The sequence below is a fragment of the Cupriavidus sp. 21MJTG02-4 genome, from assembly GCF_057798975.1.
In genome coordinates this window covers 1-86512 of sequence record NZ_JBYOJP010000023.1, presented here as the reverse complement: position 1 = coordinate 86512, position 86512 = coordinate 1, and the positions used below count along the sequence as shown (strand labels likewise).

General features: G+C 63.6%; 69 protein-coding genes, 1 rRNA gene and 1 pseudogene. 39 read left to right on the top strand and 32 right to left on the bottom strand.

Features of this window, described 5'->3' with window-relative positions; all coding sequences use genetic code 11:
• Window positions 1-100: ribosomal RNA gene (gene rrf / locus AC3FKH_RS31100) — 5S ribosomal RNA — on the top strand; the annotation flags it as partial.
• A gap of 106 nt (window positions 101-206) precedes the next feature.
• On the opposite strand, the gene AC3FKH_RS31095 is transcribed toward rrf, so the two are convergent.
• Window positions 207-1133, bottom strand: a complete 927-nt coding sequence (locus AC3FKH_RS31095; protein ID WP_488679527.1) for a LysR substrate-binding domain-containing protein — start codon at window positions 1131-1133, stop codon at window positions 207-209.
• A gap of 114 nt (window positions 1134-1247) precedes the next feature.
• On the opposite strand from AC3FKH_RS31095, the gene AC3FKH_RS31090 reads away from it, so the two are divergent.
• From AC3FKH_RS31090 to AC3FKH_RS31070, 5 genes are all read left to right on the top strand, one after another.
• A complete protein-coding gene (locus tag AC3FKH_RS31090) occupies window positions 1248-2267 on the top strand; it encodes an aldo/keto reductase (protein WP_488679526.1) in 1020 nt (339 codons plus the stop codon).
• Window positions 2268-2299: 32 nt separating this feature from the next.
• On the top strand, window positions 2300-2725 hold the full coding sequence (locus tag AC3FKH_RS31085; RefSeq protein ID WP_488679525.1) for an SRPBCC family protein: 426 nt from the start codon (window positions 2300-2302) through the stop codon (window positions 2723-2725).
• A gap of 364 nt (window positions 2726-3089) precedes the next feature.
• Window positions 3090-4811 carry a ribonucleoside triphosphate reductase gene (locus AC3FKH_RS31080; RefSeq protein WP_488679524.1) on the top strand — a complete coding sequence of 574 codons (1722 nt, stop codon included), beginning with the start codon at window positions 3090-3092 and terminating at the stop codon, window positions 4809-4811.
• Between the two features lie 29 nt (window positions 4812-4840).
• Entirely contained in the window at window positions 4841-5020 is a 180-nt protein-coding gene (gene nrdD / locus AC3FKH_RS31075) for an anaerobic ribonucleoside-triphosphate reductase (protein ID WP_488679523.1), read from the top strand.
• A 4-nt stretch (window positions 5021-5024) separates the two neighbouring features.
• Window positions 5025-5699, top strand: coding sequence for an anaerobic ribonucleoside-triphosphate reductase activating protein (locus tag AC3FKH_RS31070; RefSeq protein ID WP_488679522.1), 675 nt, complete (start codon window positions 5025-5027; stop codon window positions 5697-5699).
• A gap of 64 nt (window positions 5700-5763) precedes the next feature.
• Here AC3FKH_RS31070 and AC3FKH_RS31065 read toward each other — a convergent pair whose 3' ends face one another.
• The 3 genes from AC3FKH_RS31065 to AC3FKH_RS31055 form a co-directional block, all read right to left on the bottom strand.
• On the bottom strand, window positions 5764-6714 hold the full coding sequence (locus AC3FKH_RS31065; protein WP_488679530.1) for a Bug family tripartite tricarboxylate transporter substrate binding protein: 951 nt from the start codon (window positions 6712-6714) through the stop codon (window positions 5764-5766).
• Window positions 6715-6844: 130 nt separating this feature from the next.
• A complete protein-coding gene (locus AC3FKH_RS31060) occupies window positions 6845-7603 on the bottom strand; it encodes an SDR family oxidoreductase (protein WP_488679521.1) in 759 nt (252 codons plus the stop codon).
• A gap of 249 nt (window positions 7604-7852) precedes the next feature.
• Window positions 7853-8806: a 2-hydroxyacid dehydrogenase gene (locus tag AC3FKH_RS31055; protein ID WP_488679520.1), complete on the bottom strand. Its 954-nt coding sequence runs from the start codon at window positions 8804-8806 to the stop codon at window positions 7853-7855.
• A gap of 109 nt (window positions 8807-8915) precedes the next feature.
• On the opposite strand from AC3FKH_RS31055, the gene AC3FKH_RS31050 reads away from it, so the two are divergent.
• Together AC3FKH_RS31050 and AC3FKH_RS31045 are read left to right on the top strand one after the other, a co-directional pair.
• Window positions 8916-10058 (top strand): citrate synthase, encoded by a 1143-nt coding sequence (locus AC3FKH_RS31050; RefSeq protein ID WP_488679519.1) that lies wholly within the window; start codon window positions 8916-8918, stop codon window positions 10056-10058.
• 110 nt (window positions 10059-10168) lie between these two features.
• The gene (locus AC3FKH_RS31045; RefSeq protein WP_488679518.1) at window positions 10169-10600 is read left to right on the top strand and encodes a hypothetical protein; all 432 of its coding nucleotides are present in this window, start codon (window positions 10169-10171) and stop codon (window positions 10598-10600) included.
• Here AC3FKH_RS31045 and metC read toward each other — a convergent pair whose 3' ends face one another.
• The 6 genes from metC to AC3FKH_RS31015 all read right to left on the bottom strand — a co-directional run bounded on the left by metC (window position 10601) and on the right by AC3FKH_RS31015 (window position 15922).
• Window positions 10601-11827: a cystathionine beta-lyase gene (gene metC, locus AC3FKH_RS31040; protein ID WP_488679517.1), complete on the bottom strand. Its 1227-nt coding sequence runs from the start codon at window positions 11825-11827 to the stop codon at window positions 10601-10603. It abuts the gene before it with no gap.
• Window positions 11828-11887: 60 nt separating this feature from the next.
• A complete protein-coding gene (locus AC3FKH_RS31035; RefSeq protein WP_488679516.1) occupies window positions 11888-12916 on the bottom strand; it encodes a D-cysteine desulfhydrase in 1029 nt (342 codons plus the stop codon).
• A 36-nt stretch (window positions 12917-12952) separates the two neighbouring features.
• Entirely contained in the window at window positions 12953-13678 is a 726-nt protein-coding gene (locus AC3FKH_RS31030) for an amino acid ABC transporter ATP-binding protein (protein ID WP_488679515.1), read from the bottom strand.
• Between the two features lie 44 nt (window positions 13679-13722).
• The gene (locus tag AC3FKH_RS31025; RefSeq protein WP_483712487.1) at window positions 13723-14382 is read right to left on the bottom strand and encodes an amino acid ABC transporter permease; all 660 of its coding nucleotides are present in this window, start codon (window positions 14380-14382) and stop codon (window positions 13723-13725) included.
• A 73-nt stretch (window positions 14383-14455) separates the two neighbouring features.
• Window positions 14456-15256, bottom strand: coding sequence for a transporter substrate-binding domain-containing protein (locus AC3FKH_RS31020; RefSeq protein ID WP_488679514.1), 801 nt, complete (start codon window positions 15254-15256; stop codon window positions 14456-14458).
• 318 nt (window positions 15257-15574) lie between these two features.
• The gene (locus AC3FKH_RS31015; protein ID WP_483712483.1) at window positions 15575-15922 is read right to left on the bottom strand and encodes a DUF3088 domain-containing protein; all 348 of its coding nucleotides are present in this window, start codon (window positions 15920-15922) and stop codon (window positions 15575-15577) included.
• Window positions 15923-16145: 223 nt separating this feature from the next.
• Between AC3FKH_RS31015 and ftrA the strand changes: the two genes are divergently transcribed.
• From ftrA to AC3FKH_RS31000, 3 genes are all read left to right on the top strand, one after another.
• On the top strand, window positions 16146-17144 hold the full coding sequence (gene ftrA, locus AC3FKH_RS31010; RefSeq protein ID WP_483712481.1) for a transcriptional regulator FtrA: 999 nt from the start codon (window positions 16146-16148) through the stop codon (window positions 17142-17144).
• 253 nt (window positions 17145-17397) lie between these two features.
• Window positions 17398-18636 carry a polyhydroxyalkanoate depolymerase gene (gene phaZ / locus AC3FKH_RS31005; RefSeq protein ID WP_488679513.1) on the top strand — a complete coding sequence of 413 codons (1239 nt, stop codon included), beginning with the start codon at window positions 17398-17400 and terminating at the stop codon, window positions 18634-18636.
• 223 nt (window positions 18637-18859) lie between these two features.
• Window positions 18860-19060, top strand: coding sequence for a hypothetical protein (locus tag AC3FKH_RS31000; RefSeq protein WP_488679512.1), 201 nt, complete (start codon window positions 18860-18862; stop codon window positions 19058-19060).
• Between the two features lie 26 nt (window positions 19061-19086).
• Here AC3FKH_RS31000 and AC3FKH_RS30995 read toward each other — a convergent pair whose 3' ends face one another.
• From AC3FKH_RS30995 to AC3FKH_RS30985, 3 genes are all read right to left on the bottom strand, one after another.
• Window positions 19087-19857, bottom strand: coding sequence for an IclR family transcriptional regulator (locus tag AC3FKH_RS30995; RefSeq protein WP_488679511.1), 771 nt, complete (start codon window positions 19855-19857; stop codon window positions 19087-19089).
• 87 nt (window positions 19858-19944) lie between these two features.
• On the bottom strand, window positions 19945-20967 hold the full coding sequence (gene dmpG / locus AC3FKH_RS30990; protein WP_488679510.1) for a 4-hydroxy-2-oxovalerate aldolase: 1023 nt from the start codon (window positions 20965-20967) through the stop codon (window positions 19945-19947).
• Window positions 20968-20978: 11 nt separating this feature from the next.
• The gene (locus tag AC3FKH_RS30985) at window positions 20979-21947 is read right to left on the bottom strand and encodes an acetaldehyde dehydrogenase (acetylating) (RefSeq protein WP_488679509.1); all 969 of its coding nucleotides are present in this window, start codon (window positions 21945-21947) and stop codon (window positions 20979-20981) included.
• Between the two features lie 528 nt (window positions 21948-22475).
• Here AC3FKH_RS30985 and AC3FKH_RS30980 point away from each other — a divergent pair.
• The 3 genes from AC3FKH_RS30980 (at window position 22476) to AC3FKH_RS30970 (ending at window position 24327) form a co-directional block, all read left to right on the top strand.
• Window positions 22476-23297 carry a DUF2092 domain-containing protein gene (locus AC3FKH_RS30980; protein ID WP_488679508.1) on the top strand — a complete coding sequence of 274 codons (822 nt, stop codon included), beginning with the start codon at window positions 22476-22478 and terminating at the stop codon, window positions 23295-23297.
• Window positions 23298-23309: 12 nt separating this feature from the next.
• The gene (locus AC3FKH_RS30975) at window positions 23310-23843 is read left to right on the top strand and encodes a hypothetical protein (RefSeq protein WP_488679507.1); all 534 of its coding nucleotides are present in this window, start codon (window positions 23310-23312) and stop codon (window positions 23841-23843) included.
• Between the two features lie 157 nt (window positions 23844-24000).
• Window positions 24001-24327 carry a hypothetical protein gene (locus AC3FKH_RS30970; RefSeq protein ID WP_488679506.1) on the top strand — a complete coding sequence of 109 codons (327 nt, stop codon included), beginning with the start codon at window positions 24001-24003 and terminating at the stop codon, window positions 24325-24327.
• Window positions 24328-24480: 153 nt separating this feature from the next.
• On the opposite strand, the gene AC3FKH_RS30965 is transcribed toward AC3FKH_RS30970, so the two are convergent.
• From AC3FKH_RS30965 to AC3FKH_RS30940, 6 genes are all read right to left on the bottom strand, one after another.
• Window positions 24481-25899: a TolC family protein gene (locus AC3FKH_RS30965; protein WP_488679505.1), complete on the bottom strand. Its 1419-nt coding sequence runs from the start codon at window positions 25897-25899 to the stop codon at window positions 24481-24483.
• 21 nt (window positions 25900-25920) lie between these two features.
• Complete coding sequence (locus tag AC3FKH_RS30960; RefSeq protein WP_488679504.1) at window positions 25921-28083, bottom strand: peptidase domain-containing ABC transporter; 2163 nt, start codon at window positions 28081-28083, stop codon at window positions 25921-25923.
• Window positions 28080-29381 carry an HlyD family secretion protein gene (locus tag AC3FKH_RS30955; RefSeq protein WP_488679503.1) on the bottom strand — a complete coding sequence of 434 codons (1302 nt, stop codon included), beginning with the start codon at window positions 29379-29381 and terminating at the stop codon, window positions 28080-28082. Before AC3FKH_RS30955 ends, AC3FKH_RS30960 begins: the two co-directional genes overlap by 4 nt.
• Before the next feature lie 62 nt (window positions 29382-29443).
• Window positions 29444-29809 (bottom strand): hypothetical protein, encoded by a 366-nt coding sequence (locus AC3FKH_RS30950; RefSeq protein WP_488679502.1) that lies wholly within the window; start codon window positions 29807-29809, stop codon window positions 29444-29446.
• A gap of 403 nt (window positions 29810-30212) precedes the next feature.
• The gene (locus AC3FKH_RS30945) at window positions 30213-31142 is read right to left on the bottom strand and encodes a cupin domain-containing protein (RefSeq protein ID WP_488679501.1); all 930 of its coding nucleotides are present in this window, start codon (window positions 31140-31142) and stop codon (window positions 30213-30215) included.
• A 599-nt stretch (window positions 31143-31741) separates the two neighbouring features.
• On the bottom strand, window positions 31742-34090 hold the full coding sequence (locus tag AC3FKH_RS30940) for an ATP-dependent DNA helicase (protein ID WP_488679500.1): 2349 nt from the start codon (window positions 34088-34090) through the stop codon (window positions 31742-31744).
• Between the two features lie 277 nt (window positions 34091-34367).
• Between AC3FKH_RS30940 and AC3FKH_RS30935 the strand changes: the two genes are divergently transcribed.
• From AC3FKH_RS30935 to AC3FKH_RS30925, 3 genes are all read left to right on the top strand, one after another.
• Window positions 34368-35666: an MFS transporter gene (locus AC3FKH_RS30935; RefSeq protein WP_488679499.1), complete on the top strand. Its 1299-nt coding sequence runs from the start codon at window positions 34368-34370 to the stop codon at window positions 35664-35666.
• A 122-nt stretch (window positions 35667-35788) separates the two neighbouring features.
• On the top strand, window positions 35789-36895 hold the full coding sequence (locus AC3FKH_RS30930) for a porin (protein WP_488679498.1): 1107 nt from the start codon (window positions 35789-35791) through the stop codon (window positions 36893-36895).
• 92 nt (window positions 36896-36987) lie between these two features.
• On the top strand, window positions 36988-38790 hold the full coding sequence (locus AC3FKH_RS30925; protein ID WP_488679529.1) for a methyl-accepting chemotaxis protein: 1803 nt from the start codon (window positions 36988-36990) through the stop codon (window positions 38788-38790).
• Window positions 38791-39464: 674 nt separating this feature from the next.
• Here AC3FKH_RS30925 and AC3FKH_RS30920 read toward each other — a convergent pair.
• On the bottom strand, window positions 39465-40979 hold the full coding sequence (locus AC3FKH_RS30920; protein WP_488679497.1) for a CoA-acylating methylmalonate-semialdehyde dehydrogenase: 1515 nt from the start codon (window positions 40977-40979) through the stop codon (window positions 39465-39467).
• A 185-nt stretch (window positions 40980-41164) separates the two neighbouring features.
• Here AC3FKH_RS30920 and AC3FKH_RS30915 point away from each other — a divergent pair, with 185 nt between their 5' ends.
• From AC3FKH_RS30915 to AC3FKH_RS30850, 14 genes are all read left to right on the top strand, one after another.
• On the top strand, window positions 41165-42130 hold the full coding sequence (locus AC3FKH_RS30915) for a LysR family transcriptional regulator (protein ID WP_488679496.1): 966 nt from the start codon (window positions 41165-41167) through the stop codon (window positions 42128-42130).
• Between the two features lie 159 nt (window positions 42131-42289).
• The gene (locus AC3FKH_RS30910; RefSeq protein WP_488679495.1) at window positions 42290-43921 is read left to right on the top strand and encodes a thiamine pyrophosphate-binding protein; all 1632 of its coding nucleotides are present in this window, start codon (window positions 42290-42292) and stop codon (window positions 43919-43921) included.
• 23 nt (window positions 43922-43944) lie between these two features.
• Entirely contained in the window at window positions 43945-44676 is a 732-nt protein-coding gene (locus AC3FKH_RS30905; protein ID WP_483712463.1) for a succinate dehydrogenase/fumarate reductase iron-sulfur subunit, read from the top strand.
• Between the two features lie 2 nt (window positions 44677-44678).
• Window positions 44679-45014 (top strand): succinate dehydrogenase, encoded by a 336-nt coding sequence (locus AC3FKH_RS30900; protein ID WP_488679494.1) that lies wholly within the window; start codon window positions 44679-44681, stop codon window positions 45012-45014.
• On the top strand, window positions 45011-45358 hold the full coding sequence (locus AC3FKH_RS30895; RefSeq protein WP_211957183.1) for a succinate dehydrogenase/fumarate reductase transmembrane subunit: 348 nt from the start codon (window positions 45011-45013) through the stop codon (window positions 45356-45358). Before AC3FKH_RS30900 ends, AC3FKH_RS30895 begins: the two co-directional genes overlap by 4 nt.
• Window positions 45359-47107, top strand: a complete 1749-nt coding sequence (locus AC3FKH_RS30890) for an L-aspartate oxidase (RefSeq protein ID WP_483712460.1) — start codon at window positions 45359-45361, stop codon at window positions 47105-47107.
• A 12-nt stretch (window positions 47108-47119) separates the two neighbouring features.
• Complete coding sequence (locus AC3FKH_RS30885) at window positions 47120-48055, top strand: fumarate hydratase (RefSeq protein ID WP_488679493.1); 936 nt, start codon at window positions 47120-47122, stop codon at window positions 48053-48055.
• Window positions 48049-48732 (top strand): fumarate hydratase C-terminal domain-containing protein, encoded by a 684-nt coding sequence (locus AC3FKH_RS30880; protein ID WP_488679492.1) that lies wholly within the window; start codon window positions 48049-48051, stop codon window positions 48730-48732. The genes AC3FKH_RS30885 and AC3FKH_RS30880 overlap by 7 nt, the downstream gene beginning before the upstream one ends.
• 40 nt (window positions 48733-48772) lie before the next feature.
• Window positions 48773-49606 (top strand): amidohydrolase family protein, encoded by an 834-nt coding sequence (locus AC3FKH_RS30875; protein WP_488679491.1) that lies wholly within the window; start codon window positions 48773-48775, stop codon window positions 49604-49606.
• A 65-nt stretch (window positions 49607-49671) separates the two neighbouring features.
• The gene (locus tag AC3FKH_RS30870) at window positions 49672-50586 is read left to right on the top strand and encodes a LysR family transcriptional regulator (protein ID WP_483712456.1); all 915 of its coding nucleotides are present in this window, start codon (window positions 49672-49674) and stop codon (window positions 50584-50586) included.
• A 283-nt stretch (window positions 50587-50869) separates the two neighbouring features.
• Window positions 50870-51964, top strand: a complete 1095-nt coding sequence (locus tag AC3FKH_RS30865) for a Bug family tripartite tricarboxylate transporter substrate binding protein (protein ID WP_488679490.1) — start codon at window positions 50870-50872, stop codon at window positions 51962-51964.
• An 86-nt stretch (window positions 51965-52050) separates the two neighbouring features.
• Entirely contained in the window at window positions 52051-53061 is a 1011-nt protein-coding gene (locus AC3FKH_RS30860) for a Bug family tripartite tricarboxylate transporter substrate binding protein (protein WP_488679489.1), read from the top strand.
• 32 nt (window positions 53062-53093) lie between these two features.
• A complete protein-coding gene (locus tag AC3FKH_RS30855) occupies window positions 53094-53837 on the top strand; it encodes a sulfite exporter TauE/SafE family protein (protein WP_488679488.1) in 744 nt (247 codons plus the stop codon).
• Window positions 53838-54035: 198 nt separating this feature from the next.
• Window positions 54036-54473 (top strand): GNAT family N-acetyltransferase, encoded by a 438-nt coding sequence (locus tag AC3FKH_RS30850; RefSeq protein WP_488679487.1) that lies wholly within the window; start codon window positions 54036-54038, stop codon window positions 54471-54473.
• 116 nt (window positions 54474-54589) lie between these two features.
• Here AC3FKH_RS30850 and AC3FKH_RS30845 read toward each other — a convergent pair whose 3' ends face one another.
• A complete protein-coding gene (locus AC3FKH_RS30845; protein WP_488679486.1) occupies window positions 54590-55390 on the bottom strand; it encodes a YecA/YgfB family protein in 801 nt (266 codons plus the stop codon).
• Window positions 55391-55750: 360 nt separating this feature from the next.
• Window positions 55751-57427, bottom strand: coding sequence for a putative bifunctional diguanylate cyclase/phosphodiesterase (locus AC3FKH_RS30840; protein WP_488679485.1), 1677 nt, complete (start codon window positions 57425-57427; stop codon window positions 55751-55753).
• 589 nt (window positions 57428-58016) lie between these two features.
• Here AC3FKH_RS30840 and AC3FKH_RS30835 point away from each other — a divergent pair.
• Entirely contained in the window at window positions 58017-59162 is a 1146-nt protein-coding gene (locus tag AC3FKH_RS30835) for a glutathione-independent formaldehyde dehydrogenase (RefSeq protein ID WP_488679484.1), read from the top strand.
• Between the two features lie 328 nt (window positions 59163-59490).
• Here AC3FKH_RS30835 and AC3FKH_RS30830 read toward each other — a convergent pair whose 3' ends face one another.
• The 8 genes from AC3FKH_RS30830 to AC3FKH_RS30795 all read right to left on the bottom strand — a co-directional run bounded on the left by AC3FKH_RS30830 (window position 59491) and on the right by AC3FKH_RS30795 (window position 68422).
• The gene (locus AC3FKH_RS30830; RefSeq protein ID WP_488679483.1) at window positions 59491-60411 is read right to left on the bottom strand and encodes a LysR family transcriptional regulator; all 921 of its coding nucleotides are present in this window, start codon (window positions 60409-60411) and stop codon (window positions 59491-59493) included.
• Window positions 60412-60426: 15 nt separating this feature from the next.
• On the bottom strand, window positions 60427-60867 hold the full coding sequence (locus AC3FKH_RS30825; protein WP_488679482.1) for a Zn-ribbon domain-containing OB-fold protein: 441 nt from the start codon (window positions 60865-60867) through the stop codon (window positions 60427-60429).
• A 19-nt stretch (window positions 60868-60886) separates the two neighbouring features.
• The gene (locus AC3FKH_RS30820) at window positions 60887-62008 is read right to left on the bottom strand and encodes a thiolase family protein (RefSeq protein ID WP_488679481.1); all 1122 of its coding nucleotides are present in this window, start codon (window positions 62006-62008) and stop codon (window positions 60887-60889) included.
• Window positions 62009-62055: 47 nt separating this feature from the next.
• The gene (locus tag AC3FKH_RS30815; protein WP_488679480.1) at window positions 62056-62847 is read right to left on the bottom strand and encodes a crotonase/enoyl-CoA hydratase family protein; all 792 of its coding nucleotides are present in this window, start codon (window positions 62845-62847) and stop codon (window positions 62056-62058) included.
• A 48-nt stretch (window positions 62848-62895) separates the two neighbouring features.
• Window positions 62896-64407 (bottom strand): class I adenylate-forming enzyme family protein, encoded by a 1512-nt coding sequence (locus tag AC3FKH_RS30810; RefSeq protein WP_488679479.1) that lies wholly within the window; start codon window positions 64405-64407, stop codon window positions 62896-62898.
• A gap of 76 nt (window positions 64408-64483) precedes the next feature.
• Entirely contained in the window at window positions 64484-65656 is a 1173-nt protein-coding gene (locus tag AC3FKH_RS30805; RefSeq protein ID WP_488679478.1) for an acyl-CoA dehydrogenase family protein, read from the bottom strand.
• A gap of 51 nt (window positions 65657-65707) precedes the next feature.
• Window positions 65708-66661 (bottom strand): type 2 periplasmic-binding domain-containing protein, encoded by a 954-nt coding sequence (locus AC3FKH_RS30800; protein ID WP_488679477.1) that lies wholly within the window; start codon window positions 66659-66661, stop codon window positions 65708-65710.
• 249 nt (window positions 66662-66910) lie between these two features.
• Window positions 66911-68422 (bottom strand): aldehyde dehydrogenase family protein, encoded by a 1512-nt coding sequence (locus tag AC3FKH_RS30795; protein ID WP_488679528.1) that lies wholly within the window; start codon window positions 68420-68422, stop codon window positions 66911-66913.
• Window positions 68423-68831: 409 nt separating this feature from the next.
• Here AC3FKH_RS30795 and AC3FKH_RS30790 point away from each other — a divergent pair, with 409 nt between their 5' ends.
• The 3 genes from AC3FKH_RS30790 (at window position 68832) to AC3FKH_RS30780 (ending at window position 73154) form a co-directional block, all read left to right on the top strand.
• Window positions 68832-69968 carry a zinc-binding dehydrogenase gene (locus AC3FKH_RS30790; RefSeq protein ID WP_488679476.1) on the top strand — a complete coding sequence of 379 codons (1137 nt, stop codon included), beginning with the start codon at window positions 68832-68834 and terminating at the stop codon, window positions 69966-69968.
• A gap of 554 nt (window positions 69969-70522) precedes the next feature.
• Complete coding sequence (bcaP, locus tag AC3FKH_RS30785; protein WP_488679475.1) at window positions 70523-71920, top strand: branched-chain amino acid transporter BcaP; 1398 nt, start codon at window positions 70523-70525, stop codon at window positions 71918-71920.
• A 136-nt stretch (window positions 71921-72056) separates the two neighbouring features.
• Complete coding sequence (locus AC3FKH_RS30780) at window positions 72057-73154, top strand: Leu/Phe/Val dehydrogenase (protein ID WP_488679474.1); 1098 nt, start codon at window positions 72057-72059, stop codon at window positions 73152-73154.
• Between the two features lie 89 nt (window positions 73155-73243).
• Here the strand turns inward: AC3FKH_RS30780 and AC3FKH_RS30775 are convergent, their stop codons facing one another.
• Together AC3FKH_RS30775 and AC3FKH_RS30770 are read right to left on the bottom strand one after the other, a co-directional pair.
• Window positions 73244-73972: a Crp/Fnr family transcriptional regulator gene (locus tag AC3FKH_RS30775; protein ID WP_488679473.1), complete on the bottom strand. Its 729-nt coding sequence runs from the start codon at window positions 73970-73972 to the stop codon at window positions 73244-73246.
• Window positions 73973-74216: 244 nt separating this feature from the next.
• The gene (locus tag AC3FKH_RS30770; protein WP_488679472.1) at window positions 74217-75152 is read right to left on the bottom strand and encodes a LysR family transcriptional regulator; all 936 of its coding nucleotides are present in this window, start codon (window positions 75150-75152) and stop codon (window positions 74217-74219) included.
• Between the two features lie 119 nt (window positions 75153-75271).
• Here AC3FKH_RS30770 and AC3FKH_RS30765 point away from each other — a divergent pair, with 119 nt between their 5' ends.
• The 4 genes and pseudogenes from AC3FKH_RS30765 (at window position 75272) to AC3FKH_RS30750 (ending at window position 85739) form a co-directional block, all read left to right on the top strand.
• Window positions 75272-78829, top strand: coding sequence for an indolepyruvate ferredoxin oxidoreductase family protein (locus AC3FKH_RS30765; RefSeq protein WP_488679471.1), 3558 nt, complete (start codon window positions 75272-75274; stop codon window positions 78827-78829).
• A gap of 433 nt (window positions 78830-79262) precedes the next feature.
• Window positions 79263-81389: pseudogene (gene ppk1 / locus AC3FKH_RS30760) on the top strand (polyphosphate kinase 1).
• 649 nt (window positions 81390-82038) lie between these two features.
• On the top strand, window positions 82039-85092 hold the full coding sequence (locus tag AC3FKH_RS30755) for an ATP-binding protein (protein WP_488679470.1): 3054 nt from the start codon (window positions 82039-82041) through the stop codon (window positions 85090-85092).
• Window positions 85093-85094: 2 nt separating this feature from the next.
• Window positions 85095-85739: a response regulator gene (locus AC3FKH_RS30750; protein ID WP_488679469.1), complete on the top strand. Its 645-nt coding sequence runs from the start codon at window positions 85095-85097 to the stop codon at window positions 85737-85739.
• The last annotated feature ends 773 nt before the right edge of the window (window positions 85740-86512 follow it).

Genomic DNA, 86512 nt, shown 5'->3' with positions numbered 1-86512 from the left:
CGAGTTGGAACCACCCCTTCCCATCCCGAACAGGTCCGTGAAACGACTCCGCGCCGATGATAGTGCGGATTACCCGTGTGAAAGTAGGTCATCGCCAGGCTCTTACAATGCAAAACCCCTCGACAGCATGTGCTGCGAGGGGTTTTTGCTTTGGCGAGCGGAAAATCATTTGAAAACTCAGATGCGTTGAATGGCGACTTAGCCACTTAGCCGGCCGCGGCCATTCCCGGCTCGGCCGCCGCGCCGCTGGCCTGCAACAAGGTCTTGCGGAAGATCTCCACCAGCGGCCGAAGGTTCACCTTGTGCCAGGCAGCCCACAAGGGGATCCGATAGGTGAACCACGACAGCTCGCGCAGCACGACGCCCGCCGGGGCCTGGTGGCGCAGGCTGCTCTGGATCATGGTCACGCCAAGTCCGGCAGCCACGAGCCCGAGCGCTGCCAGCGGCTCGGTTGCCTCCATCGTGATCGTCGGCGTGAAGCCGGCCTTGGCGCAGGCCGCGATGAAGGCGTCGTGCCGCAGGGCCGTTTCTTGGTGCATCACCGCGATCCACTTCTGCGCGGCAAGGTCTTCCGGGCTGAATTGCCCCGCTTTGGCCAGCGGGTGGTCCTCGGGCAGTGCCAGCAGCATCGGGTCGTTGAGCACCTGCGCGGCCTCCAGGTCCGGATCGTCGGAGGACGGCGGCTCGCACACCAGCGCGATATCGAGGCTGCGCTGGCGCAGCCCTTCCAGTTGCGCCGCCGACAGCTGGTTGTACAGCGCAATATGCACCGCGGGCCGCCCCGCGCGCAGTTCACGCAAGGCGTTGGGCAGCACGCCCGAATGCATGGCGTACTCCAGGTAGCCGATGCACAGGCCGCCTTCATCGCCGCGGCCCAGTCGCCGCGCCAGCGATTCGAGCCGGTTGGCATGCGTCAGCAAGGCGCGGGTCTCGGCCAGGAACGTGCGGCCGTCGCGCGTGAGCCGGATACGTTGCTGGGAGCGTTCGAACAGCACCAGCCCGAGCTTTTCCTCGAGCTGGGCAATCTGCCGGCTAAGTGGCGATTGAGAGATATGGAGCCGTTCGGCGGCGCGTCCGACGTGCTCGTCTTCGGCCACGGCCACGAAATAGTGAAGTTGGCGGATATCCAGCATGTCCAGTCCTGAATTTCAGACCTCTAGGGAATCAAGTCTTTCAAATTCTGTCTTGGACAGACTTAACTTGCAACCCTAGACTGCCTTCACCCCAACTTAATTTGTGGAGCAGTCATGAGCATCAAGGACAAACTGGCCGGTAACGTACTCGGCTTTGGTACCGCCCCGCTGGGCAATATGTTCCGCGACATACCGGAATCGGAGGCGCAGGCCACCGTGGACGCGGCGTGGGCGCAAGGCGTGCGCTACTACGACACCGCGCCGTTCTACGGCGCGGGCCTGGCCGAAATCCGGCTGGGCGAGGCGCTGTCCCGGCAACCGCGGGATGAATACGTGCTCAGCACCAAAGTCGGCCGCCTGATCCTGGACGAAGTCGAAGACGCCAGCGCGCGGGCGCTGGGCGAGAAAAGCGGCCTGTTTGCCGCCGGCCGCCCGAACAAGCTGGTCAACGACTACTCGGCGGACGCCACGCTGCGCTCGATCGAGGACAGCCTGAAGCGGATGAAGGCCGACCGCCTGGACATCGTGTGGGTCCACGACATCGCCCAGGACTTCTACGGCGACGAGTGGCTGGGCTATTTCGAGACCGCCCGCAAAGGCGCTTTCAAGGTGCTGACCCGGCTGCGCGAAGAGGGCGTGATCAAGGCCTGGGGCCTGGGCGTGAACCGCGTGGAGCCGATCGAACTGACGCTGGACCTGACCGAAGCGCAGCCGGACGGCTTCCTGCTGGCGGGCCGCTATTCGCTGCTCGACCACGAGCGCGCGCTGCAGCGCCTGATGCCGAAGGCCGCGGAGCGCAAGACCGAGATTGTGGTTGGCGGCCCGTACAGCTCGGGCATCCTGGCCGGCGGCTCGCACTTCGAGTACCAGAAGGCGCCGCCCGAGATCATCAGCAAGGTCGAGCGCATCAAGGCGATCGCGCAACGCCATGGCGTCAGCATCAAGGCCGCCGCGCTGCAGTTCGTGCTGGCCAACCCGGCGGTCGCCGCCGTGGTCCCCGGTGCAAGCCGGCCCGAGCGCATCGCCGAGGACACCGCCGCGCTGAAGGCGGTCATTCCCGCCGATTTCTGGCGCGAGTTGCGCGAGCAGCACCTGGTCGCGGCAAATGCGCCGCTGCCTGGCGACAGCAACTGATCCGGGACCACATTCGATTCAAGGAGTCCATCATGGCACAAGCGTCTGCAATGATCACGCTGCCGGTAGCACCGGACCGCGTCTGGCAACTGATTGGCGGCTTCGATTCGCTGCCCGACTGGCTGCCGTATATCCCCAAGAGCGAACTGAGCGAGGGCGGCCGTGTGCGCAGCCTCGTCAATCCGGACGGCGATGCCATCGTCGAACGTCTGGAGGCCTTTGACCAGGGCGCGCGCAGCTACACCTACTCGATCCTGAAGGCGCCGTTCCCCGTCACCGGCTACCGCTCCACGCTGCGCGTGGTCGGCATCGACGGGGACCAGGCCTCGCGCGTCGAATGGTCTGGCCAGTTCACGCCGGCCGGCGTGAGCGATGACGACGCATCGCGCCTGTTCGAGGGCATCTACCGCGATGGCCTGGCGGCGCTGCAGGCAACGCTGAGCCAGGGCGCCTCATGAGGCCGCTGATGGCCTTGTCAATGGCTCTAGCCGCCATGCTCGGCATGCTGCCGCCGTCGCCGGCGCAGGCGTCTGCCGGCATGCCTGGCGAGGCACGCGCGCTGTTCCCATACGCAGAGTAGAACCGGTCCGGCGCCTGCCGGATCGCCTCGGGTGCAGAGGAAACTCCTTCCGGGGCGGTGGCGATGGCGCCGGACCATCGCACGCCCGCGCCGAGGCCGCCTTGCACCTTGCCGGCGCCACCAATGCCCCGTCAGCTGTCCTCTTCCGTATCGCGTGAAACTCACCCGTTTGATCTTGCGCAACGCTATATATAGTGGATGGTAAATAATGCATCCCCATATCTAGTGTTTTTAGGGGCGCAATGGGATCTCATCCACACCGTACCCTCGTCGACGTGGAATCGTCCGTCAACGAGTACCTGAACCGCGAGGACTGGCGCGTCAACGCCAATGCAAACCAGGGCTACTCGCTCGGCGGGCTGATCCTCAACGTGGCGGGCAAGGTCACCGCCAACTACTGGCTGTCCCATGTCTACGCGCCGCAAGCCGGGGCGGCCCATCGCGAGGGCGACCTTCACATCCACGATCTCGACATGCTGTCCGGCTACTGCGCCGGCTGGTCGCTGCGCACGCTACTGCATGAAGGGTTGAATGGCGTGCCCGGCAAAGTGGAAGCAGCACCGCCGCGGCACATGTCGAGCGCGGTCGGGCAGATCGTGAACTTCCTTGGCACCATGCAGAACGAGTGGGCCGGGGCGCAGGCGTTCTCGTCGTTCGATACCTATATGGCCCCCTTCGTGCGCAAGGACAGCATGTCCTACGCCGAGGTCCGGCAACACATGCAGGAACTGATCTACAACCTCAACGTGCCGTCGCGCTGGGGCACGCAGACTCCGTTCACCAACCTCACGTTCGACTGGACCTGCCCCGAAGACCTTCGGGAACAGGTGCCGGTGATCGGCGGCGAGGAGATGCCATTCCGCTATGGCGACCTGCAGGCCGAGATGGACGTGATCAATCGCGCCTATATCGAAGTCATGACCGAAGGCGATGCCCTTGGCCGCGTCTTCACCTTCCCGATTCCCACCTACAACATCACGCCGGACTTCCCCTGGGAAAGCGAGAATGCCGCGCGGCTGTTCGACATGACGGCCAAGTACGGATTGCCTTATTTCCAGAACTTCCTGAACTCCGAGCTCAAGCCGAACATGGTGCGGTCCATGTGCTGCCGGCTCCAGCTCGATCTGCGCGAACTGCTCAAGCGCGGCAACGGCCTGTTCGGCAGCGCGGAGCAGACTGGCTCGCTGGGCGTGGTCACCATCAACTGCGCCCGGCTGGGCTATCTGAATGCAGGCGACGAAGCCGGCCTGTTGCAGCGGCTCGATAACCTGCTCGATATCGGCCGCGATTCGCTCGAAGCCAAGCGCGAGCTGATCCAGAAGCTGATGGACCAGGGCCTGTTCCCGTACACCCGGCGCTATCTCGGCACGCTGCGCAATCACTTCTCGACGCTCGGGGTGAACGGCCTCAACGAGATGATCCGCAACTTCACCGACGATACCCACGACGTCACCACGGACTGGGGTCGCGGCTTCGCCCTGCGCGTGCTCGACCATGTGCGCGCGCGCATTGTCGAATACCAGGAAGCGACCGGCCATATGTATAACCTGGAGGCCACGCCGGCCGAGGGCACCACCTATCGCTTCGCGCGGGAGGACCGCAAACGCTGGCCCGGCATTCTGCAGGCCGGTACGGCGGAGCAGCCTTACTACACCAATTCGTCGCAGCTGCCGGCCGGCTTCACCGATGATCCTTTCGAAGCCCTGGCGCAGCAGGAAGCGCTGCAAGCCAAATACACCGGCGGGACCGTGCTGCATCTCTACATGGGCGAGCGCCTGTCCAGCGGCGAGGCGTGCAAGCGCCTGGTACGCCGGGCGCTGGAAAATTTCCGCCTTCCATATATCACGGTCACGCCCACGTTTTCGATCTGCCCGACGCATGGCTACCTGGCCGGCGAGCACGTCTATTGCCCGAAGTGCGACGAGGATGTTCTCGCCCGCAAACGCCTGCAGCAAGCCGCATGAATTTCCCAACCCCAGCAAGGAGAACCGCCATGATCAGCCAACCGCAACGCCTGAAAGCCACCGTCGAACTCGAGGAACATGAACGCCAGCGCTGCGAAGTCTGGACGCGCGTGATGGGGTATCACCGTCCCGTCGCCAGCTTCAACACCGGCAAGAAGGGCGAGCACGCCGAGCGCCGCTTCTTTGCCGAGCAGCGCTGCGCGGCCTGATGCCATGGGTAGCCTGCGCATCGGCGGCCTGACGCCACTGACCAGCATCGACTTTCCCGGCCGGCTTGCCGCGGTGGTGTTCTGTCAGGGTTGCCCGTGGCGCTGCGGCTACTGTCATAACGCCCACCTGATTTCTCCGCGCGGGCGCGACCTGCTGCCATGGAATCAGGTGAGGGATTTCCTGGCGAACCGGCGTGGCCTGCTGGACGGCGTGGTGTTCTCCGGCGGCGAGCCCACGCTGCAGGCATCGCTGCCCGATGCCGTGCGCGAAGTCCGCGCCATGGGGTTGCAGGCGGCCCTGCACACCGCAGGCATGTACCCGGAGCGGCTCGCGTCAGTGCTGCCGCTGATGGACTGGATCGGCATCGATATCAAGGGGCCGGCACATCGCTACGACGCGATCACCGGCACGCCCGGCAGCGGCTCACGCGTGATGGCATCGCTGGATCTTGTCGTCGCTAGCGGCGTGGACTACGAATGCCGCACCACGTGGGATCCGGCGCTGTTCAGCGAAGACGAACTTGACGGTCTCGTCGGTACACTGGCGGCGCGTGGCGTCCGTCATTGGGCTTTGCAGCCGCGTGGCACGGCGGGCATACCCTGCGTCGCCACGGCCGATATCGCCCGCCGATTGAAAGCCGCGTATCCGCAAATCTCCATGCGGCTGCCTGCTGCGTGAGCGACACGACGGCCGTCCTTGCGTTGAACGGCCAAGCGTGTCGCCACGCCGGAATCAAACGCCATTACTCCGGCTGAATTCCCGCTTCCTTCACTACCTTGCCCCACTTCGCGAGGTCCGATTTGATCAACGCCGCATACTCCTGCGGCGTGCCGCCTTGCACGTCGATGCCCGCCGTTTCCAGCTTGGCCCGCACCTCCGGAAGCTTCAGCGCCGCGTTGATCTCTGTGTTCAGCCTGGCCACGATCTCCCTGGGCGTGCCCGCCGGCGCGAGGAAACCACCGTTGGTGTTGGCGTCATAGCCCTTGAGCCCTTGTTCCTCGGCGGTGGGGACATTGGGCAACGCCTTGGACCGCTTGCGCGTGGAGACGGCCAGTGCGCGCACATTGCCCGATTTCACCTGCTCCTGAATCGCGCTGATGGTGTCGATGTAAAGCACCGTGCGGCCGGCGATCAGGTCGGGATGTGCCGCGGACGAGCCCTTGTAAGGCACCAGCAGCACCGGCGCACCACTGACCATGCGGAACATCTCGGCGGCCATTTCCTGCGCGCTGCCGCGACCCGACGTGGCCACCTTCGCTTCGGCCGGATTGGCCTTCATCCAGCTCACCAGCTCGGGCACCGTCTTCGCCGGCAGCTTGGGGTAGGCCGCGAACACCAGCGGGATCTCGTGCGTGTAGACGATCGGCTCGAAGCTCTTCTCAGGATCCCAGCCGAGATTCTTGAACAGGAACTTGTTGATGTTGTGGCTGCCGCCGACGATGCCGATCGTGTAGCCATCGGGCTTGGCATTGGCCAGGACCGCGGTGCCCAGGTTGTTGGAGGCGCCGGGGCGGTTCTCGACGATGAACGGTTGGCCGAGCTTTACCGACAGCTTCTCGCCGACGACGCGGGCGATCAGGTCAATGCCGCCGCCGGCCGGCGCCGGGACGATGATGGTGACTGGTCGCGTCGGATAGTTGCCTTGGGCACCGGCCCCGCCGGGCGCCATCATGATGGCGGCACAACCGGCCATCGTGCCGATCAGGGTGCTGAATCTGCTTGGGGTGAATCGCATGGGGTGTCTCCGTCTGGATGCTGGTCAACTTCAGTCGACTCTGGTGGCTCCCACGGATGCGAGGCCCGTGGGAATGTGGGCGGGGATGTCAGCCGCGGCCGACGAACGGCATGGCGCTGGCCATGACGGTCATGTTCAGGACATTGGTGTCCAGCGGCAGCGAAGCCATGTGGCGCACGGCATTGGCCACGTGGCTCGCGTCCATCATCGGTTCGGGCGCGACCGTGCCATTGGCCTGGAGCACGCCGCGGGTCATGCGCTCGGACAACTCGGTCAGCGCATTGCCGATATCGATCTGGCCAGCGGCGATGTTGAAGGCGCGGCCATCGAGCGCCAGCGCCTTGGTCAGACCCGTGACAGCGTGCTTGCTGGCCGTATAGGGCGCGGTGAACGGCCGCGGCGTATGCGCGGAAATCGAGCCATTGTTGATGATGCGGCCGCCCTGCGGCGACTGGCGCCGCATCAGCGCGAACGCCGCGCGGGCGCACAGGAACACACCGGTGACGTTGGTGTTGATGACGGCGAACCATTTCTCCAAAGGCAGCTCGTCCATCGGCACAGCGGGTGCGTTGACGCCGGCATTGTTGAACAGCAGGTCCAGCCGGCCAAACTCGCGCTCGGTCGTGTCGAACAGCGCTTGCACGCTGGCAGGGTCGGTCACGTCCGCGGGGACGGCCATCGCGGCCTGGCCGCGTGCGGCGGCTTCGGCCGCCAGCGCCTGCAGCGGCTCGGCACGCCGGCCGGCCAGCACGACGGTCCAGCCGTCTTCCAGCAGTGCGAGCGCGGTGCGGCGGCCTACGCCGCTGCCGGCACCGGTGACCAGGGCGATCTTTCGGGATGCGGTCAAGATGATCTCCAATGAACTATGAATACTGCGATGTCGGAAGGCAGTGCAGAGTTTGTGCTGTGGTTATCCGCTGATGGTCAGCCTGATATCGCCGATGCCGTCCACGGCGGCATCGATCACATCGCCGGGCTGCAATGCAGAAGACCCGTGCGATCGGGAAATGCGCGGTGCTGTCCGCCACGGGCAGCGTGCGCCGCGGCAGCGACGGCACGACGAAATCCATGGCGTTCCGGTTCCGCAGACGTTGACTCAGGTGGTCAGGCTCATGGCCGGACGCTCGCCAGCCAGCGCTTGCGCCACGCTGTCCAGCACCATCTGCGCCATGGCGCCGCGCGTCTCCCACGTGGCACTCGCGCGGTGGGCTTGCAGCGTGGTGCGGTCCGACTGGCGCAGCGTCAATGGCACGCGCGGTTCATCGACGAAGACGTCGAGCCCGGCGCCCGCGATGCGCCCCGCTTCGATGGCCTGCGCGAGATCGGTCTCGTTGACGAGCCGGCCGCGTGCCACGTTGACCAGGTAGCCCTGCGGGCCAAGTGCATCCAGCACTGCTGCATCGATGAGCCCCTCCGCCTTGTCGGCGGCCGCGCACAGCACGAGCGCATCGCTTTCGCGCGCAAGTTCAAGCAGGTCGGCGACGTATGCGTGGGACACGTCGTCCATGGCGCGCAGGTCCGTATAGCGGATCGGACAACCGAACGCAGCGGCTCGCGTGGCGACGGCACGGCCCACGCGACCCATGCCGACGATGCCGACGCGCATGCCGCTGAAGCGGCGCGCCAGCGGAATCGCGGATGGTGACGGATGCAGTTCCCAGTGGCCGTCGCGGACAAAGCGGTCCCCCGCGCAGAGGTTGCGGCAGGCCGCGATCAGCAGGCCGATGGCCAGGTCGGCGACATCCTCGGTCAGCGCGCCGAGCGTGGCGGTGACGGGCAGGCCACGCTCGCGGCAATAGGCCAGGTCCACCGCATCGGTGCCCACGCCGTTGACGGCCACTACCCTCAGCGCCGGCAACTGCTCCAGCATCGCGCGGGAGATTCCGGTGTGGCCTCCCGTGATCACTGCCTCGATGGAGCAGCCATGCTCTCGCAGCCACGTGGCCTGATCCGGGATTTCGAAGTACTTGTGGACTTCGTAGCGCGCGGCAAGCGCCTCATTGGCGGCGGGAATCAGGATCGGGTTCAGTTGCAGGATCTGCGGCTTCATGGTTGGTATCGCGAGGCTTGGAGGAAGTAGGAATATCGTAGGCAATAGTTGATTGATCACGCAATATTGATATATAAAATCAACATAAATCCGTTTCAGCGAGTGATTGATGAGTTCGTGGATATCGATGGACGAGGCCTGCACACGCCTCGGGGTTCGGCCGCAGACCGTGTATGCCTATGTCAGCCGCGGCAAGATCGAGGTCATGTCCGATCCGGCCGATACGCGCCGCAGCCTGTACCGCGCCGAAGACGTGGCAACGCTCGCCAAACGCAAGCAGGCCGGCCGCAAGCACGAGACATTGGCCACCAACACGCTGTTCGGATCGGAGCCCAGCATCCCGACGGCCATTTCCACGTTCGTGCGCGAAAGGCTGTATTACCGCGGTGAGGATGCGGTGGCGCTCGCCGCATCGGCCACGGTGGAGGAGGCCGCGCATCTGCTGTGGGATGCGGACCGGATTGCGGATTTCTCATCGTCGGCACGCGTCGCCCGGCCCGGACGTGTGGCTGCGTTCAAGACCCTCGCGGAACTGGCTGCCACGGGCCATTCCACGCACGGCCGCATGACACGCGTGCTGCATGGCGAATGCCAGAGCCTGGTCGGGCAAATCGCCAACGCATTTGGTGCGCATCCGGGGCAGCAGCCATTGCACCAGCGCTTCGCGCAGGGTTGGGGACAGCCGGCGCCCGTGGCCGAATTGCTGCGGACCGCGATGGTCCTGCTGGCCGACCATGAACTGACAAGTTCCGCGTTTGCCGCGCGCATCGCGGCATCCACCGGTGCCTCGCTGCCGGCTTGCTTGCTATCCGGCCTGACGACGCTGTCCGGCCCGTTGCACGGCGACGCATCGGGACGGGTGAAGGCGCTGTTCAGCGAACTGGAACGGCAAGGCGAGGACGAGGTCATTGCCCATCACCTGTCGACCGGCCTGCCGCTTGCCGGCTTTGGCCATCACCTTTATCCGGAGGGCGATCCGCGCGCGAAGGCGCTTCTGAACTTGTTCGAGCCTCCGCGTGTGATCGCGCGCTTCATCGAGAAAGCAACGCGCCTGACCGGTCTTCAGCCGAACATCGACGTGGCCCTGGCGGCTTTGGTGACACACTACGGACTGCCGGAGGATGCGGCATTCGGCATGTTCGCGACGGCACGCAGCGTGGGACTGCTTGCGCACAGCCTGGAGCAGTTGACTGTCGGGCAGGTGATCCGTCCACGTGGGCGCTACGTCGGGGTAGCGCCCGGGCGGGACTGAGGTTTGCTCGGGCGCGGGACAGGGCCCTATGGTAAGGTTCGCGAGACCAGCCCCTGCCATCGTGGTGATGCATGGGCGGCACTTATTTGCTGTTTGGAGAACGACGCAGCGTGAGTGATGCAAAGCAGGACCTGCGGCGCAAGCTGCGGGCCGAGAAAGTGGAAAACAGCAGGGCATTGCGCCTGAGCGTGCCGCCGGAGGCCAGGCCCGCGCCGGTCAGCCGGCAAGAGTGGCTGCGCCAGCGCAAGGCGCAATTGCAGGCTGCCCGTGCCGCTGCCAGGCAAAGGCGCGACCTGCTCAAAGCCGAGATCCTGTCGGCGGCGCGCGACATCGCGCGCGAGGAACGCGTTGCCGCGCGGCTGGAAACGGAACGCCTGAAGGCGGAAGCCAAAACCGAGCGGACCCACGCGCGCGAGGACGAGCGGGCCGCGGCCAAGTTCGAGCGCGGCAAGCCCGCGCGCCCGGCGTCAAAACGAAAGACGCTCTCGCAGGAGAAGCGCAAGCTGGTCTCCTACACCGACCTGCTGCGCATGCGCAAGTGATCAGGTCGCGCAGGCCTGCTCGGCGCCAGCTTCCGCGTTTTCCGTTTGGGACTCATGCGCGGACAGCGCCAGCAGGCCCCGCTGCAGATCGTCGATCAGGTCCTGCGGATCTTCCAGTCCCACATGCACGCGCACGGCCTGTCCCTGGTAGGGCCAGCGCGAGCCCGTGCATCCCTTGCCGGGCGTGAACGGGATCGCAAGGCTTTCATAGCCTCCCCAGGAAACACCCAGTCCGAAATGCTCGAGTGCGTCGATGAAGGCCGCGAGCGATGCCTGCGAATTCGTGCGCAGCACCATCGAGAAGAGGCCACACGCGCCGGTAAAGTCGCGCTTCCAGAGCGCGTGTCCGGGGTGGGACGGCAAGGCCGGATGCAGCACCGCCTCGACCTGCGGTTGCCGCTCCAGCCATTGCGCGACCTGCATGCCGGATTGCCAGTGGCGCTGCAACCTGACGGCCATGGTGCGCAGGCCGCGCAGGGCCAGATAGATATCATCGGGGCCCGCCGTCTGCCCCAGGTCGTACGTCGTCTGCTTGACCAGCGGCCAGGTGTCCCGATTGCAGGTCACCACGCCGAGCATGGCGTCGGAATGGCCCACGATGTATTTCGTGGCGGCCTGGATCGACACGTCGACGCCGTGCGCGAACGGCTTGAAGAATAGCGGCGTCCCCCAGGTGTTATCCATGACGACATAGGCGCCGTGCCGGTGCGCCGCGGCGGAGATGGCGGGAATGTCCTGGATGTCGAGCGTCTCGGAGCCCGGCGATTCCACGTAGACGACGCGCGTATTGGGCCGGAACAGCGACTCGATCGGCTTGCCGTCGACCGGGTCATAAGTTTCGACTTCGACGCCGAAGCGCGCCATGACGCGCTCCAGGAACGCGCGTGTCGGCGAATAGGCGCTGTCGCTCACCAGGACGTGGTCGCCCGATGACAGCAGCGCGGTCAGCGCGGTCGTGACCGCGGCAAGGCCGGAAGGAAAGACCAGCGATCGATAGCCGCCTTCGAGTTCGGCAATGGCTTCTTCGAACGCATGCGTCGTGGGCGTGCCATAGCGGCCATAGGTCGTGGCGCCAGGCTCTTCCGCGGCGCGCGCGCGCTTCATCTCTTCCCATTCGGCCATCGACCCCGCGAGGATGGTCGAGGCCCGGAAGATCGGGGTGTTGACGACGCCGCCGAAGCGCTCCGGATGGCGGCCGGCACAAACGAGTTGGGTGCTTTCCTTCATAAGATCTCCATGGATGGTCGATGCGGCAGCCGCGCCCGCGGATGCCGCCGGGATGTCTGGTCAGCCGGCAGAGGGCTGGAGGGCAGCGGCCTGGAGCACGTCGCGATAGGCGAACAGCGCCGGTGCGCCGCCGGTATGCAGGAACAGCAGCGGGCCGCCGCCGTCGAAGCGCTTGCGCACCACGCCGTCGAGCAACCCGGCCATCGCTTTGCCGGTGTAGACCGGGTCGAGCAGCACGCCCTCCATGCGCGCCAGCAGCCTGATCGCGTCGAGCGTGCCGGTGTTGGGCTCGCCATAGCGCGGCAGGAAGTACTCGTCCCACAGTTGGAGCCGCATTTCGGTCGGCACTTCGATGTCGAGCAAATCCGCGGTTCCGTCGATCAGCCCCGCGACCTTGGGCGCCTGGGCTTCGACAGTCCGCGAGACGGTGACACCGACAACCTGCGTATGCGGCATGGCATGGGCCAGTGCCAATGCGAGCCCGCCGTGCGTGCCGGCACTGCCGGAGGCCAGTACGACGGCCGAGAATGAAACGTCCATTGCCTTCGCTTGCTGTGCCAGTTCCAGGCCGGCCTGCACATAACCCAATGCGCCAAGCGGATTGGAGCCGCCGATCGGCACGACGTAGGGCTTGCACCCATCGCCACGCAGCCGTTCGGCCAGCGCCTGCAGTTGCGCATCGGCGTTGTCGAGCGAGGCCACCGGCTCGCCGTGCGCGTCGAACAGGTCGAGCAGCAGGCGGTTGCCGCTGTGCAGGTAATCGACGTCGGTGGTGCCGGTGGGGTTCTCCAGCAACGCGCGGCAGCGCAGTCCGAGACGGGCCGCGACGGCGGCTGTCTGCCGGACATGGTTCGACTGGATCGCGCCGGCCGTCACCAGCGTATCGGCACCCTGGCGCAACGCGTCGGCGGCCAGGAACTCCAGCTTGCGCAGCTTGTTGCCGCCAAAGGCAAGCGGCGTGGTGTCATCGCGCTTGATATAGACATCGCGGCCGAGCATGGCGGACAAGCGATCGAGCTTCTGCAGGGGCGTCACCGCGCCAACCAGGTCGAGGCGGGAGAATGACGCAAGACGATCCGAGATTTTCATGGGTTTGGTCTTGGGGGAGATAAACGCGCGCCCGCATCAATGCAGGATCTTCGCCAGGAATTCCTTTGCACGGGCCGACTTCGGATCGCCGAAGAAGGCATCCTTGCCGGTGTCTTCAACGATGGTGCCGCTATCCATGAAGATCACGCGGTTGGCCACCTTCTTCGCGAACCCCATCTCGTGGGTGACGCAGATCATCGTCATGCCTTCGCGCGCCAGTCCGGTCATGACGTCGAGCACCTCGTTGATCATTTCCGGATCGAGCGCGGAAGTCGGTTCATCGAACAGCATGGCGACCGGGTCCATCGACAAGGCACGCGCAATGGCAACGCGCTGCTGCTGTCCACCGGAAAGCTGCGCGGGAAATTTGGCGGCATGCGTTTTCAGGCCGACGCGGTCAAGCAGCCGCAAGCCCTTTTCACGGGCCTCGTCCTTGCCGCGCTTCAGCACCTTGACCTGAGCCAGCGACAGGTTGTCGAGGATGCTCAGGTGCGGGAACAGCTCGAAATGCTGGAACACCATGCCGACCCGCGAACACAGCTGAGCCAGGTTTATCTTCGGATCGCCGACGCTGACGCCGTCCACGCTGATGCGGCCCTGCTGGAACGCTTCGAGCCCGTTGACCGTCTTGATCAGCGTGGATTTGCCCGAACCCGACGGGCCGCAGATCACCACGACCTCGCCTTTCTCGACGCGCGTGCTGCATCCATCCAGCACCTTGAATTGTCCGTACCATTTCGATACGCCTTCGAGGGCAATCATGTCTTGTCTCCTGCTTGCAGATAGTTGTTGTCGGATAGCGCTGATCAGCGCGTCACGCGCAGGGTCAGCCGTGCCTCGATGCGCCTTTGCACCCATGACAAGCCGGTGCTGAGCAGCCAGTAGATGGCGGCCACCGACAGGTACAAAGGCAGCGGCTGGAACGTGGAGGCAATGATTTCCTGCGACGATCTCAGCAGCTCGGTGACGGTGATGACCGACACCAGCGAGGTGTCCTTGATCAGGCTGATGAGCGTGTTGCCCAGGCTCGGCACGGCCAGGCGCAAGGCCTGCGGGCAGACGATGTAGCGCAGCGTCTGCAGGTGGCTCAGCCCGAGGCTGTGCGCCGCGCTCCATTGCCCGCGGCTGATCCCGAGGATCGCGCCGCGCATGCTCTCCGACAGGTAAGCGCCGGCATTGGCTGTGAGGGTCAGGATGCCCGCGCTGGTCGGGTCCAGGGAGATGCCGAGGTCCGGCAGGCCGTAGTAGACGACGAACATCTGCACCAGCAACGGCGTGCCGCGCATGACGCTGACATAGGCGCGGGCGATGCCGCTGAGGACGGGGTTGGCACTGATGCCCATGATGGCGACGACGATCCCGACCAGCAGGCCGAAGATCATCGAGGCCAGGGCAAACTTCACGGTGATCGCGGCGCCTTGCAGGAGCACCGGGGAGGCATGAATAATCAGATCAATAGGGTTCATGATGCGATCCATTGCGGTGGCCAGGCACGCCCGTGCCGGACTTGGACGGGCGTGTCGTCAGGCGTGGCCGTGATTACTGTGCGAGGGGTTGGCTGGCGTCGGTGCCAAGCCACTGGACGGACAGCTTGCGCAAGGTGCCGTCCTGCTGCAGCGCGTTCAGCGCGTCGTCGATCGCCTTGGCGAACTTCGGGTTGCCCTTGCGGAACGGAATCCCCATTTCGAGCTTCGTACCGGCCAGCAGCGCGCCGGTGCGCAGCGGCAGGTTGGCGTTCTTGATCAGGTACGGCAGCATCAGGCGGTCATTGAGCGCGGCATCGATACGGCCAGCCGCGAGATCCCGCAGGTTTTCCGAGGTGCCCGGATAGGTCTGCACCTGGATGCCAGGCACTGTCTTTGCCAGGTCGGCATAGTTGCTGCCCAGCGTGACGCCGACGGATTTGCCCTTCAATGTTTCCAGCGACGGGAACTCGCGTTTGTCGTTGCTGCGCTGAAGCACCTGGACTGCGGAATAGACGTAGGGCTGCGTGAAATCGAGCGCCTGCTTGCGCGCCGGCGTCATGCTGACCTGGTTGACGATCACGTCGAACTTGCCGGCCTGCAGGCCCGCGATGATGCCGCTCCATTCGGTGGTGATGAACTGGGCCTTGACGCCCATCTTGTCCGCCACCGCGCGAGCCACCGCGACGTCGAAGCCATCGAGCTCGCCCTGGGTGTTGCGATAGCCGAACGGCGGGTACGTGCCCTCCATGCCGACCTTCAGGACGCCGCTGGCCTTGACGGTGTCGAGCAGGTCTTCAGCCTGTACGGCGGGTGCGGTGAAACCGAGGACGGTCGCGATCAGCGCCCCCTGCAACAGCGATTGCAGCAGCTTCATGCCTTGTCTCCAATGTGGTTTTAGGTCTTGTCGATGGGCAGCATCAGTGCCCGACAGGTCTGTGAAACGACGTTCCTGACCGCTGACGGAGCCCTCGCCGGCCTTGGCGACGTCGCCCTGTCGGGTCGCCATGTCGTCCAGGCCGTGAGGGAAATCGTAGTGATCCGTCAGGGGAAAAAACTTTCAAAAGACTGGGAGGCGAAGCGCGTTCGTGGAATATTTTTCTCCGTGCATCAGGTTAATGACAACGGAGTTCCTGATATCCGGAATGAAGCGCAAAATGCCTCTACCTTTGGCAACGGCTTCGCGGATCCGCGCTCAGCCCGCCGGGCGCGCTACGCCATATTGCGACGACAGGTAGCGGCGGATGTGGTCAGGAGAGTCGATGAACTGGGTCTGGCCGGCCACGCGGACCTCCACGCCGTTGTCGACCGGCGCGCGCCCGGCGCCGAGCACCAGCACCGGGGCGGACTGGTTGGCTTCGCCGATCAGCTCGACGATCGCCTGCCGGGGGCGCGGCGCATCGATGTACTCGACATCGATCTCGTTGCGCAGTTGCGGGAAGAAGCTGAGCAGGCCTTCGACCGCAATGGCATCGCCGCAGTAGAAGGGGCCTTCCGTGCCTTGATAGAAGCCAGGGCGGAGCATCAGTAGCTTGTCTTTCATGTCTCTCTCTATGGGTTGAAATGAGTGGTGGTCGCGGTTCCCTTTGCTTGCCGGGCCGTGAACCACCGGACAAAGGATAGGGTCGGGTGGGTAAACCCACTAGTGGCACGAACGACAATTAACGTCCGGATCATGCCAAAATCAGCCGAGGGGAAAATCGCGTGACACACGGCGCGGCAATCCTCCGCCAGGTGGCCTCAACCGCTCATTCATTCGACCTCTCGTGCCAAAGAAAGAATCGCAATCCGGTGCCCACGGTGGGCTGGTAGCCGTGGTGGTTTACGACGGCCTGAGCCTTTTCGAATACGGCTGCGCCGTGGAAGTCTTCGGTCTGCCCAGGCCGGAAATGGGCGACGCGTGGTATCGCTTCGCGACCTGCTCGGCCGATGCGGGGACGTTGCGCGGTGCGGGTGGCATCCAGGTGCAGGCCGACAGCGGCCTGGAACTGCTGTCGAAGGCGAAGACCATCATCATCCCCGGGTGGCGGGGCATCGAAGCCGAAGTGCCGGAGGCGCTTTGCCACGCCTTGCGCAAGGCGAACGGGCGCGGGGCGCGCGTCATGTCGATCTGCACCGGCGCGTTTGTGCTCGCCGCAGCGGGGTTGCTTGACGGCAAGCGCGCGACGACGCACTGGCGTCATGCGGCGGCCCTCGCGCAGCGGTATCCGGAAGTACGGGTGGAGGCGGACGTGCTCTACGTCGATGCCGGCGATGTCCTGACTTCGGCAGGCAGTGCCGCGGGCATCGACCTGTGCCTGCACCTGATTCGCCGGGATTTTGGCCCGCGCGTGGCCAATCAGGTCGCACGCCGGCTGGTCATGCCCCCGCACCGTGAAGGCGGGCAAGCCCAGTACATTGCGGAGCCGGTGTCGAAGCGCAGCAGCGCGTCGCTGGCGCCGCTGCTGGACGGGGTTCGCGCCACCCTGGGAGAGGACTGGCCGATTGTCAGGATGGCGGAGCAGGCGGCAATGAGCGCCCGCACCTTCCAGCGCCACTTCGTCAACATGATGGCCATGCCGCCGGGAGAGTGGCTGCTGATCGAGCGGATCAGCCGGGCCAGGGTATTGCTGGAAGAGACGGCCTTATCGCTGGACGATATTGCCGTGCAGGTGGGGTTTGGCGCCGCGGCTACCTTGCGTAATCACTTCCGCGCGCGGCTTGGAACGAGTCCTGGTGACTATCGGCGGCGTTTCAGTGCATCGGACCAGCATGGATCCCGGTGAACGGCGGAGCAGGCTTTCGAAGTCGCGGTGGGGTGTTTGGTTTCAAAGACGAAATGCATCTTCGGCGCCGCAGCGGTAGTGGGCCGCCCTATAGTGGAACTCAGGTACCGCGCTCACACCCGCACAGGTTGCGAGGGTCTCGGACAGACTCCGCGTACGTCCGCCTCGACATCGCTTCGGCGAAGCCATCCGGGCCGACGAAGCCTGCAGCCTGGATCGTGGCCGCCGGCCCGCCACTTTCTTGGAGGCCTCCATGCTCTACCGGTACATGGAGTATCAGCGCGCAATATTCGCGCCATTTGCTGCGTGGGCAGCGAACGCGGCAAGCGCGCTTTCCGATCACGGTAACGTCCTGTCGCGGATACCGGGCGCTCCCGCCTTTGCCGCTGGTTATGAGATGCTGTACCGGCTCGGACAAGGCAACGACAATCCCGGGTTCAGCATTGCCGCCGTTGAGCACAACGGATGCGTCCTCCCGGTCGTCGAGCAAGTCGTCCTGGAGCGGGCGTTTTGCCGCCTCTTGCGCTTCGCCACCGATACGGCCGCACTTGGCGCCGCGGCGCCTCCAAGACCGGCCGTGCTGGTCTGTGCGCCGCTTGCCGGTCACCACGCTGTCATGCTGCGCGAGGTCGTCGAAAGTTTATTGCGCGAGCATATCGTCTATGTGACGGACTGGATCGATGCGCGCTGCGTTCCACTGACGGAGGGGCCGTTTCACCTGGATGACTACGTCACTGAACTGCAGGCCTTCATCCGCCGGATCGGCGCGGCGCAAGCGCTGCACGTGATTGCCATCTGCCAGGCCACCGTGCCGGCACTGGCGGCGGTTTCGCTGTTGGCCAGCGCGGACGAGCCCACGCCCAGGAGCCTGATCCTGATCGGCGGGCCGATCGATGCGCGTCACAGCCCGACTGCGGTCGGGAGACTGGCCGCGGACCACCCGCTGGTGTGGTTCCAACGGAATCTGATCTATACCGTGCCCGACCGCTACGCCGGTGCCGGCCGCAAGGTGTACCCGAATTTCCTTCAGCTTGCCGGCTTGATGGCGGCACAGCCGGGTCTCTTGCTGGCATCGCACTGGGACTATTATTCGGAACTTATGCTGGGTGATTACAAGCGTGCCGAAGCGCTGCGGCGCGTTTGCGATGCCTACCTCGCGGTGCTCGACATGGCCGCCGAGTTCTATCTGGATACGATCGAGATCGTGTTCCAGCAATTTCGCCTGGCACGCGGCAATTGGTTCGTGCGGGGCCAGCTTGTGCGTCCGCAAGACATCCGCGCGACTACGCTGCTCACCATAGAAGGCGACCACGACGCCATTTCCGGCTGCGGGCAGACACGGGCCGCGCACGAATTGTGCCGGGGCATTGCGACACGCGACAAGCGGCACGTCACGGCGCCGCGGTGCGGTCACTACGATCTCTTCGGTGGCCCGCGATGGCACCTCGAGATCTACCCCGGTATCCGGGCCCTGATGCGGCAGGGTAGCTAGCGCCACATGCCGGCGCCGGACTCGGCTCCGCTCCGCTGCATCGCAGCACATCCATCCCTTGAATCCGCCGACAAGACGGTTTAGGGTACATGCTCGGTGTGCGCAGAGTTCAGCGCGTTCTTGCACCGGGTTCACTCAGTACCTTTCAACCGTCCTCCGTGGAACTACCTCCACGGGGCAGCAGTCGTAGTTCCTTTTTTCGCCCCCGACAAAGGAGCCTGACATGCTCAGTCCGCATGAAATCGCCGCGCTGCTGCTGCTAGGCGATGCACAAGACATCGACGATCTCGAACCGGAACAACTGGATGGACTGCTGCACCACAAACTGGTGACGCTGGAGCAGGGCCACGGCAGCGGCAATGTCCTCCCTCGCTTGACGTGTCAGGGGTATTCCATGCTCGATGCGATGCGCCGCATTCCATAACCCGGCACGGTGGCGGCGCGCGGACTTCACCCGAGCGTGCCGCCGAGCTTCGCGCTGATTGCCTGGGCCGCGCCGCGCACCGTGGGAATCAGCGCGCGCAGGCGTGCCTCGTCGGTGGAGTCGGTCGTGCCCGTAACGCTGACGGCCGCCACGGTCTTGCCGCTGGCATCGCGGATCGGTACCGCGACGCAGCGGATGCCGGGCGCGTTTTCTTCCAGGTCGAATGCGTAGCCGCCTTGCGCATAGGTGTGCATGCCGGCTATCCAGGTCTCAAGCGGCAAGTGGATGTTGCCGCGCTCGGCATCGTACTGGTAGCGGGTGCGCCACGACGCCTCGCCCTCGTCCAGGATCAGCGCCTTGCCCACGCCCGTGCAGCAGACCGGCTTGCGTCCGCCGATGCGCGAATTGACGCCGATCGGACGCTGGGCGTCGATCTTGTCGAGATAGATGATTTCGTCGCCATCGAGCATGGCCAGGTGGACGGTATCGCGCGTCTCGTCCGCGAGTTGCTCGATGTTCTGCCGCGCACTGCGGGCAATATCGGAATCACGGTAGGCGGCGAAGCCCAGCTCCAGCAGCCGTGCGCCCAGGCGGTAGCCGCGGCGCGGTTCGAATTGCAGGTAGCGGGCTTGTACCAGTGCCGAGGCCAGCCGGTGGGTGGTGCTGAACGCCACACCGGTACGGTCGGCGATTTCCTGCACGGACTGGCAGCCGTCGGCAACGGCATCGACCACATCCAGTCCGCGAAACAGCGTCTGGCTGGCCAGGGTTCGAGTGGGGTTTGGCGTTCTTGACATGGCGTGAAGTGTAACGCCGCCGGCGGTTGGCCCACCAGCGGCGCCTCGCTGCAGCCTGGTCGTCAACGATACCCAGGTGGCACCGCCTTACGCCTTCTTGAGCAGATCCAGCGCGACGTCGACGATCATGTCTTCCTGGCCGCCCACCATGCGGCGCTTGCCCAGTTCGACCAGGATGTCCACGGCCTTCAGGCCGTACTTGTTCGCGGCGATTTCGGAGTGGCGCAGGAAGCTGGAATAGACCCCGGCATAGCCGAGCGCCAGCGTTTCGCGATCGACGCGGACCGGGCGGTCCTGCAGCGGGCGAACGATGTCATCGGCGGCGTCCATCAGCTTGTACAGGTCGGTGCCGTGCTCCCAGCCCAGGCGTTCGATGGCGGCGATAAACACTTCCAGCGGCGCGTTGCCGGCGCCGGCGCCCATGCCGGCCAGCGATGCGTCGATGCGGTCGCAGCCTTCTTCCACGGCGACGATCGAGTTGGCCACGCCCAGCGACAGGTTGTGGTGGGCGTGGATGCCGGTATGCGTGTTCGGGTCGAGCACCGCCTTCAGCGCACGGAAGCGGTCGCGCACATCCTGCATGCCCAGCGCGCCGCCCGAGTCCACCACGTAGATGGTGGTGGCGCCATACGATTCCATCTTCTTCGCCTCGACCGCGAGGTTTTCCGGCGTGGTCATGTGGCTCATCATCAGGAAGCCCACGGTGTCCATGCCGAGTTCGCGTGCGCGTTCGATGTGCTGGCGCGACACATCGGCTTCCGTGCAATGCGTGGCCACGCGCACGATGCGCGCGCCGGCCTTGTAGGCATTGTCGAGATCGTGGATCGTGCCGATGCCGGGCAGCAGCAGCGTGGCGATCTTCGCGTGTTCGATCTCGCCCGCGACCGCTTCAATCCATTCGAGATCGGTGTGGGCGCCGAAGCCGTAGTTGAAGCTGGAGCCCTGCAGGCCGTCGCCGTGTGCCACTTCGATCGAATCGACGCGGGCCTGGTCCAGCGCGCGGGCGATGTCCTTGACGTTCTGGATCGAGTACTGGTGGCGGATGGCGTGGCTGCCGTCGCGCAGCGTCACGTCGGAGATATAGAGTTTCTTGCCGGGATTGAAGGTCATGGCGCGTTTCCTCAGGCGTTCAGTGCGCATTGCGCCATGCGTTCGGCGGTGGCGAGCGCGGCGGAGGTCATGATGTCGAGATTGCCGGCGTAGGCGGGCAGGTAGTGCGCCGCGCCTTCCACCTCCAGGAACACCGAGGTCTTGAGGCCGCTGAAGCGGCCCAGGCCCGGGATGTTCAGCGGGGCATCGGTGGGGATTGCGTCGAACTGCACGCGCTGCTTGAGCCGATAACCAGGCACATATGCCTGCACGGCGGCGGCCATGTCGTTGATCGATGCTTCGACTTCGGTCTGGTTCGCGGCATCGCTGAGCACGTACACGGTGTCGCGCATGATCAGCGGCGGCTCCGCCGGGTTCAGCACGATGATGGCCTTGCCCTTGGTCGCGCCGCCGATGACCTCGATCGCCTTCGACGTGGTCTCGGTGAACTCGTCGATGTTGGCGCGCGTGCCGGGGCCGGCCGATTTGCTGCTGATCGACGCAACGATCTCCGCGTAGTGGACCTTCGCCACGCGCGACACCGCGGCGACCATCGGAATGGTGGCCTGGCCGCCGCAGGTGACCATGTTCACGTTGCGCGCGTCGAGGCGCGATTCAAGGTTGACCACGGGCACGCAGTACGGGCCGATGGCCGCCGGCGTCAGGTCGATCATGCGGATGTCCGGCTTCACCTCGCGCAGCCGCGCGTCGTTCCTGACATGGGCGCCGGCGCTGGTGGCGTCGAACACCACGTCGATGTCCCGGAACTCGGGAAGGTTCAGCAGGCCTTCGACGCCTTCATGCGTGGTGGCCACGCCCATGCGGGCGGCGCGCGCCAGGCCGTCCGACGCCGGGTCGATGCCGACCATGGCGCCCATTTCCAGGTGTTTGCCGTGGCGCAGGATCTTGATCATCAAGTCCGTGCCAATATTGCCCGATCCGATGATCGCGGCCTTCAGTTTCCGATTTGCCAATGGAGCCTCCGTCCTCGGGGCCGCCATGGCGGCGAACCCCATTTCTTTGAAGTGCTGTAAGTCGCAGGCCAAGACATCGCCGATCCGGGCCGGGAATGCTCCTGCGCTGCGGGGCAAGATTACTCCTCGGTTACTGAAATATCAACATGTAAGATACGTTCTCATATATTGAGATAAAAAGTGAAAAGAGCGCCGCGCTAAAAGGCTGTCCGAGTATCGGTCGGGTCACATAGGCGGTGCGGTGAGAGGTATTCGCTACTTCGCGTCATCGAGGCACGCGTGTCGCAGCGGCGCCTTGTGTCGCCTATCGCATCGGTGACATCGAATCGAATAAATGCCTGTGCGCAAAAGTTTCACTTCGCCTGGCGTTGGCGTCGTGGAGAATGGCATCCACTGTGGCTGCGGCTGTGCCACAAGACGGGCATTCGGGCGGGGGCTCTCAAGCCTCGCAAGCTGGCCTTTCATGCAGCGCTTGATCGCGCGCATCCCCCAGACCGAGGCGGGTATCGCGCATTGGTGTCCGGTGAAATCAAGGGCCGTTCAACGGAGAACTTCATGGCACGCATCAAAGCTCTGAGCTTGCTTGTTGTCACGCTGGCGGCGTGCAGCAGCACGCCGCCGCAGTCTTCCAATCCACCGGCGAGTCCGCCGGCACAGGCCACCCCCGCCCCGGCGCAGACGCCGGCAAGCGCCGCGCCGGCCGATGCCAAGGCCGTCGACCCCGCGGCCATCCAGGCCCTGAAAAACATGGGCGCGTACCTGCAAACGCTGAAGCAGTTCGAAGTGATGATCGAACTGTCGGGCGAGCGCGTGCTGGCGGATGGCCAGAAGCTTCAGCACACCGCCACGGCGGATCTCGACGTGCAGCGGCCGAACAAGCTCCGTGCCGACATGCGCACCGTCAACGGGCGTCGCGAGCTGGTCTATGACGGGAAGACCGTGACGCTTTACACGCCTGCGCAGAAGTCCTACTCGCAGGTCAAGTTCGATGACAACCTGGGCGTTCTTGCCCAGCGCCTGCGCGAGCGCTTCGCCCTCGAAATCCCCTCGACCGACCTGTTCCTGTGGGGCACCGACGCCGCGCCGATGGACAACATGCAATCGGCGATGAACGCCGGGCAGGACATTGTCGGCGGCGAGGTCTGCGACCACTACGTGTTCCGGCAGGGAGAGATCGACTGGCAGATCTGGATCGCCACCGGCGCTCGCCCGCTGCCGCGCAAGCTGGTCATCACCAATCGCGCCGACGAGGCCCGGCCCCAGTCGGTCACGCTCTACAAGTGGAAGCCGAGTCCGAAGTTCGGCAACGATGTCTTCGCGTTCAAGCCGCCGAAGGATGCCAAGGTGGCCGAATTCGTTCCGGTCAAGGCCAGGTAAAGGAGCGATGCCATGACATACCTATCCTGCAAGCGATTCGTGGTGGGCCTGGCGGTCCTGGGGCTGGCGACGGCTGGCTGGACACTTCCGGCGCAGGCGCGGCCGGGCGGCGGCGGCCACGGAGGTGGTGGCATGGGCGGCGGCGCTCATGCCGGCGGGGGTCGCGGTGGTGGCGAGGCGCAGGCGCGCCAGGTCAACAACCAGCGCGCCGACGCGCGCACCAACAATGTTCGCAACAGCAGCGTGAACAACGTCAATAACGTCAATGCCAACCGCAACGTCAACGTCAACTCCAACCGCAACGTCAACGTGAACGTCGACAACAACAACGGATGCTGCGGCGGCGGTTGGGACCATCCGGTGGCAGCGGCGGCGGCCGTGACGGCTACCGTGGCGGTCACGGCCGCGGCGATTGGCTCGATGGTCCGGACCGTGCCACCGGGCTGTGTGCCGGTGAACTATGGCGGCATGGTGTACCAGCAATGCGGTGCCACGTGGTACGCACCGCAGGGGTCGCAGTACATGGTGGTCAACCCGCCGTACTGACGGACCGGAGCAGGGCGGCGCCGCCAGTCTGTGTGCGCTGGCGCCCGCCTTTCACGGCGGCCTATACTGCCGAGGCGAAATGCGTTTGCGAAAACGCGCGCCCCGAGACCCTTGGCTCCGGTGGCCGCCAGCTTCGATTCGATCAACAGGAGCCTCCATGCATTCACCCATGATCCGCGCGCTGGGCGCCGCAGCGACCGCGATGCTGCTGGCCGCGGCTTCATCGGCAGCGTTTGCCGCCCCGCCTGCGGATAGCCGGCCTCTGGTGCTGGATACCCACAGCGGCATCAACGACGGCAAGCGCGGCGGCACCGAGCTTCAGACCGCACCGCTTTCGCAACGCGGCGCAGCGGGATCGCAGCAGAACATCGCACCGGAGGCGCAGTATCCGCTTGTCGTCGCACCGTACATCGAGGTGCCCGGTGGCGGGCAGAGGCCTCCTTATCCTTCGCCGCGTCCGCGGCCTGCGCCACATATGCCGTAGAGCGGCGCGTTGAATGACCGCCCCTGTCATTCGATCACAGGAGCATTGCGGCAGTCGTTGCGGCTTCCGATTTTCGGTGGCAGCCATAGATCGTATGCCCGCTTTCGACTGATGGAACGCACGCTCGTAGCTGGGGACGACGCCCTTGCACTTCTAGGAATCGGAGCCGAAGTTCACGACAAATTTGACTCGCTCAACCTGCCAGCGTCTGAACGACTCAATAGTTTGACGTCTCGCATCGGCCTCATCTGACTGCGCTTTAAGAAGCTCCAGCAATGGCCCAACGCCGGCCTTGTAGCGAACTCTCGCCGCATTGTAGGCTTCAGCTGATGTACGCAGAATCGTCTGGGCCAAGGAGAACTTGTCTGTCTCGCGCCTTAGCCCTTCCAGGTTCGTCCAAAGCGAACTTTGGACATCGCGAGTCGCCTCAGCTAACTCCATGCGTTTGGCTTCCACCTCTGCCCGGATCGAACCAATATTGCTCCGCTGCAGGAACCCATCGAAAATTGGTATCCTGGCTTGGAGTCCAATCGACCATCCCCCAACCGATTGCGTCATTGCTGATTCCGCCTGGGGCGTCAAGTTCTTGTAAGCGGAACCCAACATCGAAATGGATGGCAAAAGTTCCGCTTTGGCGGCATCCAGACGGGCTTCGACGATATTCACTTGTCTTGCGAGGGATGCGAGGCGCGGACTTCTAAGAACGGCGCTATCCATCAGAGCTGAAAGATTTTCACCCGTACTCATGGTCGAAAAAGCTGACTCCATTGGAGGTGACGCGATCGCAATTACATCTGAGCTCGGACGCCCCAGAATCCTTGCGAGGTCCCCTCGCGCGAGCTCGCGTTCACTTGTGGCATCGATTCTGCGCAGCGTTGCTTGGTAGCGCGAATTTTCAGCAAGCAGCCTGTCACTGATGCCTCCGGCGCCATACTTACGCAATGCCTCGGAGTAGTCCAAGCTCTCCTGAGCGTTGCGTTCTGCGTCACGAGCGGCGGACAGCCCCAGTTCCGCAGCCTGCAGACGGTAAAACGCGTCAGACGCAAGAAGGATAGTGTCGCGGGCGCTCTTCTGCCGCTCTGCCAAGGCGGAGAGAACTAAATTTTCCGCCGCCGCCAGGTTTGCTGAGCGCTTCCCAAAATCAAAAAGCAGCCAATTTACCGATACTTCAGCGAGCCCACTGCGGCCGGAAAGCGAGTAATTTCCTGCGGAGAAATTGGGATATGTGACAGCTTTCTCGAAAAAGCTGCCCGAGGCGGCGCCGGAGACGGTTGGGTAATACGGCGCTCTGGCCTTTGCTCGCTCAGCTGTGGCGCCCACAGCCGCAGCATCACTACGCTTTACCAAAGGGCTTTCGCATACGGCCCTGAAGAGGACTTCGGTCAACTCCATTGCACCGTCAACCATCCCTCCCTCACAAGAGATCTGCTCTTCCGCAAGCGCCACAATCATTCGGTTAAGTGGCGGCTCAATATCCGTCTTCCCTATACCAGGACTGCAATATAACGCCGTAATGACAACGGAGAACGCCCGATATAATCTCGGCTTCATTTCTGAGAAAGCTACGTTCACAACCGTGTCACCTTCGCCCATCTACGCAGCGTTCAAAATGGAAAACTCTGCCGGTGTTCCGACCCATCCGACACGCCCATTAGAAAGTACAATGATGCGGTCTGCAGACAGAATCGTTTCAGCGCGATGCGCCACTGTGATGCGGGTAATTTTCAACGCGCGAATGGCAGAGAGAACTTCCTGCTCCTTCTCTGCATTGAGATGGCAAGTCGCCTCATCCAGAATGAGAACGGTCGGCTCCTTATGGAGAGCGCGGGCTAGCAAAACACGTTGCTTCTGTCCCCCAGACAATACACTTCCCATGTCACCGACCAATGTGTTATATCCCATCGGCATCGCAACGATTTCATCGTGAATGCCCGCTGCAGTTGCGCATCGGACGATTTTTTCATGATTCGTTTCGTTCTCGAAGAAGCAAATGTTATCTGCGATCGAGCCGGCAAATAGCGTATCATCCTGCATGACGGTTGCGACAGAGCGCCTGAAGGCAGACGCGCCAACCTCAGACATCTCAATTCCGTCAAGCAATACTTCGCCGCGCGTTGGCTTTAGCGTGCCGAGCAGAATATTGAGAAGCGTGGTTTTCCCACAGCCGGTCGGTCCCACTATGGACAAAGCCTCGCCGGCATGTACATGGAAATCTACGCCTGTAAGAACAGTGGGCTCGCCGTGAGCATACCGGTATTGAATATTTCGAAGCGCAATTTCCCCAGAAAAGCGGCGCTCGTCGTTCTCGGCTCGCTGCGAGGGCAATTCAGCGGGCTGTAATACGATATCCGCCAGACGCTCACCCTGAAGTTGTAACAGCTTCATTGAAAAGTAGTTATCGATAAGACTACTTACGCGAGAATTGAATTGACCTTTATAGGAATTGAATGCGATAAGCATACCAATCGAGAAATCTCCGTCCATAACAAGTATCGCACCAAGATAAATGACCAGAAGGCCTTCAAATCCGAACAGGGCTCCATTTGCCTGTTGGTAGAGTATCTGCATTCGCTGCGACTTCAGACTTGCATTAACTTGGGTCACTAGTAGTGTCAACCAAGAAGAGCGCCTCTCGTCCTGCTTCTGGAATATCTGAATTGCCCTGATTCCCCGAATCGTCTCGAGAAAGTGAGATTGCGTTTTCGCAGCCTTGACTATGTACTCTTGGGATGCCAGTCGAAATGCTTTATATGTCAGCGCACGACCCGTGCAGTAGACGACCATCGCGCAGGCGGGTACTAGGGCAAGTTTTGCGCTGTAGAAAAGCATCAGCCCCAACGTGAGCAACGAGACAAGCCCATCCAACGCTGCGGCAAGGATCGAATTTGTGAGCGTTTGGTGAATCGCATCGACGCTTCCGAAGCGGGATACGATGTCTCCGATATGGCGCCTTTCAAAATATTGGGTTGGAAGCCTTACCAAATGGGAGAAAACATTTGCCTTCCATTGTATACCCAAGGTCGCAGCGAGGTGCATCATGCACCATGCACGCGTTGCAGAGATGCCTTGCTGAATAACAAAGGCAATTGAAAATCCCAATACAAGTGTGGATAAGAGCTTCCGGTCTGAGCTGACCAAAACATGATCTGTGATCCATTGCAGGGACAGCGGTGTAATCAGACCGAATATCTCCAGTGCGAGGGCAAGAAGCAAGAGTTGCAATAGCGCACGATGAAGCCCGGTGACACGCCCAAGAAGCGTCCCGAGTTGAAGCTTGGGTAAAGGATCATTGGGTTGGAAATCGAGCGACGGCCAGACCTCCATGGCGACCCCGGTGAACCCCTGTGACACATCTTTCAGACTTAGCACCCGAGGGCCCTGAGCTGGATCATGAATAACGGCCTTGCTAGCACTCAGCTCCTTCAGAACCACGAAATGGTTGAAGTTCCAATGGAGGACGCAAGGTAGTCTCAACTGGTCTAGCTCCTCCAACTCAACCCGCACGGCTCGACTCGTCATGGCCAGTCGATCCGCCACCTTCATCAGCTGGGACAGATTGGCGCCCTTTAACGACATTGGGAACTGTTGACGCAACGTCCTCAGGTCCTGGTGCAAGCCATGAAACGAAGCGACCATTGCCAGGCACGCGAGACCACATTCGGTTGCCTCGGTTTGCAGAACGATCGGCAACCATCTCCCGAAGCCGGTACGAACAGAGTCAGTTGAAGACATTGATGGTTGGCTTTGGATGGTCATTTATTAGCGAGCATGCCCTTGGCGCTATAAACGGGCTCGAGCACCCACTCATAGAGGCGTCGGTTCTCCTGCATGATGTCCGCTTCGAGGGTCATCCCACTCTTAAGCGGAATGGACCGACCGTAGGCGCCCACGACTTGGGTCTCTAGGCTAACGGTCAGCCTGTAGTAGAGTTCGCTTGGCTTTGTGGCATCCATGATCGGGATACCACCAGCGATTCCCGAGAGCTCGATGGCCGTCATTGGAGTCGCGGCAATCGAAAGGACGCGTCCTCGGTAATGGCCGAATTTTTGATAGGGGTAGGCGTTGAACCGCAGCAGAACCGCATCGTTCGCCTTTACGAAGCCGATGGCACGGCTTGGCGCGTATAGGTCTGCTTGCAATAGCGATTTCTCAGGAAGAATGCCGACAAGCGGTCTACTGGAGTCAACAAACTGACCATTCGCTACAACGACCGAGGTCGCAGTACCGGACACCGGCGCTGTAATGGCCAACTCAGTGCGAGCTTCATTCTCGATCAGTTGCTGGTCGGCCTCGCTGATCGCTCGCTCTATTTGACCCAACGCTGCCTGTTGCTTTGCCGGAAGGTTGTCCAAATCCGCCGTCGCGACCTTCAGCTCGTGTTGGATCGCCGACAATTCGCGACGCAGTGTTTCAATTCGGGACCTCTGGTCAAGGTAATCCGACTCCTTCTGCTGCATCTGATCAGTCGAGACGAACTCGCCGCGACGAAGCTCAGCATATCTACTCATTGCGTCGCGGGAGATGTCAACGCGGTGTTGCTGCCCTTCGATCTGGCTCCGTATGGCCGACGCTTGTATCTGAAGACTTCTGACTTTGGCACGCGCTGATTCAAGCTCGGTCTGTTGAGTGCGCGTTGTCTTGCTGTATTGATCCGCCAAAGACGTCCGTCTGCTCGATATATGCTTACTGACTTCAGCCTGAACGCCAGAAGAATCGCGGCTCTTTCTGTCGCTCGATAATATAAAGAGCTTGTCTCCTTTCTGTACATATTGCCCTTCCGCGACGGCTCTTTCCAGGACTACTGCTGGCTGAGGAGAATACACCCGCAGAATTCCGGATATCGGAATAAGCTGACCCTGCACCGTGACGCGCGTCGTATATTCTCCAATGAAGGCAAAAACAACGACAGATATCAGGCACAGCACGGCAAAGCCACTAATTACCCATACCGATACGGGGTAGCTCAAGATAACGCTGCCAGAAAAATCCGATCGGTTGGCGTTGACGGCTTCGAGCCTGAATAAATCTCCTTTTTTTGGGTCGAAATGGCTCATATAATAAGCGTAGATTCAGGCCGTGAACGGTGATTTCATCACTTTGAAATGGGCCCACTTCGTTAAAGCTTTCGCCCTTTGCATTCACGTGCCCATGCAACACCGTCCATGCCCGCCATTGTGAACATCGTCCCGACAACGGTTATTTGAACTTGGTTAGTGTAAAATCCGACAGCGCAGATAGCCAAGCCAAGGGGCACCAAGGTTTTGCCGAATAGCTCAGTTTCTATGCCAAAAGTTTTCGGAGGATAGCCTTGAGTGCTCACCAAGACGCGGCCCAGAAATAGCCACAATAGTGACATTGGCAAGTAGTACCCGAGAGCCGAAAAAAATGGCCCCGTGATTTTGGGATCCCCAAGATAAAACATGCCTATAGAAATCAAAATCAATGAAAAATACCAAGATAGCCGTGTTGAGTATCTGCGCATGTATTCTCCTTGGTTCTGCATTAATCGCCATCTTCCCCTGGCGGTGGAGGAAGGGTGCTGTTCATATATGATGTGCAGCCGTACGACGCTAACTTGCCTGTGAGAAGACCAATAGCCGGGTTACCCGTCAAGGTGCCGGCTGTGATCGCAAAGCCCGTTCCGATAAGAGTACAAGCCATGTAGGTGCCACTATTCCAGGTGTAAGTTGGCACACCCGGGATGGATACGAAGATCGACGTGGACTGGTTTCCCTCCAAGCGTGTAGTCACTGTCGACCCCGCGGGCAGATTATACGTAATGGTTTCCGCTCCAGATACCAGCTCGATTTCATGCATCGTTAAAGGACGCATCTAGTATTTCTCCATAATGAAGTTAGATTTTAGAGGCCACATCCACGGGAAATTTATGGATTAGCGATGCCTCTTAGTTCGGATTTTGATAAATCAATTGGGTCAAGCCTGTTCGCAAGTGCTCCCATTTCGTTGTTGAATTCCTGAAAAGCTTCTGGCTTCACAATAGCTTCTTGTACGGCGTTAGAAAATTGCTGCAATTCTTCGAGGCGAATATAATCTTTAATGGCTGAACGCCGTGCCAGAGGATTGTCAACCAAGTATTTGTTTGCGATCCAAGTCAAATAGTCGAATAACGTGCCCGTGTAAGCCCCTGCTGCAATATGAAAGGTCTCGCACCCGGGTATCGGAAGCGCTTCGTGCCACCAGCCACGCGGAATGTAGAGAATGTCGCCTGGCTCAAGCACCTGATCAAACACCGGCGTTGCCGGGCAGTCAGCCTTGAACGCTCGACTTTTTTGGTGTTCCAGCGGAAGCTCAAAAGTTGGCTCATAAACCAACCATCGTTTCTTTCCGAGTAGTTGCATTGCAAAGACGTCGTGCGTGTCCCAGTGTTTTCCGAACGTGCCGTTGCCACCAAAGGCTACGTATCCATTCGCGGCAACTTTTAGGCCCAACTGGGTCGCGAGAACCTGGCACAGTGTCGCAATCGCCATATCTTTATGGTCGAGCCGATTGACGACTAAGGTCGCGCCTGCGGCGAGGTAATCCTCCACTTTTCCGCGCGAAAGCTGAGTGCGGACTTCCCGTATGTCTTGGTACTTCGACGTGTATAGGTGGTCCGGAAGCAATCCATCCTTAAATAGCCGGATAGCAGTGAGATCGCTTTCACGAAAAACCACTTCACTTATTGCTGGCCACGTGACCGCGTGCTTCTGAATCGCACCTTTCACGAACAAGAATTTTCTTTCGAAATAGTCTTGATAGAACTCTTTCCGTGAGACGCCAAGGTCAATCAGTGGATAATGTGATACTTGTGACATTCGGATGCACGCCATTTACATTGAGTGTTGGGCGAGTGTCCTTTAGGTTCTTCCTGCTGTCAATGCAAACAAGAAGCAATCGCATTTACAAATTTCAATCGCCGATTAAGACGAATTCAATATGTGAAAACGCGATTACTTTTTTCATTTAATGAATCGACGTTTCCCGAATTCGGTCAGGGAAATGACCTTTTGTTTTGATTGATATCAATGTCGTCGCGGAATATCTGGCTGGACCACTGTTCGCTGTTGTGCGTGGAGAGACCTTCGGCACGACGTTTGATCCCGAGTAGTGACGTGACATATAGCAAGAGACCCTTGTAGGGAGGGGCATTCTTTCGACTGCCAAATGTGCGCTTTATCAACGGCGCTGGGCCGAGCCAGACAGGCAACTTGCTTGCGCCTGGCCGTGGGCGCGCACCGGCCTGTGCCGACTAACATATGAACGGCACTGCCGCCGCGCGTCAGCAGTCTATCGGTGTAGGTCCAAGGAGGTATGCGGTCATTGGATATCAGCCCAGAACTCCTAGACGCATCCGATCATTTCCCCTCTCAGGTTGTTTTTTGCTCTCGGCATCAGGCTGATGTGGCCTTGGCGTTCAGTGTCCGGGCGCCACCACATGCAATGTTCCGTTGGCGTTGACATCCCGTGCCGTAATCTCCCACCACGACGGCAACATGTCCTGCACCTCCGCGCGCGCGTACCGGTCATCGATCAGCCACACCACGCCGCGGTCCTGACGGGTGCGGATCACGCGGCCGGCTGCCTGGATGACTTTGCGCAGGCCCGGATACAGGTACGCGTAGTCATAGCCATAGCCCTGGCCGAAGGCCGCTTCCATCCGCTCGCGCAGTTGTTCGTTGACCGGGTTCACCTGCGGCAGGCCCAGCGTGGCCACGAATGCGCCAATCAGCCGGTCGCCGGGAAGATCGACGCCTTCCGAGAACACGCCGCCCAGCACCGCGAAGCCAATGCCCTGACCGCCGGGCGCAAACGCCTCCAGGAATGCCGCCTGCCCGGCCTCGGTCATGCCGCGAGCCTGCGACCAGCTCGGGATATCGGGATGATGCTCGGCCAGCATGGCGGCGGCCTGCCGGAGGTAGTCATGGCTGCTGAAGAACGCCAGGTAGTTGCCGGGGCGTTTAGCGAACTGGTCGGCCATCAGCGCGACGATGGCCGGGAGCGAACGCTGCCGGTGGCTATAGCGCGTAGAGATATGGCGCGCGACATGCACGTCGAGCTGCTCCGCCTGGAATGGCGATGGCACTTCGACCCACACCGCACTGCCCGGCACGCCGAGCAGGTTGCGATAGTAATCGGCCGGCTGCAGCGTGGCCGAGAACAGCGTGGTCGAATGCGCGCCCGCGAATCGCGGGGCGAGGTACGGCGCGGGCAGCAGGTTGCGCACGCACAGCGCGGCATCCATGCCGCCACGCTGGCGCGGCGTGCGCGTGATATCGAACAGCGAATGCTTGCCGCCGTACTCGGTCATCTGTTCGGACAGCCGCAGGAAATGCATTGCATCGAAATAGAAGCGCTCCAGTGCGGCATCGTACCGCTGCGGCTGCGCGCTCATGTCGTCGATGATGGCAGTGCATAGCTGAGCCAGTGCCTCGATGAACGCGGCGGGCTCTTCATCGCGCGTTTCGTAGGCGGCCTCGCTGGATTTGGCGAGTGCGCTCCATTGCCGGTGGACCCGGTTCATCTCGCGCTTCAGCGTGCCCGGCGCCGACAACCGCACGCCGCGGAAGACGGCATGGTCGAGCGTGACCGTGTACATGGCGCGGCCGCGTTCGACCAGGTTGTGCGCCTCGTCCACCAGCACGCTGACGCGCCATTCGTTCATCGCGGCCAGCGCATACAGCATCGCGCTGCGATCGAAGTAGTAGTTGTAGTCGGCCACCACCAGGTCGCTCCAGCGGATCATCTCCTGCGCGAGGTAATACGGGCAGACCTCGTGCGCGCGGGCGATCTCCCGCACGCTTTGGCCGTCGAGCAGCACCGCATGGCTGGCAGCGTCGCGCGCGGCGGGCAGGCGATCGTAGAAGCCCTTCGCCAGCGGGCAAGAATCTCCATGGCACGCCAGGTCGGGATGCTCGCACGCCTTGTCGCGCGCCATCAGTTCCAGCACACGCAGCGGCGCATCGCCAGGCTGGCGCCGCAATTGCGCGGTGGCTTGCAGCGCCACGGCGCGGCCCGTCGAGCGCGCGGACAGGAAGAAGATCTTGTCGAGGCGCTGCGTGGGCATGGCCTTCAGCGCCGGAAACACGGTGCCAATCGATTTGCCGATGCCGGTCGGTGCCTGTGCCAGCAGCGTGCGCGCGCTGGCGTTGGCCTTGTACACCGATTCGGCCAGCAGCCGCTGCCCGTCGCGGAACGTGCCATGAGGAAAGGCCAGTGCCTGCAGCCCGGCATCGCGATCGCTGCGATGGGCGATTTCCCGTTCGGCCCATTGCATGAAGCGGCGGCAGCTGTCCTCGAAAAACGCGCGCAGCGTCGCGGCGTCGCAGCGCTCTTTCAGCACGCGCTCGCGCTGGCTCAGGATGTCGAAATACACCAGTGCCACGTCGATCTGCGCAAGGTTGCGCGACTCGCACAGCAGCCAGCCGTAGACCTTCGCCTGCGCCCAGTGCAAGGCCTGGTGGTTCTGCGGAATCTCGATCTTGTCACCGCGCACGGTCTTGATTTCCTCGACGCGGTTGGCCACGGGGTCGTAGCCATCGGCGCGCCCGCGCACGCGCAGGCCTTCGAACTGGCCCGACAGCGTGACTTCGGACTCATAGCCGGACCCGCGACGGCTGGTAACGACGCCATGACCCGCCACGCCTTCCTGCCCGGTAGGCGAAGGCGTAAAGCGCAGGTCGAGGTCCCCCGCCTTGGCCGTGAATTCGCACAGCGTGCGGACAGCGACGGTATAGCGGGGCGGATCGGTTGGTGTGGCGGGCAAGGCGCGGGACGGCGAGGATTGCGGGGCTGTATGAATATACAGTGATCCAGCGCCTTCGGAAATATGCAATCCGCGTGTTCCCGACTAGCGACGCGGAATCCTCCATCGGCCGCTGCGAAACCACCAATTTAGTGATTTACCCTATGAACACTACATACAAATCATGTACTTACGTAGATTGTAATTAAAGATTACGTATCTTATACTCCGCCCGGTTGCGCGACACCTTAATCAAAACGCCTCAATCGAAGGACACAAGGACAAGGAGACAACCGTCATGCAATCCACGAGCCCCGCCACGACGATGGCGATTCCGCGCAGCAGCGTGCGCTGGAAAATCTTCCTGATGATGCTGCTGCTGGTGGCCATCAACTACATCGACCGTGCCTCGCTGTCGGTGGCCATGCCGCTGATCGCGAAGGAGTTCGACCTGAGCCCCGCCATGCAGGGGCTGATCCTCAGTTCCTTCTTCTGGACCTACGCCTTCATGCAGGTGCCGGGGGGCATGCTGGCGGACAAGTACAAGCCGCGCATCGTGATTGCCTGCGCCACCGTGTTCTGGGGCTTCTTCCAGGCCATCGCGGCGGCCTGCACCAACGCCACCTCGCTGATGCTGACCCGGCTCGGGCTGGGCGCCGCCGAAGCGCCGATCTACCCGGCCGGCGGCAAGCTCAATGCCATCTGGATGACGAAGAACGAACGGGGCCGCGGCGCCACGCTGCTGGACGGCGGCGCCCCGCTGGGCGCGGCACTCGGCTCGCTCATCATCGCCGGGCTGATCAGCGAACTGGGATCGTGGCGCCTGTCGTTCGTCGTAGCGGGCGTGGGCACGGTACTCGCCGGCTTCGTGGCGTGGTGGTACATCCGCAATTCGCCGCGCGAACACAGCGGCGTCAATGAACAGGAAGCCCGTCATATCGAGGACGCGCTTGCACTGGAGCACAGCGAGGAGCCGGCCAACCTGAGCGGCCGTTCGCTGGACTTCTTCAAGTACCGCTCGGTCTGGTGCATGGCGATCAGCTGGATGTGCTTCAACGCCGTGTTTTATGGCCTGCTGACCTGGATGCCGACCTACCTGAGCAAGGCCCGCGGCTTCGACCTGAAGACCATGGGCGGCGCGAGCTTCATCATCTTCTTCGCGGGCTTTATCGGCGAACTGATCGGCGGCTGGATCGCGGACAAGTGGAAGGAAGCCGGCGGACGTCCCAACGTCGTCATGCGCACGCTGTTCGGCATTGCCGCCGTGGTCGCCACGGTGTCGATCTTCTCGGTGGCCTATGTCACCGACCCGGTGCTCGTGGTCGTGCTGCTGTCCTCGACTCTGTTCTTCCTGCGCTGGTGCGGCCTGTTCTGGTCGGTGCCGTCGATGCTGGGCACGCGCAACAAGGTGGGCTTCCTCGGCGGCGTGATGAACCTGGGCGGCAATATCGCCGGCATCAGCGTGCCGATCATCGTCGGCCTGATCGTGCAGGCCACGGGCTCGTACTTCCTGGCGCTGATGTTCTTTGCCGCCTGCGGTGTCGGCCTGCTGTTCGCATCCACCAGCATCGACTACGAGAAAAAGATTCCGGTCTGACGGCAACACGGCAGGACAGCAGGAACCGGAACACAGTAATTCCCGCATGAACAACAAGGAGGCGCCGCCCGTCGCGGACGGCGCTTGTCAGCGCATTGGCAAAACCCCCAAACAAGGAAGACATGAAGCTCAAACTAATCGCCATTTCGGCTGGTCTGCTCGCATCGGCTGGCGCTTATGCCCAATCCAGCGTGACGCTTTACGGCGTGGTTGACGTCGGTATCGAATACCTGAACAGCGTCCCGAATGCGGCCAAGAACAGTTCCAGCCTGGTGGCCATGCAATCGGGCAACCAGTCGGGTTCGCGCTGGGGCCTTCGCGGCGTAGAGGATCTGGGCGGCGGGCTGAAGGGCATCTATACGCTGGAGAGCGGTTTCAATATGGATGACGGCAAGATGGCCCAGGGCGGCCGGCTGTTTGGCCGCGCCGCATATGTCGGCTTGCAAAGCCGCTGGGGCCAACTGACCCTGGGACGCCACACGTCGCCGTTCTGGGATTTCTCTGGAGCATTCGATCCGATGGGCAACGCAGGGCGCTTCGCCATCGGCGCACAAGACCCGTTCATGCTTGGCCAGCGCGCGGACAACTCGGCCAAGTATGTCGGCAACTTCGGTGGCCTGACGGTGACCGGCCTGTACAGCTTCAACTACAACAACGCGGAGGTTCCGGGCAACTTCACCAACGGCCGGGAGTATTCGGTGTTGGCAACTTACACCACTGGCCCGTTGTCGGTCGGTGTCGTGTACGACCAGACCAACCAGTCGTCCGCCGCCGCGCTGTCCAGCAACCAGCTGATCCGTCGCGCGGCGATTGCCGGCAACTATGCATTTGGCCCGGCCAAGCTCTATGCCGGCTACCGTTATGCGCGCTCGTTCAACGGCGCTTCGCTGCCGGGGACTGCCGGTGCGGCGAATACCTATGCAAACCTTGCGTGGGCTGGCCTGGGGTATCAGCTGACGCCGACCTTCTCGCTGACCGGCGCGGCGTATTACCAGAACCTCGCCAACGCGCACGTCGGCAACCCGTGGCAATTCGTTGCGACGGCCGACTATCTCCTGTCGAAGCGCACCGACGTGTACGCGACCATGGCTTACGCGGTGAACAGCAATCCGCGTTCGGGGCTGGGCGTGAACGGGTTCAACGATGTGCTGGGCGCATCGTCAAGCGAACAGGTGGTGCCTGGCAAGAACCAGTTCGGCGCCGTAGTTGGCGTTCGCCACAAGTTCTGAGCGATCGGCAGATTGCGCAATGAGCCCGGTTCTTCCCGGCTTTTTTTGCGCCAACGCCGATCCGCATGATCCTTAGCGCTCCTTATCTTCGTATGCTCTCATCCATTCGCTCAAAGATTCAGGCCATCTCCACTGGCATCGTCGTGACGGCCCTGGCACTGACGGCTGGCGTGACGTATGTCATCGTCCGCAACAGCAATCTCGAAACGATTCAGCAGAATCTCGACGCCATCGCGACCGGCCATGGCCTGGCGCTCGATGAGTGGGTGGCGGCCAAGGCCACGATGGTGAGCGCCGCGGCCGAACAGATTGCCCCGGGCGATCCGCAAGGCATCGTCCGCCAGTTGCAGAAGGCCGGCGCATTCCCGATTACCACGGCGGGCTGGAAGGACAAGTCCTTCGTAGCCAGCAAGGATCGCATGCCGGAAGGCTTCGATCCGACCGCGCGTCCCTGGTACAAGGAAACCGTGGCGGCGGCGAAGCAGATTGTCTCCGCGCCCTACGCCGATGCCGCGAGCGGCAAGCCCTTTGTCTCGTTTGCAGCGCCGATCGTGCGTAGCGGTGCATTGGACGGCGTGGTGTCGGCGGTCGTGTCGCTGGATGGCGTTCGCGCCGTCGTTGCCGCGGTGCATCCGACTCCGGAGAGCCTGGGCTTTGTGGTGGACAAGGACGGCACTATCCTGGCGCACCCGCAGGACAAGTACATCCGCAAGCCGGCGCTTGAGTTGTCGCCGGCGCTGACGCCGCAGACGCTGGCGTCGCTGGCGACGGAGACCACGCCGCTAGAGGTCGAACTGGATGGCACGGCCAAGCTGCTGCGCGCCAAGCCGATTCATGGCACCAGCTGGCAACTGGTGGTGGCGCTGGACAAGGCCGAGGCCACGGCAGCCCTGGACAGCGTGGTCAAGGCCTCGGCCATCGCCATCGTGCTGTTGGCGGCCGTCGCAGCGGTGCTGAGCGGCGTGCTCACCGCGCGGGCATTCAGCCGGCTATCGGGCGTTCGGGATGCGATGAACGAGATCGGATCGGGTGATGGCGATTTGACGCAACGGCTCCCTGCTGCGGGCCGTGACGAGGTGACGCAGATTGCGGTCTCTTTCAATACCTTTGTCGAGAAGCTCGGAGGCGTGTTGTTGCGGATTCGCCATGGCAGCGAGTCCGTGAAGATTGCGACCCGGGAGATCGAAGCCGGCAATCAGGACCTGTCGCGCCGGACCGAAATGGCAGCCAGCAATCTGGAGGAGACGGTCGCTTCGCTGTCCGAGCTGACGGGTTCCGTGAGGCGATCCGCTGAGGCGACGGTGCAGGCCACGCGTCTTGCCTCATCCGCGAGCGAGGCCGCTGCGCGGGGCGGTACGGTGGTGTCCGATGTGGTGGCGACCATGGCGGACATCGCGCAGTCTTCCGCGAAGATCGTAGAGATTATTGGGGTTATCGATGGCATCGCGTTCCAGACCAATATCCTGGCGCTGAATGCGTCGGTGGAAGCGGCGCGCGCCGGTGAGCATGGGAAGGGCTTTGCGGTGGTGGCGAATGAAGTGCGTGGGCTTTCTCATCGCTGCGCGACGGCTGCGAAAGAGATCAAGGCGTTGATCGAGGCTTCCGATCTCAGCGTTCAGTCGGGCGCGCAACGCGTGCAGGCGGCGGGGGAGGCGATGAAGGAAATCGACGATGGCATTCGTCGCGTTACTTCGCTGATCGGGGAGATCAGCGCGTCAATGGGGGAACAGGCCACGGGGATCAGCCAGATCAACCAGGCTGTGGAGGAGATGGAGCAGGCGACGCAGCAGAACGCGGCGTTGGTGGAGCAGGCTACAGCGGCGTCATCGCTGTTGAATGAGCAGGCTCATACGTTGGCGGAGGCGGTGGGTGAGTTTAGGCTTGGGCCGGCGTAGCCGGCACTGGCTCTTACTAACCGCACATCGGTCGGACGCCACGGCTGCGCTGCGCGCACGGTGAAGACCAAAGGGGAATGACAGAGGGGGAAGGGAAGCACGAGCATTTGCGCCGTTGATGTCGTCCCGCCAACCGACTACTGAGCCGCGCAGCAGCCGAAGGCGATGATGCGACAACGCGGACATTGTCGGGCCACGGACAGTTTCGGGGCTCGTTCAATCATTGTGTGAGAGCCTGCATTCGCACGCGCTCCACGCGGCAGGCAGCCGGGCAGACTATGAAGTTCATACCCGTACGAAATTCTTCGCACACTATGATCAATATTCGCCCGTTAGGGTAAGCGACGCGTTTCTTTGCCTACTTTCTTGTCGCTCGGACAAGAAAGTAGGTCGCCGGCTACGCCGGCGAAACAGCAGCGCCTGCCAAGAACGAGAACACGGTCGATGCCAGAGAGTCCCCGCCGGCTACGCCGGCGAAACAGCAGCGCCTGCCAAGAACGAGAACACGGTCGATGCCAGAGAGTCCCCGCCGGCTACGCCGGCGAAACAGCAGCGCCTGCCAAGAACGAGAACACGGTCGATGCCAGAGAGCCGCCGCCGGCTACGCCGGCGAAACAGCGGCGCCAGCCAAGAGCGACACCCCAGTCATTGCCAGCGAGGCCCGCAAAGGTTTCTTACTTCGCCGTAGGCATCGCAAACTCCGCCCCCCGCGTCGTATCATCCGGCCACCGCTGCATGACACTCTTCTGCCGCGTATAAAACCGCACGCCTTCCTCCCCATACGCGTGCATGTCGCCGAACAGCGAGCGCTTCCAGCCGCCAAAGCCGTGCCAGGCCATCGGCACCGGGATCGGCACGTTGATGCCGACCATTCCGACCTCGATCCGGCGCGCGAATTCGCGCGCGACCTGGCCATCACGCGTATAGCAAGCCACGCCGTTGCCAAACTCATGGTCATTAACCAGCTTCACCGCCTGCGCAAAATCGTCCACGCGCACGCATGACAGCACCGGGCCGAAGATCTCCTCCTTGTAGATGCGCATGTCAGGCGTGACGTTGTCGAACAGCGTGCCACCGGTAAAGAAGCCTTGCTCGTGCCCCGGCACCTTGTAGTTGCGGCCATCGACCACCAGCTTCGCGCCTTCTTCCACACCCAGCGCAATGTAGTTCTCGATGCGTTCGAGCGCCTGCCCAGTGACGACCGGTCCCATCTCGGCCGCCGCATCCATGCCGTTGCGGATCACCAGCTCCCGCGCACGGGCTTCCAGCTTCGGCAGGATCTTGTCGGCCACGTCGCCAACCAGCACCGCGACCGAGATCGCCATGCAACGCTCGCCGGCAGAGCCGTAGGCCGCACCGATAAGCCCATCCACGGCCTGATCGATATCGGCGTCTGGCATCACCACCATGTGGTTCTTGGCGCCGCCCAGCGCCTGCACGCGCTTGCCCAGCCGCGCGCCGGTCTCGTAGATGTAGTTGGCGATCGGCGTGGAGCCGACGAAGCTCACTGCCTTGACATCGGCGTGGTGGAGCAACGCGTCAACCACCGTCTTGTCGCCCTGCACGACGTTGAACACGCCATCGGGCAGGCCCGCCTGCTTGAGCAGCGCGGCCATGAACAGCGATGCCGAAGGATCGCGCTCGCTCGGCTTCAGGATGAAGCAGTTGCCGGCCGCGATCGCCACCGGGAACATCCAGCACGGCACCATGCAAGGGAAGTTGAACGGCGTGATGCCGGCCACCACGCCCAACGGCTGGCGCAGCGTCCAGTTGTCCATGCCGGTCGAGACCTGGTCGGTGAAATCGCCCTTGAGCAGCTGCGGAATGCCGCAGGCGAACTCGATGATGTCGATGCCGCGGCTGACTTCGCCGGCGGCGTCGCTCAATACCTTGCCGTGCTCGGCCGTGATGATGGCGGCCAGCTCGTCCTTGTGCTGGTTCATCAGTTCCAGGAACTTCAGCATGACGCGGGCGCGGCGGATCGGCAGCGTGTCGGCCCACTTGGGGAATGCCGCCAGCGAGCTGGCGACCGCGGCGTCGACGTCCTCGACCGTGCCGAGCCGGACTTGCCGCGCCACCGCACCAGTAGCCGGATTGAACACGGCCTGCGAGCGCGTGCCCGAACCCGCGAAGCGTTCGCCGGAAACAAAGTGGATCACGTCTGCGGAGTCGTTGTAAGGCGCGGTCATGGAATCTCCTGTGCGGTCTGGCGAGCCGGCAAGGCCGCCGTGTCTGGGAACGAGGCGAGTGTAGGAAAGCACGCGAGTCGCGGCTAGCCACCCGCGGGCGAATTCACTGTTCAGGATTTTTAGATACTGGCATGCTATAGGCACGAACTATAGGCACTTATAAGTGATGTGAAAGGAGTCTCCATATGACAAAAGCCAACGTAGAGGAACTCTGGGAGCACCTGCACTGGCTGGTCGTACTCCAGCAGCAGGGTAGCTTCAGCAAGGCCGCCGCGCGGCTCGGCGTCAGCAAGGCGTCGATGAGCCAGCACATCGCCGACCTCGAAAAGGCAGCCGGCATCATGCTCGTGCAGCGCACCACGCGCAGCGCCACGCTGACGGATGCCGGCCGGCAACTGGTCGATTCGATGCGCGGCGCCTTCGAGCAGATCGCCACGGGCTACGCCAATGTCCGTGACCTGGCCGGCGCCCCGCGCGGCTTCTTGCGCGTCACCGCGCCGGTAGCGTTTTCCAGGCAGCAACTGGTGCCGCTGCTGCCCGAATTTCTGCGCCGCTATCCGCAGATCCAGGTCGAGCTGGACATGTCCGACCGCCTGCGCCCGCTCGCGCAGGAAGGCTTCGACATTGCTGTACGGCACACCTCCACGCCCCCCGAAACCCATGTCGCCTGGACGCTGGCCGCCACGCGCACGGTGCTGGTGGCCAGCCGTTCGTATCTCAGGGCCCGAAGCGCGCCCGAATCGCCGCAGGCACTGGCCGATCACGCCTGCCTGCACTACCCCCGCCGGCAAGGCACCGCCACATGGACCTTCGTGCCGGAATCGCCGGACGCGGGCGCGGGGCATGCCGATCCGGTCACGGTCCCCGTCGCCGGTCCGCTCGCCGTCAACAACAGCGAGGCGTTGCGGGATGCCGCCATTGAAGGCCTCGGCATCGCGCTGCTGCCGGACTTCAGCGCGCAGTCAGCGCTGGAAAGTGGAAGGCTGGTCGAACTGCTGCCGCAGTGGCGCGCGACCGGTGCATTCGGCGACTGGCTCTATGCCATCCGGCCGTACTCAGCACACGCGTCGCGGGTTTCACAGGTGCTGGTCGAGTACCTGAGGGAGTCGTTCTCGCAGGGGTTTGCGTTCCGCCCACCCGCACAGGTCTGAGGTCGATCGCAATGAGATGTTCAAAGATCACATTGCGGTCTTAACTTCAAAAAATATCAACTTATATCCAATTGATTCAGGAATTTCGATTACTTAAACTTTATTCAACCCAACCACGGAAGACCACGGCCGGAACAGAACGGTCGGGTACGGAGACAAATGCTCGGTTCGGAACTCGTCATTCGGGCGCTCGCACGCCGCGGTGTCAGCACGCTCTTCAGCCTGTCCGGCAACCAGATCATGCCGCTCTACGACGCGTGCATCGATGCCGGCATCCGCATCGTCCACGTCCGCCATGAAGCCGCAGCGGTATTCATGGCCGATGCGTGGTCGCAGGTCACGGGCGAACTCGGCGTGGCGCTGCTGACGGCCGCGCCGGGTATCGCCAACGGTATTGCGCCACTGTTCTCCGCGTCGCAGGCCGAAAGCGCCGTGCTGGTGCTGTCGGGCGACTCGTCCGTGGCCGAAGACGGCATGGGTGCGTTCCAGGAACTGGACCAGGCGGCCATGACCGCGCCACTGACCAAATGGTCCAAGCGCGTGACCGATGCCCGCTCGCTCGTCTCCACGCTGGACACCGCCGCGTCGACGGCAATGGCTGATCGTCGCGGCCCGGTTCACCTGGCACTCCCGTTTGACCTGATGACGCGCGAATCCGGCCTCGATGCGCTGCCACCGCAGATGCCCGATGCAAAACCGGTGGAGCCGGCCGCGAGCACCATCGAGACCATCGCGCAGTTGCTGGGCCAGGCACGCCGGCCGCTGATTCTTGCGGGACCCACGCTGTGCCGGGACCGCAATCGCCGGGCGCTGCCGGCACATAGCCAGGCCTTGAACGCGCCGATCGTGCCGATGGAAAGCCCGCGCGGATTGCGTGATCCGTCACTGGGCGCGATTGCCGAGGTCGTCGCGGAATCCGACCTGATCGTCCTGCTCGGCAAGCGCCTCGACTTCACGGTCGGATTTGGCCGCGAGAACGTCTTTGGCAAGACGGCGCGGGTCGTGGCGATCGATCCCGACGTGGACATGCTGCGCCGCGCGGAAAGGCTGCTCGGCGACCGCCTTGCCGCGCGCTGCGTGGCGGATGTGTCCGTCGCACTTGAGCGGCTGGAGCAAGCATCGCGAGCGCCCGGGCAGGATCGCCTTGCGTGGATGGAGCGTGTTGACGCCGCGCGGCGGGAACGCGGGCAGGCGCCGGCCGGATCGAAACCGGATATCCATCCACGCGCCTTGTGCGAAACCGTCAATCAATTCCTCAACGGTGTACCCGAACCCATCCTCGTCTGCGATGGCGGCGAGTTCGGCCAGTGGGCGCAGGCGTTCTGCACCGCGCCGACGCGGATCATCAACGGCGTGTCGGGCGCGATCGGCGGCGGCATCTGCTACGCCATTGCCGCGAAGATCGCCCGGCCCGAGGCCACGGTCGTCCTGCTGATGGGCGATGGCACCGCCGGCTTCCATCTTTCCGAATTCGACACCGCGGTACGCGAACAGGCCGGCGTCATTGCCGTGATCGGCAACGACCTGCGCTGGAACGCGGAACACGTGATCCAGCAACGCACCTACGGCGAAGACCGGCTGATCGGCTGCGGGCTGAGCGCCGCGGCACGCTACGACGCGGCAGTAGCCGGACTGGGCGGATTTGGTGCCTTCGTAGAACGCATCGATGCGCTGGCGCCTGCGCTGCAGGCAGCGCTCGGCAGCGGCAAGCCCGCCTGCATCAACGTCCGCATGGAAGGCGAGCCGGCGCCGGTATTCGCGCGCAACCAGGCCGGCGCATCGGCGCATTGAACGACACGAAGGGGGAGACAGTGATGGAGGCGACCAAGGCCGCGCAGCGCATGCTCACGGTACGCATTGCACGCGGCACCGAAGCGGGCAGTTTCACCACCTACGAGGTGCCATGGCGTGAAAACCAGACCGTGCTGGATGTGGTCACCGAGGTGCAGCGCCGCCTCGATCCGACGCTGTCCTACCGCTTCGCGTGCCGCGTGGGCGTGTGCGGCTCCTGCGCGATGACCGTCAACGGCCGTCCGCGCTGGACCTGCCGCACGCACGTGAGCCGCGTGGAAGAGGACGGCGTGATCGTGATCGAGCCGCTGCGCAATATGCCGCGCATCAAGGATCTCGTGGTCGATATGTCGGAGTTCTTCGACAAGTGGAAGAAGGCCGGCAATACCTTCGTCGGCACGGCCACGCGCGACGATCCGCCGGCCGCCGTCTCGCCGGCCAGCCGCAAGCGCAAGATGGCCGACGCCGCGATCGAATGCATCAACTGCGGGGTCTGCTATGCGGCCTGCGACGTGGTGTCGTGGGACAAGGAATACCTCGGCCCGGCCGCGCTGAATCGCGCCTGGACGCTGTTCAACGACGAACGGCACGCCGACCCCAAGGACGTGCTGCGCAAGGCCACCTCCGGCAGCGGCTGCAATGCCTGTCATACGCAGGGCAACTGCATGACGCACTGCCCGGTCAGCCTGAGCCCGACGGGCAGCATCGCGGGCCTGAAGAAGAACGCGCTGCTGCAGTTCCTGAAGGGAGGCTGATCATGGAGCAGCGTCTCTTTGCCCTGCAGCGTCTCACGGCCATGATCATGGCGCCGTTCGTGCTGGTGCACCTGGGCGTCATCCTCTATGCGGTGCGCGGCGGCCTGACGGCGGCAGAGATCCTCTCGCGCACGCAGGGCAGCTGGATCTGGATTCCGTTCTATTCGCTGTTCGTGCTCAGCGTCGCGGTCCATGTGCCGATCGGCCTGCGCAACATCCTGATCGAATGGGCGCGGCTGAGCCGCAGCGGCGCATCGGTGGCGTGCCTGCTGTTCGGCCTGCTGCTGCTTGCCATGGGACTGCGCGCGGTGGCGGCAGTAGGAGGGTTCTGGTCATGAAGTCGCCACGCAATCATCGCGCGTACTGGGCGTTCCTGGGCCATCGGCTTTCGGGGCTCGCGCTCGGCCTCTTTCTTCCCGCGCATTTCTATGTGCTCGGCCTTGCGCTGGACCAGCGTGCCCGTATGGACGCCTTCCTGAAGTTCGCCGACATGGGCGCGGTGAAGTTCGGGGAGTGGGGGCTGGTGCTGCTGCTGTCCATTCATATGTGCTTCGGCCTGCGGCTGCTGGCGCTGGAACTGTTGCCGTGGAGTTCCACGCGCGACGCACGGCTGTCGTGGATCGGCTGGGGCGGCGCGCTGTCGCTGCTGGTCGGCGTGGTCTTTGCCCTGGGGGTAATCTGAATGCAAATCGAGAACCACAAGACGGACATTTTGATCCTCGGCACCGGCGGCGCCGGCCTGTTCGCAGCGCTGCACGCCAAGAAAGCCAACCCTGCGCTGAAGGTCTCGGTGGCGGTCAAGGGCCTGCTCGGCAAATGCGGCTGTACGCGCATGGTGCAGGGCGGCTACAACGTGGCACTGTCCTCCGGCGATTCGGTCGAACGCCATTTCATGGACACGATCGAGGGCGGCAAGTGGCTGCCGCGGCAGGACCTGGCCTGGCGTCTCGTCGAAGGCGCGGTCGAGCGCGTGCGCGAACTTGAAAACGAAATCGGCTGCTTCTTCGACCGCAACCCCGACGGCACGCTGCACCAGAAAGCATTCGCGGGCCAGAGCTTTGACCGCACCGTGCACAAGGCCGACCTTACCGGCATCGAGATCATCAACCGGCTGATGGAGCAGGTGCGCGCGCTCGATGTGGAAGAGCTGGAGGAGCACCGCGCGATCGAGCTGATTCCTGCCGCGGACGGTTCCGGCATCGCGGGCGTGCTGTTCATCGACATGCGTCGCGGCACCTATCGCTTCGTGCAGGCCAAGGCTGTTCTGCTGGCCACCGGTGCCGGTCCGACGATGTATCGCTATCACACGCCGTCGGGCGACAAGACCTGCGATGGCCTGGCCATGGCGATGCGCTATGGCCTGAGCCTGCGCGACATGGAGATGGTGCAGTTCCATCCGACCGGCCTGCTCGGCGGCCCCGATACGCGCATGACGGGCACGGTGCTGGAAGAAGGCCTGCGCGGCGCGGGCGGCTGGCTGCTCAACGGCGACGGCGACCGCTTCATGACCAACTACGACGCACGCGGCGAACGCGCCACGCGCGACGTGGTCAGCCGCGGCATCTACGCCGAGATGCGCGCCGGCCGGACCGGACCGATGGGCGGCGTCTACATACAGATGAGCCATCTCGGGCCGGAGAAGGTGGCAAAGACCTTCCCGGGCATGGTCAACCGCTGCAGCGACTGCGGCTTCGATCTTGCGGGCGGCAGGGTTGAGGTGGTGCCTACCGCTCACTACCTGATGGGCGGTGTCGAATTCAATGTGGATTGCAGCACCGCGTCGCCGGGACTGTTCGCCGCTGGCGAGGACTGCGGCGGCGTCCACGGCGCGAACCGTCTCGGCGGCAACGGCGTGGCGAACTCGACGGTCTTCGGCGGCATCGCGGGCGACGCCATGGCGGCTTATGTCCCGGGCGTGAAGCAATGGAAGGAGCCGGACCGCCGCGTGATCGCCGATGGCATCGCGCGCGCCGAGTATCCGTTCTCGAAGCCGGCGGGCGCAATCCACGAACTGCGCGACGCGCTCGCGCAGACGATGTGGGACGACGTTGGCGTGCTGCGCCATGAGGCGGCGATGCAGCGTGGGCTCGAATCGGTCGCGTCGCACCAGCGTGCGTTGATGGCCATTGGCGTGCCCGACGGCGACCGGCGCTACAACGTGACCTGGCACGACTGGCTGAACCTGCAAAGCCTGGTGGACATGTCGCGCGTGATCACGGTCTCCGCGCTGGCACGCGAGAACAGCCGCGGCGCGCATTTCCGCGAAGACTTCCCCGAGGCGGGCGACCTGCACGGCAGCCGCTACACCCGCGTGAGCGCCGATGGTGACGATCTCCGCCTGGAGATGGTCCCCGTCAAGTTCGATATTGTCCGGCCCGGCACGTCGCTGATCACTGGCGAGGCAGGCCAACCCCCGAAAGTTGCCGCATAAAGGACCGCTACGATGACCATTTCCATCGATCGGATCGAGGAAGCCGCGTTCGAGATCATGAAACGCGCCGCGATCGAGATCCCCAAGGACTACAAGCAAGGCATCCAGGCCCTGCAGAAGACCGAGACCGGCAAGCTGCCGCGCTTCGTCATCCACGCGATGCAGGACAACTGGGAAGCCGCCGACGAGGACCGCCGCCCGATGTGCGCGGACACCGGGCTGCCGCGCTACTACGTGAAGGTCGGCAACGAAGCAGCGGTCCAGCGCGGCTTTGTCGCGGTCGAGCGGGCGCTGCGCAAGGCGACCGCCGACGCGACGCTGGCCGTGCCGCTGCGCCCGAACCGCGTGCATCCGCTCTGGCGCACCGACAACAACAACAACGTCGGCATCAACGCGCCGGAGATCGAATGGTCGTTCGAGCCGGATGCCGACTGGGTCGAGATCACCACCGTGCACAAGGGCGGCCTGTTCGGCACCGACTACCGCATGCTGTTCCCCGGTGACGGCATCGACGGCATCAAGCGCTTCGTGCTCGATACGCTGATCGCGTTCGGCAAGCGCGGCCTGGCGTGTCAGCCGGCCATCGTGGGCATCGGGCTGGGCGGCTCCAAGGACACCTGCATGCAGCTCGGCAAGCAGGCGGCCTGCCTGCGCGTGGTCGGTGACCGCAACCCCGACCCGAAGATCGCCGAGCTGGAGTTGGAACTGATGAAGCTCGGCAACTCGATTGGCATGGGAGCCATGGGGTTTGTCGGCTCGTCGATGGTGGTCGATTGCCACATCGAGGTCGGCCATACCCACACGGGCGGCATGCCCATCAGCCTGCATACGTTCTGCCTGTCGTCGCGGCGCGCCACGGCACGCATCCACGCGGGCGGCGAGATCGAATACCGCACCGACCCGCAGTGGTTCACCCCTTACCTGCGCAGGGAGACAGTCGAATGGTAAGCCCGCAAGACGATGACCTGAAGGTCTTCCATATCAACCTGCCTGCCACCACGGAAGACATTGCCCGCCTGGAACTGGGCGCCGCGGTCTACCTGAACGGCGTGATCTACACCGCGCGAGAGGGTGTCTACAAGAAGGTGCTCGACGAGGGACTTGAGCCACCGGTCGAGCTGCGTGGCCTCAGCAACGTCAACTTCCACTGCTCGCCGGCTGCCGCGCCCGATGGCCATGGCGGCTACAACGTGGGCGCGGTGACCGCCACCGCCAGCTTCCGCTTCTCGAAGTGGATTCCGAAATGGATGGAACAGACTGGCTGCCGCATCTTCATCGGCAAGGGCGGGATGCCCGCCGACGACTACAAGCGCGTGCTCGCGCCCGGCGGCGCGGTCTACCTGACGACGGTCGGATACGGCACGGGCGCGCTGCTGGGCCGCGGCATCAAGCGCGTGCGCGATGTGTTCTGGCTGGACGAGCTTGGCATCGCGCAGGCGATGTGGATGTTCGAGGTCGAGAACTTCGGCCCGTTCATCGTCGAGAGCGACCTGGACGGCAACTCGCTCTTTGCGCAGCACGCCGAGATCATCAACGCCGGCATCGAGAAGCTCTACGCCGGGCTCAAGCCGCCCGCGCTGCATCGCTACGGCGAGACCGACGACCGCAAGAATGAAGTGATGTAGCTCCAGCACTCCCACATACAGGCACTGGCAAGGAACGGACATGATCATCGATTTCCGACTGCGGCCGCCACTAGGCGGCTTCCTGAACACCCTGATGTACTCGGCCGGCGAACGCCGCGACGGCTTCACGCGCACGGTCGGCTTCGAGCCGTCACCGGCCGCGCAGCAGCAGTCGATGGGCCTGCTGATGCAGGAGATGGATGCGGCCGGCGTCGACCAGGGCGTTGTCGTCGGGCGCCTTGCCGGCACGCTGGGCAGCGTATCGAACGACGACGTGGCGCGCATCGTGCGCGACTACCCCGGGCGGTTCATCGGCGCGGCGTCCATCGATCCGACCGATCGCGTGTTGGCATGCAAAACCATTTCGAATGCCGTCGCGGGCGGCTTCAAGGCCATCAACATCGAGCCGGGCTCGTACCCGATACCAATGTACGCAGACGATCGCCGCCTGTACCCGATCTACGGGCACTGCGAAGACTTCGACGTGCCGGTGATCCTGATGGTGGGCGGCACTGCGGGCCCGGACCTGAGCTACTCGGACCCGATACGCACGGACCGCGTGCTTACCGATTTCCCGAGGCTCAAGGTCGTGGTGGTGCATGGCGGCTGGCCGTGGGTCACGGAGATTCTCCACATCGCGTTTCGCCGGCCGAACCTGTACCTGTCGCCGGATATGTATTTCTCCAGGATGCCGGGCTGGGAAGAGTATGTGAAGGCGGCCGATACCTTCCTGGCCGACCGGATGCTGTACGCCAGCTCGTTCCCGTTCTGCCCGGTGCGCGACTACAAGCAGTGGTTCGAAACACTGCCGATCCGTGCGGAGAACATGGAGAAGGTCATGGGCGGCAACGCGCGCCGCCTGCTTGGGATTTAGGGCACGTGGCGTGCGTCCGTGCGGCACAATGACGGCGCACCGAACCCCCTGATATCGAGTCGAATATGGACGTCAAGACGCTCTACACCCTGGTCGCCATCGCGGATCGCGGCAGCTTCGCCGAAGCGGGCAATGCGATCGGCCTGTCGCTGTCCGCCGTGAGCATGCAGATGCGCGCGCTGGAGGAAGAACTGGGCATGACCATCTTCGACCGCAGCCGCAGGCCGCCGATCCTCACGGATGCCGGGCTCGCCTTCACCAACCGTGCGCGCGACCTGCTGACCCACTGGGAAAGCATGAGCGCGGCGCTCAAGCGCGAAGCGGCGGGCGGCGTGCTCAAGCTCGGCTCGGTGCACACCTGCGTGTCCGGCCTGCTGCCGCTCGCGCTGAAACGGCTGCAGCAGCAGGGGCATCGCCTTGACATCCACCTGACCACGGGGCTGACGCACGACCTGGAGCGCGCCGTGCAACGGCGCCAGCTCGATGTCGCGGTAGTGACCGAGCCCGAAGTGCCGCGCCTGGACCTGGAGTTCACGCCGTTCTTCAATGAGGAGTTTGTCGTCATCACGCATGTCACCACGCGTGGCGACTCGGACAAGGGCGTGCTCGAAACGACGCCGTATGTGCGCTTCAATCGCACGGCGCGCGTGGGATTCCTGGTCCAGGAAGAAATGGTGCGCCGGCAGATTGCGGTGCGGTCGACCATGGAGATCGACACGCTGGAAGGTGTCATCTGCATGGTTGCGAACGGTCTTGGCTCCTCGGTGGTGCCCGCGCGCGGCGTGGAGAATGAATTCCCGGCGTCGATCCGTACCATCCCGTTCGGATCGCCGCCGCTGATGCGCCGCCTCGGCATCCTGGTGCCGCGCGACAACCCGCGCGCGCACCTGTCGCGGCTGCTGCTCGATGCGCTGACGGCCGTCACCGAGCCGGCCAGCGCGCCCGATGACACCCGGCCCCGCCTGGTGCGCAAGCGTTAGCGATGGCGACGGTGCGCTTTTCCGCTGGGACAGCGATGACGGCTGTGCTGCATCGAAGCGGATAGTCGAAGAGGAACGTCAGGTCAGATCGATAGCCTGCATTTGATTTAAATGCAGGATGGATTTTTGTTTTTGAAAATTAAATTTAATCAACCAGTTTAACTGGTGATACTCACAAAAAGATTCGGTTTTTGTTTAAGGAAACTATTTATTAGCCTCGATTGAACACAATGCGTTGCACACGATAGCCGCGACGGACAGCGGCACCACAAAGGAGACAGCGATGACACGACTTGGCATTGGAAGCGCACTCAGGCATTGGCAGGGACACGCACGGCAATGGCTGCATCGCTTGCGCGCGAATCCCATTTTCGAGGAACTGCGTGGCGGCGCGGACGCCAGGCGTCACGCGGGTTCAACGGCGGTAGCCATGTTCGCCTTTGCCATCGCACCGCTGTACATGACGCCGGCACATGCGGAGGAATGGCCGAACAAGCCGGTCCGCCTGGTCGTGCCGTTTGCATCGGGCGGCGCCACCGACCTGCTTGCACGTGCGCTGGCGCTGGAGTTGGGCAAGCAATGGAAGCAGCCCGTGGTGGTGGACAACCGTCCCGGCGCCGGCGGTGCCGTCGGCGCGGAAGTCGTCGCCAAGTCGGCAGCCGACGGCTACACGCTGCTGCTGGCTTCGGGCAGCATGTTCACGGTGAATCCGTACATCTACCACAAGCTGCCGTATTCCACGCAGAGCTTCGAGATGATCAGCAAGGTGGCCAGCGGCCCGATGGTCGTTACCGTCAACACCAAGGTCCCGGCCAAGACCGTGGCGGAACTCATCAGCTATGCGAAGGCCAATCCCGGCAAGCTTACCTTTGGCTCGGCGGGCAACGGCAGCCAGGTCCATATCGCGAGCGAGGCATTTGCCGAGGCCGCCGGCATGGAGGTCGTGCACGTGCCGTACAAGGGGGATGGCCCGGCCTATGCGGACCTGATGGCCGGCGTGATCGACATGACCGTGGGCAATATCAATGGCATCTCGCCGCTGCTCAAGGGGAACCGCCTGCGCGCGCTGGCCGTGACGGGCAGGGAGCGCTCGCCGCTGCTGCCCGACGTGCCGACGGTGGCCGAAGCCGGACTGCCGGGCTTCAGCTTCTATGGCTGGTTCGCGCTGATGGCGCCCGCGGGCACCTCGAAAGACCTGACCGCAAAGATGTATGCCGATCTCGAACGTGCGGTGTCGGAGCCCAGCATGCAGCGCTACCTTGCCGCACAAGGCATGACCAAGACACTGTCGCCGAATGGCCGCCTGGTCGAGGAGATCGCGCAGGAATCGGGCCGCTGGAAGGTGCTGGTGGCAAGGCGGAAGATCTCGGCCAACTGAGCGTGGCGGTCCGATTCAGAGCGTAACCACAGTTGGCTGGCTGGTGGCGCCTGAGCCGCCGCCGTCCGGAAACGGAGACAAGCGTCATGGATCCAATGTTTCGCAGGCTCATGCGGTTTGCCATGCCTGGCATGGCAATGGCCAGTGTTGTCACGGCGCTGCCTGCCTCTGCGCAGACCACGCAACAGTACCCCAGCCGGCCGGTCACGATCGTCGTGCCGTTCAGCGCAGGCGGTGATGCGGACCAGTCCGCGCGCAACCTGTCGGTCACGGCCTCCACCATGCTCGGGCAACCGGTCGTGGTGATGAACCGGCCCGGCGCCAACGGCGCCATCGGCTCGCAGGTGGCGAAGGACGCGGCGCCGGATGGCTATACGCTGCTGCTGGCCAGGGTTGGCTCGCAGGTGCTGCTTCCCGCGATCCAGGATTCGGGGCTTCAGTACAAGTGGAACGACTTCACGTTTATCGGCCTGCTTGAACTGAACCCGGTGGTCTGCGTCGTACATCCGGAATCGAAGTACAAGACCATCGCGGATCTTGCAGCCGAACTGCAGGCGCATCCCGGCAAGCTGAACTACAGCGCATCGGGCCCGGCCACCGTGCTGAACCTTGCGCCGCAGTTGCTGCTGCAAAGCCTGAATCTCAAGCCGGCAGATGCGGTCAGCGTGAACTACAAGGGCGGCAGCGAGGCGGCGCTCGCCGTGATCTCGAAGGAGGTCGATTTCAGCTGCCCCAACCTCAGCTCCGTGTCGGGCCAGCTGTCGGGCGGCAAGCTGCGCGCGCTGGTGACCACCACGCCGGAGCGGCTCAAGCAGCTTCCGGATGTGCCGACCGTGCGCGAGGCTGGCTTCCCGAAGCTGGAAGCGGTGATTGGCTGGAGCGCGCTGTACGGCCCGCCGAAGCTGTCGCCGGACATCGTCAGGAAGTGGGCCGGCGTACTGAAGGCGGCGGCGGGCGATGCTCGCTGGATCTCCGCCAACGCGACATATGGCGGCATACCGCGCGTCCTGACGCCCGAAGAGACCACCAGGTATGTTTCGGAGAGCTTTGCGACGTACCAGTCGCTGGCCCGCAGCGTAGGTATCAAGGTGCAATAGCGTGACGACGACAACAAGAGCGGGCTGACAGCATGGGTAGCGAGCATTACGCGGTCCTGGGGGCGACCATTGCCGCCGCCTACACGGTATTCGGGCTGACCGGTTTTGGCGCGGCGATGGTGGCGGTGCCCGTGCTGGTCCAGTTCATTCCGCTGCAGTTCGTGGTGCCCATGCTGTTGCTGCTGGACCTTGTCACGACCGCCATGGTCGGCTTGCGCAATCGCAAGTCCATTGCGCGCTCCGAGCTGCTGCGGCTGGTGCCGTCCATGGTCGCCGGGGTGGCGCTTGGCACCACGGTGCTGGCCAGGGTCGAGTCGCGCTGGCTGCTGGTCGGCCTTGGCGTGTTCGTGCTGGGCATGACGGGCCGCGCGTTGCTTCGTCCTGCTGCGGCCAGCGCGCCGGCCGCAGGCACGGCATGGTCGGCGCCGGCGGGTATCGTTGGCGGTGTGTTCAGCGCGTTGTTCGGGACGGGCGGGCCGATCTACACCATGTACCTGTCCAGGCGCCTGCCGCACCTCGATGAATTCCGCGCCACGATCGCGGCGGTGATCCTGGTCAGTGCGGGCATGCGCCTGGTTGCGTTTGCCAGCAGCGGACTGCTGCAGCAGGCGGACCTGCTGCGCAGCGCGGCGTTCGCGGTGCCGTTCAGCCTGGCCGGGTTAGCGGTGGGATCCCGGCTGCGCAAGCGTTTCCCTGCCGACGTGGTGCGGCGCGTGCTGATGCTGTTCCTGGCGGCCAGCGGTGTGTCGGTGCTTTGTCAGGGGTTGATGATGTAGGGATATGAGAGGGAATTCGTTTGCTCACACCCCTCTCATCTAAAAATTATCGATTGTCAGCTTTACGGCCGACTGGCGCCTTACGACCCCGAAACCGCCAGCTCGGAAGCGGACCTTCGAATGCCCAACCTTCGAGAAACCTCGCTGCTCGGCTCCGTGCAACAATCTGGATTTTTCGAGTGACGATCGACTTGAGCCATGACTGAATATCGCTGCAGCAGGTTGGAAATCAGAAGGCTGTCGCCGCCCGAATGGATGCAGGCATACCCTGTCATCGCCCAGCTTCGGTCCCTTGAAGAACCCGAATTCCTGGAGCGGACCCGCCTGCAATCGTATTCGGGCTACGAGCTTGTGGCAGCATTCCATGGTGGGAAGATTATCGGAGTGATAGGTATGAGACCCGTCCACACCTTGGCGCGGGGGGCACACCTTCATATCGATGACCTCGTGGTCGATGCGACGGGCCGAGGGAGTGGTGTTGGCCGATCCTTGATGGAATATGCCGAAGCCGACGCCCGTGCTCGTGGTATGACCGCGATATTTCTTGACGCGCGGCCGGAAGCCGTTCCGTTCTATGAGCGAGAGAACTATGTGCTACACCCCGCGCCATCAATGAAGAAGGTTCTGTTGCCTTAAGGCAAGCCGGCCACGGTCAACGCGATTCGTCCGACTTTGGGCAGCGGCGACCAGCCACCTTATGCGACTCGCCTGAGCAATTCGGGCAGGCAATCGGCCAATTCTGTCTGAATCCCTTATCTCCCGTGGCACTTCTTGAACTTCTTGCCGCTGCCGCAAGGACACGGGTCGTTGCGGCCGGGCTGGTCGCCCCTCACCACGGCCTCCACGCGCGGGCCCAGGCTCTTCCAGATCTGGCGCAGGTCGTAGACAGCCCAGATCGCCTCGCCGAAGGTTTCAACGCGCGCCTGGCTGGTGCTGGGCGGGCCATCCTCGCTGTACATGCAGACCTCGGGCCGGCCGGTGTCGTCCTCGGTCAGGGCGACAATGGCGTCGAGCGCGTCGTCCAGCCACTGGGCGGCTTCCTTGTCGCGTGGGGCGGCCCATTCCTCGGGCCAGTTCTCCACCGCGAACATGAAGCCCAGCGCCCACACCTGGCCAAACGACGGGATTTTCCGCCCGTCCATCTCCGCGCGCTCTTCCTGGGGCAGGCTCAAGATGGCGCCGCGCATGTCCATGGCCTCGGGATAGAAGGTGTGTTCGTCCTCCAGCGTCTCCACGGGCTGGTCGAGCTGATGCTCAACCTCGTTCCATCGACGCTGCCACAGCTCCATGAAGCGGGTCTGCTGAGCCGCTTCATGGAACGCGGGCAGCAACGGCAGCGGGCTGCCCTCGGCCACGTCGAGCGCCGCGCCGTCGCCCAGCAGCATGGGCAGGTAGTCGGCAGCCGGGATGCGGCGGCGCGTGCAGACCAGGGCCGTGAGAAAGCCGTCGCAGAACTCCCATTGCGGGATTTCCTCAGCGCGCTGGCGCAGGTCGTCCAGCAGATCATCAAGCTCCTGGAGTTCGTCGGGCGTCAGGGCGGTGGCTTCGGTCATGAGGCGGGTTCTCGCGGTGCAGGGTGGGGATGCGCTGGACGCATCGCCGCGAAGTATAGCGCGGCCCTTTGCAGAAGTGCGTCGTACGACTTGCGAGACCGTGACGTTTCGGTACCGCGCGCGAAGCCGGGTGCATCCCCGCGGCCGTTCGCCGGAGCGACGGCCGCTCCCGAGTGGCTCCTGTTGGCCGGTCTCGGCCCTCCGCCGATTCAGGTGCGGGCTTCTTAGCGCCAAGGGCAACTACCGACCCTCAACGGCCGACCGTCCTATGTTGCTCGGAAAGTCGCTTCCAAATTCACAAACGGTCATTCACGCACAGATGACATCGCTAACGGTGCCGCCGAGGGCTGCGTTTGACTGCTAGCGCGATCCGCTTCCTGCGTCGTGCCACGAAGCTCCAACCGCCCCGAAACGTATCTCGGCGTAAGGTTTGATGCGCGCTGCCGATACCGGCTTGCCAATTAAATATCCTTGCACGGCATCGCAGCCGAGTTCTTTGACGAGGGCGAATTGCGCTTCGGTCTCGATGCCTTCCGCGACTGTTCTGATGCCCAGCGCACGCGCGAGCGCGACCATCGCTTCGACCATTGCGCGTGCCTGGTGACAGGTCTCCTTAGCCGTGAGGTCCTGCACGAACGACTTGTCGATCTTGATGCGATCGACAGGCAGCCGTGTAAGGTATGCGAGGCTGGAGTAGCCGGTGCCGAAATCGTCGAGCGAGACGGTCACGCCAAGCCTTCGTACAGCGGAAAGCGCGCGCGACGCGGCGGCGAAATCGCTCATGACGACAGTCTCGGTGACCTCGATGTCAAGTGTGGAAGCGCATACGCGGGCTGCTTCGGCTGCCTCCGAAACCAGTGCGGCGAGATCGCAGTTCTGAATCGTCGTGGCCGAGAGATTGACGGCGACTTTGAACGGCATGCGGCTCGCCGCCTGCCATTTCGCCGCCTGGCGGAACGCAAGGCGAATTAGCCAGTCGCCCGTCGCCTCGTAGGCCGTGGATGCAAGCAGCACGTCGAGGAAATCGGCCGGCGTGAGCAGCCCCAGTTGCGGATGGTTCCATCGCAGAAGCGCCTCAACTCCGTAGACGCGGCCTGTATGCAGATCCAGTTGTGGCTGGTAATGCAGTTCGAACTGGTGCGCAGCGCTCGCACTCTCCAGATCCGCGCGTAGCCGCCGGCGATGCGAGAGGCGCAGCGCATCCTCCTTGCCAAACGACCACACCTGCGAACCGCCCGCGCGCTTCGCGTGATACATCGCGATGTCCGCGTTCCGCAACAGCTCGCCCGCATTGGATGCCGAGACGGGGTAGCGCGCCACGCCGATGCTCGCGCCCACCGAGACCCGCACGCTCGACGTCTCAATAGGCTCGCTCATGCGTATTGTGACGTCGCGGGCGACCCGTTCGGCCTCGCCCACAGGGGCGTTGACGAGAAAAATGACAAACTCGTCACCTCCGATGCGGGAAACATTCGAGCCTTCAGCGCACATGCCGAAAAGACGCTCACCGATGGCATGTAGCACTTCATCGCCCGCGGCGTGGCCGTACGAGTCGTTGATATCTTTGAAGCGGTCAAGATCGATGAAGAGTAGATCGACGGAAGCGGCCGTGCCTTCGTCGACAAGACGGTTTAGGCGCAGTAGCAGTTCCCGCCGGTTGATGAGGCCGGTCAATTCGTCATGCGTTGCCTGGCGCGACAAGCGTTCGGAGATCGCGCGCGCTTCGGTGACATCGCGGACAAGCACGACGAGACCGTCGTCGGAGGGGAACGCCCGCACTTCAAACCAGGTACCGAGCGGCGCGTAGAAGTCGGTCGCGGTGCTGGGAACACCTGACTCGACCGCCTGCCGATAGGCTGTTTCGTAGCTCGACCCGATGAGGTCAGGGTACTCGGCCCAGATCTCGCGACCCAGCAGGTCCGCAGGCCGACGCTTGAGCAGCCTCGCAGCGGTTTGGTTGATGTTCCGAAACTTCCACTCCCGGTCGAGCGCCATGACGCCGTCCGTGATGTGATCGAGGATTTGAAAACTTTCCACGTTCTAGCCCTACCTTGATCGACCTTTACAACGGCCCCGATATGTCTGCAAGCACTAACAGGCCGTATCGTAAGAGGAAATTCGCACGTTGGCGAGCCGAAAGCCCTTCTGCGCTGGCGCCCCTGCGGTAGATGCTCGGCGCGGTGAGGTCACATGTGCCGTTACGGGTATGACCCGCAGGGACCGGACGCGCTCCACGCAAGAAGTCAACGAACGCCTGGTCACGGTTGCTGGCAATAGGTGCGGGTTCTTTCGTTGTCAGTTGCGCAAATGCGCAGAAGCGAATGGCAGATGTTTCGTCGAAATTGAAAAATTGACGCACGGAAGTTACTGCGGAGTTGCCGGGCGGCATCCACGACATACCGTCGGGGCGACGAAAGCGCCAAAGCAGGCGCCGACAGGCGGGCTGGGGATGAACCGTGGCACGACCGATGCGGTCGCCTTCTGGACTCACGACTGGTTTGGTAACAGCCATGGGCGATACGCGAGGAAGTATGTTGCGCCGGCCCGTACGCAAAGGCAGTCTGGGCGGCCGCAACGCATGCCACTGACCGGCACATGCTCTGAAGTGCCAAACATGGGAGCTTGTATGAGAGCCGTTGTTTATAAAGGTCCGAAGGACGTAAGGGTCGTAGACGTGCCCGATCCGAAAATCGAACGATCTACCGACGTCATCGTCAAGATCACGAGCACGAATATCTGTGGGTCCGATCTTCATATGTACGAGGGGCGGACGGATTTTGAAACGGGCCGAATTTTTGGCCACGAGAACCTGGGGCGCGTCGTCGACGCAGGAAGCGCAGTGGAGCGGCTCAAGGTTGGCGACTGGGTGTGCATGCCATTCAATATTGGTTGCGGACACTGCCGCAACTGCGAAACGGGCCTGACGGGATTTTGCCTGACGGCCAATCCGAAGGAGGGCATGGCCGGTGCAGCCTATGGATTTGCCGACATGGGCCCTTACGAGGGCGGCCAGGCCGAGTACCTTCGCGTGCCATGGGCAGATTTCAATTGCCTGAAACTGCCGCCTGATGCCGAACAGAAGCAGAACGACTACGTGATGGTGGCTGACATCTTTCCCACTGGCTGGCATGCCACAGAATTGGCTGGCATGTGCCCAGGAGACAGTGTCGTCATCTACGGATGCGGGCCTGTTGGCCTGATGGCCGCTCATTCAGCAATGATTAAGGGCGCTTGCAACGTCATGGTGGTCGACCGCCATCCAGACCGATTGCGCCTTGCCCAAAGCATCGGTGCTGTTGCAGTGGACGATTCAAAGGACGATCCCGTCGAGCAAATCCTGTCTCTCACGCATGGGAAGGGCGCCGACGTCGGTTGCGAGTGTGTGGGTTATCAATGCCATGAGCACAATGGTCATGAAGTACCTAACGCAACGATGAACAACCTGGTCAAGTCGGTCAAGAGTACGGGCGGAATTGGCGTTGTCGGCGTCTTCGTGCCCGAGGATCCCGGTGCCCAGGACGAGCTGGCAAAGAAGGGGCAGCTCGCTTTCGATTGGGGGACAGCATGGTTCAAGGGGCAGCGCTTTGCTACTGGGCAGTGCAACGTCAAGGCCTACAATCGGCAACTGCGCGATCTAATTCACGTGGGGCGAGCCAAGCCGTCTTTCATTGTTTCACACGAATTGCGTCTGGATGACGCCGCCGACGCTTATAAGCACTTCGACAACCGTGACAAAGGCTGGACGAAAGTCATCCTGAAGACTGGAGCGTGACCCAAACAACGGGAAAACGGGTCGGTAGGGAGCATGCCCGACTGGCCCGGTTTTCACATTGCATCTCCGCGCTTCGAGGTCATGCTGGGGTCAATGCGTAGGCGTACCAGAGGTGGCTCTTCTCGCTAAGGAAGCGGCCATTCGGTGGCGTCAACCCAAGAGGCTGCTGATGGCCGAACCCGGCCATCGTCTCATGTTCACAGCGCCGCGCTGGCCCAAGTGGCAACAGAAGGCCCTGAGCGGCCTCGCAAGCTTAGCGGCGGTTACGGCTGTCATTAAGGAGCAACACCCGCAGGCCCGTATGCGTGCCCAAAGATGTGGGCGTAGGTCATAGCGCCGCGTCGTACTGATGGATCTGCGCCGCTAGTCGTTGCAGCAACCGGTTCGCGGCAGGCGAAAGCTGTCGGCCCACGCGCGTGATCAGTTGAGCCTCCGGACTTTGCAGTAACCGGTTCTCGACCGGGATTGCCATCAGTTGGCCGGCTTCCAGTTCAGGGGCAACCGCGATCCGCGCCAGAAACGTGAAGCCGAGATTATTGGTGATGAACAGCTTGAGCAAGGTGACCGAATTCGTTGTCAACGCTGGCGTCAGCCTGACGCGGTCGAGCAGCATCGCCGCCTCCACCAGCCGCCGCGTGCCGTGCTCCGGATGCGTCAATGCCAGCGGATAAGGAAGCAAGTCCTGCAGCGTGACCGATCCGGACTTGCCGGCGAGCGGGAAATCCGGCGCAACGATCGCGTGCATCGGTTGACGCGATTCAGAGCGGCTGACGACCTTGGGGTCGGGCGACGGGTTGAACGCTAGCCCGATGTCGGCCTCGTCCTCGGCCACGCGACGCACCACTTCGTTGGTGCTGCACAGGTCCACTGTGAGCGAGATTTCCGGGTGGCTTTCGCGGAACTGCCGTATCGGGCCGCCGACCATCGTCGACGCGAAGCCTTCACCCATGACGACGGTGACCTTGCCGCGGCGCAGTCCGCGCAATTCCTGGATCTTGGAAACGAGGTCGGCCTGGTGGGCACGCTGTTGCGAGAAGTACTCGAGCAACAGCGCGCCAGCGTCGGTTGGCTTGACCCCTCGCTTGTTGCGCTCGATGAGCGGCGTGGCCAGTTCCTCCTCGAGCAGTGCGATCTGCCGGCTCACGGCAGAGGGCGCGATGTCGAGGAAGTCGGCCGCCGCGCGCACTGTGCCGCAGCGCACCGCTTCATACAGGTAAGCAATACGGCTTTCGGTGTAGGGGGCTGGCATGCGGTCGTTCTTCCTCTACCGCTCCGGTTGAAACATCAGCAGGTGCATGCCATCGTCTATCGGCAGCCAGCAAGGCACGACCTTCATGCCGATGCAAACCTCATGCAGCGAACAATGGACCAGGTTGGCAATCACATTGACGCCGACATCGAGGGTCACCGATGCGACCACATAGGGCTCGTGTCCACGAAAAGCCGCGGCGCCGCGCCGCACCACGGTCCATGAAAAAATTTCGCCGCAACCCGAGACTTCGCGCCATTCAATGTCGGTCTTGCGGCCGGTGAAGATGCTGGTTGGGCGCGGGTAATGCTGGTACTTTCCGGTCGCCCGGCAATACTGGATGACCAGCTTCTTCTCGCGTGTGGCCGCCCAGAATGGTTGCGTGAAGCTGGATGGCTTGATCGCGCGCTTGACAGCAAACGTATCATTGAGAAGTTCGGGAATAGCTGTTTCCATGGTCCGCCTTGTGTTGGGATCATGCGTTGGGAGCCAGGACCAGGGCGCTGCTCGTGCCCCAGTTGCGCGAGTAATTGATCCAGCCGATGCCGCTCACCAGCGCATTGGCGGTGTTCCTGACCTGACGCGCGCCGCCTTCGCCCATCAACTGCCTCACTGCCTCGATCAGGTTGTGCGAACAGCATGCCGCTTGCCCCGCCGAGATCTGGCCGCCGCCGGTATTCAAGGGTAGATCACCATCGAAGGCAAAGTTCATTTCTCGGATGAACTGCACGCCCTGACCACGCCCACAAAAGCCGAACGCCTCGAGCTGCAGCATGATGGCGATGATGAAATCGTCGTAGGGATGAAACGATGCAACATCCTTGGGCGCGAGTCCCGCCTGGGCGAGGGCGCGTGTGCCGCAAGCCTCGTGGCCGCCGCGGGTAACATCGACGAAGTTCTCCCCGCCCTGGAAGTTGGTCCGCTCCCCGTAGCCGATCGGTACGACGAACTTGTCGATGCCCTTTTCCCTGGCGCGCCGCCTGCTGGTCATCAGCAGGCCGGAGGCGGCGTCGCAGCGCATGACGCAATCGAGCAGACGTATCGGGTCGGCAATCATGCGCGAGTTGAGGTAGTCATCGATCGTGATCGGCTTGCGCAGCTTCTCGCAGGCGTTCTCGTTCAACACGGCATGGGCACGCTGGGTGACCGCGAGCTTGCCCAGCATCTCGTAGTCGAGTCCATACTGATGCTCGTAGCGCCGCGTCAGCAAGCCGAAAGCGTCGGGAGGGCCGAAGACACCGTACGGATCGGCCCACTCGCGGCGGAAGCTTCGGTCACCGCGGTTGTTTTCCGCCACGCCAGTATCGGCGAACAGCAGCAAAACCGTGGTGCACAGGCCGGCATCGATCGCCGCCGCGGCACGTGCGACGCTGCCGGTGGCTGAACAGCCGCCGATATGCACCTGGTCGCAGTAGTCGAGTTCCAGGCCGAGCTGGTCGGCCGTGACCTGGGCCCAGAAGCTCTCACCGGCCGCTGTCAGCCCAAAGCCGGCCATGACCAGGCCGTCGATCTCCGCCTTCTCGAAGCCGCTGCGCTCGAGCAAGGCTTCGAGGACCTCGGCATCAAGCTCCCAGACGTCGCGATCGCTTTTTTCCATGACCTTGGTTTCGGCAAAAGCGACGATCGCCGAATCGCGCAGGCAGTTCACAGCGTCCCCCCGCCACCGGGCGCCTTGATGGGCACGGCTTTCTTGTTCAGGAACTCGCTCAGACGGGCGGTCGTTTCGGGGCTGAGGGTATATTCACTGACCAGCCGCTCGACGAAAATGCCATCGTCGTAAGACATGTCCGCGATGCGCGGCAAGGCATTGGTGATGGCGAAGTTGGTCAGCGGCGCGTTGGCGCAGATGCGCCGGGCCAATGCGACGGCCTTCTCCAGCGCCTGTCCCCTGGGCACCACATACTGCACCGCGTTGAAGCGCAGCGCCTCCTCGGCGTTCAGCACGCGTCCCGTCAACATCAAATCCGTCATGAGGGCGGTCCCGATCAGCCGGCTGATCCGCACCGAGCCGGCGCCGCCGACGAAGATGCCACGTTGGCCCTCAGGCAGGGCGAAGAACGCCGTTTCGTCGGCGACCCGGATGTGGGTGCTGGCCGCGGCCTCGAAGCCACCACCGATGGTGGCGCCATGCAAGGCAGAGACGAACGGTATCCTGCCCCGGGCGATCAGCTCGGTGTCGTAATTGCGGGGATACGGCAGTTTGTGCTCCTTGCCGCTTTCCCACATTGCCGCGGCGTAGGCGAGATCCAGCCCGCCGCTGAAGCACTCCCCATGACCAAACAGAACGCCACACCTGGCTTCTTCACCCGCGCGCATCACTGCCGTGTGCAACTGCTTATGCAATTCGTCGTTGAAGGCATTGCGCTTGGCCGGGCGGTTGAGGCCGATCAGGGCAACGTCGCCATCGAGTTCATAACTTACTACTTCGTTACTCATCTCTTTCTCCTTCCTTGATTCGTTCATTTCACGAGGACAACAGCCCGGTCATCCCTGCGCCGCTGCATCGAGGTGGGCAAGTAGATTTCGTTTGAGCAACTTGCCGGTGTCGGTCATCGGCAAGGAGGGCAACACGCGAAGCAGTGCCGGTTGCTTGTAGGGGGCCAGTTGCTCGCGCAGGTAGCCGCGCAGGACTTGCTCATCAAAGCGCACGCCGTCGCGGAGCTCGAGGAAGGCGATCACCTTCTCGTTGCCATCAGGCTCTCGCTGCCCGACGACCGCCGAGCGCTGCACGCTGGGATGCTGATTGAGCACAGCTTCCACTTCTGCCGGATATACATTGAAGCCGGAGCGGATGATGAGTTCCTTCAGTCGGCCGACGATGAAAAGCGCGCCGTCCTCGCCCAGCCGCCCAAGGTCACCGGTGGCATACCAGCCGCCGGGACGGAACGCCTGCCGCGTAGCCTCGGGATCGCGAAAGTAACCCGGCGTCAGATACGGCCCGGCGAGCCAGATCTCTCCGGTCTCTCCTGCCGCTACATCGCGATGGTCGGGGTCCACGATGCGTATGGACATGCCTTCCAGGAGATAGCCCGCGGCGGTGTCCGGGCGCCGCACGTTGCTTGTGGTGGCGCAGCCGACGGGGGCTTCCGAACTCGCATAGCCGTGATGCAGCGGCAGGCCGAAACAAGCCTCCACGCGCTCCTTCAGCGCGATATCGAGCGGACTGCTCCCCGTGTAGAGGTAGCGCAGATGCGGCGCTGGTGGCCGGGCAATGCCATGGCTGTCGAGGTGGGCAAGGAGGCGTGAATACAGCGCCGGCGGACCTTGCAGTTGGCTGACCCGATGATGGGCGAGTGCGTCGAGCACGTCGGCGGCTGAGAACGTCTGCCGCAAGACCAAGGTTGCGCCCGAATGGAGAGACGAGGCCAGCACGGCGGCGAGGCCAAAGATATGGGTCATCGGCACGAACAGGCACAAGCGATCGTCGCGCCCGAGGCCGCGGGATTTGCAGGAGACGCGCGCGGCATGCAGCACGGCCGCGTGAGTCACCATGACGCCCTTGGGCCTTCCGGTGGTACCGGAGGTTGAGATGATTGCCGCGACGCGTTCGGCTTCGCTGCCTTGTTCGGCGACCGCCTCAGGGTTCACGTCGCCGTGCATGAGTCCGTCGAGTGTCGATGACCGGGCCTGGTGGCGCCGGGCATGGGTCATTGCCACCGCCGAGACCCCCGTGGTGAAGTAGATCAGCCGCGCATCGACCAATTGCGCAAACGCGTCGACTTCGCCGGCAGCCATGCGGGCATTGACTCCGCAGGACCAGGCGCCGACGCGACTGCAAGCGAGCAGCAAGGCGATATGCTCGGTGCAGTTTTCCGTCACGATTACCACCCGATCGCCGGGGCGCACGCCCAGGGCGAGCAGCTCCGCCTCCAGGGCGCTGGCCATCGCGCCGACCTCGGCATAGGTCACAGTGCGATCGGGCAGATGGATGAATTCGCGGTCGGGCTCACTCGCGAGCCACGGCTCGAGGAGTTCGTGGATGCGGCTTGGATTCATGGGTTCTCCAGAAGGAAACAGATTCGGGCGCGATGCATTGCCTGGATCGGCAATGCGCCCTGGCGGACCAGTGCCATCAGCCGAACACATTCAATGCATGCCGCGCAATGGCGATCTTGAGAACGTCGGTCGGTCCATCGGTGATCAACATGCTGCGCTGATCACGCCAGAATTTCTCGATCGGCAGTTCGGTCGAGAGTCCGATACCGCCGTGGAGTTGCATGCATCGATCCGCAGCTTCAAAGGACTTGCCGTCACCGAAGTTCTTCACCATGTAAGCCTCCGTACGAATGTCCTCGCCGCGATCGTGTTTCCACGCTGCGTGCCTGACCATCAGTTCGAGCTGATGCCACTCCAGGTAGGAATCGGCAATCGACCATTGCACGCCTTGCCGTTCAGCAAGCGGCTTGCCGAAGGTCACCCGCTCGTTCGCGTAGCCCGCGGCCAGCTCGAGACAGCGCTCCATCACCCCGCAGGCCTTGGCGCCGTGACGCACGCGAAGTGCGGTGAGCACTTTCTGTGCGTGCTTGAAGCCTTCGCCTTCGGCGCCGATGCGATTTTCCACCGGCACTCTGACATCGTCGAAGGCGATTTCCCAAGGCGTGTCGTCGACCAGCATCTTCTGTGCGCGCAGCAGTTTGACCCCCGGAGCCTTCATGTCGACGATGAAGGCAGAGATCCCCCCGTGCGAGCCCTTTGTGCGGTCGGTCGCGGCCATCAGTTGCGCATAATCGGCATCAGCCGCGCCGGTGATGAAGCGCTTGAAGCCGTTGATCACGTAATGATCGCCGTCGCGCACGGCGGTGGTCTTCATGCCGCCGGGGTCGGAACCCGCATCGGGCTCGGTCTGGGCAAAGCACCATTTCAGTTCGCCGCGCAGTGTCGGCAAGAGAAAGCGCTCCTTTTGCGCAGCGTCGAGTTCATAGAGCACGGGGTACACCGTCGCGCCGAACGGATTGATCGCCCGTACCGGCAAGGCCACCGTGCGGGCGAGTTCGGACCACACGACGGTTTTGGCGAGCAAGCCGAAGCCCAGTCCGCCGTATTCGACGGGCACGTCGAACTTGTCAAGCCCCAGCTCTTTCCCGAACGCCTCGACGCGGGCACGCAGTTCGGGAATCAGCTTGTCGTCCTTGCGAGCCGTGAGTTCGGCCGGGATGAGCTCCTGATTCACAAAGCGGCGCAGCGAATCCTTCAGCATGCGCAGTTCTTCCGGTAACGCAAAATTCATCATTTCGTCTCCGTCCATACCCATTTCCTTTTAGCGCCCCTGCGTGCGCGCATGCCGCACGGGCAGCGCTCAGCGCGATGAATTCGACTGGATGTACTGGTTGAAGAAGGTCTCCATCCCCGGCGGCGACCTTCTCAGTTCCGCAATGACGCGCTCTCCGTCGGCACCCAGGACGAAATGTGCCGGCGCCAGCGCCGCCTTTTCGTACTGCGCCATGAATTGCGGATCCTTCGCCATCCTTTCCACGGCGCTGCGCAGTTCAGCGACGGCAGCATCGGGGGCATTGGGCGGCATGAAGATCACCCGCGCCATGCGCGAGATCCTGTTCAGGAACTGCAGCGCTTCCCACTTCGCACCGCCAGGGCTCACATTGGCGCCGTGGACTTCGCGATAGAGCTCCAGGAAGGTAGGCACATCGGGCAGATTGGGACTGCGGTTGCCATCGCCGCGCTCGAACTGGAAGAGTGGAATCGCGAGACCCCTGCCCACCAGGCTGTTTTTGGCAAAGGAGTTGTAGCCGGGCAAGGAATTACTGACCAACTGGATGTCGCCCTGGAGCATCGCCACTTCGGCCTCGCGCGTCCCCTTGTAGCCGGTGATGGTCCGGTATTTGGCGCCTAGCAGGTCAAGGGCCAGACTCTGGCGCAACGCCGACCAGTCCGAGCCATTCGAAAGTACCGCGGCACGAAACGGATTGACGTTGGCAATGTCGGCAGGCTTGGCGATGCCCGGTGCGGTGTCACGCCGAATGTAAAGCAGGTTGGTCTGCTCCATGCCGGCAATGAACTTGAAGTCGTTGAATTGGACCCGCAAGTTCGGATGATGCAGGATCTGCTGCATCGGGTCCCAGGTAAAGAAGCCGATGTTGAGCTTGTTCGTCTCGGAGACGTCGCCGAGCTGGTTGACGCCGATCATGCCGCCCGCGCCGGATACATTGCGAACGACGACAGCGCTGGTGCCTTTCAGAAAGCGCGGCAGATGTTGCGCAAAAACGCGCCCCTCCAGGTCGGTGGGGCCGCCCACCGGGAAATTGACAATCACATTGACCACGCGGCCGGAAAATTCCTGCGCATGGGCAATACCCGTGCCGCAGAGCATCGCCAGGACGCAGGCGATGCTGCGAAGCTTGGACATCAGACGCATTTCTTAAACTCCTGATAGCCGACATGAAGTGAATCGCGACGCCGGTAGCTCCGCTGATCGAGTCTGCGGGCGTCGCGGGCACAACGAATCGCTTGGCGCGATCCAGCTCTTCTCCGCTTCGCGGTCAAGTCACGAACGGCCCACCCGCGTCGTGGGCGTGGCGGCGGTCTGGACCCACACGCTCTTGGTCTGCGTGTATTCGTAAAGCGCCTCGACGCCGCTCGTGCGCCCGTAGCCGCTGTTCTTGTAGCCGCCAAATGGCGAGGCAACATGCACGGAGCGGTAGCCGTTGATCCAGAATGTGCCGGCGTCCACCTGGCCCGCCACACGGTGCGCGCGGGCGACGTCGTTGGTCCACACTGCACCGGCCAGGCCGAATTCGCTGTCATTGGCGATCGCGATCGCTTCCTCCTCCGTGTCGAACGGAATCGCGGCGATCACGGGTCCGAAGATCTCGGTGCGGGCGATTTGCATCGAGTTCGAGACGCCGGCGAACAGCGTCGGCTTGACGTAATAGCCGCCTGGCTCGAACTCCGTGGTGCCGGCCGCGAGCTGGGCGCCTTCTGCGACGCCCGCGACGATCATCCGCTTGATGTGCTCGTACTGGCTGCGGTTGCTGATCGGCCCAATCTCCGTCGACGATTCGAGCGGATGCCCGATGCGCAGCCGGCGCGCGCCCTCTGCCACCTTGTCGACCAGTTCGTCGTAGATTCGGCGCTGCACGAGCAAGCGCGATCCGGCGGTGCAGCTCTGGCCCGTGCCCGAGTAGACGGCTGCCTGGGCGCCAATTGCGGCCATGTCCAGGTTTGCGTCTTCGAAGACGATATTCGCGGACTTGCCGCCGAGTTCAAGGATGCACGGGATCAGGTGCCGCGCAGCAGATTCGGCGATCTTTGCGCCCGTTGCGGGCGAGCCGACGAAGACGACCTTACGCACGATGCTGTTCGCGATGGCTGCCTGGGCCGTCGTATGGCCGTAGCCGGCCAGCACATTGACCAAGCCGGCAGGCAGGCCGGCCTGTTCAGCCAGCGCGGCTATCGCCAGCGACGTGAAAGGCGTCAGTTCCGACGGCTTGAGCAGCACTGCATTGCCGACAGCGAGGGTCGGCGCGACTTGCCAGCCGAACGACAGGATGGGGATATTCCACGGCGTGACATGGAGGATCGTCCCGTAAGGCTCGCGGCGCGTGTAGTTGAGGTGGGTGGTCGGCACGGCGATGACGTCGCCATGGAACTTATCAGCCCAGCCCGCGTAGAACTCGAACATCTCGGCCACCATCTCGGCCTCGCGCCGGCTGTCGCGGATCGGCTTGCCGGTCGAGATCGATTCGAGGCGGGCCAAGGCTTCGCCGTGCTCCCTGATTTTCGCGGCCACCGCGAACAGCGTGCGCCCACGCGCGGCGTGGGTCATGCCCCACCAGGTTTTCTGCGCCTCGCGCGCGGCAGCGCAGGCCAGCGCCGCCACGTCGGCACCCGCGTCGCGATAGGTGACGCTCTTCTCTCCGGTCGCGGGGTCGAACAACTGGATCTCGTCGCCGGTGCCCGGGATCAGCATCCCTCCCACATACGAACCGATGTCCTTGGCACCAGGAAAGAATTCGGCAAAGGCCGCCACCAGGAATCCTGCTTTCGATTGCTCCATCATGAATGCTCCAGTCAGTGGTGTTCGTCCGGGCCAGTATGGTTGGAGGGTGGAGGCTGTTCAATGGCACACGATCAGCAATCGTGTTCTGAAAAAGAGAACAGGGCTTAGCTGCGCCATCTTGTCGGCTGAAGCGGTAAGACGTGGCTTCAATGAACACGGTACAGAGCGAGCCGGCAAATCGCTTCCCTGCACACGTCGGCTGCTTTGCATTTCATGACAGGCCCGCTTGGACGAACCCGCCCTCCTGCAATCAATGCGATGCATGATGGCCTGTCGGCCGACGCATGACCTGAATTTCCGGCCCCCGACGGGATTCGCAGGAACTTGCTACATTGCTGACTGCTGGCGAAAACAGCCCCCGCGGCCGCGCCGCTCACCGCAAACCGACAGACCAAGGAGACATCGCATGCGCACCGCACTTCAACTTCGTTCGCAAATCAAGAGCAGCGGTGAACTCGAGCTGTCGCTGGACAGCATCGACACGCCGCATCCCGGTCCGGATGAAGTGCTTGTCCGCATTGAAGCCTCTCCCCTCAACCCGTCGGATCTCGGCCTGTTGTTCGGCGCTGCGGACATGAGCACGGCCAGGGCCAGCGGCACGGCCGAGCGCCCCGTCGTCGCCGCGCGCGTTCCGGAGGGCGCGATGCGCAGCATGGCGGGCCGCCTCGATGTATCCATGCCGGTTGGCAATGAGGGCGCGGGAGTGGTCGTCGATGCAGGCTCGTCCCCCGCGGCGCAAGCCTTGAAGGGCAAGACCGTCGCTGCCATCGGCGGCGCGATGTACTCGCAGTACCGCTGCATTCCCGCGGATCAGTGCCTGGTCCTGCCCGAAGGCGCCACACCTGCTGACGGCGCGTCGTCATTCGTCAACCCGCTCACGGCACTGGGCATGGTCGAGACCATGCGGCTCGAAGGACATAGCGCCCTGGTGCACACCGCCGCGGCGTCCAACCTGGGCCAGATGCTCAATCAGATCTGTATCAAGGATGGCATCAAGCTGGTGAACATCGTGCGCAAGCAAGAGCAGGCGGACCTGCTCAAGGCACAAGGTGCGGTCCACGTCTGCAACACCGCGTCGCCGACGTTCATGCAGGACCTCACCGAGGCACTTGTCGCCACTGGCGCAACGATCGCGTTCGACGCCACGGGTGGCGGCAAGCTCGGCGGCCAGATCCTCGCCTGCATGGAAGCGGCCCTGAACAAAACGGCCCGCGAATACAGCCGCTATGGCTCGACCACCCACAAGCAGGTCTACCTCTACGGCGGCCTGGACACCAGCCCGACCGAGTTCAGCCGCAACTTCGGCATGGCGTGGGGCATGGGCGGCTGGCTGCTGTTTCCCTTCCTGCAGAAAATCGGGCGCGAGCGGGCCAACGCGCTGAAGCAACGCGTCGTGGCGGAGCTGAAGACGACCTTTGCCAGCCACTACTCGAAAGAGATCTCGCTGGCCGAGGTACTGGACCTGGACGTGATCGCCGTCTACAACAAGCGGGCGACGGGAGAGAAGTACCTGATCAACCCGAACAAGGGCGTGGCTGGATAAAGCCGCAAGGTGCCTTGCCGCGCCAAGGAGCATGGCCGTATGGCCGTCGTGCCCGCAGGAAGGCTGCCAGCAGAACCGTCCAAACGCCGAAGACGTTGTCGTACGCAACGGTCAGATCGCTCGCAAAGCCACCCCAGCGCTATTCGTTTTCGAGATATCAGGTGTTGGATTTCTTGATTTTACGATGGCGCGGGCGCTTTCTACACTGCTCCGAACAAAAGAAGCATACGGAGACAGACAGCGTGAAACCCTCACTTTCGCCACCTTGCGCGAAGCCCTGGCCGTGGCCAGCCTCCACCTTCCCCACACGCTCGACAACGTCCGCGTCGACGTGAGCGGCCCCCCGGTGCTACTGCGACCGCCTTTGCTGCAATAGGTGGCGCCACCGGGTAATTCCAACAAATACCGGGGCCGGCGCGCGACCAGCGTGCCGGCAAGCCGTGCCGCCTACCCGGCAGCACGCTGTCCCGATGCCATTGCGCCCGCACGACCCGCCGCCAACTTCGGCGCGGACCCGTGCGATCGCCGCGGCAGCACATAGAGGAGACACCTGTATGAGCTTGTTCCGAACCAAGAACATTGACGCCATGCTGGCGGACAGCCACGCTGGCGGCCTGAAGAAAGTGCTCGGGCCGATCGATCTCGTGATGATGGGCATCGGCGCCATCATCGGCACCGGCATCTTCGTGCTGACCGGCACCGGCGCGCTGACCGCCGGCCCGGCGCTGACGGTGTCCTTTGTCATCGCGGCCATGGCCTGCGGCTTCGCCGCGCTTTGCTATGCCGAGTTTGCTTCCGCCATTCCCGTATCGGGATCGATCTATACCTACAGCTATGCCACGCTGGGCGAGATCATCGCGTGGATGATCGGCTGGGACCTGCTGCTCGAATACGGGCTGGCCACCTCGGCGGTGTCGGTGGGCTGGTCTGGCTATTTTCAGTCGCTCGTCGCCGGCTTCGGGCTGAAGCTGCCGGTGGCACTCACGGCGGCGCCAGGCGCGGTGCCCGGTGTCGAAACCATGGTCAACCTGCCAGCCATGCTGATCATGCTGGCGATCACGTGGGTGGTGTCGTACGGCGTGAAGGAATCGACGCGGCTGAACAATGTGATGGTGGCAATCAAGATCAGCGTGGTGCTGCTGTTCATCGCCGTGGGCGTCTGGCATGTGAAGCCGGTGAACTGGCAGCCGTTTGCGCCGTTCGGCATGAGCGGTGTGTTCAATGCGGCAGCGCTGGTGTTCTTTGCCTTCATCGGTTTCGACGCCGTGACCTCGGCTGCGGAGGAAGTCCGCAACCCGCGCCGCGACCTGCCCATCGGCATCATCGGCTCGCTGGCAGTCTGCACCGTGCTGTACGTGGTGGTGGCGGCGATCATGACCGGCATCGTGCCGTTCGCCAGGTTCGCCGGCGTTGACCACCCGGTGTCGCTGGCATTGCAATTCGCCGGACAGAACTGGGTGGCCGGCTTTGTCGACCTCGGCGCGATTCTCGGCATGACCACGGTGATCCTGGTCATGACCTTTGGCCAGACTCGCGTCATCTTCGCCATGTCGCGCGACGGCCTGCTACCCGCGCGGCTGTCGTCGGTGCATCGCGTCCATGCCACGCCGTTCTTTGCCACCTGGACCGTCGGCATCGTGTTCGCGTTGATCGCCGCATTCGTGCCGCTCAATGTGCTGGCCGAACTGATCAATATCGGCACACTCTCTGCCTTCACGCTGATCTCGATCGCGGTGCTGGTGCTGCGCCGCACGCGTCCCGAACTGCCGCGCGCCTTCCGCTGCCCCGGCGTGCCGGCGGTTCCGCTGCTATCGGTTGGCTTCTGCCTGTTCCTGATGGCCCACCTGCAAGCGCTGACCTGGATCGCCTTCCTCACCTGGCTGGGGATCGGCCTGGCGGTCTATTTCCTGTACGCGCGCCGCAATGCGGTGCTGCACGGCGCCACCCGGTAGCAAGGGTGGCCCGTAAGAAGCGACACGGACACCACTGTTCGCGATGGGGCTACCCGCCCCGTCCAAAGCCGCACCGCACTGCAATCCAGGCGGTGTAACAAGGAAGGCAGGGCTACAGCTTTGCATTCCCTACGTCATGGAGAAGAGATTGAACGACCGTACCCACGCGGCCGCCGCCGTGCGCCTGTTCGGCACCGGCGAAGGCCTGTCGCACGAGCGCGTGACGCTCGCCACCGATCCGGAATCGGGCCTGCAGGCCATCATCGCCATCCACAGCACCAGACTGGGCCCCGCCTTCGGCGGCTGCCGGTACTGGACCTATCCCACCGAGGCCGAGGCGCTGTCCGATGCGCTGCGCTTGTCGCAGGGCATGGCCTACAAGAACGCGCTTGCCGGGCTGCCGTTCGGCGGCGGCAAGGCCGTGATCCTGCGCTCGCCAGCGCAGACGGATCGCAAACAGCTTTTCCGCGCTTTCGGGCGCATGGTGGAATCGCTGCGAGGCAGCTATATCTCGGCTGAGGATGTGGGCACGACGGTGGACGACATGCGCGCGGTCCAGGCCGAGACGCGCTACGTCAGCGGCCTGCCGCGCGACGGCGGATTCGGTGGCAACCCCTCGCCGTGGACGGCATACGGCGTGTTTGTGGGTATCCAGGCGGCGGCGCAGTACCGCCTGGACCGCAAGTCGCTCGCCGGATTGTCGGTGGCTGTCCAGGGTCTGGGGTCGGTAGGCTGGGAACTCTGCCGACGCCTCAATGAAGCGGGCGCGACCCTGACCGTGGCCGATATCGATGCGGGGCGGACCACGCAGGCGCAACAGCAGTTTGGCGCACGCGTCGTAGCGCCGGAGGCCATTACGGGCGCGGACGCCGATGTTTTTGCGCCTTGTGCGCTCGGTGCCGTCATCACCCCGGCCGTGGCCGAAAGCTGCCGCTTCCAGATCATCGCCGGCGGCGCAAACAACCAGCTCGCCTCACTGGCCGAAGGGGATACCCTCCATCAGCGCGGCATCTTCTATGCGCCCGATTTCCTCATCAATGCCGGCGGCATCGTCAGCTGTGCGCGGGAGTACCTCGGCGGCGTCGATGACTCCGTCCTTCGGGACGAAGTGGCCGGCATCCGGGACCGGGTGCTCAAGCTGGCGCAACGCGTTGAGTCGACCGGCCAGGCGCCGGCACGTGAAGCGGTGACGTGGGCCCACGAGGTGTTGTCGCAAGGTATCGGGTCGAACTGAACTGCCACCCTGGCCCGGACGATACCCAGGCCAATGGGGTAGCTACCGCAGGCGGCACTCGCGACAGCGCCGCCTGCCCGGCATGCCAGTCAGCGGGCCATCTCCCGGGCATCGCCGACCAGTCGCCGCACTTCCTTCGAGACGATCGTATAAGCCTCGCCGGAGATCGACTCCAGCCCGTTGCGGTCGATCACGATGATGCGGCCGCGCGTATGCTCGATCAGCCGCAGGTTCTGCAGCTTGCCCATGGCTTCGGTGACGCCTTCGCGGCGCACGCCGAGCATCTCGGCGATGCGCTGCTGCGTGATGCGCAGCTCGTTGCTCTGGAGCCGGTCCAGCGTCTGCAGGATCCAGCGGCAAAGCTGTTCCATCAGCGTCCGGTGGCAGATGCATGCCGCGGTCTGGCCCACCTGCGTCAGCAGCAGTTGCATATAGCGCATGACCAGCCGTTGCATCTGCGGCAGCCTCGGATACAGCTCGCGCAGGTCGCCGGCGGCAATGCGCCAGCTTGTGCCCGGCTGGCTGACTTCGCATCGCTGCGGCATGGATTCCGCGCCGGTCAGCGCGGGCAGGCCGATCAGGCCTTCGTTGCCGACCGCGGCCAGTTCCACGCTGGAGCCGTCCGCATGGAGCGACAGCAGCGAGACCACGCCCTCTTTCGGGAAGTAGACGTGCCGCACGCGCTGTCCGGCATCGCACAGCAATTGCCCGCCACGCAGCGCCACGGCTTCAAGATATGGCTTGAGTGCCGCCCATTCCGATTCCGGAAGCTGACGCAACAGTAGGTTGTTGCCACCTGTCCTGTTCGAAGTGTCCATCCCGCGCTCCCCGTTTCCATGTTGCAAAGTTCCGATGGGATCCTGCCGGTCTGGTGCCGGCCCGTGGGCACATTAGGCGCGTTCTGTACGACGACGAACATTGGCTGAAGGGCTTAGACCCCGTTTCACATGGCGTAAAGGCGTCGCCATTCGCCCGATGAAACGGGTTTCGGAGCCCCGCGTGCGGGTTGCGTCGAAAGGTTGAGCTCCAGCCAAAGGGAGGAGGCGGCACGCCGCCGGCCGCTCAGCTGCCGCAGGCGTGGATCAGGAACTCCCGCAGCGCATCGGCCGGCTTTTCGAGCTTGCGTCCGGGCTGCCACAGCATGCCGACCTCCATGTCCGGCACGGCGTCGGCGATGGGCCGCGCGGCGATCTGCCGGCCTTCCAGCGACCATGGGCGGTACACCATGTCGGACAGCACCGTGACGCCAAAGCCATGCGCGACCAGCCCGCGCAGCCCCTCCATCGAACTGGTGCGGAACGCGATGTTGGGCGCCAGCTTGCGGCCACGCCAGTACCGCAGCGTGGAGGACTCCGCCTCGTCCACAGTGATGAGGATGTAAGGGTAGGCCGCGATATCGCGCAAGGACGGGCGCTCGATGGCCAGCAGCGGGTGCGTGGCCGACGTCCAGAGCTGGCGCCGCGAACGGATCAGCGTGTGACGGGCAAAGCGCTGCGGCCGCTCCAGGTTGGACAGCAACCCGATGCCAAGCTCGATATCCCCCGACAGCACGGCCCGCTCGATCTCGGGGCGGTCCATGTCCTGCAGGTCCAGGTCGATGTCGGGGTAGTTGGTGCGAAAGCGCGCCAGCAGGCCCGGCAGGAAGTAGCCCAGCACCGTATAGGACGCCGCCAGCCGCACGCTGCCTTTGAGCCCATACACCTGAAAACGGGGCTCGCGCAGCGCGTCCTCGACCGAATCGAGGATCTGCCGCGCATGCTGGTGGAACAGGTGGCCTTCCGCGGTCAGCGCCACGCCGTGTGGCAGGCGGTCGAACAGGCGCACCGCCAGCCGCTGCTCCAGCGTCAGCACGGCGTTGGTAATCGCCGATTGAGACACATGCTCGGCGGTCGCGGCCATTGAGAACTGGCCTGTTTCCGCCGCCGCGACAAAGTAGCGGAACTGCCGCAAGGTGATTTCCTTGGCCAGCCGTTCCGGCGTCTCGCGTGCCTTTGCCATGCTCATTGCTCCGGTATTCGTTTGTCGGATATCAGCTCTCGGATTTCATGATTTTACGATATCGATGGCGCTTCCTACACTGCCACGAATAACTTCGACATCCCCGGAGAGAGACACCCATGAATGCCCCGCTGCCACAAGCCCTGCGTGAGGCCCTGGCCAACGCCAGCCTGGACGACAAATACACCCTGGAAAAAGGCCGCGTCTACCTGAGTGGCACCCAGGCGCTGGTACGCCTGCCCATGCTGCAGAAGGCGCGCGACCGCGCCGCCGGCCTCAATACGGCGGGCTTTATTTCGGGCTACCGCGGTTCGCCGCTGGGCGCCGTCGACCAGGCGCTGTGGAAGGCCAAGGCGCACCTGGCTGCCAGCGACGTGGTGTTCCAGCCCGGGGTCAACGAAGACCTCGCCGCCACGGCCGTGTGGGGCAGCCAGCAGGTCAACCTGTTCCCCGGCGCGACGCGCGACGGCGTGTTCTCGATGTGGTACGGCAAGGGACCGGGCGTGGACCGTTCCATGGATGTGCTCAAGCACGCCAACTCGGCCGGTTCGTCGCGCCACGGCGGCGTGCTGCTGCTGGCCGGCGACGACCATGCGGCCAAGTCTTCCACGGTGGCGCACCAGTCGGAGCACGTGCTGCTGTCTGCGGGCATTCCCGTGCTGTACCCGTCCAATGTGCAGGAATACCTGGACTACGGGCTGCATGGCTGGGCCATGAGCCGCTACTCGGGCCTGTGGGTGTCGATGAAGTGCGTGACCGACGTGGTGGAAAGCACGGCCTCCGTCGATATCGATCCGGACCGCGTGCAGGTCGTACTACCCGATGACGTCACGATGCCGGAGGGCGGCCTAAATATCCGCTGGCCGGATACGCCGCTGCAGCAGGAAGCCCGGCTGCTCGACCACAAGTGGTATGCCGCGCTGGCCTATGTGCGGGCCAACAAGCTCAACCGCGTCGTACTCGATTCGCCCAACGCGCGCTTCGGCATCATGACCGCGGGCAAGGCCTACCTCGACGTGCGCCAGGCGCTGGTCGACCTCGGTCTCGACGACGACACCTGCCAGCGCATCGGCATCCGCGTCTACAAGGTCGGCTGCGTGTGGCCGCTGGAGGCGCACGGCGCGCGCGAGTTCGCGACCGGACTGGACGAGATCCTGGTGGTCGAAGAGAAGCGCCAGATCATGGAGTACGCGCTCAAGGAAGAACTGTACAACTGGCGCGATGACGTGCGGCCCAAGGTTTATGGCAAGTTCGACCAGCGCGGCAATGACGGCGGCGAGTGGTCGGTGCCGCGGGGCAACTGGCTGCTGCCCGCGCACTATGAACTGTCGCCGGCGCTGATCGCCAAGGCCATCGCCCGGCGCCTGGAGCGCTTCGATCTGCCCGAAGAGGTGCGCGCGCGCATTGCGGCGCGCGTGGCGCTGATCGAGGCCAAGGAGCGCGAGGCCGCCCAGCCGCGGCTCGCCGTCGAACGCAAGCCGTGGTTCTGCTCGGGCTGCCCGCATAACACCTCCACGCGCGTGCCCGAAGGCTCCCGCGCGCTGGCTGGCATCGGCTGCCACTACATGACGCTGTGGATGGACCGCAGTACCGACACCTTCAGCCAGATGGGCGGCGAAGGCGTGGCGTGGACGGGCCAGATGCACTTCACGAACGACAAGCACGTGTTCGCCAACCTTGGCGACGGCACGTACTTCCACTCGGGCCTGCTCGCGATTCGCGCGTCGATTGCCGCCAGCGCCAATATCACTTACAAGATCCTGTTCAATGACGCGGTGGCGATGACGGGCGGCCAGCCGATCGACGGCGTGCTGACGGTGCCGCAGATCGCCCACCAGGTCCTGGCCGAAGGCGCGAAGAAGCTCGTGGTCGTCACCGACGAACCCGAGAAGTACGGCAATGGCGGCATGCTGCCGGCCGGCGTGACGGTATTCCACCGCGACCAGCTCGACCAGGTCCAGCTGGACCTGCGCGCGACCGAGGGCGTCACCATCCTGATCTACGACCAGACCTGCGCCACGGAAAAGCGCCGCCGCCGCAAGCGCGGCACCTATCCGGACCCGGCTCGCCGCGCGTTCATCAACGACGCGGTCTGCGAAGGCTGCGGCGATTGCTCGGTCAAGTCGAACTGCCTGTCGGTGGAGCCGCTGGAAACCGAGCTGGGCACCAAGCGCAAGATCAACCAGTCGTCCTGCAACAAGGATTTCTCGTGCGTCAACGGCTTCTGCCCGAGCTTTGTCACCGCCGAGGGCGCGCAGGTGCGCAAGCCGGCCGCTGCGGGCGGCAAGGGCACGGGCGCTGATTTCGATGCGCTGCCGCTGCCCGTGCTGCCGGCGCTGGAGCGACCATATGGCGTGCTGGTGACCGGCGTGGGCGGCACTGGCGTGGTCACCATCGGCGGGTTGCTCGGCATGGCCGCGCATCTCGAACGCAAGGGCGTGACCGTACTCGACATGGCCGGCCTGGCGCAGAAGGGCGGTGCGGTGATCAGCCACGTGCAGATCGCCCCGAGTCCGGCCGCGCTGCATGCGACGCGCATTGCCACCGGCGACGCGCGGCTCGTGATCGGCGGCGATGCCATCGTCTCCGCATCGGCGGACGTGCTGTCCAAGGTCCGCCACGGCGTGACCGCGGCCGTTGTCAACAGCGCCAACACGCCGACCGCCGAATTCATCAAGAATCCGAAGTGGAAGTTCCCGGGTGCCAACGCGGAACAGGACCTGCGCGCCAGCGCCGGCGATGCGTGCGCGTTTGTCGATGCCAGCGCCTGGGCGGTCACGCTGCTGGCGGATGCCATCTACTCCAACCCGCTGCTGCTGGGCTTTGCGTGGCAGAAGGGCTGGGTGCCGCTGCTGCGCGACAGCCTGCTGCGGGCGATCGAACTCAACGGCGTGTCGGTGGAGAAGAACCGCCTCGCGTTCGAATGGGGCCGCTATCTCGCGCATCACGGCGAGGCAGCGGTGCGTGCCATGCTGCCGACCGCGCCGCGCGAGCAGGTGGTTGCCATGCCGCAAACGCTCGACAACCTGATCCGCAAGCGTGAAGCGATGCTGACCGACTACCAGAACGCCGCCTATGCGGGCCGTTACCGCGATGCGGTAGAGCGCATCCGCGCGGCCGAGCAGAAGCTCGGCGCCGGCCGCAAGCTGGCGCTGACCGAGGCCGTGGCGCGCAATCTTGCCAAGCTGATGGCCTACAAGGACGAGTATGAAGTGGCTCGTCTCTACACCGATCCCGCCTTCCTCGACAAGCTGCGCGCGCAGTTCGAAGGCGAGCCCGGCCGCGACTACCAGCTCAACTTCTGGCTCGCGCCGCCGCTGACGGCGAAGACCGACGAAAAGGGCCGCCTGCTCAAGCGTCGCTTTGGCCCGCGCACCATGTCGGCGTTCCGCCTGCTGGCCCGGATGAAGGGTTTGCGCGGCACCGCGCTCGATGTGTTCGGCAAGACCGCCGAGCGCCGTGCAGAGCGTCAGCTGATTGCGGACTACCTGGCGATGGTCGGCGAGTTCGCGCAATCGCTCAGCCCCGACCGGCTCGATACGGCGATTGCGCTGGCGACATTGCCTGACGACATCCGTGGCTTCGGCCACGTGAAGGAAGGCAATATGCAAGCCGCCGCCGCAAAGCGCGAGGCACTGCTTGCGCAGTATCGTGCGGGTACACGCCTGGCGGCGTGATGCAAAGCGTCCGCCGCCTGTGCGGCGGGCGTTTTGCACAGTGGCCACGCGGCACTGAGCCGCGCGCAGCGCAGCCGAAGGCGATGATGCGATATTGTGGGCAGTGTCGGGCCACGGACAGTTTCGGGGCTCGTTCAATCATTGTTGGAGAGCCTGCAGACGGACGCGCACCACGCGGCAGGCAGCGGGGCAGACTCTGAAGCGAGTACCCGTACGGAATTCTTCGCACACTACGATCAATATTCGTCCGTTAGGACAAGTAAACGCGTTTTTTGGTCACTTTTTGTCGCTCGGACAAAAAGTGACTCGACGGCTACGCCGTCGAAACAGCGGCGCCAGCCAAGCCCCCAAAACGCCATCAATTCCCAATCCCCAATCCCCGTGAACTAGAATCCAAATCCAGCCCCCACTGGCACCGTGCCCCGCCGCCCAAATGGAAGACGACTCGATCCCTTCACGGAGCGTGCTGCCGCAGGCAGCCAATATCGACGGCCCCCCCGCCCCGGACGCGTGGCAAAACGGCAACGCCCTCTTCATCAACCGCGAGCTGAGCCAACTCGAGTTCAACCACCGCGTGCTGATGCAGGCCGCCGACCCCGACACGCCGCTGCTCGAGCGCCTGCGGTTCCTGTGCATTTTCAGCAGCAACCTGGACGAGTTCTACGAGATCCGCGTGGCGGGCCTGAAGGAACAGTGCCTGGTCCAGTCGCCGGTCAGCGGCCCCGATGGCCTGTCCCCGCAGACGCTCTACGACCTGGTGAACGCCCGGGTGCGCGAACTGGTCGCGCTGCAGTACCAGATGCTCAATGATGTCCTGATTCCCGCGCTCGCCGCCGAGCAGGTCTGCTTCCTGCGGCGGCCGACGTGGAACGCGGCGCAGGCGGAATGGATCCGCGAGTATTTCTTCAATGAACTGATGCCCGTGCTGACGCCGATCGGGCTGGACCCCGCGCATCCGTTTCCGCGCGTGCTGAACAAGAGCCTGAATTTCGCGGTGGAACTCGACGGCAAGGATGCGTTCGGCCGCCGCTCCGGCAACGCCATCGTGCAGGCGCCGCGTGCATTGCCGCGCGTCATCGCGCTGCCGCCCGAAGTGGCCGGGTGCCGGCATGGCTTTGTGTTCCTGTCCTCGATCCTGCACGCGCATGTCGGCGAATTGTTCAGCGGCATGACGGTGCGCGGCTGCTACCAGTTCCGCGTGACGCGCAACAGCGAGCTGTTCGTGGACGAAGAGGAGATCAAGAACCTGCGCGAAGCGCTGCAGGGCGAGCTGCCGCAGCGCCATTTCGGCGATGCCCTGCGGCTTGAAGTCGCGGACAACTGCTCGCCGCCGGTGACCTTGTTCCTGCAGCAGCAGTTCGGCCTGTCGGCCAAGGAGGTGTTCTCGGTCAATGGGCCGGTCAACCTGGTGCGGATGCTGCAGGTGCCCGAAGCGGTCGACCGCCCCGATCTCAAGTACCCGCCTTTCCGCCCCGGCTTGCCAAAGGGACTGCAGCCGCAAGCCGACATGTTCCGCGCCATCCGCGAAGCCGACATCCTGCTGCATCACCCGTTCCAGTCGTTTGCGCCGGTGGTGGATTTTGTCCGGCAGGCCGCGCAGGACCCCGATGTCGTGGCGATCCGCCAGACCGTCTATCGCGCGGGCCATGATTCGGTGCTGTTGTCCGCGCTGACCGATGCGGCGCGCAAGGGCAAGGAAGTCACCGCGGTCGTGGAGCTGCTGGCGCGCTTTGACTAAGAGGCCAATATCGGCTGGGCCGCGCAGCTCGAAGAGGCGGGCGCGCATGTCGTCTACGGCGTGGTCGGCTACAAGGCGCATGCCAAGATGGTGCTGGTGGTCAGGCGCGAAGGCGGACGCCTGCGGCACTATGCGCATCTCGGGACGGGCAACTACCACAGCCAGACCACGCGCTTCTACACCGATTTCGGCTTGATGACCTGCCATCCGGAGATCACGCAGGATGTCGCCAATGTCTTTGGCCAGTTGACCGGGCTGGGGCAGATCAGCAAGACCGCCCATGTCTGGCAGTCGCCGTTCACCCTGCACAAGTCCCTGCTGCAGGCCATCCGGCGCGAGGCCGAACACGCGCGCGCCGGGCGCAAGGGCTGGATCATCGCGAAGATGAATGCGCTGCTGGAGCCGGGGCTGATCCAGGCGCTCTACGATGCCTCGCGCGATGGCGTGCGCGTCGACCTGATCGTGCGCGGCGCCTGCGCATTGCGGCCGGGCGTGCCGGGTCTCTCGGAGAACATCAGCGTGCGCTCCGTGATCGGCCGCTTCCTCGAACACTCCCGGATCTTCTACTTCCACAACGACAAGGCCGAAGACGTCATGCTCTCCAGTGCCGACTGGATGGACCGCAACCTGTTCCGACGCATCGAAGTCTGCTTTCCAGTGCTGGACGCGCGCCTCAGGAAGCGGGTGATCGCCGAAGGCCTGAAGCCCTATCTGCGCGACAAGCGCGAGGCCTGGGAAATGGAGGCGGACGGGACCTACCGGCGCCGCCGTTCGCGGGACGGCGAATCCGCGCAGGGATTCCTGCTGGCGAGCCTCACCTGAACGGGTGAGCCGGCGGTTTCCCTTTCGCAATACCTTTCAATCCCCTCCCAACCCCGCACAGATTACTGACGCACCGCAAGGCATCCCCAAGCCGCAGTCCTAGAATGGCTGCCGGCTTTTCCCTGCTTTACGTCGACGATCCATCACCAGACTGATTCGACGTTCGCTTCCCATTTCCTCGCCGGCATGGTTCGACTGCAACGACAACCCATCGCGAGGCGATCCTGTTTCCATGTCATCGCATCAATGTCGTTGAGCCGGGCAGGTTTTTTCCCCTTTCGCGCGACTTGTAGTCCATTGCGCAGGCCGCACCGATACGCGTCCGGACTGCATCAGAAATGTCTGAAGAATCGAATTCCTTCTATATCCGGTCGCGATGTGCCAAGCCTAGACTTTTCCACGCAATTTCCAGGATCCGCGACAACGGCGACGTCCCATCTCGCACCGGGTAGAAGACGCGCGCGGCGCGCGCGGAATTCGCATCAGCACAAGCCAGCGCGCAAGCCAGCCACGTCCTGATGCCACGCCGCCGGCCGGGACGGGACTGCCCGGCCAAATCGTGACGCTGCGTGACGCTGCCATGCGCGCGGTACGCGCGTACCGCGCTGGCTTGCGTCGCCCGCGAATTCTTGCCACCCGTAAGGAAGTCATGGAAACAGAGGGAAACCGCCTGGGGCTGCATCTCGGTCAAGCGTTGTCGGCCGGCGCATTGTGCATGTTCCTGCTGGCCGAAGCGGCACAGGCCGTCGACGTGGGAGGCGGCATGGCAAGCCGCGGCATCGCCACGGAGGGCGCCGCATGGCGGCTGCTCCGTGACGCATGGCCGCTGCTGTTGCCCGCGCTTGGGCTCAGCCTGGTCCTGGCGATCGGCTATGTGCGCACGCGCCGGCTGGTCGCGCAGCGCATGGAGGCGGAAGCCACGCTCGGCCATGAACTCGCGCTCAAGGAAGCCTTGCTGGCGAGCCTGCCCGAGCCTGTGGCGGCCAAAGGCCCGGACCTGCGCTACATGGAACTCAATCCGGCATTCGAGCGCTTCTTCGGCGTGGTGAAAGCCGATGCCGTGGGCAGGCATGCGCTGGAGGTCGGGCATTTGCGCGACCGGATGAGCGGCGAGCTCCTGGCCCTGCAGGATGAAGCCATGCGGACCATGGCGTCACGCCAGATGCATCTGCACATGCGGAACGCGGCCGGCCAGTTGCGGCGCGTGAACTTCTGGGCCTTGCCGTTCCGCAACCCGGATGGCACGCCGGGCGGCATCGTGACCGTGCATTTCGACGTGACGGACATCGATGAATCGCGCGAGCGCGCGCAAGCGTTCGAGCGCCGCCTGCAGGACGTGGTCGACAGCCTGCCCGTGACCGTGTTCCAGAGCCGCTTGCGAACCGGCGACCTGGACAGCGACTGGGACGTGACGTATGCCGCCGGCGATGGCGCGGGGCTGGGCATCGATACCGCCCGCGCGCTCGGCGCTGGCTCGCCGGCGCAATCGGGGGTCTGCCCGGAGGACCATCCGCGCCTGCGTGCCGCGATCCTGCAAAGTGCCCGCACCGGCCAGCCCCTGGATATTGCGGGACGCCTGAAGCGGGGGACGGAACTGCGGTGGATCCAGGCCCGCGCCACGCCCAGGCGCGAGGGGGCCTTCACGGTGTGGAATGGCGTGATCCTCGACGTCACCGAACAGCATCGCCAGGCCGACGCGCTGCATGAGGCCAAGGACGCGGCCGAGTCCGCCCTGCGCGCCAAGGAAGGATTCCTCGCCATGATGAGCCACGAGATCCGCACGCCGATGAACGGCATCCTGGGGCTGGTGGAATTGCTGCAGAACTCCGGGCTGGCGCCCGAACAGCAACGCCTGCTCGCCCTGGCACAGGAATCCGGCCAGGCGCTCGCGCAGATCCTCGACGATATCCTGGACTACGCCAAGATCGAAGCGGGCCGCCTGGCGATCGTGCCGGCGCCGCTGGACCTGCGTGACCTGCTCGACAGCGTCGCGTCGCTGCTGATGCCGCAGGCGCAGAAGAAGGGCCTGCAGATGCGCCTCTACGTCAGTCCGGAGGTCCCGGCCACGGTACGCGCCGACGGCATCCGGCTGCGCCAGATCCTGTTCAATCTGCTGGGCAACGCCATCAAGTTCACCGATCGCGGCAGCGTCGCGCTGCGCGTCATGGTCGAGACCTGCGTGGATGACATCGCGGCGGTGCTGGTGGAGGTGCGCGACACCGGCATCGGCATGGCAAAGGCCGACATGCAGCGGCTTTTCACGCCGTTCGTGCAGGCCGAGCGCAGCTCCACACGCCGCTTTGGCGGCACCGGGCTCGGGCTGGCCATCACGCGCAACCTGGCGGCCATGATGGGCGGCAGCCTGGCGCTGGAAAGCGAGGAGGGCACCGGCACCACGGCGGTACTGCGCGTGCCGTGCACGATCCTGTGCCGGCGCTACGACCTGCCATGTCTGCGGGAGCGCAAGGTGGCCGTCCGTGTGCGCGACCCTGACATCGCCCAGGCGCTGTTGGCCCATGTCCGGACCGCGGGCATGGTCCCGCTGGCGGGGCACGTCGACGCCGGGCAGGCCGTGATCGTGCTGGCCGATGCCGACCGCGGCCCGGTGCTCGCAGACAGCGCCGATCCGCGCCTGGTGCTGGTGACGACGAAGTGGAAGCCGCTCGGCTTCCGCGCCGATGAGCAGGACAGTGTGCGGCTGAGCGTGAATCCGCTGCGTTGGGCCGCGTTCGTCGGCGCGGTGGAGCGCGCACTGGAACGCCAGGCGGCGGCGCCGGTTGCCGCTGGCGATGCCGGCCCCGTGCATGGGACAGCCGCATCGGGCACGCGAAAGCGCTGGCGCATCCTCGTGGCCGAGGACCATTGCATCAACCAGGAAGTCATCCGGCAGCAACTCATGCTGCTCGGCCACCTGCCGACGGTGGTGGATAACGGCGAGGCCGCGCTGCAGGCCTTGGAGGCCGGCGCGTTCGACCTGGTGCTGACGGACCTGCACCTGCCGGTCATGGACGGCTTTGCGCTGACGCGGGCCATCCGCAGCAGCCAGGACGCCACGTTGCGCGGGCTGCCGGTGGTGGGCATTACCGCGACCACGGTGCCGGAGGAACACCGGCGCGGATTCGACGCGGGCATGAATGCGTGCGTGCTGAAGCCGGTCACGCTGGCCTCGCTGCAGGAAGGCCTGTCGGATGCGATGAACGCGCGCGGCCGTGCGCGCGCGCCGATCGGCACGGCTCGGCAGGAGGCCGGCGACACGGGCGGCCTGCGCTTCGACGCCACGCTGGTGCGGCGCGAAGACCTGCTGGGCGTGCTGCATCCGGGGGCCGGCGATGCCGGGTTGCAGGCCTGCGTCGCGGCGCTCGCGAGCGATCGGGAGACGCTGGCCGATTGCCTGGCCAGGGGAGCGATCAAGGCGTTAAGGCCGTGGTGCCACCGCATGCGCGGCGCGCTGTCGGTGTTCGGCCAGCCGCACCTCGACGAGATCATGGACCGCTTTCGGCGTGCCGTGCAGACCGGTGACGTCGGCCAGGTGCGCACCGCCAGCGTGCCCGTGCTGGCGGCGATCGCCTACCTGATCGAAGCGCTGGGCGTGGACGACGGCGCCATCGGGCCCTTGCATTGCCGCGACTGCGAGCGACCGCGCGATGCCTGTCCCGGCGGCGGCAAGCGCGGGGACGACGTTGTATCTGGAGATAGGGAATAGCGATGTCAATCAGGGTAATACTGGCGGACGATCATCCGCTGATCATCTTCGGCGTACGGCAGACGCTGGCCGCGGCCGCGGGTATCCGGGTCATGGCGGATGCCTCGAACCCGAGGGCGCTATTCGATCTGCTGCGCACCGTACCGTGCGATGTGCTGGTGACCGACTTCTCCATGCCTTGCGGAGACTCGCCCGATGGCCTGGCGATGCTGACTACGCTGCGTACGCGCTTTCCGCACGTCCGGGTCGTGGTCCTGACCATGCTGGAGAACCCGGGGCTGATGGTCAGCATGCAGGACGTCGGCGTGCTGGGCATCGTCAATAAGCGAGATGACTTGTCGGAACTACCGGCCGTTATCGTGGCGGCATACAAGCGCTGCAGGCTGCTGAGCACGTCCGTGCGTGAAGATATGGCGCGCTGGGGGAACGAGATGCTGCAGAGACAGTCCAGCCGCTGCCTCAGCCCGCGTGAAATGGAAGTGGTGCGCATGTACGTCAAAGGCATGACGACGACCCAGGTGGCGCGGTACCTTCATCGCAGTGTCAATACGGTGAGTACGCAGAAAACCAATGCTATGCGCAAGTTGGGGGTGTCTAATGATGCGGAGTTGTTTGATTATGCGCAGGAGCATGGGTTTAAGGCTTAGGGTTTGTGTTATGACTGGGTTTGTCGCTCTTGGCAGGCGCGGCTGTTTCGCCGGCGTAGCCGTCGAGTCACTTTTTGTCCGAGCGACAAAAAGTAACCAAAAAACGCGTTTACTTGCCCTAACGGGCGAATATTGATCGTAGTGTGCGACGAATTTCGTACGGGTACTCGCTTCAGAGAATGCCCGGCTGCCTGCCGCATGGTGCGCAACCGCATGCAGGCTCTCGGACAATGATTGAACGAGCCCCGAACCTGTCCGTGGCCCGGCAGTGGGCGCGCTATCGCATCATCGCCTTCGGCTGCTGCGCGGCTCAGTAAAATAAAAAACAAAAAAAGCGCGGTAACGGAAGCACCGTCGCCAGCGCCGCTGATGCCCTGACTAACCGACTAGTGAGCTGCGTAGCAGCCGAAGGCGATGATGCGATGACGGTGGAAGCAGGGGCCACGGACAGGTTCAGGGCTCGTTCAATCACGGCTTGAAAGCCTGCATGCGGACGCGCACCATGCGGCAGGCAGCCGGGCAGTCTCTGAAGTTCATACCCGTACAACACCCTCAGCACGCTACGATCAATATTCGTCCGCTAGGACAAGTAAACGCGCTTCTTGCCTACTTCTTGTCGCTTGGACAAGAAGATGGAATGAACGCGCCCCCCCACCTTGAACGACACGAGCAAAGTCCGTGGCACATCGAACGAAGCGTGAGCGGCGGAAGGTGGGCCCTCCATCACGAAACGGCATCGATGTGCCAGAGTGGGAGTGTGACCAACCACGCGA

Excerpts from the sequence above, each read along its gene's own strand:
- AC3FKH_RS31050 (WP_488679519.1), top strand. The coding sequence starts at position 8,916 with ATGAGTTCGTGGATATCGATGGACGAGGCCTGCACACGCCTCGGGGTT.
- AC3FKH_RS30985 (WP_488679509.1), bottom strand. The coding sequence starts at position 21,947 with ATGGCGGCCCCGAGGACGGAGGCTCCATTGGCAAATCGGAAACTGAAG.
- AC3FKH_RS30895 (WP_211957183.1), top strand. The coding sequence starts at position 45,011 with ATGAAGTCGCCACGCAATCATCGCGCGTACTGGGCGTTCCTGGGCCAT.
- AC3FKH_RS31000 (WP_488679512.1), top strand. The coding sequence starts at position 18,860 with ATGCTCAGTCCGCATGAAATCGCCGCGCTGCTGCTGCTAGGCGATGCA.
- AC3FKH_RS31095 (WP_488679527.1), bottom strand. The coding sequence starts at position 1,133 with ATGCTGGATATCCGCCAACTTCACTATTTCGTGGCCGTGGCCGAAGAC.
- AC3FKH_RS30910 (WP_488679495.1), top strand. The coding sequence starts at position 42,290 with ATGCTCGGTTCGGAACTCGTCATTCGGGCGCTCGCACGCCGCGGTGTC.
- AC3FKH_RS31090 (WP_488679526.1), top strand. The coding sequence starts at position 1,248 with ATGAGCATCAAGGACAAACTGGCCGGTAACGTACTCGGCTTTGGTACC.
- AC3FKH_RS30960 (WP_488679504.1), bottom strand. The coding sequence starts at position 28,083 with ATGACCATCCAAAGCCAACCATCAATGTCTTCAACTGACTCTGTTCGT.
- AC3FKH_RS30885 (WP_488679493.1), top strand. The coding sequence starts at position 47,120 with ATGACCATTTCCATCGATCGGATCGAGGAAGCCGCGTTCGAGATCATG.
- AC3FKH_RS30875 (WP_488679491.1), top strand. The coding sequence starts at position 48,773 with ATGATCATCGATTTCCGACTGCGGCCGCCACTAGGCGGCTTCCTGAAC.
- AC3FKH_RS31025 (WP_483712487.1), bottom strand. The coding sequence starts at position 14,382 with ATGAACCCTATTGATCTGATTATTCATGCCTCCCCGGTGCTCCTGCAA.
- dmpG (WP_488679510.1), bottom strand. The coding sequence starts at position 20,967 with ATGACCTTCAATCCCGGCAAGAAACTCTATATCTCCGACGTGACGCTG.
- AC3FKH_RS30975 (WP_488679507.1), top strand. The coding sequence starts at position 23,310 with ATGACATACCTATCCTGCAAGCGATTCGTGGTGGGCCTGGCGGTCCTG.
- AC3FKH_RS30855 (WP_488679488.1), top strand. The coding sequence starts at position 53,094 with ATGGGTAGCGAGCATTACGCGGTCCTGGGGGCGACCATTGCCGCCGCC.
- AC3FKH_RS31070 (WP_488679522.1), top strand. The coding sequence starts at position 5,025 with ATGGGTAGCCTGCGCATCGGCGGCCTGACGCCACTGACCAGCATCGAC.
- AC3FKH_RS30795 (WP_488679528.1), bottom strand. The coding sequence starts at position 68,422 with ATGGAGCAATCGAAAGCAGGATTCCTGGTGGCGGCCTTTGCCGAATTC.
- AC3FKH_RS30925 (WP_488679529.1), top strand. The coding sequence starts at position 36,988 with ATGCTCTCATCCATTCGCTCAAAGATTCAGGCCATCTCCACTGGCATC.
- AC3FKH_RS30805 (WP_488679478.1), bottom strand. The coding sequence starts at position 65,656 with ATGGACGGAGACGAAATGATGAATTTTGCGTTACCGGAAGAACTGCGC.
- nrdD (WP_488679523.1), top strand. The coding sequence starts at position 4,841 with ATGATCAGCCAACCGCAACGCCTGAAAGCCACCGTCGAACTCGAGGAA.
- AC3FKH_RS30830 (WP_488679483.1), bottom strand. The coding sequence starts at position 60,411 with ATGCCAGCCCCCTACACCGAAAGCCGTATTGCTTACCTGTATGAAGCG.
- AC3FKH_RS30765 (WP_488679471.1), top strand. The coding sequence starts at position 75,272 with ATGAATGCCCCGCTGCCACAAGCCCTGCGTGAGGCCCTGGCCAACGCC.
- AC3FKH_RS30900 (WP_488679494.1), top strand. The coding sequence starts at position 44,679 with ATGGAGCAGCGTCTCTTTGCCCTGCAGCGTCTCACGGCCATGATCATG.
- AC3FKH_RS30845 (WP_488679486.1), bottom strand. The coding sequence starts at position 55,390 with ATGACCGAAGCCACCGCCCTGACGCCCGACGAACTCCAGGAGCTTGAT.
- AC3FKH_RS30825 (WP_488679482.1), bottom strand. The coding sequence starts at position 60,867 with ATGGAAACAGCTATTCCCGAACTTCTCAATGATACGTTTGCTGTCAAG.
- AC3FKH_RS30890 (WP_483712460.1), top strand. The coding sequence starts at position 45,359 with ATGCAAATCGAGAACCACAAGACGGACATTTTGATCCTCGGCACCGGC.
- phaZ (WP_488679513.1), top strand. The coding sequence starts at position 17,398 with ATGCTCTACCGGTACATGGAGTATCAGCGCGCAATATTCGCGCCATTT.
- AC3FKH_RS30755 (WP_488679470.1), top strand. The coding sequence starts at position 82,039 with ATGGAAACAGAGGGAAACCGCCTGGGGCTGCATCTCGGTCAAGCGTTG.
- AC3FKH_RS30815 (WP_488679480.1), bottom strand. The coding sequence starts at position 62,847 with ATGAGTAACGAAGTAGTAAGTTATGAACTCGATGGCGACGTTGCCCTG.
- AC3FKH_RS31015 (WP_483712483.1), bottom strand. The coding sequence starts at position 15,922 with ATGAAAGACAAGCTACTGATGCTCCGCCCTGGCTTCTATCAAGGCACG.
- AC3FKH_RS31035 (WP_488679516.1), bottom strand. The coding sequence starts at position 12,916 with ATGAAAATCTCGGATCGTCTTGCGTCATTCTCCCGCCTCGACCTGGTT.
- AC3FKH_RS30775 (WP_488679473.1), bottom strand. The coding sequence starts at position 73,972 with ATGGACACTTCGAACAGGACAGGTGGCAACAACCTACTGTTGCGTCAG.
- AC3FKH_RS30865 (WP_488679490.1), top strand. The coding sequence starts at position 50,870 with ATGACACGACTTGGCATTGGAAGCGCACTCAGGCATTGGCAGGGACAC.
- AC3FKH_RS30820 (WP_488679481.1), bottom strand. The coding sequence starts at position 62,008 with ATGGAAAAAAGCGATCGCGACGTCTGGGAGCTTGATGCCGAGGTCCTC.
- AC3FKH_RS30905 (WP_483712463.1), top strand. The coding sequence starts at position 43,945 with ATGGAGGCGACCAAGGCCGCGCAGCGCATGCTCACGGTACGCATTGCA.
- AC3FKH_RS31030 (WP_488679515.1), bottom strand. The coding sequence starts at position 13,678 with ATGATTGCCCTCGAAGGCGTATCGAAATGGTACGGACAATTCAAGGTG.
- AC3FKH_RS30860 (WP_488679489.1), top strand. The coding sequence starts at position 52,051 with ATGGATCCAATGTTTCGCAGGCTCATGCGGTTTGCCATGCCTGGCATG.
- AC3FKH_RS30955 (WP_488679503.1), bottom strand. The coding sequence starts at position 29,381 with ATGAGCCATTTCGACCCAAAAAAAGGAGATTTATTCAGGCTCGAAGCC.
- AC3FKH_RS30810 (WP_488679479.1), bottom strand. The coding sequence starts at position 64,407 with ATGAATCCAAGCCGCATCCACGAACTCCTCGAGCCGTGGCTCGCGAGT.
- AC3FKH_RS30915 (WP_488679496.1), top strand. The coding sequence starts at position 41,165 with ATGACAAAAGCCAACGTAGAGGAACTCTGGGAGCACCTGCACTGGCTG.
- AC3FKH_RS31020 (WP_488679514.1), bottom strand. The coding sequence starts at position 15,256 with ATGAAGCTGCTGCAATCGCTGTTGCAGGGGGCGCTGATCGCGACCGTC.
- bcaP (WP_488679475.1), top strand. The coding sequence starts at position 70,523 with ATGAGCTTGTTCCGAACCAAGAACATTGACGCCATGCTGGCGGACAGC.
- AC3FKH_RS30750 (WP_488679469.1), top strand. The coding sequence starts at position 85,095 with ATGTCAATCAGGGTAATACTGGCGGACGATCATCCGCTGATCATCTTC.
- AC3FKH_RS30780 (WP_488679474.1), top strand. The coding sequence starts at position 72,057 with ATGGAGAAGAGATTGAACGACCGTACCCACGCGGCCGCCGCCGTGCGC.
- AC3FKH_RS31085 (WP_488679525.1), top strand. The coding sequence starts at position 2,300 with ATGGCACAAGCGTCTGCAATGATCACGCTGCCGGTAGCACCGGACCGC.
- AC3FKH_RS30880 (WP_488679492.1), top strand. The coding sequence starts at position 48,049 with ATGGTAAGCCCGCAAGACGATGACCTGAAGGTCTTCCATATCAACCTG.
- AC3FKH_RS30835 (WP_488679484.1), top strand. The coding sequence starts at position 58,017 with ATGAGAGCCGTTGTTTATAAAGGTCCGAAGGACGTAAGGGTCGTAGAC.
- AC3FKH_RS31080 (WP_488679524.1), top strand. The coding sequence starts at position 3,090 with ATGGGATCTCATCCACACCGTACCCTCGTCGACGTGGAATCGTCCGTC.
- AC3FKH_RS30920 (WP_488679497.1), bottom strand. The coding sequence starts at position 40,979 with ATGACCGCGCCTTACAACGACTCCGCAGACGTGATCCACTTTGTTTCC.
- AC3FKH_RS30995 (WP_488679511.1), bottom strand. The coding sequence starts at position 19,857 with ATGTCAAGAACGCCAAACCCCACTCGAACCCTGGCCAGCCAGACGCTG.
- AC3FKH_RS31065 (WP_488679530.1), bottom strand. The coding sequence starts at position 6,714 with ATGGCCGGTTGTGCCGCCATCATGATGGCGCCCGGCGGGGCCGGTGCC.
- AC3FKH_RS30935 (WP_488679499.1), top strand. The coding sequence starts at position 34,368 with ATGCAATCCACGAGCCCCGCCACGACGATGGCGATTCCGCGCAGCAGC.
- metC (WP_488679517.1), bottom strand. The coding sequence starts at position 11,827 with ATGAAGGAAAGCACCCAACTCGTTTGTGCCGGCCGCCATCCGGAGCGC.
- AC3FKH_RS30970 (WP_488679506.1), top strand. The coding sequence starts at position 24,001 with ATGCATTCACCCATGATCCGCGCGCTGGGCGCCGCAGCGACCGCGATG.
- AC3FKH_RS31055 (WP_488679520.1), bottom strand. The coding sequence starts at position 8,806 with ATGAAGCCGCAGATCCTGCAACTGAACCCGATCCTGATTCCCGCCGCC.
- AC3FKH_RS30870 (WP_483712456.1), top strand. The coding sequence starts at position 49,672 with ATGGACGTCAAGACGCTCTACACCCTGGTCGCCATCGCGGATCGCGGC.
- AC3FKH_RS30790 (WP_488679476.1), top strand. The coding sequence starts at position 68,832 with ATGCGCACCGCACTTCAACTTCGTTCGCAAATCAAGAGCAGCGGTGAA.
- AC3FKH_RS30850 (WP_488679487.1), top strand. The coding sequence starts at position 54,036 with ATGACTGAATATCGCTGCAGCAGGTTGGAAATCAGAAGGCTGTCGCCG.
- AC3FKH_RS30945 (WP_488679501.1), bottom strand. The coding sequence starts at position 31,142 with ATGTCACAAGTATCACATTATCCACTGATTGACCTTGGCGTCTCACGG.
- AC3FKH_RS30950 (WP_488679502.1), bottom strand. The coding sequence starts at position 29,809 with ATGCGCAGATACTCAACACGGCTATCTTGGTATTTTTCATTGATTTTG.
- AC3FKH_RS30980 (WP_488679508.1), top strand. The coding sequence starts at position 22,476 with ATGGCACGCATCAAAGCTCTGAGCTTGCTTGTTGTCACGCTGGCGGCG.
- AC3FKH_RS30930 (WP_488679498.1), top strand. The coding sequence starts at position 35,789 with ATGAAGCTCAAACTAATCGCCATTTCGGCTGGTCTGCTCGCATCGGCT.
- AC3FKH_RS30770 (WP_488679472.1), bottom strand. The coding sequence starts at position 75,152 with ATGGCAAAGGCACGCGAGACGCCGGAACGGCTGGCCAAGGAAATCACC.